This window comes from Enterobacter sp. 01-M-03-SI-ECC (genome assembly GCF_047530215.1).
GTDB classification, from domain to species: domain Bacteria; phylum Pseudomonadota; class Gammaproteobacteria; order Enterobacterales; family Enterobacteriaceae; genus Enterobacter; species Enterobacter chengduensis.
In genome coordinates, this window is sequence record NZ_JBLKDA010000004.1 from 73,556 (window position 1) to 188,898 (window position 115,343).

General features: G+C 56.6%; 106 protein-coding genes and 7 tRNA genes (1 of these 113 cut by a window edge). 42 read left to right on the forward strand and 71 right to left on the reverse strand.

The annotated features are described in order from the left end of the window. Positions 1–14: 14 nt before the first annotated feature. From ACMWKK_RS05420 to ACMWKK_RS05430, 3 genes are read right to left on the reverse strand one after another with little or no spacing between them, the layout of a single operon-like run. Positions 15–1,127, reverse strand: a complete 1,113-nt coding sequence (locus tag ACMWKK_RS05420; RefSeq protein WP_045325680.1) for a M20 family metallopeptidase — start codon at positions 1,125–1,127, stop codon at positions 15–17. 13 nt (positions 1,128–1,140) lie between these two features. Further along, complete coding sequence (locus ACMWKK_RS05425) at positions 1,141–1,605, reverse strand: YjiG family protein (protein WP_045325682.1); 465 nt, start codon at positions 1,603–1,605, stop codon at positions 1,141–1,143. Beyond that, the gene (locus ACMWKK_RS05430; RefSeq protein WP_045325683.1) at positions 1,602–2,315 is read right to left on the reverse strand and encodes a nucleoside recognition domain-containing protein; all 714 of its coding nucleotides are present in this window, start codon (positions 2,313–2,315) and stop codon (positions 1,602–1,604) included. Before ACMWKK_RS05430 ends, ACMWKK_RS05425 begins: the two co-directional genes overlap by 4 nt. A gap of 279 nt (positions 2,316–2,594) precedes the next feature. Here ACMWKK_RS05430 and cstA point away from each other — a divergent pair, with 279 nt between their 5' ends. Both cstA and ACMWKK_RS05440 read left to right on the forward strand, forming a co-directional pair. Further along, a complete protein-coding gene (gene cstA, locus ACMWKK_RS05435) occupies positions 2,595–4,700 on the forward strand; it encodes a pyruvate/proton symporter CstA (protein WP_112781754.1) in 2,106 nt (701 codons plus the stop codon). A 60-nt stretch (positions 4,701–4,760) separates the two neighbouring features. Further along, a complete protein-coding gene (locus ACMWKK_RS05440) occupies positions 4,761–4,958 on the forward strand; it encodes a YbdD/YjiX family protein (RefSeq protein WP_014169079.1) in 198 nt (65 codons plus the stop codon). Here the strand turns inward: ACMWKK_RS05440 and ACMWKK_RS05445 are convergent. From ACMWKK_RS05445 to ACMWKK_RS05460, 4 genes are all read right to left on the reverse strand, one after another. Continuing rightward, positions 4,955–5,359, reverse strand: a complete 405-nt coding sequence (locus ACMWKK_RS05445) for a helix-turn-helix domain-containing protein (protein WP_112781755.1) — start codon at positions 5,357–5,359, stop codon at positions 4,955–4,957. The genes ACMWKK_RS05440 and ACMWKK_RS05445 overlap by 4 nt on opposite strands. After that, on the reverse strand, positions 5,340–5,636 hold the full coding sequence (locus ACMWKK_RS05450) for a type II toxin-antitoxin system RelE family toxin (RefSeq protein ID WP_112781756.1): 297 nt from the start codon (positions 5,634–5,636) through the stop codon (positions 5,340–5,342). Before ACMWKK_RS05450 ends, ACMWKK_RS05445 begins: the two co-directional genes overlap by 20 nt. A 184-nt stretch (positions 5,637–5,820) precedes the next feature. After that, positions 5,821–6,564, reverse strand: coding sequence for an SDR family NAD(P)-dependent oxidoreductase (locus ACMWKK_RS05455; protein WP_032638782.1), 744 nt, complete (start codon positions 6,562–6,564; stop codon positions 5,821–5,823). A 57-nt stretch (positions 6,565–6,621) separates the two neighbouring features. Then, complete coding sequence (locus ACMWKK_RS05460) at positions 6,622–7,710, reverse strand: oxidoreductase (RefSeq protein WP_112781757.1); 1,089 nt, start codon at positions 7,708–7,710, stop codon at positions 6,622–6,624. A 158-nt stretch (positions 7,711–7,868) separates the two neighbouring features. Between ACMWKK_RS05460 and ACMWKK_RS05465 the strand changes: the two genes are divergently transcribed. The 4 genes from ACMWKK_RS05465 (at position 7,869) to ACMWKK_RS05480 (ending at position 12,782) form a co-directional block, all read left to right on the forward strand. Further along, positions 7,869–9,371: a sugar ABC transporter ATP-binding protein gene (locus ACMWKK_RS05465; RefSeq protein WP_406542761.1), complete on the forward strand. Its 1,503-nt coding sequence runs from the start codon at positions 7,869–7,871 to the stop codon at positions 9,369–9,371. Further along, positions 9,368–10,363 carry an ABC transporter permease gene (locus ACMWKK_RS05470; protein ID WP_112781759.1) on the forward strand — a complete coding sequence of 332 codons (996 nt, stop codon included), beginning with the start codon at positions 9,368–9,370 and terminating at the stop codon, positions 10,361–10,363. Before ACMWKK_RS05465 ends, ACMWKK_RS05470 begins: the two co-directional genes overlap by 4 nt. Positions 10,364–10,382: 19 nt before the next feature. Beyond that, complete coding sequence (locus ACMWKK_RS05475; protein WP_112781760.1) at positions 10,383–11,447, forward strand: sugar ABC transporter substrate-binding protein; 1,065 nt, start codon at positions 10,383–10,385, stop codon at positions 11,445–11,447. Positions 11,448–11,540: 93 nt separating this feature from the next. Next, positions 11,541–12,782, forward strand: a complete 1,242-nt coding sequence (locus ACMWKK_RS05480; protein ID WP_181663684.1) for an LVIVD repeat-containing protein — start codon at positions 11,541–11,543, stop codon at positions 12,780–12,782. Between the two features lie 87 nt (positions 12,783–12,869). Here ACMWKK_RS05480 and mtnK read toward each other — a convergent pair whose 3' ends face one another. Continuing rightward, the gene (gene mtnK / locus ACMWKK_RS05485; RefSeq protein ID WP_112781762.1) at positions 12,870–14,069 is read right to left on the reverse strand and encodes an S-methyl-5-thioribose kinase; all 1,200 of its coding nucleotides are present in this window, start codon (positions 14,067–14,069) and stop codon (positions 12,870–12,872) included. Positions 14,070–14,173: 104 nt separating this feature from the next. Between mtnK and mtnA the strand changes: the two genes are divergently transcribed. Both mtnA and ACMWKK_RS05495 read left to right on the forward strand, forming a co-directional pair. After that, a complete protein-coding gene (mtnA, locus tag ACMWKK_RS05490; protein ID WP_112781763.1) occupies positions 14,174–15,190 on the forward strand; it encodes an S-methyl-5-thioribose-1-phosphate isomerase in 1,017 nt (338 codons plus the stop codon). A 42-nt stretch (positions 15,191–15,232) separates the two neighbouring features. Beyond that, a complete protein-coding gene (locus ACMWKK_RS05495) occupies positions 15,233–15,703 on the forward strand; it encodes an SRPBCC family protein (RefSeq protein WP_112781764.1) in 471 nt (156 codons plus the stop codon). Positions 15,704–15,757: 54 nt separating this feature from the next. Here the strand turns inward: ACMWKK_RS05495 and ACMWKK_RS05500 are convergent, their stop codons facing one another. Genes ACMWKK_RS05500 through ACMWKK_RS05510 form a run of 3 tightly spaced genes read right to left on the reverse strand, consistent with a single transcriptional unit; the run spans position 15,758 to position 17,597 of the window. After that, positions 15,758–16,300 (reverse strand): 1,2-dihydroxy-3-keto-5-methylthiopentene dioxygenase, encoded by a 543-nt coding sequence (locus tag ACMWKK_RS05500; RefSeq protein WP_112781765.1) that lies wholly within the window; start codon positions 16,298–16,300, stop codon positions 15,758–15,760. Beyond that, positions 16,297–16,986 (reverse strand): acireductone synthase, encoded by a 690-nt coding sequence (gene mtnC, locus ACMWKK_RS05505; RefSeq protein ID WP_045325713.1) that lies wholly within the window; start codon positions 16,984–16,986, stop codon positions 16,297–16,299. Before mtnC ends, ACMWKK_RS05500 begins: the two co-directional genes overlap by 4 nt. Continuing rightward, on the reverse strand, positions 16,983–17,597 hold the full coding sequence (locus ACMWKK_RS05510) for a methylthioribulose 1-phosphate dehydratase (RefSeq protein ID WP_112781766.1): 615 nt from the start codon (positions 17,595–17,597) through the stop codon (positions 16,983–16,985). The genes mtnC and ACMWKK_RS05510 overlap by 4 nt, the downstream gene beginning before the upstream one ends. Positions 17,598–17,719: 122 nt before the next feature. On the opposite strand from ACMWKK_RS05510, the gene ACMWKK_RS05515 reads away from it, so the two are divergent. Further along, a complete protein-coding gene (locus ACMWKK_RS05515) occupies positions 17,720–18,880 on the forward strand; it encodes a pyridoxal phosphate-dependent aminotransferase (protein ID WP_112781767.1) in 1,161 nt (386 codons plus the stop codon). On the opposite strand, the gene ACMWKK_RS05520 is transcribed toward ACMWKK_RS05515, so the two are convergent. The 3 genes from ACMWKK_RS05520 to citR all read right to left on the reverse strand — a co-directional run bounded on the left by ACMWKK_RS05520 (position 18,881) and on the right by citR (position 21,788). Continuing rightward, on the reverse strand, positions 18,881–19,507 hold the full coding sequence (locus ACMWKK_RS05520) for an IbrB-like domain-containing protein (protein ID WP_045325719.1): 627 nt from the start codon (positions 19,505–19,507) through the stop codon (positions 18,881–18,883). Beyond that, the gene (locus ACMWKK_RS05525) at positions 19,492–20,715 is read right to left on the reverse strand and encodes a phosphoadenosine phosphosulfate reductase (RefSeq protein ID WP_045325720.1); all 1,224 of its coding nucleotides are present in this window, start codon (positions 20,713–20,715) and stop codon (positions 19,492–19,494) included. Before ACMWKK_RS05525 ends, ACMWKK_RS05520 begins: the two co-directional genes overlap by 16 nt. Positions 20,716–20,888: 173 nt before the next feature. After that, positions 20,889–21,788, reverse strand: a complete 900-nt coding sequence (gene citR / locus ACMWKK_RS05530; protein ID WP_112781768.1) for a DNA-binding transcriptional repressor CitR — start codon at positions 21,786–21,788, stop codon at positions 20,889–20,891. A 640-nt stretch (positions 21,789–22,428) separates the two neighbouring features. On the opposite strand from citR, the gene ahpC reads away from it, so the two are divergent. Together ahpC and ahpF are read left to right on the forward strand one after the other, a co-directional pair. Next, positions 22,429–22,992: an alkyl hydroperoxide reductase subunit C gene (ahpC, locus tag ACMWKK_RS05535; protein WP_008501015.1), complete on the forward strand. Its 564-nt coding sequence runs from the start codon at positions 22,429–22,431 to the stop codon at positions 22,990–22,992. A 188-nt stretch (positions 22,993–23,180) separates the two neighbouring features. Further along, the gene (gene ahpF, locus ACMWKK_RS05540; RefSeq protein ID WP_112781769.1) at positions 23,181–24,746 is read left to right on the forward strand and encodes an alkyl hydroperoxide reductase subunit F; all 1,566 of its coding nucleotides are present in this window, start codon (positions 23,181–23,183) and stop codon (positions 24,744–24,746) included. Between the two features lie 71 nt (positions 24,747–24,817). Here ahpF and uspG read toward each other — a convergent pair whose 3' ends face one another. Next, positions 24,818–25,246 carry a universal stress protein UspG gene (gene uspG, locus ACMWKK_RS05545; RefSeq protein WP_023310731.1) on the reverse strand — a complete coding sequence of 143 codons (429 nt, stop codon included), beginning with the start codon at positions 25,244–25,246 and terminating at the stop codon, positions 24,818–24,820. Between the two features lie 180 nt (positions 25,247–25,426). Here uspG and ACMWKK_RS05550 point away from each other — a divergent pair, with 180 nt between their 5' ends. After that, positions 25,427–26,665 carry a zinc-dependent alcohol dehydrogenase gene (locus ACMWKK_RS05550; RefSeq protein WP_112781770.1) on the forward strand — a complete coding sequence of 413 codons (1,239 nt, stop codon included), beginning with the start codon at positions 25,427–25,429 and terminating at the stop codon, positions 26,663–26,665. Positions 26,666–26,674: 9 nt separating this feature from the next. On the opposite strand, the gene yldA is transcribed toward ACMWKK_RS05550, so the two are convergent. After that, complete coding sequence (gene yldA, locus ACMWKK_RS05555; protein WP_274533061.1) at positions 26,675–26,764, reverse strand: small membrane protein YldA; 90 nt, start codon at positions 26,762–26,764, stop codon at positions 26,675–26,677. A gap of 137 nt (positions 26,765–26,901) precedes the next feature. Continuing rightward, positions 26,902–27,312 (reverse strand): nucleoside diphosphate kinase regulator, encoded by a 411-nt coding sequence (gene rnk, locus ACMWKK_RS05560; RefSeq protein ID WP_045325729.1) that lies wholly within the window; start codon positions 27,310–27,312, stop codon positions 26,902–26,904. A 245-nt stretch (positions 27,313–27,557) separates the two neighbouring features. On the opposite strand from rnk, the gene ACMWKK_RS05565 reads away from it, so the two are divergent. Further along, a complete protein-coding gene (locus tag ACMWKK_RS05565) occupies positions 27,558–28,175 on the forward strand; it encodes a flavin reductase family protein (protein WP_045325731.1) in 618 nt (205 codons plus the stop codon). Here the strand turns inward: ACMWKK_RS05565 and rna are convergent. Both rna and dcuC read right to left on the reverse strand, forming a co-directional pair. Then, positions 28,169–28,942, reverse strand: coding sequence for a ribonuclease I (gene rna / locus ACMWKK_RS05570; protein WP_404851926.1), 774 nt, complete (start codon positions 28,940–28,942; stop codon positions 28,169–28,171). The genes ACMWKK_RS05565 and rna overlap by 7 nt on opposite strands. A gap of 130 nt (positions 28,943–29,072) precedes the next feature. Beyond that, positions 29,073–30,440, reverse strand: coding sequence for an anaerobic C4-dicarboxylate transporter DcuC (gene dcuC / locus ACMWKK_RS05575; protein ID WP_045325734.1), 1,368 nt, complete (start codon positions 30,438–30,440; stop codon positions 29,073–29,075). A gap of 394 nt (positions 30,441–30,834) precedes the next feature. Between dcuC and pagP the strand changes: the two genes are divergently transcribed. After that, positions 30,835–31,452 (forward strand): lipid IV(A) palmitoyltransferase PagP, encoded by a 618-nt coding sequence (gene pagP, locus ACMWKK_RS05580; RefSeq protein WP_112781772.1) that lies wholly within the window; start codon positions 30,835–30,837, stop codon positions 31,450–31,452. Between the two features lie 190 nt (positions 31,453–31,642). Continuing rightward, a complete protein-coding gene (gene cspE, locus ACMWKK_RS05585) occupies positions 31,643–31,852 on the forward strand; it encodes a transcription antiterminator/RNA stability regulator CspE (protein ID WP_002439184.1) in 210 nt (69 codons plus the stop codon). A gap of 219 nt (positions 31,853–32,071) precedes the next feature. Here the strand turns inward: cspE and crcB are convergent, their stop codons facing one another. Then, positions 32,072–32,455, reverse strand: coding sequence for a fluoride efflux transporter CrcB (gene crcB, locus ACMWKK_RS05590; RefSeq protein WP_112781773.1), 384 nt, complete (start codon positions 32,453–32,455; stop codon positions 32,072–32,074). Positions 32,456–32,522: 67 nt separating this feature from the next. Here crcB and ACMWKK_RS05595 point away from each other — a divergent pair, with 67 nt between their 5' ends. Together ACMWKK_RS05595 and tatE are read left to right on the forward strand one after the other, a co-directional pair. Beyond that, a complete protein-coding gene (locus ACMWKK_RS05595; protein ID WP_112781774.1) occupies positions 32,523–33,311 on the forward strand; it encodes a deaminated glutathione amidase in 789 nt (262 codons plus the stop codon). A 125-nt stretch (positions 33,312–33,436) separates the two neighbouring features. Beyond that, complete coding sequence (gene tatE, locus ACMWKK_RS05600) at positions 33,437–33,640, forward strand: twin-arginine translocase subunit TatE (protein ID WP_023310742.1); 204 nt, start codon at positions 33,437–33,439, stop codon at positions 33,638–33,640. An 81-nt stretch (positions 33,641–33,721) separates the two neighbouring features. Here tatE and lipA read toward each other — a convergent pair whose 3' ends face one another. The 14 genes from lipA to leuS all read right to left on the reverse strand — a co-directional run bounded on the left by lipA (position 33,722) and on the right by leuS (position 48,684). Continuing rightward, the gene (lipA, locus tag ACMWKK_RS05605) at positions 33,722–34,687 is read right to left on the reverse strand and encodes a lipoyl synthase (protein ID WP_023334887.1); all 966 of its coding nucleotides are present in this window, start codon (positions 34,685–34,687) and stop codon (positions 33,722–33,724) included. A gap of 207 nt (positions 34,688–34,894) precedes the next feature. Further along, the gene (locus ACMWKK_RS05610; RefSeq protein WP_045325743.1) at positions 34,895–35,848 is read right to left on the reverse strand and encodes a YbeF family transcriptional regulator; all 954 of its coding nucleotides are present in this window, start codon (positions 35,846–35,848) and stop codon (positions 34,895–34,897) included. Between the two features lie 291 nt (positions 35,849–36,139). Continuing rightward, a complete protein-coding gene (gene lipB / locus ACMWKK_RS05615) occupies positions 36,140–36,781 on the reverse strand; it encodes a lipoyl(octanoyl) transferase LipB (protein ID WP_112781426.1) in 642 nt (213 codons plus the stop codon). Positions 36,782–36,875: 94 nt separating this feature from the next. Next, on the reverse strand, positions 36,876–37,139 hold the full coding sequence (ybeD, locus tag ACMWKK_RS05620; protein ID WP_003858718.1) for a DUF493 family protein YbeD: 264 nt from the start codon (positions 37,137–37,139) through the stop codon (positions 36,876–36,878). Positions 37,140–37,245: 106 nt separating this feature from the next. Continuing rightward, on the reverse strand, positions 37,246–38,457 hold the full coding sequence (gene dacA / locus ACMWKK_RS05625; protein WP_032638844.1) for a D-alanyl-D-alanine carboxypeptidase DacA: 1,212 nt from the start codon (positions 38,455–38,457) through the stop codon (positions 37,246–37,248). A 139-nt stretch (positions 38,458–38,596) separates the two neighbouring features. Beyond that, entirely contained in the window at positions 38,597–39,709 is a 1,113-nt protein-coding gene (gene rlpA, locus ACMWKK_RS05630) for an endolytic peptidoglycan transglycosylase RlpA (protein ID WP_112781427.1), read from the reverse strand. A gap of 16 nt (positions 39,710–39,725) precedes the next feature. Next, positions 39,726–40,838 carry a peptidoglycan glycosyltransferase MrdB gene (mrdB, locus tag ACMWKK_RS05635; protein WP_008501037.1) on the reverse strand — a complete coding sequence of 371 codons (1,113 nt, stop codon included), beginning with the start codon at positions 40,836–40,838 and terminating at the stop codon, positions 39,726–39,728. A gap of 2 nt (positions 40,839–40,840) precedes the next feature. Then, the gene (gene mrdA / locus ACMWKK_RS05640; RefSeq protein ID WP_032638848.1) at positions 40,841–42,742 is read right to left on the reverse strand and encodes a peptidoglycan DD-transpeptidase MrdA; all 1,902 of its coding nucleotides are present in this window, start codon (positions 42,740–42,742) and stop codon (positions 40,841–40,843) included. A gap of 28 nt (positions 42,743–42,770) precedes the next feature. Beyond that, positions 42,771–43,238: a 23S rRNA (pseudouridine(1915)-N(3))-methyltransferase RlmH gene (rlmH, locus tag ACMWKK_RS05645; protein WP_003858701.1), complete on the reverse strand. Its 468-nt coding sequence runs from the start codon at positions 43,236–43,238 to the stop codon at positions 42,771–42,773. A gap of 3 nt (positions 43,239–43,241) precedes the next feature. Next, on the reverse strand, positions 43,242–43,559 hold the full coding sequence (gene rsfS / locus ACMWKK_RS05650; protein ID WP_023334893.1) for a ribosome silencing factor: 318 nt from the start codon (positions 43,557–43,559) through the stop codon (positions 43,242–43,244). Positions 43,560–43,828: 269 nt separating this feature from the next. Beyond that, positions 43,829–44,494, reverse strand: coding sequence for a nicotinate-nucleotide adenylyltransferase (gene nadD / locus ACMWKK_RS05655; protein ID WP_045325753.1), 666 nt, complete (start codon positions 44,492–44,494; stop codon positions 43,829–43,831). Beyond that, positions 44,487–45,518: a DNA polymerase III subunit delta gene (gene holA / locus ACMWKK_RS05660; RefSeq protein ID WP_112781434.1), complete on the reverse strand. Its 1,032-nt coding sequence runs from the start codon at positions 45,516–45,518 to the stop codon at positions 44,487–44,489. Before holA ends, nadD begins: the two co-directional genes overlap by 8 nt. Beyond that, complete coding sequence (gene lptE / locus ACMWKK_RS05665; RefSeq protein ID WP_045325758.1) at positions 45,518–46,087, reverse strand: LPS assembly lipoprotein LptE; 570 nt, start codon at positions 46,085–46,087, stop codon at positions 45,518–45,520. Before lptE ends, holA begins: the two co-directional genes overlap by 1 nt. A 14-nt stretch (positions 46,088–46,101) precedes the next feature. Next, positions 46,102–48,684: a leucine--tRNA ligase gene (leuS, locus tag ACMWKK_RS05670; RefSeq protein WP_161656338.1), complete on the reverse strand. Its 2,583-nt coding sequence runs from the start codon at positions 48,682–48,684 to the stop codon at positions 46,102–46,104. A 214-nt stretch (positions 48,685–48,898) separates the two neighbouring features. On the opposite strand from leuS, the gene ACMWKK_RS05675 reads away from it, so the two are divergent. Continuing rightward, positions 48,899–49,381 carry a zinc ribbon-containing protein gene (locus ACMWKK_RS05675; protein ID WP_032642499.1) on the forward strand — a complete coding sequence of 161 codons (483 nt, stop codon included), beginning with the start codon at positions 48,899–48,901 and terminating at the stop codon, positions 49,379–49,381. Between the two features lie 489 nt (positions 49,382–49,870). Here the strand turns inward: ACMWKK_RS05675 and rihA are convergent, their stop codons facing one another. The 10 genes from rihA to miaB all read right to left on the reverse strand — a co-directional run bounded on the left by rihA (position 49,871) and on the right by miaB (position 60,157). Beyond that, on the reverse strand, positions 49,871–50,818 hold the full coding sequence (rihA, locus tag ACMWKK_RS05680; RefSeq protein ID WP_112781430.1) for a pyrimidine-specific ribonucleoside hydrolase RihA: 948 nt from the start codon (positions 50,816–50,818) through the stop codon (positions 49,871–49,873). Between the two features lie 120 nt (positions 50,819–50,938). Next, positions 50,939–51,664 carry an amino acid ABC transporter ATP-binding protein gene (locus tag ACMWKK_RS05685; RefSeq protein ID WP_014883001.1) on the reverse strand — a complete coding sequence of 242 codons (726 nt, stop codon included), beginning with the start codon at positions 51,662–51,664 and terminating at the stop codon, positions 50,939–50,941. Next, entirely contained in the window at positions 51,664–52,338 is a 675-nt protein-coding gene (gene gltK / locus ACMWKK_RS05690) for a glutamate/aspartate ABC transporter permease GltK (protein ID WP_032649550.1), read from the reverse strand. The genes ACMWKK_RS05685 and gltK overlap by 1 nt, the downstream gene beginning before the upstream one ends. Continuing rightward, positions 52,338–53,078, reverse strand: coding sequence for a glutamate/aspartate ABC transporter permease GltJ (gltJ, locus tag ACMWKK_RS05695; protein WP_008501048.1), 741 nt, complete (start codon positions 53,076–53,078; stop codon positions 52,338–52,340). The genes gltK and gltJ overlap by 1 nt, the downstream gene beginning before the upstream one ends. A gap of 155 nt (positions 53,079–53,233) precedes the next feature. Further along, positions 53,234–54,139: an amino acid ABC transporter substrate-binding protein gene (locus tag ACMWKK_RS05700; protein WP_045325766.1), complete on the reverse strand. Its 906-nt coding sequence runs from the start codon at positions 54,137–54,139 to the stop codon at positions 53,234–53,236. A 407-nt stretch (positions 54,140–54,546) separates the two neighbouring features. Next, positions 54,547–56,085 (reverse strand): apolipoprotein N-acyltransferase, encoded by a 1,539-nt coding sequence (gene lnt / locus ACMWKK_RS05705; RefSeq protein WP_112781431.1) that lies wholly within the window; start codon positions 56,083–56,085, stop codon positions 54,547–54,549. 5 nt (positions 56,086–56,090) lie between these two features. Further along, positions 56,091–56,969 carry a CNNM family magnesium/cobalt transport protein CorC gene (gene corC, locus ACMWKK_RS05710; RefSeq protein ID WP_021242574.1) on the reverse strand — a complete coding sequence of 293 codons (879 nt, stop codon included), beginning with the start codon at positions 56,967–56,969 and terminating at the stop codon, positions 56,091–56,093. Between the two features lie 89 nt (positions 56,970–57,058). Beyond that, a complete protein-coding gene (gene ybeY, locus ACMWKK_RS05715; RefSeq protein WP_112781432.1) occupies positions 57,059–57,526 on the reverse strand; it encodes an rRNA maturation RNase YbeY in 468 nt (155 codons plus the stop codon). Beyond that, the gene (locus ACMWKK_RS05720) at positions 57,523–58,569 is read right to left on the reverse strand and encodes a PhoH family protein (RefSeq protein ID WP_014883007.1); all 1,047 of its coding nucleotides are present in this window, start codon (positions 58,567–58,569) and stop codon (positions 57,523–57,525) included. The genes ybeY and ACMWKK_RS05720 overlap by 4 nt, the downstream gene beginning before the upstream one ends. Positions 58,570–58,732: 163 nt before the next feature. Continuing rightward, complete coding sequence (gene miaB, locus ACMWKK_RS05725; protein ID WP_028012350.1) at positions 58,733–60,157, reverse strand: tRNA (N6-isopentenyl adenosine(37)-C2)-methylthiotransferase MiaB; 1,425 nt, start codon at positions 60,155–60,157, stop codon at positions 58,733–58,735. A gap of 135 nt (positions 60,158–60,292) precedes the next feature. On the opposite strand from miaB, the gene ubiF reads away from it, so the two are divergent. After that, entirely contained in the window at positions 60,293–61,468 is a 1,176-nt protein-coding gene (gene ubiF, locus ACMWKK_RS05730; protein WP_112781433.1) for a 3-demethoxyubiquinol 3-hydroxylase, read from the forward strand. 122 nt (positions 61,469–61,590) lie between these two features. Here ubiF and ACMWKK_RS05735 read toward each other — a convergent pair. The 12 genes from ACMWKK_RS05735 to nagB all read right to left on the reverse strand — a co-directional run bounded on the left by ACMWKK_RS05735 (position 61,591) and on the right by nagB (position 68,456). Next, positions 61,591–61,665: transfer RNA gene (locus ACMWKK_RS05735), tRNA-Gln, on the reverse strand. A 36-nt stretch (positions 61,666–61,701) separates the two neighbouring features. Then, a tRNA-Gln gene (locus tag ACMWKK_RS05740) sits at positions 61,702–61,776 on the reverse strand. Positions 61,777–61,816: 40 nt separating this feature from the next. Next, positions 61,817–61,893: transfer RNA gene (locus ACMWKK_RS05745), tRNA-Met, on the reverse strand. 17 nt (positions 61,894–61,910) lie between these two features. Further along, positions 61,911–61,985: transfer RNA gene (locus ACMWKK_RS05750), tRNA-Gln, on the reverse strand. Between the two features lie 32 nt (positions 61,986–62,017). Further along, positions 62,018–62,092 (reverse strand) — tRNA-Gln (locus ACMWKK_RS05755). 23 nt (positions 62,093–62,115) lie between these two features. After that, positions 62,116–62,200: transfer RNA gene (locus ACMWKK_RS05760), tRNA-Leu, on the reverse strand. 8 nt (positions 62,201–62,208) lie between these two features. After that, positions 62,209–62,285, reverse strand: a tRNA-Met gene (locus ACMWKK_RS05765). A 226-nt stretch (positions 62,286–62,511) separates the two neighbouring features. After that, positions 62,512–64,176 (reverse strand): asparagine synthase B, encoded by a 1,665-nt coding sequence (gene asnB / locus ACMWKK_RS05770; RefSeq protein WP_010428626.1) that lies wholly within the window; start codon positions 64,174–64,176, stop codon positions 62,512–62,514. A gap of 248 nt (positions 64,177–64,424) precedes the next feature. After that, positions 64,425–65,177, reverse strand: a complete 753-nt coding sequence (nagD, locus tag ACMWKK_RS05775; protein WP_045325776.1) for a ribonucleotide monophosphatase NagD — start codon at positions 65,175–65,177, stop codon at positions 64,425–64,427. A 45-nt stretch (positions 65,178–65,222) separates the two neighbouring features. After that, a complete protein-coding gene (gene nagC / locus ACMWKK_RS05780; protein ID WP_045325777.1) occupies positions 65,223–66,443 on the reverse strand; it encodes a DNA-binding transcriptional regulator NagC in 1,221 nt (406 codons plus the stop codon). 8 nt (positions 66,444–66,451) lie between these two features. After that, positions 66,452–67,600, reverse strand: a complete 1,149-nt coding sequence (nagA, locus tag ACMWKK_RS05785; protein WP_045325780.1) for an N-acetylglucosamine-6-phosphate deacetylase — start codon at positions 67,598–67,600, stop codon at positions 66,452–66,454. A 55-nt stretch (positions 67,601–67,655) separates the two neighbouring features. Continuing rightward, positions 67,656–68,456 (reverse strand): glucosamine-6-phosphate deaminase, encoded by an 801-nt coding sequence (gene nagB, locus ACMWKK_RS05790; protein WP_008501061.1) that lies wholly within the window; start codon positions 68,454–68,456, stop codon positions 67,656–67,658. 327 nt (positions 68,457–68,783) lie between these two features. On the opposite strand from nagB, the gene nagE reads away from it, so the two are divergent. The 4 genes from nagE (at position 68,784) to chiQ (ending at position 74,811) form a co-directional block, all read left to right on the forward strand. Beyond that, entirely contained in the window at positions 68,784–70,736 is a 1,953-nt protein-coding gene (nagE, locus tag ACMWKK_RS05795) for a PTS N-acetyl glucosamine transporter subunit IIABC (RefSeq protein WP_112781272.1), read from the forward strand. Positions 70,737–70,915: 179 nt separating this feature from the next. Continuing rightward, entirely contained in the window at positions 70,916–72,583 is a 1,668-nt protein-coding gene (glnS, locus tag ACMWKK_RS05800; RefSeq protein ID WP_112781273.1) for a glutamine--tRNA ligase, read from the forward strand. 445 nt (positions 72,584–73,028) lie between these two features. After that, the gene (gene chiP / locus ACMWKK_RS05805) at positions 73,029–74,438 is read left to right on the forward strand and encodes a chitoporin ChiP (protein ID WP_045325785.1); all 1,410 of its coding nucleotides are present in this window, start codon (positions 73,029–73,031) and stop codon (positions 74,436–74,438) included. Between the two features lie 43 nt (positions 74,439–74,481). Continuing rightward, positions 74,482–74,811, forward strand: coding sequence for a ChiQ/YbfN family lipoprotein (chiQ, locus tag ACMWKK_RS05810; protein ID WP_112781274.1), 330 nt, complete (start codon positions 74,482–74,484; stop codon positions 74,809–74,811). Between the two features lie 147 nt (positions 74,812–74,958). Here the strand turns inward: chiQ and fur are convergent, their stop codons facing one another. From fur to ybfF, 4 genes are all read right to left on the reverse strand, one after another. Further along, complete coding sequence (fur, locus tag ACMWKK_RS05815; protein WP_014169146.1) at positions 74,959–75,405, reverse strand: ferric iron uptake transcriptional regulator; 447 nt, start codon at positions 75,403–75,405, stop codon at positions 74,959–74,961. A gap of 291 nt (positions 75,406–75,696) precedes the next feature. Continuing rightward, a complete protein-coding gene (fldA, locus tag ACMWKK_RS05820) occupies positions 75,697–76,227 on the reverse strand; it encodes a flavodoxin FldA (protein ID WP_008501067.1) in 531 nt (176 codons plus the stop codon). A gap of 155 nt (positions 76,228–76,382) precedes the next feature. Further along, the gene (gene ybfE, locus ACMWKK_RS05825; protein ID WP_032638882.1) at positions 76,383–76,670 is read right to left on the reverse strand and encodes a LexA regulated protein; all 288 of its coding nucleotides are present in this window, start codon (positions 76,668–76,670) and stop codon (positions 76,383–76,385) included. 127 nt (positions 76,671–76,797) lie between these two features. Further along, positions 76,798–77,571: an esterase gene (gene ybfF, locus ACMWKK_RS05830; RefSeq protein ID WP_112781275.1), complete on the reverse strand. Its 774-nt coding sequence runs from the start codon at positions 77,569–77,571 to the stop codon at positions 76,798–76,800. Positions 77,572–77,754: 183 nt separating this feature from the next. Between ybfF and seqA the strand changes: the two genes are divergently transcribed. Together seqA and pgm are read left to right on the forward strand one after the other, a co-directional pair. Continuing rightward, positions 77,755–78,303 carry a replication initiation negative regulator SeqA gene (gene seqA, locus ACMWKK_RS05835; protein ID WP_032638886.1) on the forward strand — a complete coding sequence of 183 codons (549 nt, stop codon included), beginning with the start codon at positions 77,755–77,757 and terminating at the stop codon, positions 78,301–78,303. Between the two features lie 24 nt (positions 78,304–78,327). Then, positions 78,328–79,968 (forward strand): phosphoglucomutase (alpha-D-glucose-1,6-bisphosphate-dependent), encoded by a 1,641-nt coding sequence (gene pgm, locus ACMWKK_RS05840; protein ID WP_045325793.1) that lies wholly within the window; start codon positions 78,328–78,330, stop codon positions 79,966–79,968. 90 nt (positions 79,969–80,058) lie between these two features. Here pgm and potE read toward each other — a convergent pair whose 3' ends face one another. The 9 genes from potE to kdpF form a co-directional block, all read right to left on the reverse strand. Then, on the reverse strand, positions 80,059–81,372 hold the full coding sequence (gene potE, locus ACMWKK_RS05845) for a putrescine-ornithine antiporter (RefSeq protein ID WP_112781276.1): 1,314 nt from the start codon (positions 81,370–81,372) through the stop codon (positions 80,059–80,061). After that, positions 81,369–83,567 (reverse strand): ornithine decarboxylase SpeF, encoded by a 2,199-nt coding sequence (gene speF / locus ACMWKK_RS05850; RefSeq protein ID WP_112781277.1) that lies wholly within the window; start codon positions 83,565–83,567, stop codon positions 81,369–81,371. The genes potE and speF overlap by 4 nt, the downstream gene beginning before the upstream one ends. A 255-nt stretch (positions 83,568–83,822) precedes the next feature. Then, complete coding sequence (gene speFL / locus ACMWKK_RS05855) at positions 83,823–83,927, reverse strand: leader peptide SpeFL (RefSeq protein ID WP_003858645.1); 105 nt, start codon at positions 83,925–83,927, stop codon at positions 83,823–83,825. Positions 83,928–84,205: 278 nt separating this feature from the next. Continuing rightward, positions 84,206–84,883 (reverse strand): two-component system response regulator KdpE, encoded by a 678-nt coding sequence (kdpE, locus tag ACMWKK_RS05860; protein ID WP_406542762.1) that lies wholly within the window; start codon positions 84,881–84,883, stop codon positions 84,206–84,208. Then, the gene (gene kdpD / locus ACMWKK_RS05865) at positions 84,880–87,567 is read right to left on the reverse strand and encodes a two-component system sensor histidine kinase KdpD (RefSeq protein ID WP_112781279.1); all 2,688 of its coding nucleotides are present in this window, start codon (positions 87,565–87,567) and stop codon (positions 84,880–84,882) included. Before kdpD ends, kdpE begins: the two co-directional genes overlap by 4 nt. Then, positions 87,568–88,143, reverse strand: coding sequence for a potassium-transporting ATPase subunit KdpC (gene kdpC / locus ACMWKK_RS05870; protein WP_112781280.1), 576 nt, complete (start codon positions 88,141–88,143; stop codon positions 87,568–87,570). Positions 88,144–88,155: 12 nt separating this feature from the next. Continuing rightward, positions 88,156–90,204 (reverse strand): potassium-transporting ATPase subunit KdpB, encoded by a 2,049-nt coding sequence (kdpB, locus tag ACMWKK_RS05875; protein ID WP_045325803.1) that lies wholly within the window; start codon positions 90,202–90,204, stop codon positions 88,156–88,158. Positions 90,205–90,222: 18 nt separating this feature from the next. Further along, the gene (gene kdpA / locus ACMWKK_RS05880; protein ID WP_112781281.1) at positions 90,223–91,902 is read right to left on the reverse strand and encodes a potassium-transporting ATPase subunit KdpA; all 1,680 of its coding nucleotides are present in this window, start codon (positions 91,900–91,902) and stop codon (positions 90,223–90,225) included. After that, on the reverse strand, positions 91,902–91,991 hold the full coding sequence (gene kdpF, locus ACMWKK_RS05885) for a K(+)-transporting ATPase subunit F (protein WP_014069365.1): 90 nt from the start codon (positions 91,989–91,991) through the stop codon (positions 91,902–91,904). The genes kdpA and kdpF overlap by 1 nt, the downstream gene beginning before the upstream one ends. A 309-nt stretch (positions 91,992–92,300) precedes the next feature. Between kdpF and ACMWKK_RS05890 the strand changes: the two genes are divergently transcribed. From ACMWKK_RS05890 to nei, 7 genes are all read left to right on the forward strand, one after another. Next, entirely contained in the window at positions 92,301–92,507 is a 207-nt protein-coding gene (locus ACMWKK_RS05890) for a YbfA family protein (protein WP_028019445.1), read from the forward strand. A 593-nt stretch (positions 92,508–93,100) separates the two neighbouring features. Further along, positions 93,101–94,513 carry a deoxyribodipyrimidine photo-lyase gene (gene phrB, locus ACMWKK_RS05895; RefSeq protein ID WP_112781282.1) on the forward strand — a complete coding sequence of 471 codons (1,413 nt, stop codon included), beginning with the start codon at positions 93,101–93,103 and terminating at the stop codon, positions 94,511–94,513. Between the two features lie 10 nt (positions 94,514–94,523). After that, positions 94,524–95,267 carry a type 2 GTP cyclohydrolase I gene (locus ACMWKK_RS05900; RefSeq protein WP_045325813.1) on the forward strand — a complete coding sequence of 248 codons (744 nt, stop codon included), beginning with the start codon at positions 94,524–94,526 and terminating at the stop codon, positions 95,265–95,267. Positions 95,268–95,281: 14 nt separating this feature from the next. Beyond that, complete coding sequence (pxpB, locus tag ACMWKK_RS05905; protein ID WP_048994812.1) at positions 95,282–95,938, forward strand: 5-oxoprolinase subunit PxpB; 657 nt, start codon at positions 95,282–95,284, stop codon at positions 95,936–95,938. Then, complete coding sequence (pxpC, locus tag ACMWKK_RS05910; RefSeq protein ID WP_161656339.1) at positions 95,932–96,864, forward strand: 5-oxoprolinase subunit PxpC; 933 nt, start codon at positions 95,932–95,934, stop codon at positions 96,862–96,864. Before pxpB ends, pxpC begins: the two co-directional genes overlap by 7 nt. Continuing rightward, entirely contained in the window at positions 96,851–97,591 is a 741-nt protein-coding gene (gene pxpA, locus ACMWKK_RS05915; protein ID WP_112781284.1) for a 5-oxoprolinase subunit PxpA, read from the forward strand. Before pxpC ends, pxpA begins: the two co-directional genes overlap by 14 nt. An 18-nt stretch (positions 97,592–97,609) precedes the next feature. Beyond that, entirely contained in the window at positions 97,610–98,401 is a 792-nt protein-coding gene (gene nei, locus ACMWKK_RS05920) for an endonuclease VIII (protein WP_112781285.1), read from the forward strand. A gap of 85 nt (positions 98,402–98,486) precedes the next feature. On the opposite strand, the gene ACMWKK_RS05925 is transcribed toward nei, so the two are convergent. Next, a complete protein-coding gene (locus ACMWKK_RS05925; protein WP_045325825.1) occupies positions 98,487–99,770 on the reverse strand; it encodes a citrate synthase in 1,284 nt (427 codons plus the stop codon). Between the two features lie 639 nt (positions 99,771–100,409). Between ACMWKK_RS05925 and sdhC the strand changes: the two genes are divergently transcribed. The 8 genes from sdhC (at position 100,410) to sucD (ending at position 110,086) form a co-directional block, all read left to right on the forward strand. Continuing rightward, positions 100,410–100,814: a succinate dehydrogenase cytochrome b556 subunit gene (gene sdhC / locus ACMWKK_RS05930; RefSeq protein ID WP_020684965.1), complete on the forward strand. Its 405-nt coding sequence runs from the start codon at positions 100,410–100,412 to the stop codon at positions 100,812–100,814. Next, the gene (sdhD, locus tag ACMWKK_RS05935) at positions 100,808–101,155 is read left to right on the forward strand and encodes a succinate dehydrogenase membrane anchor subunit (RefSeq protein WP_008501088.1); all 348 of its coding nucleotides are present in this window, start codon (positions 100,808–100,810) and stop codon (positions 101,153–101,155) included. Before sdhC ends, sdhD begins: the two co-directional genes overlap by 7 nt. Next, complete coding sequence (gene sdhA, locus ACMWKK_RS05940) at positions 101,155–102,921, forward strand: succinate dehydrogenase flavoprotein subunit (protein ID WP_023310789.1); 1,767 nt, start codon at positions 101,155–101,157, stop codon at positions 102,919–102,921. The genes sdhD and sdhA overlap by 1 nt, the downstream gene beginning before the upstream one ends. 15 nt (positions 102,922–102,936) lie before the next feature. Next, complete coding sequence (gene sdhB / locus ACMWKK_RS05945; protein WP_008501090.1) at positions 102,937–103,653, forward strand: succinate dehydrogenase iron-sulfur subunit SdhB; 717 nt, start codon at positions 102,937–102,939, stop codon at positions 103,651–103,653. 234 nt (positions 103,654–103,887) lie between these two features. After that, the gene (gene sucA, locus ACMWKK_RS05950) at positions 103,888–106,695 is read left to right on the forward strand and encodes a 2-oxoglutarate dehydrogenase E1 component (protein WP_112781286.1); all 2,808 of its coding nucleotides are present in this window, start codon (positions 103,888–103,890) and stop codon (positions 106,693–106,695) included. A 14-nt stretch (positions 106,696–106,709) separates the two neighbouring features. Next, on the forward strand, positions 106,710–107,933 hold the full coding sequence (odhB, locus tag ACMWKK_RS05955; RefSeq protein WP_045325831.1) for a 2-oxoglutarate dehydrogenase complex dihydrolipoyllysine-residue succinyltransferase: 1,224 nt from the start codon (positions 106,710–106,712) through the stop codon (positions 107,931–107,933). A 117-nt stretch (positions 107,934–108,050) separates the two neighbouring features. After that, positions 108,051–109,217 carry an ADP-forming succinate--CoA ligase subunit beta gene (gene sucC / locus ACMWKK_RS05960; RefSeq protein ID WP_006809579.1) on the forward strand — a complete coding sequence of 389 codons (1,167 nt, stop codon included), beginning with the start codon at positions 108,051–108,053 and terminating at the stop codon, positions 109,215–109,217. Next, the gene (sucD, locus tag ACMWKK_RS05965) at positions 109,217–110,086 is read left to right on the forward strand and encodes a succinate--CoA ligase subunit alpha (protein WP_045325834.1); all 870 of its coding nucleotides are present in this window, start codon (positions 109,217–109,219) and stop codon (positions 110,084–110,086) included. The genes sucC and sucD overlap by 1 nt, the downstream gene beginning before the upstream one ends. An 82-nt stretch (positions 110,087–110,168) precedes the next feature. Here sucD and ACMWKK_RS05970 read toward each other — a convergent pair whose 3' ends face one another. Then, positions 110,169–110,885, reverse strand: a complete 717-nt coding sequence (locus ACMWKK_RS05970; RefSeq protein WP_112781287.1) for a GntR family transcriptional regulator — start codon at positions 110,883–110,885, stop codon at positions 110,169–110,171. A 171-nt stretch (positions 110,886–111,056) separates the two neighbouring features. Here ACMWKK_RS05970 and mngA point away from each other — a divergent pair, with 171 nt between their 5' ends. Next, positions 111,057–112,973 (forward strand): PTS 2-O-a-mannosyl-D-glycerate transporter subunit IIABC, encoded by a 1,917-nt coding sequence (gene mngA / locus ACMWKK_RS05975; protein WP_112781288.1) that lies wholly within the window; start codon positions 111,057–111,059, stop codon positions 112,971–112,973. A 23-nt stretch (positions 112,974–112,996) separates the two neighbouring features. Further along, positions 112,997–115,343, forward strand: the 5' portion of a protein-coding gene (mngB, locus tag ACMWKK_RS05980) for a mannosylglycerate hydrolase (protein ID WP_112781289.1). 284 nt of this gene lie beyond the right edge of the window; only the first 2,347 of its 2,631 coding nucleotides appear in the window; its start codon is at positions 112,997–112,999; its stop codon lies beyond the right edge, outside the window.

Below are 115,343 nucleotides of genomic sequence, written 5' to 3' on the forward strand. Positions count from 1 at the left end.
CCCCCCGGCGGTGTTTACAGCATCGACACAACCCGCTTCAGCAGCCGGATCCTCGGTTCAATGGATGCTTTATCCAGCCACTCCGCCGGACTGTGGAAGCCCGCGCCTATCGGCCCCAGGCCGTCGAGGGTCGGAACGCCGAGCGCGGCGGTGTGGTTAGCGTCGCTGCCGCCGCCGACTGCCTGCCAGGTGATGGCGATCCCCTCTTCTTTACCCGCTTTTTCGACGAGCTGCATCAGCTGCCGCGTGGCTTCACTCGCCGCCATTGCCGGCTTGTGGTTAACGCGCGTCAGCGAGGTGGCTACACCCTCTAAAAAGCCATTTCTGCACAGCGCGTCCAGCGCCTGATTGACCCGGTCATACTCGTCGTTTTCCCAGAAGCGCACGTCGAGTTCGGCAAAGGCGCTGTCCGCCACCACGTTGGCCGCGCTGCCGCCGCGGATCACCCCGACATTGAGCGTGGTGCCGCGATCCCAGTCGGTGAGCGCGTTAATGGCGGTCACGGCGTGCGCCAGCGCGGTAATCGCCGAGCGGCCTTTTTCCGGGTCGTTGCCCGCGTGCGCCGCCACGCCGCTGAAGGTGAGGTGGTAGCCCGCCATGCCTTTACGCGCTTTCACCAGCGAGCCGTCGGCGCGGGCCGCTTCGCACACCAGCACGCAGCGGGAACGCTTGGCCAGCTCGCCGATCCACGCGTGGGAATGGACCGAGCCGGTTTCTTCGTCCGGGTTCATCGCCACGGCAATCGCGAGTCGATCTTTGTCCGCGGCGTCGAGCCCGCGCATCGCCCACAAAATATTCAGAAGTCCGCTCTTCATATCCGAGACGCCGGGGCCGTACAGGCGGGAATCGTCCTCGCTCATCGGACGCTCGGCCACGGTGCCGGGGGCAAACACGGTATCCAGGTGCCCGACCAGCAGCACGTCGAACCGCTCGGCCTGCGGCCTGTTGCTGACGAACACGCCGGGGCCAACCTTATCGCCCAAATCGACCTGCTCGGCGTGCCAGCCCTCGCGCTGCCAGAGCGTCTGCATGATGCCCGCGACGGTAGCCACGCCGGCGGTAGTCTGGGTGCCGCAGTCCACGTTCACCAGGGTTTTAAGTTCTTCAATATAGTGGTCAAGATTCATGGTTACGTCCTGTTCAGAGAATGATGCGCATCAGCAGCATGGCTAAGAAGGCGTTGATCACCGAGAGGGCGATCATCAGCGGAATGCGTCTGGCGCGGGTGCCGATCACGCCGAGGATGCGGCCCAGGTATTGCACCTGCGAGCCCATCAGATAGATCGCCGGGGCGAGAATGGCTAAGTGTTCCCCGGTCAGAATGCCTTTATCAAACAGGCCAATCGCCACGCCGATGCCGCCGCCCATCGACATCCAGCCGCCAATCAGCACGGCGGCGGCTTCGCCCGGCAGGCCGAACAGGCCCATCAATGGGGCGAAGATCATGCCCAGCCCTTTCAGGGCACCGGTGATCTCCAGCGCCTTGATGATGATAAACGCCATCACCACGTTGGGCAGGGTGCTGCTGGTGGCGATGCCCCAGCCCTTGCGCGCGCCCTCGACGAAGACATCGGTAATAACGGGATTCGATTGTGGCGCACTCATGCGGCTTCTCCTTGCTTCACGGCGGCGGTTTTTCCCGTCAACGTCAGGATCAGGCGCAGCAGGTTTGCGCCAACGATTTTCATCACAAACATCACGGCGATGCAGCCGCCTATTGAGGCCGGAACCGCCGCGGTGCCGTCAGCGGCGACCAGGGTAAAAAGGATCGCGCCCGAGGAGAAAAAGTTGGTGATCATCGCGCCAGCGGAAAACTGGAACATGGCGAAGACGTCTTTTTCCGTTTCGCTAATCTGCCCTTCGTCGGCCAGGTTGCGCGTAAGCGACGCGCCGACGTCGGTGCTTTGCAGGCTGCCAATAAGCGCCAGACCGGCGGTGCCGGGGATGCCCAGCAGCGGGCGCAGCAGTGGGGTTAACAGCTTGCGCGCCGCACGCAGCGCGCCGTAGTGCTCCAGCACGTTGATCATGCCGAGCGCAAACATGACCGCCGGAATCAGCCCGAGCGCGAACAGAAATCCGTCCATCGCGCCGCTGCCGCCCGCGCCGCGAAAGGCGCTGGTGGCGGTGGTTAACGTGCCGTCATCGAGGCTGGCTTTGCTGACAACCTTGCCGAACGCGCCGTTGAGGGTGGTGAAATCAAACACGCCGTACCACTCTTTTCCACCCAACAGGCCGGAGAAGAAAACGGCTGCGAAAGCCAGCGCAAAGTATGCGCCGGGCCCGACCTTATACTCCCGAGGTTCTGAACTTTTCATATCCTTTTCCTTGTAAATGCGCGGGTGCGCAGGCTCATTCTGGCGATGTTTTACCCAAAAAAGATGATGCAAATCATTTCGTAACGGCGTCACGGGATTAAAAAGATAAAAATGTGACCGGTGACGGAGCGGGGGAGAGGCGAAAGTGATCGGCTTAACACTGTGGTGTAAATCTCTGGTTTGACCACGCATTATTGCGTTTCAGAGTTGTTAAATTTTTCCGGTTGTTCTAGAAACAAAATGTAACATCTCACTGTTTCACAACAACGGATAACCACGATGAACAACTCAGGGAAATACCTTACATGGGCAGGGCTCTCCGTTGTGGGAGCTTTTGCCCTGGGCTATATCGCCCTCAACCGGGGGGAACAGATCAACGCGCTGTGGATCGTTGTCGCCTCCGTCTGCATTTATCTGATCGCCTACCGTTTTTATGGCCGCTATATCGCGAAGAACGTCCTCGGCGTTGACGCGACGCGCATGACGCCTGCCGTTCGCCATAACGACGGGCTGGACTATGTGCCGACCGACAAGAAAGTGCTGTTCGGTCACCATTTTGCGGCGATTGCCGGGGCAGGCCCGCTGGTGGGACCGGTGCTGGCAGCGCAGATGGGCTACCTGCCGGGGATGATCTGGATCCTTGCGGGCGTGGTGCTGGCGGGCGCGGTGCAGGACTTTATGGTGCTGTTCCTCTCGACCCGTCGCGACGGGCGTTCGCTGGGGGAGCTGGTGAAAGAGGAGATGGGGGCCACCGCCGGGGTGATTGCGCTGGTGGCGACCTTTATGATCATGGTGATCATCCTCGCCGTGCTGGCAATGATCGTGGTGAAAGCGCTGACCCACAGCCCGTGGGGAACGTATACCGTTGCCTTTACCATTCCGCTGGCGCTGTTTATGGGGATCTACATTCGCTATCTGCGCCCGGGCCGCATTGGTGAAGTGTCGGTAATTGGCCTGGTGTTCCTGGTGTTCGCCATTATCTCCGGCGGCTGGGTGGCGGAAAGCCCGACCTGGGCACCGTTCTTCGACTTTACCGGCGTTCAGCTGACGTGGATGCTGGTGGGCTACGGGTTCGTGGCGGCGGTGCTGCCGGTGTGGCTCCTGCTGGCTCCGCGTGACTACCTCTCTACGTTCCTTAAAATCGGCACCATCGTCGGTCTGGCGATCGGCATTCTGATTATGCGTCCGACCCTGACCATGCCGGCGCTGACCAAATTTATCGACGGCACCGGCCCGGTCTGGACCGGCAACCTGTTCCCGTTCCTGTTTATCACCATTGCCTGCGGGGCGGTGTCGGGCTTCCACGCGCTGATTGCCTCCGGCACCACGCCGAAGATGCTGGCGAATGAGAATCAGGCCTGCCTGATTGGCTACGGCGGCATGCTGATGGAGTCCTTCGTCGCCATTATGGCGCTGGTCTCCGCCTGTATTATCGACCCGGGCGTCTACTTCGCGATGAACAGCCCGATGGCGGTACTGGCACCGGCGGGCACCGTTGACGTGGTGGCATCTGCCGCACAGGTGGTGAGCGGCTGGGGCTTTGCGATTACCCCGGACACGTTAACAAGTATCGCTAATGAGGTGGGCGAGCAGTCCATTATCTCCCGCGCGGGCGGGGCACCGACGCTGGCGGTGGGCATGGCCTACATCCTCCACGGCGCGCTGGGCGGGCTGATGGACGTGTCGTTCTGGTATCACTTCGCCATCCTGTTTGAGGCGCTGTTTATCCTGACGGCGGTGGATGCGGGAACCCGTGCGGCGCGCTTTATGCTGCAGGACCTGCTGGGGGTGATCTCCCCGAACCTGAAGCGCACCGATTCGCTCCCGGCTAACCTGCTGGCGACGGCGCTGTGCGTGCTGGCGTGGGGCTATTTCCTGCACCAGGGCGTGGTGGATCCGCTGGGCGGCATTAACACCCTCTGGCCGCTGTTCGGCATCGCCAACCAGATGCTGGCGGGCATGGCGCTGATGCTCTGCGCGGTGGTGCTGTTCAAAATGAAGCGCCAGCGCTATGCGTGGGTGGCGCTGCTGCCAACCGCGTGGCTGCTAATCTGTACCCTGACGGCGGGCTGGCAGAAAGCCTTCAGCCCCGATAACAAGGTGGGCTTCCTGGCGATTGCCAACAAGTTCCAGGCGATGATCGACAGCGGCAAGATCCCGGCGCAGTACACCGAGTCCCAGCTGTCGCAGCTGGTGTTTAACAACCGTCTGGACGCCGGGCTGACCATCTTCTTTATGGTGGTGGTCGTGGTGCTGGCGTTGTATTCTTTGAAGACCGCGCTGGCGGCCCTGAAGGAAGACAAGCCGACGGCGAAAGAGACGCCGTACGAGCCAATGCCTGAAAACCTGGAAGAGATTGTCACCCAGGCGAAAGGGGCGCATTAACCTGTGTGCCGGGTGGCGGCTTCGCCTTACCCGGCCTACATTTCCTGTGAGATCAGAACGATGTTCGATACCCTTTCCAAAGCAGGTAAGTACCTGGGCCAGGCCGCCAAAATGATGATTGGCGTGCCGGATTACGACAACTACGTCGAGCATATGCGCGTCAACCATCCTGACCAGACGCCCATGACCTACGAAGCATTTTTCCGCGATCGCCAGGACGCTCGCTACGGCGGAAAGGGCGGAGCGAAGTGCTGTTAACCCTCTTTCGGTAAATAGAGGCTGATTTGCTCCTGCTTACAGCCGTAGAGCGCCGCCAGCTTTTCGCGGGTGCGCTTTTGCGGACGGGAATCCACCGCTTCCAGCTGCGACACGGCGGACTGGGTGATGCCAAGTTTCTCCGCCACCTCCTGCTGGGATAGCCCGCGCAGGATACGCCACGCGGCCTGCAGGCTGACGTTCTGCCAGGTCATGATGCTGCACACTTCGCCGGGCAATTCCACGTCATCCAGACTATCGTGTTCGACCTCAATATCCTCCAGATCGTCATCGGTTTCGTCGTCGATCTCTGCCAGCTGTGAGCACATGCGGAAGTATTCGTGATAAGGAATAACCACATACTGCGTTTTACCGTTATCGTCCTTAATTAGCTGAACAGCCATAGGTGGCTTTCTCCTCATGCAGGTAAGTCGTTGAAGTTCTGCGCTTGACGGCCAAAACATAACAATGGTTATCAGGCTCGTCCCGAAGCATATAGATGATGCGGTAATCGCCAACGCGTAGCCGGAAATGATCTTCAGTCGCCGATATTTTTTTGATATCGGGCCGGGGTGCCGAGCGGTCATCCAGTTCGGCAAGCTTTACCTCAATGCGTCGCTGATACCGTTCGTCAATCTTTGAAAATGCCTTCTTTGCACCATTTGACCAGACAATCTTCATCCGTACCTCCACTGTACGCCCACACAAAATATAAGGAAATAATAAGACTATTAGATAAATTCCGAATTTCTAATGGGGGTACTGTAGAGCGGAGAAAAAATGCGAGAAAGCGGCAAAAGGTAAAGCGTCGAGGCGGCTCGAAAAGGCCTCTGCCGGTCGACAGAGGCTTGCAGGAAAAATGCGATCAGGCGTTCAGGCCGCCGTCCACGTCCAGACCGGTACCGGAGATCTGCCCGGCGGCCGGGCTGGCAAGAAACGTGACCGCCGCCGCGACGTCTTCCGGCTGACCGTAATGGCCCAAAGCAATAAGCTGGCGCTGAGAGTCAGCCTGTTCCCCGTCTTCCGGGTTCATATCGCTGTTGGTCGGACCGGGATGCACCAGGTTGACGGTAATGCCGCGCGGGCCGAGATCGCGCGCCAGGCCGCGGGTAAGAGAGTTAAGGGCCGACTTGGTCATTGAGTAAACGGCAATGCCCGGCTGCGCCACGCGGTTCGCCAGACAGCTCCCGATGTTGATAATGCGCCCGCCGTCGGACATATGCACCAGCGCTTCCTGAATGGCGATCACCACGCCGCGGATGTTGACGTTGATCAGAGCGTCGATGTCCGCCAGGGTCATGGACTCCAGCGGGCCGCCGCGCGCGATCCCGGCGTTATTGACCAGAATGTCCAGCCCGCCAAGGGAACGCGCCGCATGGGTGACGGCATCCTGAATCGCCTGCGCGCTGGCGCTGTCGGCCTGCACGGCTTCGCCGTGACGTCCCAGCGCCTTTATCTCATCGGCGACCGCCTGGGCTTTATCGGCAGATTTTTCATACGTAATAATCACATCCGCACCGGCGCGCGCCAGCGACAGCGCGATAGCACGACCCAACCCGCGGCTGGCGCCGGTAACCAGCGCCTTTTTTCCTGTTAAATCGATCTGCATGATGACCTCGTGACGAGAGTGGTAAGAATCATCATTAGGTATAGACGGTCAGAACGATTAACGGCTGAAGGATTCCACTTTCTCAAACGCGGCGCGCAGAACGTCAGGGGTTAACGTAATGGGTAAATAGTGAATCGACTCCACCGGGCGCAGGGTGTGGGCAATCACCTTATCCAGCTCGTCACGGCTGTTAATATCGACGTCCAGCTCGCGAAGCGTGGTCGGCAGCTTAAAGCGCTGATACGCCGTCACCAGCTGCGCCAGCACGTCGTCCTGGCCGAGCAGGGCGCTTTGCACCAGAATGCCGTAGGCTACCTTGGTACCGTGCAGGTATTTTTCCGTCTGCGGCAGCACGGTTAAGCCGTTGTGCACCGCATGGGCCGCCGCCACGCGCGTATAGCGTTCGCCCAAACCCCCGACCATACCGCCACCGGCGACGATCGCATCCACCACGTCCCGAAACGCCTGCGTCAGCTTGCCGCGCTGCTGGTCAGCAAGCGCCTCCTCGCTGCGTTCCAGCAGCACGTCGCGGATCGCCAGCGCGCCGTTAATGCCCAGCCGGACGGTCAGGGGCAGATCTTCAGGCTGCGGGGCGAGGACCACCGCTTCGTACCACTTCGCCAGCGTATCGCCGATGCCTGCCAGCAGATATTCCGCCGGGGCGTTAAGGATGATTTGCGGCTCCACCAGCACCAGGAAGTTGGCGTCGTCGAAGATCTCAAAATGCAGCGCCTGACCGGCATCGTTGTACCAGACGGAGAGCGGAGTCCACGCCGCGCAGGTGGCGGCAATGGTGGGGATGCCCACGAACGGCACGCCCAGACGACGCGCCACGGCCTTGACGGTATCCAGCACCGCACCGCCGCCGACGCCAATCACCACGCTGGCGTCACTGCCGGATTCGTTCACCAGGTGGGCGACGTCGCGCTCGCTGCAGTGGCCCTTAAAAAGCAGGTGCTTCGCCCCCGGCGCGTGAAAGCTCTCCGGCAGGAAAGGGCGCGCGGCGTCGATGGCGCGTTCGCCGTAGATCCACACCGCCCGGGACAGCTGTTCCTGGCTAAAGAAGTCTTTCAGATGCGCAAGGCTTCCGGAATGGGAGAAGTAGTTCGCCGGGCCAGGCACGACGCGGATATCAGTGTTGCTCATGGTGTTGTCCTTTGTGGGAAGCGCTAACCCGATGTTATGTCTGGACATCCGGATGGCTAATAATATTTCGCTTTAACTTATGCCTTTTCCGTCGTTGTCAGTCAACCAGAGCTGTGAAAAATTCGATAAATCAGAAGAGTAATGAAGGATTTACGCGGATGGTTTCCAGTCGCCTTGAGATGCGCGGTATCAGCCTGGCCTTTTCCGGCTTTCAGGCGCTGTCACGCGTGAATTTCACCTTAACCGGCGGATCGGTACATGCGCTGACCGGCGCCAACGGCGCGGGGAAATCGACGCTGATGGCGGTGCTGTGCGGCACGCACGACCACTATGAGGGCGAGATAAGCATTAACAACCAGCCGGTGACGATCCGTGAACCGCTCGACGCCAAACGGCTGGGGATCCACCTCGTGCAGCAGGAGGTGGACGTGGCCCTGATCCCGGGGTTAAGCATCGCCGAGAACATCATGCTCGACCAGCTGGCGCAGCCGGGGCACCGCTTCAGCTGGCGCGCGATCCGCCAGCAGGCGAGACGGGCGCTGGCCCAGCTGGATGTCGCTCTGGACGTGCGCCGTTCCATCGACAGCTGCACGCTTGCCGAAAAGCAGCAGATTTTGCTGGCACGGGCGCTATCCCACCACTGCCGTTTTTTAATTCTTGATGAACCTACCGCGCCGCTGGACGCGCACGAGAGCGAGCGTCTATTTGCGGTCGTAAGACGCTTAAAGCAGCAGGGCATCGGCGTGGTGTTTATCTCCCACCGCATTCACGAGCTGAAGGCCATCTGCGACACCCTGACGGTGCTGCGCGACGGCAAGCTGATTGAGTCCGGCCCGATGGGCGATCTCAGCGGCGAAGCGATCGTCGAGAAGATGCTCGGCCACGTGCTGAGCGATATCTATCCGCCCGCACGACCGCCGCACAGCGACGAAACGCTGCTGCGGGTAGAAGGGCTGCACGACGACGCGCTGCTGAAGGATATCTCTCTGCACCTGCGTAAGGGCGAAATCCTCGGCATTGCCGGGCTGGCGGGTGCGGGCAAAACCGAACTCTGCAAGGCGCTGTTTGGCGCCAGCAAAAGCCGCGTGGCGCGCGGTGAGCTGAATCATCAGTCCTGGCAGCCGCGCGACCCGGCGGATTCCGTGCTGCGCGGCCTGGCGCTGGTGCCGGAGGAGCGGCGCAAAGAGGGCATTTTTATCGACGAGCCGGTGAGCATGAACCTGGCCGTGACGGCGGATAACAGCTTTTCACGCTGGAGCCTGTTCGGCCATCGTCAGGCGTGGCGCTGGGCGGAAGAGTTGATTGCTCGCGTCGGGGTGCGCGCGCGTGGACCGGGGCAGGTGCTGCGCCGCTTATCGGGTGGCAACCAGCAGAAGGTCGCCATCGGCAAGTGGCTGCGCAATGACGCCCGCGTGCTGATTTTCGACGAGCCGACCAAAGGCGTGGACGTGAAGGCCAAAACCGATCTGTTCCAGCTGATTGACGGCCTGGCGCGCGAGGGCAAAGGGGTGATTTACGCCTCGGGCGAATTCGCCGAGCTGGTGGGGCTGTGTGACCGCATCTGCGTGCTGTGGGACGGGCGCATCGTGGCGGAAATCGCCGGGGCCGAGGCCCGCGAAGAGACACTACTTTATTATTCAACCGGAGGAACGGCGTCGTGAGCAAGGCCCTTTCAGTAAACGCGGCGGCGTCGGGCCGTCAGCAGATTTTCGATTTTCTCTACAAGTGGGGCATGCTGCTGACCGTGGTTGCGCTGGTGGCCGTCTTTGGCCTGGCGTCGGACAGCTTCCTCGATCCAAACAACATCATCAATATTCTGCGCTCGATTGCCATCGTGACGGTGATAGCCATTGGCGTGTCGATATCGCTGACCATCGGCGGGTTCGATCTCTCCGTGGGATCGACCGCCTCGCTGGCGAACGCGCTGGTGATTTCGCTTTTCGTCTGGCACGGCTTCGGCACCACCGAGTCGATTCTGATCACCCTCGCGCTCTGCTCGCTGGTGGGGCTGTTTAACGCCTTTCTGATCGTCATCCTGCGCATTCCGGACATGCTCGCGACGCTGGCCAGCCTGTTTGTGATCCAGGGCGTGGCGATGACCTACAGCTACGGCGGGTCAATTACCGAGAACATGGTGCTGCCGAGCGGCGACATGGCGGAAGGGACCATTCCGGCGGCGTTCAGCCTGCTGGGGCAGGTGCCGACCATCGTGATCGTGATGCTGGTGGTGACCGTGCTGGCGCAGCTGGGGCTCTCTTTGACCACGCATGGACGACGCATGTACGCCATTGGCGGTAACCCCGAGGCCGCGCGTCTCTCCGGCATTCGCACCACGCGCTACAAGGTGGCGGCCTACGTGATCGCCTCCCTGCTGGCGGGACTGGGCGGCATTCTGCTGGCCTCGCGCATCGGCTCGTCGCAGGTGAATGCGGGCGGCGGCTATCTGATGGACGCGGTGGCGGCGGCGTGGATCGGCTTCTCGCTGGCCGGATCCGGCAAGCCGAACGCGCTGGGAACCCTGGTCGGGGCGGTGATTCTCGGCGTGCTGTCGAACGGTCTGGTGATGCTCTCCGTGCCGTATTACGCCATGGACATTATAAAAGGGCTGGTGCTCGCGGTAGCGCTGGCGATTACCTACATACAAAAACGCTGACAACACAACGGGATACAAAATGAAAAAAATTGCTCTCTCTTTGGTGGCACTTGGGTTATTCACCGCTCTGCCTGGCTTCGCGGCCACGCCCGCGCCGCTTCCGGCGGCCATTGCCAACCATGACGGCCCGATTCGCATCGCGGTGATCCGCAACCTTGGCTCAGACGACAACACCACGCAGTTTATTGCGGGGGCCATTCAGGAAGGGAAAAAGCTCGGCTTTAAGATCAGCACCTTTTTAAGCAACGGGGACGACGCTAAATTTCAGGACTTCGTGAACCAGGCCATCAGCCAGAAGTACGACGGGATTATCCTGTCTCAGGGCCGCGACCCGTACTCTACCGCGCTGGTGAAGAAGGCGGTGGATGCCGGGATCAAGGTCGCCGTGTTTGATACCGCCGTCAACGGCGAGATCCCCGGCGTGACCGTTACCCAGCAGGATGATGCTTCGCTGACGAACCTCTCCTTCGGCCAGCTGGCGAAAGATTTCAACGGCAAGGCCAATATCATCAAGCTGTGGGTAGCGGGCTTCCCGCCGATGGAGCGTCGTCAGGCGGCGTACAAAGCGCTGCAAAAGCAGTATCCGGACATCAAAGAGCTGGAGTCAATCGGCGCGGTCTCGTCTGACGTGCAGGGCGACACCGCCAACAAGGTGGGTGCTATCCTGGCGAAATACCCGAAAGGCAAAATCGACGCCATCTGGGGCACCTGGGACGCCTTTAGCCAGGGCGCCTATAAGGCGCTGAAAGAGAATGGCCGCACCGAGATCAAGCTCTACAGCATCGATATCTCCAACCAGGATCTGCAGCTGATGCGCGAGCCGGGCAGCCCGTGGAAGGTGAGCGTGGCGGTGGATCCGAAGCTGATTGGCGCAACCAACGTGCGTCTGGTGGCCAATAAGATTGCCGGAGAAGCCACGCCTGCGACCTACGATTTCAAAGCGGCCGCCATTCCGCAGGCGCTGCTGACCGCCCAGCCGGGCCCGGTGAACGTGGCGTCGCTGGGGAAAATCATTCCGGGCTGGGGCCAGACGGAAGACTTTATCGCGCCGTGGTTTGCGACGCTGGAAGCGAAGAATAAATAAAACCCAGCCGGGTGGCGGCTGCGCCTTACCCGGCCTACATTTCGCGCCCGTAGGCCCGGTAAGCGCAGCGCCACCGGGCGAAAGGAGCTCAAGGTGACTCATTTACCCCCTCCCGAATACAGCCGCAATATGCGGCTGATTGGCCATAGCGACCAGGGCGGTCGTCCGGACGGCGTGCAGCTCATGGTGCACCGCGGTTTCGCCTATATCGGCCATATGGTGTCGCAGGGCTTTTCGATTGTCGACGTGCGCGACCCGAAGAACCCGAAATCGGCAGGCTACGTGCCCGCGCCGCCCGGCACCTGGAACGTGCACCTGCAGGCGCATGACGACCTGCTGCTGGTGATCAACGCCCGGGATCTGTTTGCCGATGCCCGCTTTGCCGATGAGAAGGTCTACTACACCCGCCAGGTGGGGGAGACCGTCAGCGACGTGCGGGACAAAGGCTGGAGCGCCGGGCTGCGCGTCTTTGATATCTCCACGCCGGAGAGGCCGCGCGAAATCGGCTTTCTGTCGCTGAGCGGTATCGGTATTCACCGTATCTGGTACGTTGGCGGGCGCTGGGCGTACGTCTCGGCGCTGATTGACGGCTTTACCGACTACATTTTCCTGACCATCGACCTTGCCGATCCGCGTAAGCCCGAAGTGGCGGGGCGCTGGTGGCTGCCGGGAATGAACCAGGCCGAAGGGGAGAAGCCGAACTGGCCGGAAGGGAAACGCTACGCGCTCCACCATGCGATTATTGCAGGGGATACCGCGTACGGCAGCTGGCGCGACGGCGGCCTGACGCTGCTGGACGTGAAGGACCGCACCCGGCCTAAGCTCATTAGCCACCGTAACTGGAGCCCGCCGTTTGGCGGTGGAACGCACACCGCGCTGCCGCTGCCGGACCGCAATCTGCTGGTGGTGCTGGACGAAGCGGTGCTCGACAACCAGGAGGACGGCGAGAAGCTGATCTGGCTGTTTGATATCCGCGAGCCGTCGAACCCGGTGAGTATCTCCACTTTCCCGCAGCCGGATGAAACCGACTACGTGGCGAAAGGGGCGCATTTCGGGCCGCACAACCTGCACGAGAACCGGCCGGGGAGCTTTGTCAGCTCGACGCTGATTTTTGCGACTTATCAGAACGCGGGCGTGCGTGCCTATGACATCTCCAATCCGTATCGTCCGGTGGAGACCGGCGCGCTGGTGCCTGCCGCGCCGGAGAGGATGATGGATACGCGGCCAAATCGCCCGCAGGTGATCCAGTCCTGCGACGTGTTTGTGGATGCGCAGGGGATTATTTACAGCACGGATTATAACGGCGGGTTGTCGGTGATTGAGTATTTGGGGTGAGTTTTTGCCGGGTGGCGGCTTCGCCTTACCCGGCCTACATTTTGTACCCGTAGGCCCGGTAAGCGCAGCGCCACCGGGCAAATGTTCTCAGCTGTACTGCCGAACGCGCGCCACCAGATCTTCCACGCTGTCGATGCGGTCGGCAATGAGAATCAGCGCCTTGCCGAGCGTAATCGCGTGGCGCAGGCATTCGTGGCGCATGGCGTCATCCTGGATGGTGTCGATATCCGCGACGTGGGAAAGCCCGACGCTGCGGCGAATCAGCTCGGTGCCGCAGAAGCCAATGGCATCATGCCAGACCTTCTTCAGAAACGCGGAGGCATAGCCCGGCGCGCCGAGCGCGGCATCGCGCGCTTTCTCGTTTGCCAGCGCCTGAAAGCGCTCCGCGAAGGTGTTCCACAGCGCCTGAATATCGGTCAGGCGCAGCTCGCGCGCGGCGGCGGCATCGCGAATGCCCAGATGCCCCGGCAGGCCGCAGAAGTTGAGCAGCAGGTTGCCGATGGCGGTGCCGACGTCAAAGCCAATCGGCCCGAAATAGCCGAACTCGGCGTCGATGGCCTTCAGGCTGCCGTCCGCCACAAAAATCGACCCGCTGTGAATATCGCCGTGCAGCAGCGCCTCAGCGTGCGAGAAGAAGCGGTGCTTCAGGGAGGCTACGGCAATTTTCAGCTGGGCGTCGTCGCGCAGGGCGGCGACGTCATTTTCCAGCTCGGCCGGGTAGCTGTTGCGCTCGTGGATCTGGTACGGATCGTTGAAGAACAGATCTTCGGTGATCTCGCACATCTCCGGGTTGATGAATTTCGCCACCTGCGCTTTTTTCTCATGAGGGTGCAGGTAGAAATCGCTGGTGTGGAACAGCGCGCTTGCGAGGTATTCACCCAGCTGACGCGCTGCCTGCGGGTAATAAATGTTTTTAATCAGCTCGCCGCGCCAGATGCGATGGCTGGAGAGATCTTCCATCACCATCACCGCCAGCTCCGGGTCGAAGTGGTGGATTTTTACGGTGTGCTGCGGGCTGTGCTGGTAATGCTCGACCAGGGTTTCCGCCTCCAGACGCGCGCGGTCCAGCGTCAGCGGCCACGACTCGCCGACGCAGCGCACGTAGGGCAGCGCCTGCTTAACGACGATGCGGCTCACGCCTGCGCTGTCGAAGATTTTGAACACCAGATTGAGGTTGCCGTCGCCTACTTCCTGCGCCTCTACCAGCGATAACGGATCGTCAAGTCCGCCAAACTGCCTGGCATACTCCACGGCGTCCTGAGCGGTAAAGGTACGGTATTGCGACATGGCCTGCTCCTCACAAGATTGCTAATAAAGACATGTAGACGTCTATACATCTGGATTTCATCCTGACACAATGTGCTACAACAACGCAACAGGGAATTAACGACATGCAGACATTACAGACGACCAGCCTGCGGGTGGCGGATAATCAGCTTTTTATTCTCGACCAGCAGGCGCTTCCGCAGGAGAAACGCTGGCTGGAGGCCTCGACGGTAGAGACGCTGGTGGGGCATATCCACGCTTTAAGGGTGCGCGGCGCGCCGCTGATTGGTCTCTCTGCAAGCCTGCTGCTGGCCCTGCTGGCGGAAAACGGCGAAAGCCGCGACGAGCTGGCGATGGCGCTGGAAACGCTGCGCGCGTCCCGCCCGACGGCGGTGAACCTGATGAACAACCTCGACCGCATGAAGCTGGCGCTCTGGCAGGAAGAGTATGTTCCGGCACTGGTGGCGGAGGCGCTGCGCCTGATCGACGAAGACAAACGGCTCTGTGACGCGATTGCGAAAGCGGGCAGCGCGCTGGTGAAGCACGGCAGCCGCCTGCTGACCCACTGCAACACCGGCGGCCTGGCAACGGCGGGCGTCGGCACCGCGCTGGGCGTGATTGCCCGGGCGCATCAGGATGGGAACGTGAGCAACGTCTGGGTGGATGAAACCCGTCCGCTCTTACAGGGCGGCAGGCTGACGGCGTGGGAGCTCGGCGAGCTGGGCGTGCCGTATCGTCTGATTACCGACTCCATGGCCGCCAGCCTGATGGCGAAAGGGCTGGTGGATGCCGTGTGGGTGGGCGCAGACCGTATTGCGGCCAACGGCGACGTGGCGAACAAGATTGGGACCTATTCTCTGGCGGTGCTGGCGAAATTCCACGGTATTCCGTTCTACGTGGCCGCGCCGCAAACGACACTCGATCCGGACTGTCCGAACGGTGACGCGATCCCGATTGAGCAGCGCGCTGCCAGCGAGGTGACGGGCGCCGCCGGAAGCTTTGGCGCGGTGCAGTGGGCACCGGAAGACGCGCAGGTCTATAACCCGGCGTTTGACGTTACGCCAGCCTCGCTGATTAGCGGCTGGGTGCTGGATACGGGGGTGGTCACGCCGCAAGAGGTCGCGGAAGGGAAATTTGCCTGAGCCTGGCTATCCTTTAAGGGTCTCCCTTTAGAGGACATCATCGTGACGCTCGATCCTGAAACAGACTTAAAGATGGAGCGCGTGGTGGATGCACCGCGCGACCTGCTGTGGCTTTGCTGGACCACGCCAGAGCACATCAAAAATTTCTTCATCCCTGCGCCCCATAAGGTCACCGAATGCGACCTCGACCTCCGCGTGGGCGGGCGGTTCAACACCGTGTTTGAGATGGACGGGCAGCGGATGGATAACCGCGGCGTATTTCTGGAAATCGATCCCGGTAAAAAGCTGGTTTTTACCGACGGCTACACCGAAGGCTGGAAACCGGCGGAGAAACCGTTCATGACCGCGATTTTGCTGCTGGAGGATGTCGGCGAGGGCAAAACCCGCTACACGGCGATAGCGCGCCACCCCACGAAGGAAATCCGCGAGCAGCACGAGCAGATGGGTTTCCACGACGGGTGGGGGATTGTGCTGGATCAGCTGGTGGGGTATGTGAAGGGGCTTAACGCGTAGTGCGCGCTGGGGCCCTCATCCCGGCCCTCTCCCACAGGGAGAGGGAGAAAAAGATCACGCGAGGCGCGGATACGCATCCGCAATGGCGTCACCGGTAAACTGCGCCACCCAGCCTTCCGGGTTATCGAAAATTCGGATCGCCGTAAAGTTCGGCTCTGAGCCCATATCAAACCAGTGCGGCGTACCCGCGGGCACGGAAATCAGATCGTTTTTCTCACACAGCACCTGATACACCTCATCGCCAATGTGCAGGCAGAACAGGCCCGCGCCCTCGACGAAAAAGCGGACTTCGTCTTCGCCGTGGGTGTGCTCATTCAGGAACTTGGTGCGCAGCGCCTCTTTCTGCGGGTTGTCGGCGCGCAGGCTGATGACGTCCCAGCTCTGATAGCCTTTCTCCGCCACCAGCCTGTCGATCGCATGCTGATACGCCTCGATCACGGCTTCAGGGGCGGGATCCTGGCCTAAATCACGGTCAGCCGCCCAGCGTTCGAAGCGCACGCCCTTAGCGTTGAGCCGTTGGGCAATCTCTGCCGCGTCGGTGCTGTGCCACAGCGGCTGGCTGGCGTCTTTGTCGGAATAAAGGGTCAATGCGCTCATGAAGGGATCTGCTCCGGATTAATCTCGTCAAACTGGTGGACCTGATGGTGATGGCTCGCGCCGTCATCATCACCGCGAATCAGCTGCAGGGTGCGAAAACCTGCCCGTTCAGCCGCGTCCAGCTCCTGATGAATATCGGACAGGAACAGGATCTGCGACGGGGCGATGCCCGTTTGCGCCGCAATGTTTTGATAAGACTGCACCTCGCGCTTGGCGCCGATGTGGGTATCAAAATAGCCGCTGAACAGATGAGTAATATCACCTTCGTCGCTGTAGCCAAATAACAGTTTCTGCGCAGCGACGGAGCCAGAGGAATAAACATAGAGATCAATCCCTTGCGCTTTCCATTTTTCCAGCGCGGGCAGCACGTCCGGGTAGAGGTGGCCGGTAAAGTCGCCGTTCACATAGCCGTCGTGCCAGATGATCCCCTGCAGCGCTTTGAGGGCCGTGGATTTGCGGTCTTCGTCCATAAAGGCAAACAGGGCGTCGATTAGCTCGCTGACGCTGGCGTGCGGGTTGCCGATTTCATCACGCAGGTTGTCCAGAATGGATTTCACCGGCTCGGCGTACTGCTGCGCCGTCACGAAGGCCGCCAGCCGCTCGCGTGCGTAGGGGAACAAAACATCATGGACAAAACGAATATCGCTGGTGGTCCCTTCAATATCCGTCACAATCGCGCGAATCATACTCTCTCCAGTTGGCGTAAACGCATTTCACATTCAAACAGGAATTCCAGTCCTTCCAGATGACGGCGGGCTTCGGCCACATCGCGTCCCCAGCAGGTTAAGCCATGGCCGCGCAGAAGAAAACCATAATTAAGCGGACGTTCCTGCGCGTAATGGGCAATGCGCGAGGCGAGGGCGTCGATATCCTGGTCATTATCAAAGACCGGGATAGCCACCGTATCCAGATGCGTGGTCTGTCCGGTGAGGGCTTTTTGCATTTCGAAGCCGCTGATGTGGAGCTCGGCTTCTTTGACCAGGCGGGACAGCACCGTGGCGTTAACCGTGTGAACGTGCAGGACGGCGTTGGCTTCCGGGAACAGGCGATAAATCAGCGTGTGCAGACCGGTTTCCGCCGACGGCCTGCGGCCAGACGGCGCGCGGTTGGTGGCGATCTCGACCTGGAGAAAATCCTTCGTTGTCAGGCTGCCTTTGTCTTTCCCGGATTCGCTGAGCCAGCAGAGATGTTCGTCCTGACGTACCGACATGTTGCCGCCGGTGGCGGGAGCCCAGCCTTTGGCGCCAATCCAGCGGCAGGCATCAACAAGATGTGTGAGTTGCAGGTTGTCTGTCATTTCCTTTTACCCTCGCGGCCAGGAATATTCATAGCATATAGACGTCTAAGCGTCTTGATTGCCAAAGACTAACATCGTGTTATAGTGGCAGCAACAACAGTATTACAAACAGGCGCCGCGCAATGAGCAACAACCCATTGATTCCACAAAGTAAACTGCCCAACCTGGGAACGACAATCTTTACGCAAATGAGTGCTCTGGCGCAGCAGCACAACGCCATCAACCTTTCTCAGGGGTTCCCGGACTTCGACGGGCCGGCGTATCTGCAGGCGCGTCTGGCTTATCACGTGGCGCAGGGGGCGAATCAGTATGCGCCGATGACGGGCGTGCAGGCGCTGCGGGAGGCGATTGCGGACAAAACGGCGGAACTGTATGGCCACAAGCCCGATGCGAACAGCGATATCACGGTGACGGCAGGGGCGACCGAAGCGCTGTATGCGGCCATCACCGCGCTGGTGCGCGCGGGCGATGAAGTGATCTGCTTTGACCCGAGCTACGACAGCTATGCGCCTGCGGTTGAACTCTCCGGCGGCGTGGTGAAACGCGTGGCGTTACAGCCGCCGCACTTCCGCCCGGACTGGCAGGCATTTGCCGCGCTGCTGAGTGATAAAACCCGCCTGGTGATCCTGAACACCCCGCATAACCCGTCCGCGACCATGTGGCAGAAAGCGGATTTTGCCGCGCTGTGGCAGGCAATTGCCGAGCGTGAAATTTTCGTGCTGAGCGATGAAGTGTACGAGCACATCTGCTTTGCAGAAGAGGGGCACGCCAGCGTGCTGGCCCATCCCCAGCTTCGCGAGCGTGCTATCGCCGTCTCTTCTTTCGGTAAGACTTACCATATGACCGGCTGGAAGGTGGGCTACTGCATTGCACCCGCCGCGATTAGCGCTGAGCTGCGCAAGGTGCATCAGTACCTGACCTTTGCCGTCAACACACCGGCTCAGCTGGCGCTGGCGGATATGCTGCGCGCAGAACCCCAGCATTACCGCGAGCTGCCGCGTTTCTATCGCGAGCGCCGGGATCTGTTTGTGTCCGCGCTGAGCCAAAGCCGTCTGGAGATCCTGCCTGCGGAAGGGACCTACTTCCTGCTGGCGGACTACAGCGCCATTTCCGAGCTGGATGACGTCAGCTTCTGCCAGTGGCTGACCAAAGAGGTGGGCGTTGCGGCTATTCCGCTCTCTGTCTTTTGCGCCGATCCCTTCCCGCACAGGCTGATTCGTCTCTGCTTTGCGAAACAGGAATCGACGCTGCTGGCGGCGGCAGAGCGCCTGAGCGCGCTCTGATTACTTGACCGTCCAGGCTTCGGAATAACGGCGGTCTGCAAAGAGTTCCAGCAGACCGCTAATCTGCTTGAGCCGCAGGACCTCGTCGCGATCCATACCCAGTTCTTTGCCGATTTTTTCGTCATTCCAGCCAAGCTGAGCCAGTTCGCGGACGATATCGGACATCGCGTTAATCTGGTGTCGGCCTCGCGCCCGGTTATGGCGGATGGTCGCCGCCATCCGGTCGAGCTTTTTCTGCCGCGCTTTTCGCAGACAGGTTACCGGCAGGTAACCTTTGAGCTGGCGCTTTAATACCGCCCGGTTTGAACCAATCTCGTGACGGTGAAAGCCGTCGACAATTTCATAATGCTGAGGATCGCTCTCCGTCACCACGATGGGCTGCGTGAAGCCATCTATCTCGAGCGATTTACAGAGCAGACGTTTTTCCGGCGGCGCGACGTTATTGGGGTTGTAATCGTTCGCGGTAATCTCGTCCTGTTTGATCCACAGCACGCAGTCGACAGGCTGCTCGCGAAAAGGGCTATTTTCATGGATGGCCTGGCGAAAGGCATTGATGGCTTCAATGCGTTTGTCTTCGGGAAGAGACTGAAGATAGTGCTCCATCTCTTTAATCAATCGTTGCTGCATAAGATCCCCCATTCCTTGCGTTTTGACTTTATTCGTTCGCTGTAGCGCTGATAGTGCTTTGGTTTGTTAGGACTGAATGAAAGGGCGCGACACCAGTAGTCATTGTTGAGCAATACCTTGCACACGCGTCGCCAGGACGGAATATCTTTTGTCCCGATATCGGCTTCCTGGGTGTCCGGGATATCGTCCATGCCTCGCTTTTGATACCAGTGCAAATAAATCGCAATTTTATTGCGGTAATGCTCTGCCGTCGTTTGCGGCATGCTGTCGAGCAGCAGCATGGCGTATTCGCGCCAGCTGAGCGCGTCGGGTTTAAGAATTTTACGGTGGCCATAAAAGTGATTGTCCTGGCCCGCGTAGATCCCTCCGCTGTGCACGCCGCTTACCCGCTCGCACATCGCCGCCCAGCGTTCCGGCTCAACAATATGATAAAGCCACAGTCCCTGGCGCTGTTCCGGGCCAAACGGCTCACAAATGCGCATATAGCGTGGTGGAACGCCTGCCTGAAACATCAGATCGTAAAGGGGGTTGTAGCATCCGCCCGTTTTAGCAAACCATGTCCAGATATCGGCGGTTTTCCAGTCGTAAAGCGGATAGATGTACCAGGCGTGGCCGCCCGGGGAGGCGCTGGTCCAGGGTTTGTCATCGGCAAAGCGCCGCTTACGCGCGTTCGCGATAGTCAAAAAACGATTGTAGGATTCATCGGCGCGGATGCCGACCAACATTGCCGCCGGACGGTTTGCGGCAAACCAGTCTGAAAACGCGCGAACAAAAGCCTCAAACGTCATGCCCGGCTGGTAGAAATCGAAGTAAGCTGAATCGGTAATGGCCCCTTCGGGCGGCTGTCGCACCCACTGTTTGCCGGGCTCCCAGCATTGCCATTCGGGGTTAAATTGCGTTAGACCATTTTGCGTGGTGAGCGGTAGCGCAACCCACCAGCAGTTCTCAATAACATCGGCGTATTGCGCCATCATATTATTTACGTGCTGAATGGTATAAGTGAACTGCACTTCCCAGTCGATAAAGAGCAGAGAGATTTTCTTTCCCATTTTTCGGGCCTGCTGGGCCGTCAAATGCAGCATTATGGTTGAATCTTTCCCGCCTGAAAATGAAACACAAACCCTGGGTAGATTCTCAAGCGCCCATGTAATGCGCTCTTTCGCGGCCTCAAGGACATTTTGATTAAGCGGATACTTACACATTGACATAGCCAAACGCCTCCCTGGATATAAATACCTTATGGGTGTCAATAATGGAGAGAGAATAATAGTAGAGGAAAAAAAGCGCAGGTAAATGGAAAAGAGCAATGTTTTTGTTATCTATACATGGGGGTTATATTTTAATGAAAGGTTAAGGGTTGTGATGCTCACAACCCCGCTGGTTATTTTTTTGTAATTTGTTCAATGAATGACGAGAAAACCGCGTTGTTGAGTGCTGAGCGATTATAAATCATAAAGACCTCCATTGGAGGTGGCGTGAAGGGAACATTGACTTTCTTGAAACGCAAGACGTCTTTGTATTTTTCATATAAGACTTCCGGCACGTATCCGATTAAATCCGAGGCGCTAATCATGGCGAGAATGGTGGAAACTGAATCACAGCGGAAAATAACTTTTTTTTCGGCGTGCACTTCCTCAGTCTGGGCCTGGTAGTTCTTAATACCGGGTTCATCACTCATGAACAACGTAAACTTCTCTTCCTGGAGGTCCTCCATTGAAACAACGTCTTTGATACGAGGATGATCCTGGCTGCATATCAAAATGATTTTGTAAGATGCGTAAGGAACGCAAACCATTGAACGGTTGTTGATCGGCGCCATCGAGAAGATGAGATCCGCTTTACGGTACGCCAGCAGGTCTTCTGCTGAATCTGCGCTCAGCAGCATATCGTGAAGCTCTATCTCATAATTATGATTGCTCATTAATAGCTTAAGCGGACAAAGCAGGTTTTGCGTCGTCAGGATCTGCGGGCTATAGACCACAAAATTTTTCTTAAGCGTAGACGCATTCATGATGTTAATCGTCTGCTCAAGCTGATTGAGGTTTTGCTCAAGATGATGGTGAAGATTGACGCCCACCGTGGTGGGGGTAATGCCTTTTCCCGAACGGATAAAGAGAGGATCGCTGAGCTGGTTGCGCAGCCGCTGCAGCGATTGACTGACCGCCGACGGGGTAATGTAGAGCGTTTCTGCTGCCTTGCTGATGCTCAGGTGCTGATAGATACATTCGAAAATGACCAACAGGTTGAGATCGAATTTTTTGAGGTCGTAAAGATTTGCCATGTTTCATCCTGAGTGCGCTGCGGTTCGTTATCACATCACTGATAACTATAGAACTAAGTTAACCATTTACCATCCATGATAGTTAACTAACTTAATTGTTATTGAAAACCAACTTAATATATCACGAAAATAGATTAATGAAATAGAACTTCAATAATAATTAAGATATTTTTATCTTTAAAAAAGAAAATAAAATTGAATATAAATAGTTTGATTTATATATGGACAGAGAATTATCACGCGTTTTTATTTTTAGCCGCGGTTTCGATAACGAATACGCGGCCTGCACCGTTTGGTAAAACCTATCGCAGTCATAGATAAGATTACCCCTTGCATCCATTGCCCTGCGTCATTGCGGATGCTGTAATCAGGGGGCTGTTACCGCCTTGAGATCAAGGTATGTAGAGCGCAACGCAACGCCAGTTCAGGCTGGCACTGAAAGTTCCTGTGGAAAGTTCAGGTATCAGGGCCGCCCACCAGGGCGGCCTTTTTACATTTCGGCCTTCCATTAATTCAGTTCATCACGTTGTCTTGTTAGCGTTGTAAGGTTTGGCTGATTGATTTGATAAAGCATACGCATTAGCCCCGATGGATAAAGTTGGTTACCTTACATCTCAACGAAAACACGGAGGAAGTACAGATGTCTTTGATTAACACTAAAATTAAACCTTTCAAAAACCAGGCGTTCAAAAACGGTGAGTTCATCGAAGTTACCGAGAAAGATACCGAAGGCCGCTGGAGCGTCTTCTTCTTCTACCCGGCTGACTTCACCTTCGTTTGCCCGACTGAACTGGGCGACGTGGCAGACCACTACGACGAACTGCAGAAGCTGGGCGTGGACGTTTACTCTGTGTCTACCGATACCCACTTCACCCACAAAGCATGGCACAGCAGCTCTGAAACCATCGCAAAAATCAAATACGCGATGATCGGTGACCCGACTGGCGCCCTGACCCGTAACTTCGACAACATGCGTGAAGATGAAGGCCTGGCTGACCGTGCCACCTTCGTTGTTGACCCGCAGGGCATTATCCAGGCCATCGAAGTTACCGCTGAAGGTATCGGCCGTGATGCGTCTGACCTGCTGCGTAAAGTGAAAGCCGCTCAGTACGTGGCTTCTCACCCAGGCGAAGTATGCCCGGCGAAATGGAAAGAAGGCGAAGCAACGCTGGCTCCATCTCTGGATCTGGTAGGTAAAATCTAAGCCTTTCTTGCCTGGCGGCGCTGCGCTTGCACAGGCCTACAATAGCCGTAGGCCGGGTAAACGAAGTGCCACCCGGCATTCGATGGGCGCACCCGCGCCCATTTCATTCCAGCACCATGATGCAAGTTGCATTCAGGCCGCCCGCACAAGGCAGCTTGCATGATGACGTCTTAAGAGAGGGAAGAACAATGCTCGACACAAACATGAAAACCCAGCTCAAGGCCTACCTTGAGAAACTGACCAAACCCGTTGAGCTGATTGCCACGCTGGACGACAGCGCCAAATCGGCAGAGATCAAGGAACTGCTGGCGGAGATCGCCGAACTGTCGCCGAAAGTGACCTTCAAAGAAGACAACGCGCTGCCGGTCCGTAAGCCCTCTTTCCTGATTACCAACCCAGGCTCCGACCAGGGACCGCGCTTTGCCGGCTCTCCGCTGGGTCACGAATTTACCTCGCTGGTGCTGGCCCTGCTGTGGACCGGTGGTCATCCGTCAAAAGAAGCGCAGGCGCTGCTGGAACAGATCCGCGATATCGACGGTGATTTCGAATTTGAAACCTATTACTCGCTCTCCTGCCACAACTGCCCGGACGTGGTGCAGGCGCTGAACCTGATGTCGGTACTCAACCCGCGCATCAAGCACACGGCGATTGACGGCGGTACCTTCCAGAATGAGATCACCGATCGCAACGTGATGGGCGTTCCGGCGGTGTATCTGAACGGTCAGGAGTTTGGCCAGGGTCGCATGACGCTGACCGAAATTGTAGGCAAAGTGGATACCGGTGCCGAAAAACGTGCGGCGGAAGCGCTGAACCAACGCGATGCCTACGACGTGCTGATCGTCGGTTCCGGCCCTGCGGGCGCGGCGGCGGCGGTGTACTCCGCGCGAAAAGGCATCCGTACCGGCCTGATGGGCGAACGCTTCGGTGGCCAGGTGCTCGATACCGTGGACATTGAGAACTACATCTCCGTGCCGAAGACCGAAGGCCAGAAGCTGGCCGGCGCGCTGAAGGCGCACGTCAGCGACTACGACGTGGACGTGATCGACAGCCAGAGCGCCAGCAGGCTGGTGCCGGCAGCCGTCGAGGGCGGATTGCACCAGATTGAAACCGCGTCCGGCGCGGTGCTGAAAGCGCGCAGCATCATCATTGCCACCGGCGCGAAATGGCGCAACATGAACGTCCCGGGTGAAGAGCAGTATCGCACCAAAGGCGTGACCTACTGCCCGCACTGCGACGGCCCGCTGTTTAAGGGGAAACGCGTGGCGGTAATCGGCGGCGGTAACTCCGGCGTGGAAGCGGCTATCGACCTGGCGGGGATTGTTGAACACGTTACCCTGCTGGAGTTCGCGCCAGAGATGAAGGCCGACCAGGTTCTGCAGGATAAGGTTCGCAGCCTGAAAAACGTCGACATCGTGCTGAACGCGCAGACCACGGAAGTGAAGGGCGACGGCAGCAAGGTGACCGGCCTGGAATACCGCGACCGCGTGAGCGGCGACGTGCACAGCGTTCCGCTTTCGGGGATTTTCGTCCAGATTGGTCTGCTGCCGAACACCACCTGGCTGGAAGGCGCGATTGAGCGCAACCGCATGGGCGAAATCATCATCGACGCAAAATGCGAAACCAGCGTGAAGGGCGTGTTTGCGGCGGGCGACTGCACCACCGTGCCGTACAAGCAGATCATTATCGCCACGGGCGAGGGTGCGAAAGCGTCGCTGAGTTCGTTTGACTACCTGATTCGCACCAAAACCGCATAATAGAAGAAAGTAAGGCTACACCTGCAATAGCGAGAGGCCACCGAAAGGTGGCCTCTTTTTTTATCTTATTTTTATCTTACGACCATCACCGGAATGTGCGTGTGGCGGATCACGCTGGAGGCGTTAGAGCCCAGCAGATGGGTGGTAATGGACGGATTGCGCGAACCGATGACCACCACGTCGGCTTTCAGCTCGTTCGCCAGTTCGTTGACCGCATCGCGTACGCTGCCGAATCTGACGTGCGTTTTAATGCGTGAAGGGTCGATGCTGAAGTGGCTGACCATGGTTTGCAGGCGCGTTTCCGCTTCGTGCTGCAAATGCTCTTCGAAGCGGCGCACGTCGGCGGCAAAGCGGTGAAGGCTCAGGCTGGCGGAGCCCGGCAAAACGTGCAGCAGATGGATGACGCCGTCCTGCTGCGCCAGGAACTCCGCATGGCGAACGGCCTTGTCGCTCAGCTCCATCTCAAAAACATCAACCGGCATAATGATTCTCTGATACATACCCGTTTCTCCTTGTTTATAAACGCTGAATTCATTTAACCATAAAATACCCATGGTTTCTGTAAGCGCCCCGTCAGTTTTCTTATCTTGCCAGGATAAATCTCAAAAGGCCCGTATTCCGGGGCAGACCTTCAGGGGTAGCTACCCTTATACACTTACCTGGCACCTTCCGGAGGTCGCATGAGAGCACTGACGTATCACGGTCCGCACCATGTGCGCGTTGAGAATGTCCCCGATCCCATCATCGAGCAGCCCGACGATATCATTCTGCGCGTCACGGCCACGGCTATCTGCGGCTCTGACCTGCATCTCTATCGCGGAAAGATCCCAAAAGTTCAGCACGGCGATATATTTGGCCATGAGTTTATGGGGGAGGTCGTCGAGCGCGGCGCAGAGGTGAAGAATTTGCAAAAAGGCGATCGCGTGGTGATCCCCTTCGTCATCGCCTGCGGAGACTGTTTCTTTTGTCGGCTACAGCAGTACGCGGCCTGTGAGAATACCAATGCCGGGCAGGGCGCCGCGCTGAACAAAAAGCAAATCCCCGCGCCGGCCGCGCTGTTTGGCTATAGCCATCTCTACGGCGGCGTGCCGGGCGGCCAGGCGGAATACGTTCGCGTGCCAAAAGGCAACGTCGGGCCTTTTAAGGTCCCGCAACTCCTTTCCGACGATAAGGCGCTGTTCCTGTCCGATATTTTGCCCACGGCCTGGCAGGCAGCAAAGAATGCGCAGATTGAAAAAGGCTCAAGCGTAGCGGTCTTCGGGGCCGGGCCGGTGGGGTTACTGACCATCGCCTGCGCGCGGCTGTTAGGGGCAGAGCAGATCTTCGTTGTCGATCATCACCCGTACCGTTTGCGATTTGCCGAGGCGCGCTATGGCGCAATCCCCATCAACTTTGATGAAGATAATGACGCCGCGGAAAAAATCATTGAGCAGACCGCTGGCCAGCGCGGCGTTGACGCCGTGATTGATGCCGTAGGGTTCGAAGCAAAAGGCAGTACTACGGAAACGATCCTCAGCAACCTTAAGCTTGAAGGCAGCAGCGGCAAAGCGTTGCGCCAGTGCATTGCGGCCGTTCGTCGCGGTGGGGTGGTTAGCGTACCCGGCGTGTACGCCGGGTTTATCCATGGCTTCCTGTTTGGCGATGCGTTTGACAAGGGGCTGACGTTTAAGATGGGCCAGACCCACGTCCACGCCTGGCTGGGCGAACTTTTACCGCTGATTGAAAAAGGGCTGCTGACGCCGGAAGAGATCGTGACCCATTATCTCCCTCTTGCTGACGCGGAACGCGCCTACAAGGTATTCGAAAAACGCGAGGAGGAGTGCCGGAAGGTGATTCTGGTCCCCGGAGCAGACACACCCGAAGCCGCAGAGCAGAAGGTTAAGGGGCTGGTGAATGCCTTCCCGGGTGGGGTTGCATGAGAATGACGCTTATCCGTAGCGCTCCAGACAGAGCACGGCCGCGACGATAATCGCCACAAAAACCAGAAAGATAAGTGTGATAGCCAGTATCTCACTCATGACCGTCCCCGCGGCACCAAAACAGATTAAGCGTGGATGAAGGCCATTTTGCGCGGTATAGGAAATTAGGGTGAATTTACGGAAAGAGGATGCAGCTGCATCCTCTGTGCAACGCGGAGGCGCTTGTTCAGAAGAGATTAACGCAGGTAATCGCCCGCGGCTTCCGGCTGGTAGAGCAGCTCCAGCACTTCCAGATGGGTAGAGGCACCGCCCGGCAGCTCCCAGTGGATGGTATCGCCCGCGCGGAGGCCGAGCAGCGCGGCGCCCACCGGCGCAAGGACAGAAAGCTGCGCGCTGCTGTCGGTCATCTGGGCCGGGTAAACCAGCGTGCGGGTCAGCTCTTCACCGGTAGTCAGGTTGCGGAATTTCACCTGGCTGTTCATGGTGACCACGTCATGAGGCATCGTCTCAGGCGTGCACATCTGTGCCCGGTCGAGCTCCTCATTCAGGGCATCGGCCACGGGAAGTGAGGCAAACTCCGCTTTTTCCAGCAGCCGGTCAATACGTTCTGCGTCGAGCTCGTTGATGATAATGGTAGGTCTGGACATTTTTACTCCATGTCGTTAATGCTGCGTCTAACGCAGAAACGGTTCCAAAAGAAAACCCTCGCCGTCTGGCAGCGAGGGTTTAACTCCCCCGATGATACTGGCTGAGCGCATAAGTTTGAAGTGATGAAGGTCACATTCATGCGCCATATGAATTTTCGCTGAAATTTATTCAGTCTTCATTCCGGGAAGAATACGTTACGCTGAGTGTCCTGAACCCGGGCGTTGCCCATCAACGAGAGAGAACTATGTACTTCTACCAACCGTCCCAGGGGCATGGCCTGCCGCACGATCCGCTGAACGCCATTATTGGTCCACGTCCGATCGGCTGGATCTCCTCATGCGATAAGGCCGGTCAGCTGAACCTCGCGCCGTATAGCTTCTTTAACTGCTTTAACTATCGCCCGCCGATCATCGGCTTTTCCAGCAACGGCTGGAAGGACAGCGTGCGTAATATTCATGAGACAAAAGAGTTTGTCTGGAATCTGGCCACGCGCGATCTCGCGCAAGCGATGAACCAAACCTCGGCAATGCTGCCGCACGATCGGGATGAATTTAGCTTTGCCGGGCTGACGCCCGCGGCGAGCCTGCTGGTGAACGCCCCGCGCGTCGCAGAAAGCCCGGTGAACTTTGAGTGCCGCCTGTCGCAGTGCATTCAGCTTACCGGTGCCGACGGTACGCCGGTGGATACCTGGCTGGTGTTGGGGGAGGTGATCGGTATCCATATCGATGAAACGCTGCTGGAAGAGGGGATCTATCAGACGGCGAAAGCGCAGCCCATCCTGCGTGCGGGTGGGCCGACGGCGTATTATGGCATCAGCGATGAAAACCGGTTTGATATGGTGCGCCCGGGCGCGGATCAGTAACCGGCTTTATCGATCACGAACTGTTTTCCGCAGTTACCCGGATGTGGCTGCGGAGCAAATGACGCCGAAGAAAGCGGGTTGTTGATGGCGTCAGCCTTCAGCGAAATCTGCATCTCGGTGAGATACGCCGGGTTGCCGTTGCAGGTCAGCTTGATCGCCTTGATGTTCTCCTTGCCCCAGCTTTGGGCAACGGCACTGTCAAAGTCGCTGCGACTGACGGGTTTCCCGTAGCTATCGGCGAGGAATTTACCGACCGCGCTGTTTTTAACCTCCTGATTCAACCGCACCATCGTGCCGAAATAGGCATCGGGGTCGAAACCAAAGCAGACGCCATGTTTGGCATATTCGTAACGTTCCAGGCAGGAATTTCCGCCCGCGCCCGGCATCACGTCGTTAAGCTTCGCGGCAGCGGAAAGCGACAGTCCGGTTTCGGCGGCATCGCATTTGCGGCTGGCCTTCACTTCCGGCATGTTCGGGATGGGCCGCGTGGCACAGCCGAAACGCATCCATCGACGCTCATCCACGCCGCGTGCGGCAATCGATTTTGGCAGGCCGGGCCAGAGTCCGTGAACGGTCAGAAAATCGGCTTTATTCTCGCGCTCTTTCTGCAGGCGACATTCGTCAGGTTCATTGCGGTTGCGCTCAACCATGCTCTGGCAAAATCCGGTTTGCCAGGACAGCGCCAGCACATAGCGATCGAAATCGCCATACTGCGTTGCCTTGAGCGGTTCCGACTGTGCGGAGAAGATACAAAGTGCAAGCGCCATTGCGCCAGACGGGATGACGATATCCTTCCTGAACATATAATTTCCTGATCGAATGAGCGTGATTGATTTCTGTGGGTTATTAAAGCACAAAAAGCGCCCGCAGGCGCTTTTTGGATATCCAGAATTTCGCTTAGGCAGCGCCGGGGACCAGCACTTCCGTGGCGATAATCACGATAATCAGACCCACCAAAACGGGCACTGAGGTGCGTTTGACGACCTCAAATGGTGAGATTTTCGCCATCCCCGCAACGGCGACCACCACGCCCGACACCGGGGAAATGGTGCGGCCCAGGTTTGACGCCTGCAGCATGGGAATGGAGAGATAGGCCGGGTTAATACCGGAGGAGTGGGCCAGTTTCGGGATCATCTCAACGAAAGCGTAGAAAGGCGCATTACCGGAACCGGTAGTCATGGCCGCCAGCATGGTGAGCACCACCAGAACCAGCATCAGGATAATACTGGCCGAGCCGAACGAGGTGGCGATAGAGATCAGGCTCTGGATAAAGCCGATGGTGCTCAGACCCTGGGCAAAAACGCCGGCGGCAACCAGCAGCATCACCACGCCAGCGAAGGCATCCGCCATACCGCGATAGGCCACTTCCAGACCCGAGAAAACTTTTTGCGTGTTGAAACCGCGCACAAACTCCAGCACGGCGGCCAGCAGCATACAGATGACCAGAATGGTAATGATGTGCAGCTGCGGACCCCATTTGCCGTCAAAAATCAGCACCCCGATAATGGGCGTGAAGGGCAGGATGGCATAAAACGCGGGCGCGGTGGTGGTGATTTCACTTACGTCCATCATTTCATGGCTGATGTTTTCTTTCTTATCGAGATAGCGCTGCCAGAAGAAATGCGCGATACCCATGCCGACAATCGCAACAATGGAGATCGGTAGCGTGGTTTTAAAGGCGAAGTCGATGAGCGACATCTCCGCCGCCTTTGCCGCGAGCACAACGTCGCCGGAGGTTGGGGAGAGAATAATGGCTGCCGGAGACGCGCAAATGGCCGCTGCCGCGCCGCGGCTGATGCCAACGTTCACCATAACCGGGAACAGCGTCGCCATCAGCAGTACGCCCAGTCCGGTCGCCGACGAAACGGCCAGCGACATCAGGCAGGCGAGGAAATAGGCGGCGACCATGAGCAGATACGGCGAGTTGATGTATTGCAGGGGTTTAGAGGCCAGCTTAACGACCATGTCGTTGGCGCCGATGTGGGTCATGTAGGCCGCAAAACCACACAGCATCATGATCATCATGCCCAGATCGCCGCCGCGGCTCATGAGCAGTATCTTAATATATTCAACAATATCGGTAGCGGTGTAACCGGTGCTGGCCGCGCTGGCTGGTAACACCTGGTGCCCCATGAGTGCGCTGATAATCAGCAGCGTTAAGCCGCCTACAAATAATACGCCCGTGGCCGAGTAGCCTTTAATGATGTAGCGCGCGACGCCGACAATGACGACGACGCCAATAAGTAGCTCGAATAACGTAAGCATGATTTCCCCTGTATCTCTGCTGTAATGGAGCACAAAAAATCAATAAAAAAAATAAGGATGAAAATGTGCCGAATAATTGGTCTGCTCTTGCTGATTAAAATCAATAAACAGACGACTAGAGAACAGAACAACCGCGTTTTTGCCATGGCCCAGACATTTATGTCACGCCGCCCTTGACCATCAGAAACAGCGCAACATGTCCCAATAATGATAACAAATTGTTAATGTTATGTGTTGTTTTGTATGTTATTGATTTGGATGGTTATATGCAATAAACCTTACTCATAGTGAGATTATTTGAGGCGGGTCCCCGCTTTATTTAAGAATATTCCCGGAAAGAGGCGGAACAATTAGGAATAACGCCCATGCCGTTAAGCGTTGATTCAACTATTTTATGGTAAACTTTGCCTCGAATACTAAGAATGGTAATTGCATTGTGATCGTACGTAATACATTTTTCTCTATTTTGTTGTGTATTTTTGGGCAGTTAACGTTTTCTTCTGTTGCACAGGCAGAAGGCAACGCGACGGATAAAGGCTGGTTCTCAACCTTTACGGATAATGTCTCCCAGACCTGGACGGCGCCTGAACATTACGATCTCTATGTTCCGGCAATAACGTGGCATGCGCGTTTTGCTTATGACAAAGAGAAAACCGATAAATACAACGAGCGTCCGTGGGGCGCGGGTTTTGGTCAGTCGCGCTGGGATGAAAAGGGAAACTGGCACGGCATCTATCTGATGGCCTTCAAGGACTCGTTTAATAAATGGGAGCCGATTGGGGGTTATGGTTGGGAAAAAACCTGGCGGCCGCTCGCGGACGAGAACTTCCACGTCGGTTTGGGCTATACCGCCGGGGTCACCGCGCGTGACAACTGGAACTACATCCCGATCCCGGTGTTGCTGCCCCTGGCCTCTATTGGCTATGGCCCCGCAACGTTCCAGATGACCTACATCCCGGGGACATACAACAACGGAAACGTTTACTTCGCCTGGATGCGTTTTCAGTTTTAACTGACAAAACGTCGCGTTCTGGTGAAAAAACGCGCAGGCGTTGATTCATAAACGATAAAAATCTGTGAGTGAAAATTAACGCGACTTTAGTCACTTTTTCTCAAAGATCCGCTGGACAAAAGGTCCCACAATTGATGTACTGGTAACCGACACAGCATTTGTGTCGTTTTTTAATGTAAAGGTAATTTTGATGTCTAAGATTAAAGGTAACGTTAAGTGGTTTAATGAGTCCAAAGGATTCGGTTTCATTACTCCTGAAGATGGCAGCAAAGACGTGTTCGTACACTTCTCTGCAATCCAGTCTAATGGTTTCAAAACTCTGGCTGAAGGTCAGCGCGTAGAGTTCGAAATCACTAACGGTGCCAAAGGCCCTTCTGCTGCTAACGTAATCGCTCTGTAATTCAGACGCGTCAGCAAGAATTTCAAAACCCGCTCACTGAGCGGGTTTTTTTCGTTTGGAATCAGCCCAGCAGATACATTTTCAGGAAGCTGGCAACGATCAGCACGCTCAGCAACACCATTCCTGCGCTCATCAGACTCTGTTTCATTCTGTCACCCTCGTTCAGTATTGCCTTCAGAGTGACAGAGAAAAATTAAGCCAACATTAACGGTCCGGCTGTTAATGCGTACTTACAGAGGAAAATAGCCAAAATGCGAGCCCCGTCATCGCAAAGGAGCCGAGCATGTTAACCCCGATATTCACCAGCGCCCAGCCGATACGGCCTTCCTGAAAGAGAAAAACCGTTTCTGCGGAAAAGGTGGAGAAGGTGGTTAGCCCGCCGCAGAATCCGGTAGTAATTAATACCTTCCACATGGGGTCGATGTGCGTCATTCGGTTAAACCAGGCCAGCCCCATGCCGATGATAAAGGCACCGATCAGGTTAGCGGCCAGCGTCCCCATGGGGATCGCCTGGTGCAGAGGGTTAAACCGCATACTCAGGAACCACCTCGCTACGCTTCCTGTGCCTCCACCAATAAAAACTGCCAAAAGGAGTTGTAACACGCTAAATACCTGCTATTTGATGTGTAAGAGAAGCGAGTTTAACGCCGTTTAGGATGAGGGGACAAATATGTATGTGGCGGTAGGGCAGTTTGCAGTTGCGCCTGACTGGCAGGTTAACGCAATGCAGTGTGTGAACCTGATGGTGCAGGCGCGACAGAAAGGGGCGTCGCTGTTGGTTCTCCCGGAAGCGCTGCTGGCCAGGGATGATAATGACCCGGATTTGTCGGTAAAGTCCGCCCAGCCGCTGGAGGGGGAATTTATACAGCAGCTGCTCGCCCAGAGCGTGGGCAATACGATGACGACGATCTTAACGATCCATGTCCCTTCAACGCCGGGGCGCGCGGTGAATACGCTGGTAGCCATCCGCAACGGTGCCATCGTCGCGCGCTATGCCAAGCTTCATCTCTATGATGCGTTCAGCATACAGGAGTCGCGGCGCGTTGACCCTGGAGACCGTGTTCCGCCGTTAATTGATGTTGACGGTTTTAAGGTTGGGTTGATGACCTGCTATGACCTGCGTTTTCCCGAACTGGCGCTTCATCTTGCGCTGCAGGGGGCTGACGTACTGGTACTGCCCGCCGCGTGGGTCAGGGGGCCGCTAAAAGAGCACCACTGGGCGACGCTGCTTGCGGCCCGCGCGCTGGATACGACCTGCTATATTGTTGCGTCCGGCGAGTGCGGAAATAAAAATATTGGGCAGAGCAGGGTGGTTGATCCGCTGGGCGTGACGATTGCCGCCGCCGCGGAAGGGCCGGTTTTGCTGATGGCTGAGATATTTTTAGAAAGAATTGCGCTTGCGCGCCAGCAATTACCTGTTCTTCGCAACCGACGTTTTGCGCCACCGCAATTATTGTGATGTTTTTTTCAACAATGCTTGATTCACCTTGTTACAGATTGCTATTGTGTGCACGCGCTAAATGACCGTTAATACAATCAGGTTTTGGCGCTGAATGCAGCCTGTTTTAAGTAAAGAAGGTATCTATGGGTGAGATTAGTATTACCAAACTGCTGGTGGTTGCCGCACTGGTCGTCCTGCTGTTTGGTACCAAGAAGTTACGCACGCTGGGTGGTGACCTGGGGGCTGCCATCAAAGGCTTTAAGAAAGCAATGAACGACGATGATGCTGCGGCGAAGAAAAGCGCCGAGGATGACGTCCCGGCTGACAAGCTTTCTCACAAAGAGTGACAGCAACGCCTGTGGGCTTGCGAAAAAAAACCGGCTCATGAGGCCGGTTTTTTTGTATTACTGTAAATGAATATTACAGCATCATTTAACTTCTTCGCCTTTTGCCTGCATATCTGCATGGTATGAGGAGCGAACGAAGGGGCCGCAGGCTGCGTGGGTGAAGCCCATCGCCATCGCTTCGGCTTTCATTTCATCGAACTCGTCCGGGCTCACGTAGCGCTGTACCGGCAGGTGGTGGCGGCTTGGCTGCAGATACTGCCCCAGCGTCAGCATGGTTACACCGTGGCGGCGGAGATCGCGCATCACTTCAATGATTTCTTCATTGGTTTCACCCAGACCGACCATCAGACCTGACTTGGTTGGAATATGCGGATGTGCTTCTTTAAAGCGCTCCAGCAGTTTCAGCGACCAGTTATAGTCAGCGCCCGGGCGGACCTGACGGTAAATACGCGGCACGTTCTCCAGGTTGTGGTTAAACACATCCGGCGGCGTCGCGGTCAGGATATCCAGCGCGCGGTCCATACGGCCGCGGAAGTCAGGCACCAGCGTCTCGATTTTGATATTAGGGCTTTTCTCGCGGATGGCCGTAATACAGTCAGCGAAGTGCTGAGCACCACCGTCACGCAGATCGTCACGGTCAACGGAGGTGATGACCACATAGCGCAGCGCCATGTCGGCGATGGTCTGCGCCAGTTTCTGAGGTTCGTTAGCATCAGGTGCGACCGGACGGCCATGAGCAACATCGCAGAACGGGCAGCGGCGGGTACAGATTGCACCCAGAATCATAAACGTCGCGGTACCGTGATTGAAACATTCAGCAAGGTTCGGACAAGAGGCTTCTTCACATACGGAGTGAAGGCCATTCTTGCGCATCGCCGCTTTGATCCCCTGGATACGCGAAGAGTCGGCCGGAAGTTTGATTTTCATCCATTCCGGTTTTCTTAACAGCGCCTCGCGCTCTGTAGCCACGTTTTTAACCGGGATAAGGGCCATTTTATCGGCATCGCGGTATTTAACACCGCGTTCCATCACAATGGGTTTACTCATAGCGTGCGTGTTCCAGTTGCGAATATCGAAGGAAAGCGTTTCAATTCAAGGGAATGTTGTATTTATCAACTATTTTTGAACGAACGACAGGCAGTATATCATTGAAACGGTCGTTAAAGCAGCCTGCCAGATCGCCAATTTGTAAAATAGTTGTTGTTTTGTGCCTTTTTCCCTGCGTGTTGCAGGGACGTGTGCTGGCTGAACCTGTCAGAAGGCCTGACGGATAATGCGGATGACGTTTTCCAGGACCGGGTCGCGCAAGCTCAGCTTGTTATAATGCAGTGAAATCTCGATAGATTCCGCATTAAGCTGACTAAGCGGAATACTCTCCAGCGGCCAGCATTTTCGTAGCAGGCTGTAGAGGCGTGATGGCATGACGCACAGCATGTCGCTGCTGCCGATCAGGGATGCAGTCGTAAACATATTGTAACTGCTAAAGCTGATCTGCCGTTCCGGGAAAATTTCATCAATACGCTGACGCAGGGCATGGTTAGACTGCCCTTCGGTCATGAAGGACGAGTGGTCGTAGTTGCGCAGGTTTTCGATGTTCAACGGTTCGCTAAGAACCGGATGCTGCTGGCGGCAAACCAGCACCAGGTTATCAGCATAGAGCACATTTTGCCCCAGCGCTCTGGCACTGAAGCTGCCGCTTTCTATGATCAGATCCGTCTGGAACTGGGCAAGCTGAATGTCAGGTTCATTGAGAGGCACATTGCGAAGCAGGAGCTGTGGCGCATGCTCTTTTACGGCCTTAAAGATCGCCGGCATCACCAGCACACCCACAGACGGGGAGCAGCCGATGGTGATGGTTCTCTGCTTGTCATAGCTTCCGGTTAAATCCAGGGCGCCAAGAATCGACTCCAGCCCCTGGCTGATATACTCATGGAGATGGGTGGCGTAAGCCGTCGGCGTGACCCCCTGGCCCTTACGGATAAATAATGGGTCAGGAAATATAGCGCGTAGCTTCTGGATTGACTGGCTTATTGCAGAAGGCGTGAGATTAAGAATTTTCGCAGCGTTAACGATACCCTTATGGACATATACTGCCTCAAAAATAGTCAGTAAATTGAGATCAATATTACGTAAAGTCCGAAAAATTTGCGGCTTGTCTTCGCCACCAGGTTCATTCAGTCGTTTGGCTGGTAAATTATTATACTCCACGCTTTCACTCCGTATACATTCACAATATGAATGATAGTTGAATTTATTTATTATGCTTGTAGAGATTCGTAAAGTGTTGGTTTTGTTTCACTTGTATATCAAAAGCAAACACTTGTGTGATAATTGCTCACGTTACTTATGCCGTGTTTGCTGTGCTTGCTGGAGGCTAAATAATATGTAGCGGTAATATTCGGGCGCTTCGAAAATATAGAATCTGTGGATTATTGTAAAGTGCAAAAACGGTAAATAAACAGTGGCCCGTCAAATTATCGAGCCCTGTTGTACGATATATTAAGCAGGGATATATTCGTGCGGGGGATTGTTAAGTAGCGCTAACACGTTCTTCAAGAGCACGGGACGAATATTTTCAGGCGTAGCGGTGTTAACCCACTGGCACATTTGCGTCATTTCCATGCCGGCGTAGCCGCAGGGGTTTATGCGCTGGAAAGGCGCGAGATCCATATTAATATTCAATGCCAGACCATGGAATGAGCAGCCCTTACGGATACGTAGCCCCAGGGAGCAGATCTTCATTTCCCCAACGTAGACGCCCGGCGCATCGGCTCGCGGGTGCGCGTCAATGCCATACTCCGCCAGCGTGTTGACGACAGTCTGTTCCAGCAGGGTGACCAGCTCTCGCACGCCCAGCTTTCGGCGTTTCAGATTAAGCAGGACGTACATCACCTGCTGTCCGGGCCCATGATAAGTCACCTGACCACCGCGATCGCTCTGGATAACCGGGATATCTCCCGTCATCAGCAGGTGTTCCGCTTTACCGGCCTGACCCTGCGTAAAGACCGGCAGGTGTTCGACCAGCCAAATCTCATCTGGGGTGCTGTCATCGCGTGAATCGGTGAAGTCATGCATGGCCTGGGAGACAGGCTCATAAGGTTGCAGCCCGAGGTGACGGACCAGAATTTTATCCTGATACAAAACTGCGTCTCCGAAGACGAGGGACAAAAGTGTGGGGGGAGTATATCACAGCGGGGAGAGGGGTTACCCGGCAAACCGGGTAACCGCAAAGGGACTACAGCACCATGCGAACAATTTCGATATTGCCGAGCTCTTCGTACAGCGTCTCAACCTGCTCAATGTGTGTCGCAGTGATGGTAATAGAAACCGAGTGGTAGTTGCCCTTGCTGCTTGGTTTTACTGACGGAGAGTAGTCACCCGGCGCATGGCGCTGTACCACTTCAACCACCTGATCAACCAGCTCAGGTTTCGCCAGACCCATTACTTTGTAGGTAAATGGGGTAGGGAATTCAAGCAGTTCGTTAAGTTTGGTTTTCATGTCAGCTCCGGCGTAACGTCAAAAAATAATAACTCCCACGTCAGGTGGGAGTTATCAGGATACTTAGTATATGGGGATCAAAATCACACTTTCAAGTGTTCGATTTTTAACCAAACCAGTGGTGGAACATCAATTTAATGTAATCAATGATTTTGCCGAAGAAATTTCCTTCAGGAATTTCTTGCAGAACCACCAGCGGACGCTGATCGATTGTTTTACCATCCAGCTGGAAGTTGATGGTGCCCACAACCTGGTTTTTCTGCAGCGGAGCGTGCAGCTCGGTGCTGTTAAGCACGTAGCTGGCTTTCAGATCCTTCATACGACCGCGCGGAATGGTCAGGTAAAGGTCTTTGTCAACGCCGAGAGAAGCACGGTCGTTGTCGCCGAACCAGACGGGTTCAGACGCAAACTCTTTGCCTGCTTTCAGTGGATTCACGGTTTCGAAGAAACGGAAGCCCCAGGTCAGCAGCTTTTTGCTTTCTGTCTCACGCCCTTTAAAGGTGCGGCCGCCCATCACGGCAGAGATCAGGCGCATCTGACCTTCAGTGGCAGAGGCCACCAGGTTGTAGCCCGCTTTATCGGTGTGGCCAGTTTTAATGCCGTCGACGTTCAGGCTGTTATCCCACAGCAGGCCGTTACGGTTGGTTTGACGAATGCCGTTGAAGGTGAACTCTTTCTCTTTGTAGATAGAGTATTCATTAGGAACATCACGGATCAGCGCCTGACCAATCAGCGCCATGTCGCGCGCGGAGCTGTACTGACCGTCTGCATCCAGGCCGTGTACGGTCTGGAAATGGCTATTTTTCAGACCGAGCGCGTTCACGTAGCTGTTCATCAGACCCACGAAGGCATCCTGGCTACCGGCGGCGAAATCGGCCATCGCCACGCAGGCATCGTTACCCGACTGCAGGTTGATACCGCGAATCAGCTGGGAAACAGGAACCTGCATACCCGGCTTCAGGAACATCAGCGAGGAACCTTTGAAAACCGGGTTCCCGGTTGCCCACGCATCGTTGCCGATGGTGACGAGATCCGATTCTTTAAATTTACCTGCCTTCATCGCCTGGCCGATAACGTAGCTGGTCATCATTTTGGTCAGGCTGGCCGGGTCACGGCGGGCATCGGCATTCTGTTCTGCCAGCACTTTGCCAGAGTTGTAATCGATCAGGATGTAGGATTCCGCGTCGATTTGCGGAACGCCAGGGATCATGGTCTTGATATTCAGGTCATCGGCGTGAGCTGCAGAGAGCGCAGCCGCGCAAAGGGCCGTGGTCAGCGCCATGCGCTGCACAAAACGAGCAGAAAAAGTGGTCTTCATGGTCAGAACTACGACATCCGTGATGGAATTAAAAAAAGTGCCTTACTATAGCAAATGCTATTCAGGCAGGCATCCGACTTTAAGCATGAGTTTGTGAATGTATTTTACACAAACTGACAATTCGGATACCGCCGGTTAATTATTTCGCAACAGCGATAAATGACTGAAGCTGAGCTTCATTCTGCAGGCGCTGCTGCAGGGACGCAGCCTGCGGTTTGCTGGCAAACGGCCCCATCTGAATACGCCAGACCGCGCCGTTCTGCTCAACGCGTCCGGGTACGCCAAACTGCTGGCTCAGACGCTGCTGATACTGTTTGGCCCGAGCCTGATCGCTTACTGCGCCGACCTGAACTACATAGCTGCCGCTGGCCGCTGCCGGCGCTGTCACCGCCGCACCTGGCGTAGCTGCGGGCGCCGTTACGGGAGCCGATTGGATCGCTGGCGCAGCAACCGGCGCAGGGGCTGGCGCAGGCTCACTGCCTTCCAGCACGCCCGAGGCTAGGGTCGTCGGTGCGCCAAGAAAGCCGCTGCTCTTTACCGGCGCGCCCATTGAATCGTCGCTTTGCAGCGTGTCGTTGCTGATTGGTCGTATTTCTCCCCCCGGCTGAGCAGGCTCGGCTGGCGATGAAACGCTGCCCATTCCGCCGTCAAGATTTGGGCGGTCGGGAAGGGCATAGGTCTGCTTCGCTACCGTCGTACACGCGGTACCCGGCCCGGAGAGAGAGCCGTCCTGCGCGACGATAATCGGGTCAATGCGGACTTTGGTGTTGTTCGAGGTGTTCAGGCGATCGGCGGACGCGCGCGACAGGGAGATCACCCGGTCATTCCCGTAAGGACCGCGGTCGTTGATACGCACGACGATCATGCGGCCATTCGCCAGGTTGGTGATGCGGGCGTAGCTCGGAATCGGCAGCGTCGGATGTGCCGCCGTCAGCTGCATGGGGTCGAATGCTTCCCCGGAGGCCGTCAGGTTACTGCCCGGCTCGGCGTCATAAATGGCGGCAAAGCCCGCCTGACTGAAACGGGAAGGGTCCTGAACAATTTTGTAGCTTTTGCCGTCGCGCTCGTAATCCTGATTGGCACTGGCATTCAGCGGTTCATAAACGGGATCGGCACCGCTGATTTCAACGATCGGGCCATTACACACCGCAGGCTGCGGCGGCGCGACGGTTGCCTGTTGCTGACCATCATCACTTGTGCAGGCCGCAAGTAAACTTGCCGCAATGCAGATCCCCAGCCACTGCTTACGCATTCCGATCCCCTTATTTTTATACGCTTTTTGACAACATTTTTCTGTGGGTATGGATCGACATCACGATACCAAACCCGGCCATCAACACGATCAGTGCCGAGCCTCCGTAACTCACCAGCGGCAGCGGTACGCCTACCACCGGCAGAATACCACTCACCATACCAATATTTACGAAGACATAAACGAATAAAATCAGCATCAACCCGCCCGCCATGACGCGACCAAAGGTGGTTTGCGCGCGTGCGGCAATCCACAATCCCCGCATGATCAGCAGGACGTACAGCGCCAGGAGTATCAGGATGCCCACCAGCCCCAGCTCTTCCGCCAGTACGGCAAAGATAAAGTCGGTATGGCGTTCCGGTAAAAATTCCAGCTGCGACTGCGTGCCGTGCAGCCAGCCCTTACCGCGCAGCCCGCCGGAGCCAATCGCAATCTTGGACTGAATAATATGATAGCCCGCGCCGAGCGGATCGGTTTCCGGATCGAGCAGCATCATGACGCGCTGGCGCTGGTAATCATGCATCAGGAAGAACCAGAGGATAGGGATGAACGCCGCAATCAGCACCACCGCGATACCTATCAGGCGCCAGCTCAGGCCCGACAGGAAGAGGACAAACAGGCCGGAGAGGGCGATAAGGATTGAGGTGCCAAGGTCAGGCTGCGCCGCAACCAGCAGCGTCGGCAGGAAAATGAGCACCAGCGCGATGGCGGTATTTTTTAGCGACGGCGGACAGACGTCGCGGTTGATAAAGCGCGCCACCATCAGTGGAACGGCGATTTTGGCAATCTCCGAGGGCTGGAAGCGGACAATACCCAGATCCAGCCAGCGCTGCGCCCCTTTTGAAATAGCGCCAAACGCATCTACCGCAACCAGCAAAATAATACAGAAGATGTAGAGGTAGGGCGCCCAGCCTTCGTAGACGCGCGGCGGGATTTGCGCCATCACCACCATAATGATCAGACCCATCGCGATCTGTCCGATCTTACGCTCCATCATCCCGATGTCCTGGCCGCTGGCGCTCCAGATAACCAGGGCGCTGTAAACCAGCAGCGCCAGCAGGATCAGCAGCATGGCTGGGTCGATGTGGATTTTATCCCACAGCGATTTTTTATTTGGATTATCCGTCATGATTATTGGTCCTCCGCCGCAGCGGCGGCCGGGTTTTCAGCCGGCAGTTCGGTGTTGTTATCACCCAGCATAATGTGGTCAAGGATCTGGCGCATGATGGTCCCGACCGCTGGCCCGGCACCGCCGTTCTCCAGAATCATCGCCACCGCGACCTGCGGGTTATCATAAGGGGCAAACGCCGTCATCAGCTTATGGTCACGCAGACGTTCAGCAATGCGGTGCGCGTTATAGGTTTCGTTGGCTTTCAGACCAAACACCTGCGCAGTACCGGATTTCGCGGCCACTTTATACGGCGTACCGGCGAAGTACTTATGCGCGGTCCCGTTCGGACGGTTTGCCACGCCGTACATACCGTCTTTCGCAATTTCCCAGAAGCCGGAATGAATGTCACCCACGGGGGCCTCGTGCGGCTGGTTCCACGGCACTTTTTTGCCGTCTTCAACCGTGCTTTGCAGCAGATGGGGCACTTTCACCACGCCGTCATTGATGAGGATCATCATGGCTTTGTTCATCTGCAGCGGCGTTGCCGTCCAGTAGCCCTGGCCGATACCGACCGGAATGGTGTCACCCTGGTACCACGGTTTCTTAAAGCGCTTCAGCTTCCATTCGCGCGTTGGCATGTTGCCTGAACGTTCTTCTGAAAGGTCAACGCCGGTGTAATGCCCGTAGCCGAATTTACTCATCCACTCTGACAGGCGGTCGATACCCATGTCATATGCCACCTGATAGAAGAAGGTATCCGCAGACTCCTCCAGCGATTTGGTGACGTTCAGATGACCGTGGCCCCATTTTTTCCAGTCGCGGTAGCGCTTATCGGAACCTGGCAGCTGCCACCAGCCCGGGTCAAACAGGCTGGTATTACGGTTGATAACGCCGGCACTCAGCGCAGAGACCGCCACGTACGGCTTAACCGTTGATGCAGGCGGGTAAACCCCTTGCGTCGCGCGGTTTACCAGCGGCGTGTTCGGGTCATTCAGCAGGCCGGAATAGTCTTTACTGGAAATACCGTCAACGAAGAGGTTTGGGTCATAGCTTGGCATAGAGACCATGGCCAGGATGCCGCCGGTTCGAGGATCGGTGACCACCACGGCTGCACGGCTGCCCGCCAGCAGGGTTTCGATATACTGCTGTAGCTTAAGGTCGAGCGTCAGATAGACGTCATGCCCCGCCTGAGGCGGCACTTCTTTCAGCTGGCGGATCACGCGGCCACGGTTGTTAACCTCAACCTCTTCATAGCCCGTTTGCCCGTGCAGAACATCCTCGTAGTAACGCTCAATGCCCAGCTTACCGATATCGTGCGTCGCCGCGTAGTTGGCCAGCTTGCCGTCTTTATCAAGGCGATCGACGTCTTTGTCGTTAATCTTGGAGACGTAGCCAATGACATGCGTCAGCGCGGAGCCGTAGGGGTAGTAGCGACGCTTATATCCTTTTACTTCCACGCCGGGGAAGCGGTACTGGTTCACCGCAAAGCGGGCCACCTGGACTTCCGTCAGATTGGTTTTAACCGGAATGGAGGTAAAGCGGTGAGAGCGAGCGCGCTCTTTTTTGAAGGCGGCGATGTCGTCATCGTTAAGGTCGACAACGCTTTTGAGCGCTTCCAGCGTATCCTGAACGTTATCGACTTTTTCCGGCATCATCTCGATTTGATAGATGGTGCGGTTTAACGCCAGCGGGGTGCCGTTACGATCGTAGATAATTCCGCGGCTGGGTGCGATAGGCACCAGCTTAATACGGTTTTCGTTTGAACGCGTCTGGTAGTCGGTGAAGCGGACAATTTGCAGATTATAAAGGTTGGCGATCAGCACGCCGGTAAGCAGCAAAATCCCGGTAAAGGCGACCAGCGCCCGGCGCACAAACAGCGCGGACTCAGCCGTATAGTCGCGAAAAGAATTCTGTAGTTTCATCCGCTGCTTAATCTACCCTGGTCAGTCATTACTCGCGGTGATAGGGGTGGTTGGTAGTAATGCTCCACGCGCGATACAGGCTTTCTGCCACCAGTACCCTTACGAGCGGGTGGGGAAGCGTCAGCGCGGAGAGGGACCAACTTTGTTCAGCCGCCGCTTTGCAGGCCGGGGATAACCCTTCTGGTCCGCCAATCAACAGACTGACGTCACGGCCATCCTGCTTCCAGCGCTCCAGTTCGTGCGCCAGCTGCGGCGTATCCCAGGGTTTTCCTGGAATATCGAGGGTGACGATGCGGTTTTTGCCTGCGGCAGCCAGCATCAGCTCGCCCTCTTTATCGAGAATACGTTTGATATCCGCGTTCTTGCCGCGCTTTCCGGCGGGGATCTCCACCAGTTCGAACGGCATGTCTTTTGGAAAACGACGCAGATATTCAGTAAAACCGGTTTGTACCCAGTCCGGCATTTTGGTGCCGACGGCGACCAGCTGCAACTTCACGCATTAACCCCAGAGTTTTTCCAGCTCATACAGGCGACGGCTCTCGTCCTGCATAACGTGGACAATCACATCGCCGAGGTCGACAACCACCCAGTCAGCCGTCGCTTCACCTTCAACACCCAGCGGCAACAGCCCCGCTGCACGGGATTCCTGAACCACGTGGTCGGCAATTGAAACAACATGACGCGTCGAAGTACCGGTGCAGATGATCATGCAGTCGGTAATACTGGATTTACCCTTAACGTCGATAGCGATGATGTCCTGACCTTTCAGGTCATCAATTTTGTCAATAACAAAATCCTGGAGTGCTTTACCCTGCAAGTTTTCCCCCTGGGGTGAATGAGATTGTAAAACGTTGAATTCGTAGCCAGACAGTATACCTGAACTCACGCCTCTGTCGGGACAAATGTCTCCGGCCGGGCTTTAGAAGGCGGGTATCATCCCACCCTCCGCCTGAGATTGCATCGCCATTTTTGTAAAACAATTTCTGTAAAGCAATGACTGGCGGGAAAGTCTGGCAGCGGAGAATAACAGTATGGCTTACCCTGTCAAGGCAGGAGAAACAATAAGCCGCTTTTTATGCCCTCCGGCTATTCATCTGCGCTTTTCTGATACAAACCGTGACTATGGATATAGGCCAGCACCGCGCCTGGCAGCAGATCGTCACATTCCAGACCCTGCTGTAAGCGCTCGCGAATGAGGGTCGCAGAGATATCGAACCACGGCGTTTCCGCCAGATAGATTTTCCCGGCTGGCTGACTGTGGAGGTCTTCTACGTTATCGGTGAGATGATCTTCCAGCCACTGCTGGTACTGCGCTTCGCGCATGGTCAGCGGATAGCCCGGACGGCGGCAGACGAGCAGATGGCTGTTCTCCAGAATGGTTTCATACCGATGCCACGTGGGGAAGTTCAGCAGGGAATCCTGGCCGATGATAAAGGCCAGCGGCTGGTCTGGTCCCTGTTCTGCGCGCCATTCCTGAAGCGTCTGAGACGTCCAGGAGGGCGTGTCGCGACGCAGCTCTCGCTCGTCCAGCCGGAAAAGAGGCTTGTCGGCGATGGCCAGGGCGAGCATCTCTTTTCGCTGCTCGCTGGTTGCCTCGGGCTGCGGGCGATGGGGGGGGACATTATTGGGCATGATGGTGACGCGCTGAAGACCAATCAGATTTGCCAGAATTTCAACCGGCTTCAGATGCCCGTAGTGTACCGGGTCGAAGGTGCCGCCATACAGGGCCTGTAAAGAGTGCATACTATCCATCAATAAAAACGTCTGCCAGCGCCTTGTGGCAGAGCAGCAGTGAAAGGCTTTCCAGTTCCGCCCAGACCGACTGGCCGTAATCCTGCTTTAGCGTGAGCTCAGCGCGCATCAGAAGCTGTACCGCCTGACGAAGCTGTTCATGACTCAGGCGGTTGACGGCCTCGGTGGTCATTGCGCGGCGGTTTTGCCACACGCGGTGTTTATCAAACAGCGAACGCAGCGGCGTATGGGCAGACTGACGCTTGAGCGTAATCAGCAGCAGTAATTCGCGCTGCAGCGTGCGCAGCAGAATAACGGGTTCGCTCCCTTCAAGGCGCAGCTGTTGCAAAATATGCAGGGCGCGTTTGCTTTTTGCAGACAGCAGCGCGTCCACCCAGTGGAACGGCGTGAAGTGCGCCGCATCGTTAACGGCCTGCTCGACGCGCGGCAAGGTCAGCTTGCCGTCCGGCCAGAGCAGGGAAAGTCTGTCCAGCGCCTGCGCCAGGGCCAGCAGGTTACCTTCATAGCAGTAGCAGAGCAGCTGATTCGCCGCGTCATCCAGCTGAAGGTTGTGCTGCTTCGCTCTCGCGGCTACCCATTTAGGCAGATGCGCCTGCTCGGGCGTCTGACAGGTGACCAGCACCGCGTGCGTCGCGAGCTGGGTAAACCACGCCGCGTTTTCCTGCGCTTTGGTGAGCTTGTTGCCACGCACGATTAACAGCAGATCGCTGTGCAGCAGGCTGACCAGCGTGGCGAGCTGCTCATTCATCGCCGCGTTAGGACCGCTGTCCGGCAGCAGGATCTGAATCGTCTGGCGCGATGCGAACAGGCTCATCGCCTGACAAAGCGAGAAGAGGGCGTTCCAGTCGGTGTTGTTGTCCAGCTGGACGGTGTGGTGTTCATCGAAGCCCTGCGCGGCGGCGGCGTGCCGCACGGCATCCAGGCTTTCCTGAAGCAATAGCGGATCGTTTCCAAGAAGCAGATACGCCGCGCGCAGCCCTTCATTGAGCTGCGCGCGGAGTTGTTCAGGATACAGCCTGATCATCATTTACCCAGAGAGGTAGCAGCAGGAAGCGTGCCAGCAACCGGTTTTTCAACAATGTCAGATCCTTGTTTGGTTGATGCCGCAATACTCGGCAGCTTGCGGATCAGCTGTTCCGCTGCCTTGTCGTACATTTCGTTGATGATAATCTGCTGTTCGGCATCTTTTGCCAGCGCCGTCTGCGGGTTATCGAAGAACGAACGGTACACTTTCGTGCTGATCGGATAGATGTCTTTACCCGGGATCAGAACTGCCGCGTTGACCGTCAACACCATCTGATACTCTGCGGTACGGCCATCCTGGAAGATTGACGCTGTATCTCTCGACAGACCGCTTCCTGTAATACGCAGAGACGGTACATCCTGACGCAGCGTTTGTTTTTCAACAAGCTCAACGCCGTTCAGACGCAGCTGATTGCGAATTGCCCGGCTGAGTGGACCATTCGGATCGGATGAGTCGAACATCATCGTTTTCATCTCAGCGGGCACCGCCGTGGTATTGCGCAGGTGCCAGCCACAGCCAGCGGTGACAAGCACCGCCAGAGATAAGAGTATTGTTGCCAGTTGTCGCACGTTTCCTCCCGCGCTTAGCCAACGACCAGATTGAGCAATTTGCCCGGTACGTAGATCGCTTTACGTACGGTAACGCCCTCAAGATATTTTGCGACCAGAGGTTCCTGGCCTGCGCGCTCGCGAACCTGTTCTTCGGTTGCATCGACCGCCACGGTAATTTTACCGCGAACTTTGCCGTTTACCTGCACCACAACCAGCGTGGTGTTTTCCACCATTGCGGCTTCGTCAGCCTGCGGCCACGGCGCGTTGTCGATATCGCCTTCGCCTTTCAGCTCCTGCCACAGGGTAAAGCTCACGTGCGGCGTGAACGGGTTCAGCATGCGAACAACGGCCAGCAGTGCTTCACGCATTAAGGCACGATCCTGCTCGCCGTCCTGCGGGGCTTTCGCCAGCTTGTTCATCAGTTCCATAATAGCCGCAATTGCGGTATTGAAGGTCTGACGACGACCAATATCATCGGTCACTTTCGCAATCGTTTTATGAACATCGCGACGCAGCGCCTGCTGATCTTCAGTCAGCGCAGCGGCGTTCAGCGCCGGAGCATCGCCCTGGGCGGTATGTTCGTAAACCAGTTTCCAGACGCGTTTCAGGAAGCGGTTCGCGCCTTCAACGCCGGATTCCTGCCACTCAAGGGTCATATCCGCCGGAGAGGCAAACATCATGAACAGACGCACGGTATCTGCACCGTAGCGCTCAACCATCACCTGCGGGTCGATACCGTTGTTTTTCGACTTGGACATCTTGCTCATGCCGGTGTAAACCAGTTCATGACCTTCGGCGTCTTTCGCCTTAACGATACGGCCCTTCTCATCGCGCTCAACGATCGCATCAACCGGAGAAACCCAGTTACGCTCGCCGTTGGCACCAACGTAGTAGAAGGCATCCGCCAGCACCATGCCCTGACACAGCAGCTGTTTGGCCGGTTCATCAGAGTTCACCATGCCCGCATCGCGCATCAGCTTATGGAAGAAGCGGAAGTAGAGCAGGTGCATGATGGCGTGCTCGATGCCGCCGATGTAGATATCTACCGGCAGCCAGTAGTTCGCCGCTTTAGAATCCAGCATGCCGTCCTGATACTGCGGGCAGGTGTAGCGCGCATAGTACCAGGATGACTCCATAAAGGTGTCAAAGGTATCGGTTTCACGCAGCGCAGGCTGACCGTTAACGGTGGTTTTTGCCCACTCAGGATCGGCCTTGATAGGGCTGGTGATACCGTCCATGACCACGTCTTCCGGTAGGATCACCGGGAGCTGATCTTCTGGCGTTGGCATCACGGTGCCATCTTCCAGCGTCACCATTGGAATTGGCGCACCCCAGTAACGCTGACGGGAAACGCCCCAGTCGCGCAGACGGAAGTTAACTTTACGCTCGCCCACGCCCAGAGACGCCAGCTTATCGGCGATGGCGTTGAAGCCCTCTTCGAAGCTCAGGCCGCTGAATTCACCGGAGTTAAACAGGGTGCCTTTTTCAGTCAGCGCCTGCTCAGACAGGTCTGGTTCAGAACCGTCAGCCGCCAGGATAACCGGCTTGATGGTCAGGCCATATTTGGTGGCAAATTCGTAGTCGCGCTGGTCGTGACCCGGAACGGCCATCACGGCGCCTGTGCCGTACTCCATCAGTACGAAGTTGGCGGCCCAGACGGGGATTGCTTCGCCCGTCAACGGGTGAATGGCTTTAAAGCCGGTATCAACCCCTTTTTTCTCCATCGTCGCCATATCGGCTTCGGCCACTTTGGTGTTGCGGCACTCGTCAATGAAGGAAGCCAGTTCCGGATTGTTCTCCGCCGCTTTCTGCGCCAGCGGGTGACCTGCGGCCACCGCCAGGTAGGTCGCGCCCATGAAGGTGTCCGGACGGGTAGTGTAGACGGTCAGGGTCTGGTCGTGGTTCTCAACGTTGAAGGTAATTTCCACGCCTTCAGAACGGCCGATCCAGTTGCGCTGCATGGTCTTAACGGTATCTGGCCAGTGGTCCAGCTTATCCAGATCGTTCAGCAGCTCGTCCGCGTAAGCGGTGATTTTGATAAACCACTGTGGGATCTCTTTACGCTCAACTTTTGTGTCGCAGCGCCAGCAGCAGCCGTCGATAACCTGTTCGTTCGCGAGAACGGTCTGGTCATTCGGACACCAGTTAACGGCAGAGGTCTTCTTGTACACCAGGCCTTTTTTGTACAGCTCGGTGAAGAATTTCTGTTCCCAGCGGTAGTATTCCGGGGTACAGGTTGCCAGCTCGCGGCTCCAGTCATAGCCAAAGCCCAGCATTTTGAGCTGGTTTTTCATGTACGCGATGTTGTCGTACGTCCACGGCGCCGGAGCGGTATTGTTTTTGACCGCAGCACCTTCCGCAGGCAGACCAAACGCGTCCCAGCCGATAGGCTGTAGGACGTTTTTACCCAGCATGCGCTGGTAGCGCGCAATCACATCACCGATGGTGTAGTTGCGCACGTGGCCCATGTGTAGTCGACCAGAAGGATAGGGAAGCATCGACAGGCAGTAATACTTCTCTTTGCTCTCGTCTTCGGTTACTTCAAAGGTGCGCTTCTCGTCCCAGTGTTGCTGGACTTTTGATTCTATCTCTTCCGGGCGGTATTGCTCTTGCATGGCAGCCAGTGGTCCTGTTTTCAATACAGCTACAAATGTAGCCAATGGATGTGGTAATTCAGATCCGCATAGCATAGCCCAAACGCCCGCGTCAAAACAGCCTTTCGCACAAATGCGCTTTGCAGGAATTTACCCGGTCTGTGCTTCACCTGACAAAGCGGTGATGAAATAAGGTCTATTATTAGAAATAGTTACTGACCCGGGAGGCAAAATGATGAACAAGGTTGCTCAATTTTACCGTGAACTGGTGGCGACACTGACGGAACGGCTGCGTAACGGCGAGCGCGATATCGACGCGCTGGTGGAGCAGGCGCGTGCCCGCGTGACGCAAACGGGTGAGTTAACGCGAACCGAAGTGGAAGAGGTGACGCGCGCCGTGCGTCGCGATCTGGAAGAGTTCGCGCGCAGTTACCAGGAGAGTCAGGAGGAGGTCACGGACAGCGTTTTCATGCGGGTGATTAAAGAGAGCCTGTGGCAGGAACTCGCCGATATCACGGATAAAACGCAGCTGGAGTGGCGCGAGGTCTTTCAGGATTTGAACCATCACGGCGTGTATCACAGCGGTGAGGTGGTCGGGCTGGGAAATCTGGTGTGCGAGAAATGTCACCACCATATTGCGGTGTACACGCCGGATGTCCTGCCGCTGTGTCCGAAATGCGGGCACGATCAGTTCCAGCGTCGGCCGTTTGAGCCATAGGTAAAAGTGCAGGTTTTCGCCCTCTCCCTGTGGGTTGAGGGATCCCCACAAAATAATGCCAGTACAGTCGGCCCCCTCTCCATTGAGGGAGAGGGCTGGGGTGAGGGGGAACATACGGCTGTGGAGGTCATTCCGTTCACTTTATGTTCCTTGCTACTCTGTAACGACATGACTGGTGAACGTGCCAGGGTGGCTCAATCGCCACCACCCTGGCGACCCGGGCTCCCGGCGGTAAATCGCCGCTTCGCGGTGCCCTCAGCTTATTCCTTCAGGCTATCGGGTCGGGCATGAGCCTGCATCCCTGCAGGCCACGCCCTCTCGGCGCATCCCTGCGCCTCGCCCCGGCCTGCAGGAAACGCTTCGGCGATTTACAGCCGGACCAGGTCATTGTTGTAAGGCATTCATAATCCTGATGCTAAATAAGTCGCTTCAGGTAAAAAAATTACTGGGGAACCCTCAGCCCTGTGGGAGAGTGCCGGGGTGAGGGCATCAGGCCGCACTCGCACTATAGTAAGCCAGTCTCTCCGCCAGCAAATCCACAAACGCCTCCCGGTCGATATCCACCATCACCGTCGTATTCGGCTTATTCCCCGTCAGCGAATAGTAGTCCACCACCGTCATGCCCTGGGTGTATTTCCCCTGCGTCTCAACGCCCACCCATCTGTCCACGGTAGTAAACATTTCCGGTCTCAGTAGCCAGGCAATCGTACACGGATCGTGCAGCGGCGCGCCGTGGAAGCCCCATTTCTCAGCCTTATGGTACTCCATAAAAAAGTCGAGCAGCTCAGCCACGGTTGTCGAAACCGGGTTGCCGACGGCGCGAAAACGTTCAATATCGTCCGCCATAATCTGCGCGCGGTGGGTAACGTCCAGACCCGCCATGACAATCGGTAAGCCGGACTGGAAGACCATCTCAGCGGCTTCCGGGTCCACGAAAATGTTGAACTCCGCCGCTGGCGTCCAGTTCCCCAGCCCCATCGCGCCGCCCATGATGACGATGCGCGCAATTTTAGCGTGCAGCTCAGGATGGGCGTTCAGCAGCAGCGCCACGTTGGTTTGTGGTCCGGTCGCCACCAGCGTAACGGGCTCCGCGCTCTCGCGCAGCACCTTCGCCATCAGCTCCACGGCGGTACAGTTTTGCGGCGCAAAGCCTGGCTCCGGCAGCGCCGGACCGTCCAGCCCGCTTTCACCATGAACGCTGTCGGCAATGATCAGCTCGCGCATCAGCGGCTTCACGGCCCCGCCGGCGACGGGAATATCGGAGCGATTGAGCAGGGTGAGCATGCGCAAAACGTTACGCAGGGTTTTATCCGGCGTCTGGTTTCCGGCAGACGAGGTGACGGCTTTGACGTCGAGTTCAGGGGAGGCAAGTGCAAGAACGAGCGCGATCGCGTCATCATGACCCGGATCGCAATCGAGAATAATAGGCTGTGCCATAGCGTTCTCCATTCATAGCGTTATTTTGTGACAAGGTTAACGCTGCAATGTGACGCCGAATAGATGAAGAGCGCTAAAGCGTGAAGCAGTGCGCAATCCGCAGATTGCGCACCGGGAAGATTAATGCAGGATTTTGGCGAGGAAATCTTTCGCACGCTCGGATTTCGGGTTAGCGAAGAACTCTTCTTTCGGCGAGTCTTCGACGATCTTCCCTTCATCCATAAAGATCACGCGGTTGGCTACCTTACGGGCAAAGCCCATTTCGTGGGTCACTACCATCATCGTCATCCCTTCGTGCGCCAGCTCGACCATTACGTCCAGCACTTCGTTGATCATCTCCGGATCGAGCGCCGACGTGGGCTCATCGAACAGCATCGCCACCGGATCCATGCACAGCGCGCGGGCGATCGCCACACGCTGCTGCTGGCCGCCGGACAGCTGCGCCGGGAACTTATCGGCATGCGCCGAAAGCCCAACGCGTTCCAGAAGCTTCAGGCCTTTCTCGCGCGACGCTTTTTTATCGCGCTTAAGCACTTTTACCTGCGCCAGCGTGAGGTTCTCAATAATGGAGAGGTGAGGGAACAGCTCAAAATGCTGGAACACCATCCCCACGTGAGAGCGAAGCTGGGCGAGGTTAGTTTTCTTGTCGTTAACCTTGGTGCCGTTGACGACGATCTCACCCTGCTGCACCGGCTCCAGCCCGTTAACGGTTTTGATCAGCGTCGATTTACCGGAGCCGGACGGCCCGCACACCACCACCACGTCGCCTTTCTTCACTTCGGTAGAGCAGTCGGTCAGCACCTGAAAGTGCCCATACCATTTAGAAACATTTTTCAGGGAAATCATTATACCGTCCTTTTCTTCAGCCAGCTGACCAACAGCGACGCGCTTAAACTAATCACAAAGTAGACCGCACCCGCAAAGAGCACCATCTCGACCTGCGTACCGTCACGCTCACCGATGGTTGACGCGGTACGGAAGAAGTCTGCCAGGCTCAGCACGTAGACCAGCGAAGTATCCTGGAACAGTACGATACCCTGGGTCAGCAGGAGCGGAACCATGGCGCGAAACGCCTGCGGCAGAATAATGAGCTGCATGGACTGCCAGTGCGTCATCCCCAGCGCCAGCGCGGCGCTGGACTGCCCGCGGGAGATGCTCTGAATGCCCGCGCGGATAATCTCCGAGTAGTAAGCGGCCTCAAACATGGAGAATGCCACCATGGCGGAGATCAGACGGATATCGGTTTTCGGCGACAGCCCCAGCACGTTCTGCAGGAAGCCGGGCACGATCAGGTAAAACCACAGCAGCACCATCACCAGCGGGATCGAACGGAACACGTTAACGTAGGCGGTGGCAAACCAGGCAAGCGGCTTAAAGCTCGACAGGCGCATAACGGCCAGCAGGGTGCCCCAGACGATACCGACGATGATGGCAATGACGGTGATTTTTAAGGTAATCATCAGTCCATCCAGCAGATAAGGCATGGAGGGAACGATAGAACTCCAGTCAAATTCGTACATTATTTGCCCCCCATGTTGCCCGGCAGGCGAATTTTGCGTTCAACCAGGTTCATCACCAGCATGATGAAAGCGTTAATCAGAACATACGCGAGCGTGATCGCGGTGAAGGATTCCCACGCGTGAGCGGAGTAATCCAGCAGCTTGCCCGCCTGCGCGGCCATATCAACCAGGCCGATTGTGGAGGCGATGGCCGAGTTCTTCACCAGGTTCATCATCTCGGAGGTCATCGGCGGAACGATAACGCGGTAGGCGTTAGGCAGCAGCACGTAGCGGTAGGTTTGTGGCAGGGTAAGGCCCATCGCCAGGCCCGCATTTTTTTGTCCGCGCGGCAGTGACTGAATAGCGGCACGCACCTGCTCGCAAACGCGCGCAGCGGTAAACAGCCCCAGACACATCATGGAGGAGACAAAGAACTGCACGTTAGGATCCAGCTCCGACTTGAACCACATGCCAATATTTTCCGGCAGCAGTTCCGGGATAACCAGATACCAGGTAAAGAACTGCACGATCAGCGGAACGTTACGGAACAGTTCCACATAGAGGGTGCCGAGTGTTGAAAGAAAACGGTTAGGGACGGTGCGCAGAATACCGAACAAAGAACCGACAAGAAACGCGATGATCCACGCCGTTATCGATAATGCCACGGTGACCTGAAAGCCGCTCCACAGCCAGCCAAGATAGGTGGTGTTGCCGAACGGGGCTTGTTGCAGAAAGATGCCCCAGTTCCAGTCTATTGACATAATAAACTCCAGAAAAAAAAGGGTAGCAGCGCTACCCTCGAAGATTGGTGAGAAGCTCATTTTTCGTGCTGAGTGGGGAACGACCACTCAACGTATAGTCTGTCCATGCTTCCCGACAATCGAGAGGGCAGGAGATCCCGCCCCTGTTGTTCTAATTAGTTAAGAGCCTTGTCGTTTGGAGATTTGAACAGCGCCTTCATGTCGTCAGACAGTTCAAAATTCATGTTCAGGTTTTTTGGTGGAATCGGGTTCTTGAACCACTTGTCGAACCATTTTTCCGCTTCGCCAGAGGTCTGCACCTGGGCGATGGTGTCATCGATCAGCTTTTTAAACTGCGGATCGTCTTTACGCAGCATACAGCCGTAGGCTTCTTTCGACTGCGCGGTACCGACGATATCCCAGTTGTCAGGTTTCTTCGCTTTTGCACGTTCGCCCGCCAGCAGGGCGTCATCCATCATAAACGCGACGGCACGACCGCTTTCCAGGGTACGGAAGGAGTCGCCATGGTCTTTCGCGCTGATGATGCGCATATCCATTTTCTTCTCGTCGTTCAGCTTGTGCAGCAGCACTTCTGACGTGGTACCGGATGTCACCACGACCGCTTTGCCTTTCAGGTCAGCGAAATCTTTGATTTCGCCACCTTTCTTCGTCAGCAGACGGGTGCCCACGACAAAGATGGTGTCAGAGAAGGCCGCCTGTTTCTGACGCTCGAGGTTGTTGGTGGTGGAACCACACTCAAAGTCAAAGGTGCCGTTTTGCAGCAGGGGAATACGGTTCTGTGAAGTGATGGGGATCAGCTTCACCTGCAGGTCAGGTTTGTTCAGCTTTTTCTTCACGGCTTCAACGATGGCGTTGGAGTAATCCTGTGAATAGCCCACGACTTTTTGCGTGTTGTCGTAGTACGAGAACGGAACAGAGGATTCACGGTGGCCGACCACGATGACGCCGTTTTTGGCAATCTTGTCGAGAGTGCTACCTGCTGCCGGTGCATCTTCAGCGTGAACCACGCCGGCAGAGATTCCCATAACCAGCATTGCTGTGGCCAGTTTACGTAATTGCATACCCAACTCCTTTCTTATCAGCGCCAGCGACGCATTGATACCCATTGTGATGTTGTTATATCTCGCGCGATGCGAGTGCAGTGTTATGCAAGCTTGTTAACATTTAGTCTGGCTTAATGTAAAGATTTTGCTGCGTTATTGTTTATTTTTGCGAAGCGCGCCGCACCATTCAGAGGCAATAATCTCCCGTTGCACCGTTTCGGTGCTACCGACGATCTACGCTGGTGCGACAAGGTTGCACGTTAAGCCAAACGGCGTTTACCTAAATAAACAAAGCAATAGGCGTGCCAGATTTAATACTGGGGAGGGATTGTCGGGTGGCGCTAACGCTTACCCGACCTACGGGAACGGAAATGCTGAATGTAGGCCGGGTAAGGCGCAGCCGCCACCCGGCAACAGAAGGGAGGTTATTTACGACGCTGACGCAGGCTCATCAGCACAGCACCAAAGCCGAACAGCGCAGTCAGGATCCACAGCGGCCAGTTGCCGGTGCGGGCATAGGGCGTCAGCCCCGTGGTTGGCGTGACGTTAGCGGTCAGCACCTCACGGGTAAACTGCGGGATCATCGCCTGAATGTCACCCTGCGGACCAATCACGGCGGTGATGCCGTTGTTGGTGCTGCGCAGCAGCGGACGCGCCAGCTCCAGGGCGCGCATGCGTGCCATCTGGAAGTGCTGCCACGGGCCGATTGACTTACCGAACCAGGCATCGTTAGAGATGGTCAGCAGATAGTCCGTATCCGGGCGGAAGTTATCGCGCACCTGCTCGCCGAGGATAATTTCGTAGCAGATGGCCGCCGTCAGGGCCGCGCCGTGCGCGTGCAGCTGGGGCTGAACGTACGGCCCGCGGCTGAAGGAGGACATCGGCAGGTCAAAGAACGGGGCCAGCGGGCGCAAAATGGATTCCAGCGGAACAAACTCGCCAAACGGCACCAGGTGGTTCTTGTTGTACCGGTCAGTGGAGTGGTAGCTGTACTCGCTGTCTTTGCCGAGGGTAATGATGGTGTTGTAGGTATCGTAGCGGTTCTGCTGATTCAGACGCGCGTCGACGATCCCGGTGATTAGCGTGCTGCCGCGCGCTACCAGCAGATCGTTCATCATGTTGAGGAACGGCTGCTGGTTAATTTCCAGATCGGGAATGGCGGACTCCGGCCAGATAATCAGCTGCGATTTCCCCATCACCTCTTCGGTGGCGTTGGCGTAGATCTTCAGCGTATTCAGCAGCTCTTTTTCGTCCCACTTCATGGACTGCGGGATATTTCCCTGCACCATGGAAACCTGCATGGCGCGCGCGGGCTCTGGGGTGAACCACTGGATATAGCGCAGCGGGAAGGGCAGAGCGAACAGCATCAGCGCCACAGCCAGCGGCTTCCATCCGCGCGTGACAAGCGCTAATACCAGCAGGCCGCTCACTGCCATCAGCAGGAAGTTGATGGCTTCCACGCCCATGACCGGCGCCAGGCCTTTCAGCGGGCCGTCAATCTGGCTGTAGCCGAACTGCAGCCACGGGAAGCCGGTCAACACCCAGCCGCGCAGGAACTCGGTGATTTGCCAGACCACCGGTGCGGCAATGGCAACGCGCAGCCAGGTGGTTCTTGGCCACAGGCGAGAAAGGATGCCGGCGAACAGGCCGGTATAGAGCGAGAGATACGCGGCGAGCAGCACCACCAGGAAGACGTTTACCGGGCCAGGCATACCGCCAAACTGGGCGATGCTGACGTAAACCCAGTTGATGCCTGAGCCAAACAGCCCCAGCCCCCAGAAGTAGCCGATCGCGGCAGCCTGCACCGGGCGACGGTTCAGGGTCAGACCCTGAAGCCCCATCAGGGAGAGAATGGCCGCAGGCCAGATATCGTAAGGTGAGAAAGCCAGCGTACCGCTGGCTCCGAGTAACAGCGCCAGCAGCAAACGGACGCGCTGGCGTTCAAGCAATGGGGCAAATGCCATTTACATTAATCTTCCAGTTTTGGCACCGGTGAGTCGTCCGGCGTTCTGACGTGAACCTGTATAATACGTCGGCTGTCGGCCATGGCTACTTTGAACTGGTAACCGTCGATGTCAACGGTCTCTCCGCGCGCCGGGAGGTGGCCAAAGGCCTGCATCACCAGCCCGCCAATGGTATCGACCTCTTCATCGCTGAAGTGGGTTCCGAAGGCGTCGTTGAAGTCCTCGATAGAGGCCAGCGCACGCACGGTCCAGGTGTGGCGGCTAAGCTGACGGAAGTCGATATCCTCTTCTTCGTCGTACTCGTCTTCGATTTCGCCCACGATCAGCTCGAGGATGTCCTCGATCGTGACCAGGCCGGAGACGCCACCAAATTCGTCAATAACAATCGCCATGTGGTAGCGCTGGGAGCGGAACTCTTTCAGCATCCGATCCACACGTTTACTTTCCGGCACGACCACGGCCTGGCGTAACACTTTTTCCATGCTGAAGGCTTCGGCATCGCTGCGCATAAACGGCAGCAGATCTTTCGCCATCAAAATCCCTTCGATGTGATCTTTGTCTTCGCTAATGACCGGGAAACGCGAGTGGGCGGATTCGATGATGACATCGAGGCACTCGTCCAGCGTCTGGTTACGTTTCAGGGTGATCATCTGCGAGCGGGGGATCATGATATCGCGGACGCGCTGGTCGGCAATGTCCATCACCCCTTCGAGCATTTCGCGCGTATCTTCGTCGATAAGGTCGTTCTGCCCGGAATCACGAATCAGCTCCAGCAGTTCATCACGGTTTTTGGGTTCGCCGTGGAAAAGCTGGTTCAGAATGAGGGAGAAAAATCCCTTTTTACTGGTTGTCGTGTCGCTACTGTGTGAATTGTCGTCGCTCATGGCGTTTGTTAAGGGTTCTCTTGTTAGTTCAACGTTTACCGCCACGCGTTATCCTTTCGTGGCGGCAGGTGAGTCCGTCAGGTGACGGACTATTCTTTCTCGGCAATGTACGGATCCTCATAGCCCAGAGCAAGCATTATCTCTGTCTCAAGGGACTCCATCTCTTCCGCTTCGTCATCTTCAATGTGATCGTAGCCCAACAGGTGCAGGCTGCCGTGTACCACCATGTGCGCCCAGTGGGCCTCAAGCGGCTTTTGCTGATCTTTGGCTTCCTGCTCAACCACCTGGCGGCAGATGATCAGATCGCCCAGCAGCGGCATCTCAATACCCGGCGGCGCTTCGAACGGGAAAGAGAGCACGTTGGTCGGCTTATCTTTCCCGCGATAGGTCAGGTTAAGCTCGTGGCTTTCGGCTTCATCCACCAGGCGAATCGTCACTTCTGATTCTTCCTGAAACTGCGGGATAACGGCATCCAGCCATTTCTGGAACTGCGCCTCATCCGGCATGCCGGAATTGTCTTCACAGGCCAGCTGTAAATCGAGGATCACCTGACTCATTTCTGTTCTTGCTCCTGCGCGTCGCGCTTACGTTCTGCGGCCAGTTCGGCCCTACGCTTCTGATCCGCCTCTTCCCAGGCTTCATAGGCGTTAACGATACGCGCGACCACCGGGTGGCGTACCACGTCTTCACTGTGGAAGAAGTTAAAGCTGATTTCGTCAACCTCGGCCAGCACCTCGATGGCGTGGCGCAGGCCGGATTTAGTGCTGCGCGGCAGGTCGATCTGGGTCACGTCACCGGTAATGACCGCTTTCGAGTTAAAGCCGATACGCGTCAGGAACATCTTCATCTGTTCGATGGTGGTGTTCTGGCTCTCATCAAGAATGATGAACGCGTCGTTTAACGTGCGGCCGCGCATATAGGCGAGCGGAGCCACTTCGATCACGTTACGCTCAATCAGCTTCTCGACCTTCTCAAAGCCCAGCATCTCGAACAGCGCGTCATATAAAGGGCGCAGATACGGGTCGACCTTCTGGCTCAGATCGCCCGGCAGGAAGCCCAGCTTTTCACCGGCTTCAACGGCAGGACGCGTCAGCAGAATTCGACGAATCTCCTGGCGTTCCAGCGCATCTACCGCCGCGGCAACCGCCAGATAGGTTTTCCCCGTACCCGCCGGACCCACCCCGAAGGTGATGTCGTGGTCGAGGATATTGGCGATGTACTGCGCCTGGTTTGGCGTACGCGGCTTGATGACGCCACGCTTGGTCTTGATATTGATCGCCTTGCCGTAGTCCGGCACGCTTTCCGCGCTCTGCTCAAGCACGCGCGCCTCTTTAATGGCGAGGTGAATTTGTTCCGGCTCGATATCCTGAATTTCGCCGCGCATCGGGGCGGTATCGACATACAGGCTGCGCAGGATATCTGCTGCCGCATTGACGCAGATAGGGCGTCCGGTAAGTTTGAAGTGATTATCGCGACGGTTAATTTCGATACCCAGACGTCGCTCCAGTTGTTTGATGTTGTCATCAAACGGTCCGCACAGGCTCAGCAGGCGAGCGTTGTCTGCGGGCGTTAGGCTGATTTCACGCGTATCTATGTTCAAACTGTTCCTCTTTGATTGGTTAACTGACCCGCTGCCACACGGCGTAATAAGACGGTCATTACCGAAATTATTCACGCCACAGAATAAAGGCGCAAGCGTTGCGGAAGATATTGGGGATGATGAGAGGAAATACAAGGCCTGCCGGAAGGGCAGGCCATCAGGATTAAGGCTGGTAAATCCCCACGCCGGAATCGTTCTCTTTGCGGGTACGCGAAATCACGGATTCCGGTGACTCTGCGATACGCAGGCCCATTTCGTCTTCGGTGCGGACCACCTTCGCGCGCAGCGAGTTGGTCAGCACTTCAACGATTTCGACGTCCACAAACTTACCGATCATGTCCGGGGTGCCTTCAAAGTTGACCACGCGGTTATTTTCGGTACGGCCGGAGAGTTCCATAATGCTCTTGCGCGACGTGCCTTCCACCAGAATGCGCTGGACGGTACCGAGCATACGGCGGCTCCACGCGTTGGCCTGCTGGTTGATACGCTCCTGCAGAATATACAGACGCTGCTTTTTCTCCTCTTCCGGCACATCGTCAACCATATCGGCCGCCGGGGTGCCAGGACGCGCAGAGAAGATGAAGCTGTAGCTGACGTCAAAATTCACTTCGCCGATGAGCTTCATGGTGCGCTCGAAGTCATCAGCGGTTTCACCCGGGAAGCCGACGATAAAGTCGGAGCTGATCTGGATATCCGGACGCGCTTCGCGCAGCTTACGGATGGTGGATTTGTACTCCAGCACCGTATGCGGTCGGCCCATCAGGTTCAGCACGCGGTCAGAGCCGCACTGAATCGGCAGGTGCAGGAAGCTCACCAGCTCTGGCGTATCGCGATACACATCGATGATGTCGTCAGTAAATTCCATCGGATGGCTGGTGGTAAAGCGAATGCGGTCGATGCCGTCAATCGCGGCCACCAGGCGCAGCAGCTCGGCAAAGCTGCCGGTGGTGCCGTCGTAGTTCTCACCGCGCCAGGCGTTAACGTTCTGACCCAGCAGGTTCACTTCGCGAACGCCCTGGGCGGCAAGCTGCGCGATTTCAAACAGGATGTCGTCTGCCGGGCGGCTGACCTCTTCACCACGGGTGTATGGGACCACGCAGTAAGTACAGTACTTGTTGCAGCCTTCCATGATGGAGACGAAGGCGGTCGGGCCATCGGCGCGCGGCTCCGGCAGGCGGTCGAATTTTTCAATCTCCGGGAAGCTGACGTCAACGACCGGGCTACGGTTGCCGCGAACCTGATTGATCATCTCCGGCAGGCGGTGCAGGGTCTGCGGGCCAAAGACGATATCCACATACGGGGCTCTCTGACGGATCAGCTTGCCTTCCTGCGACGCGACGCAGCCACCCACCCCGATGATCAGGTCCGGGTTTTTACGTTTAAGAAGCTTCCAGCGGCCTAACACGTGGAAGACTTTTTCCTGCGCTTTTTCACGAATCGAACAGGTGTTCAGCAGCAGCACGTCCGCTTCTTTCGCATTTTCAGTCAGCTGGTATCCGTGGGTGGTATCCAGCAGATCGGCCATCTTGGATGAATCGTATTCGTTCATCTGACAGCCCCAGGTTTTTATATGGAGTTTTTTAGTCATCGACTTGCTCAGCTCAGGATTGCAAGCCGCGTATTGTAATGCTTTGGTGGGGTTGTGACCAGTGTGAAGGTTGTGTGCCTCAGGACCGCAAAAATCCGGTAAACTTAAGGGATTCTCCAATAAGGAAAATTGACCATGACACTCCAACACACCGAAGTTGCCGTTGTCGGCGGCGGTATGGTCGGCGGCGCGCTGGCGCTGGGGCTGGCGCAGCAGGGATTTGAGGTAACGGTAATTGAACAGGCTGCACCGCCGGCTTTCGATCCCGCCAGCAAGCCGGATGTGCGCATTTCGGCTATCAGCGCGGCGTCCGTCGATCTGCTCCGCGGGCTGGGCGTCTGGGAGGCGGTGCAGGCGATGCGCGCCCATCCCTACAGCCGTCTCGAAACCTGGGAGTGGGAAAATGCCCACGTCGCGTTTGATGCCGCTGAGCTGAAGCTGCCGCGCCTGGGCTATATGGTAGAAAACAACGTGCTCCAGCGGGCGCTTTGGCAGGCGCTGGAGGCGCATCCGAAGGTGACGCTGCGCGTGCCTGCGTCGCTTAAGTCTCTCCATTCTCACCATCGCGGCTATCTGCTGACGCTCGACAGCGGTGATGAGCTGGCCGTGAAGCTGGTCGTCGGGGCGGACGGCGCTAACTCGCAGGTCAGACAGATGGCGGGCATTGGCGTTCATGCCTGGCAGTATGAACAGTCCTGCATGCTGATTACCGTCGAGTGCGATAATGCCCCGGGCGAGAGCACCTGGCAGCACTTTACGCCGAACGGCCCGCACGCCTTTTTACCGCTGTTCGATCGCTGGGCGTCGCTGGTGTGGTACGACAAACCGGCGCGCATTCGCCAGCTGCAGGGGCTTTCGATGGAACAGCTACAGCGCGAGATCCTGCTGAACTTTCCGAGCCGTCTGGGCCATGTTACGCCGGTCTCCGCCGGGGCGTTCCCGCTCACGCGCCGTCATGCGTTGCAGTATGCTCGCGAAGGGCTGGCGCTGGTGGGGGATGCGGCACACACCATTCATCCGCTGGCCGGGCAGGGCGTGAACCTCGGGTATCGTGATGTTGATGCGTTACTGGATGTGTTGGGCAGTGCCCGCGGACATGCGGAAAGCTGGGCCAGCCATCAGGTACTGAAGCGCTACCAGACGCGGCGTATGGCGGATAACTTCATCATGCAGTCAGGGATGGATCTGTTCTATGCCGGGTTCAGCAATGACGTCGCCCCGGTGCGCATTCTGCGTAATATTGGATTGATGGCAGCGGAGCGTGCCGGTGGCCTGAAGCGTCAGGCGCTGAAGTACGCACTCGGACTCTAATCTTTGCTCCGACTATTCCCTCGCCCCTTTGGGGAGAGGGTTAGGGTGAGGGGGAATCAGGCCGCACAATTCTGAGCAACAAAAACAAAAAAGCCCGCAGAGCGGGCTTTTTTGTTACTAAGTGGCTGGGGTGCAGGGATTCGAACCCCGGAATGCTGGTATCAGAAACCAGAGCCTTACCGCTTGGCGACACCCCAATTGCGTTAAACAATCTGCTTAACGACTTTTTAAATTGGCTGGGGTACGAGGATTCGAACCTCGGAATGCCGGAATCAGAATCCGGTGCCTTACCGCTTGGCGATACCCCAACAATTTGTTTTGATTCCCGATAAATCGACAATCTTAATTTGGTGGCTACGACGGGATTCGAACCTGTGACCCCATCATTATGAGTGATGTGCTCTAACCAACTGAGCTACGTAGCCAGTACTGCAATCTTCGATGGCTGGGGTACCTGGATTCGAACCAGGGAATGCCGGTATCAAAAACCGGTGCCTTACCGCTTGGCGATACCCCAATACCGCGGAGAACCGCAAAATCGAAGAAATATGGCTGGGGTACCTGGATTCGAACCAGGGAATGCCGGTATCAAAAACCGGTGCCTTACCGCTTGGCGATACCCCATCCGTGCAACGCATACTTGGGAATGGTGCGGGAGGCGAGACTTGAACTCGCACACCTTGCGGCGCCAGAACCTAAATCTGGTGCGTCTACCAATTTCGCCACTCCCGCAAAAAAGATGGTGGCTACGACGGGATTCGAACCTGTGACCCCATCATTATGAGTGATGTGCTCTAACCAACTGAGCTACGTAGCCATCTTTTTTCGCGTTACCTTATCGGCGTTGCGGGGCGCATTATGCGTATAGACCCTTGCAGCGTCAACACCTTTTTCAACGAAAATAGCCGGAATGTGACTGTTTGGTTAGGTTGCGAACAGCGTGACCGAATATTCGGCAATTATTGGTTATTAATCGATTTTAGAGGACAAAAAGGAGGGCAAAAAAAATCAGGCCCCGCAGGGCCTGAAGATGAAATGAGCGATTACTTGTAGGCGGACTGATGAACGCCGACCGCGCGTCCTGACGGATCGTTCATGGATTTGAAAGATTCATCCCATTCAATGGCTTTAGCGGAAGAACAGGCGACGGACGGACCGCCAGGCACACACTCCGCAGCACTTGGGACCGGGAACAATTCTTCAAAGATCTCGCGGTACAGATACGCCTCTTTCGAACCCGGCGTGTTGTACGGGAAGCGAAAGCTTGCGGTTTCCAGCTGTTGGTCAGAAACCTGTTTCGCCGCCACCTCTTTCAGGGTGTCGATCCAGCTATAGCCTACGCCATCGGAGAACTGCTCTTTCTGACGCCATGCCACGCTTGCCGGCAGGTAGGATTCAAAACATTCACGCAGGATATGTTTTTCCATTTTGCCGTTGCCGCACATCTTGTCCTGCGGGTTGATGCGCATCGCGACGTCGAGGAATTTCTTATCCAGGAACGGCACGCGTGCTTCAACGCCCCAGGCGGACATCGCCTTGTTAGCGCGCGCGCAGTCAAACATGTGCAGCGCCTGCAGCTTACGCACGGTCTCTTCGTGCAGCTCTTTGGCGTTCGGCGCTTTGTGGAAGTACAGGTAGCCGCCAAACACTTCGTCAGAACCTTCGCCGGAGAGCACCATCTTGATGCCCATCGCCTTGATCTTACGCGACATCAGGTACATCGGCGTGGAGGCGCGGATAGTAGTCACGTCATAGGTTTCAATGTGATAGATCACATCGCGGATCGCATCCAGGCCTTCCTGCACGGTGAAGTGAATCTCATGGTGCACGGTGCCGAGGTGGTTTGCCACCTCCTGCGCGGCTTTCAGGTCCGGCGCCCCTTCCAGGCCCACGGCAAAGGAGTGCAGCTGCGGCCACCAGGCTTCCGAGCGCTCCTGATCCTCCACGCGACGGGCCGCGAATTTCTTGGTGATCGCGGAGATCACGGAGGAGTCCAGACCGCCTGAGAGCAGCACGCCGTACGGGACGTCAGACATCAGATGGCTTTTCACGGAATCTTCCAGCGCCTGACGCAGCTCGGCTTTGTCCGTAACGTTATCTTTAACCGCGTCATAGTCGAACCAGTCGCGCTGGTAATACTGACGGATCTCGCCGTCTTTGCTCCACAGGTAGCTGCCTGCCGGGAACTCTTTAATGGTGCGGCAAACCGGCACCAGAGCCTTCATTTCAGAGGCAACATAGAAGTTGCCGTGTTCATCATGTCCCATGTACAGCGGGATAATACCGATATGGTCACGGCCAATCAGGTAAGCGTCTTTTTCGCTGTCGTACAGGGCGAAGGCAAACATGCCCTGCAGGTCGTCCAGGAACTCGGGTCCTTTTTCCTGATACAGCGCCAGGATCACTTCACAGTCAGAACCGGTCTGGAACGCGTAGCGGTCACCGTACTCTGCGCGCAGCGCCTGGTGGTTGTAGATCTCACCGTTGACAGCCAGCGCGTGCGTTTTTTTCTCGTTATACAGCGGCTGTGCACCGGCGTTGACGTCAACAATAGACAGGCGTTCGTGAGCCAGAATCGCTTTGTCACTGGCGTAAACGCCTGACCAGTCCGGTCCGCGATGGCGCATCAGGCGGGACAGTTCGAGTGCCTTTTTACGCAGTTCGCCCGCGTCAGTTTTAATATCCAGTACGCCAAAAATTGAACACATAACCTTCTCCGTTAACCCTGTTGCTTTGTAATGTTGCTTGCTTATGAAAATGCCGCAAAGGGGCAGGGCGCGCAAGCGTTTTACGGGTGAAAACGGAAATAGTGCAATGGCGGTTGCGGATCGGTGAAAAAAGCGTATGGCATGAGCGGTTTTATTGATGATTATGCAATGAAAGCGCTTTTTCGTTAGATGTGGCGGTGTTTTGCAGGCGAGAAAATAAAAAACCACGCCCTGGGCGTGGTTCGGTATCAGATAATGTCAATTTCATCGACGGAGGGGTAAATCCAGCTTGGCCGGAACGGCATCGCATCAATGTCATCAAGTTGAGAGACGCCAGAGAGAACCAGAATCGTCTCCAGACCCGCCTGGAAGCCGGCCAGGATGTCGGTGCGCAGGTTGTCGCCGACAATCACCGTCTCTTCTGAGTGCGCCTGCATCTTGTTGAGGGCGGCACGGACGATCCACGGGCTAGGCTTACCGACAACAAACGGCTGGCGACCGGAGATTTTCTCGATACCGGCGCACAGCGCGCCGCAGGCCGGGTAAAAACCGCGACCGTGCGTATCCGGGTTAGTGGCGATAAAGCGCGCGCCGCTGGCGACAAAGTAGGCCGCTTTATGCATCATTTCCCAGTTAAAAGAACGCGTCTCGCCGACAATGACGAAGTCCGGGTTCACGTCGGTAATGGTAAAGCCCGCTTTATACAGCTCGTGGATCAGCGCGCCTTCACCCACGACGTAGGCTTTTTTCCCTTCCTGACGCTTCAGGAAATCCGCCGTGGCCATCGCCGAGGTATAAAACACGCTGTCCGGCACGTCGACACCCGCCGTAGCAAAGCGGTTTGCCAGATCCTGACCGGTCTGAGAAGGGTAGTTCGTGAGCAGAACCAGTGGCATTCCTTTGTCGATGATGCGGTGGAGAAACTCCGCAGCACCCGGCACGGCAACGTTATCGTGCATCAGCACGCCGTCGATATCACAAATTACATTCTTAATGGTCATGGACAGTCCGGCATCAAAAAAAGAAGGCGTTACTATAAGGTCCGATCAGCTTTCCAGCAAATGCTGCAGCAGAATTCCGTTGAGCATGGCGCGTTTCACCAGCGCGAACGCGCCGATCGCCGAGCGATGATCAAGCTTTGAACGCACCACCGGCAGGTTCTGGCGGAATGCTTTCAGCGCCTGGGTGTTAATGCAGCCTTCAATGGCGGGGAGCAGCACCTTTTCCGCCTCCACTATTTCACCGGCGATCACCACTTTCTGTGGATTAAACAGGTTAATGGCGATGGCGATGGTTTTCCCCAGATGACGGCCAACCTGCTCGATCACCTCGCAGGCCAGCGCGTCGCCTTTATTGGCGGCTTTGCAGATGGTGCCTATCTTGCAGTCGTCCAGCGTGACGCGGCTTTGGTAACCCTGTTCAAGGAGATGGCGAACGCGCTGCTCGATGGCCGTGTTGGCGGCAATGGTTTCAAGACAGCCGAAGTTGCCGCAGTGGCAGCGTTCGCCCAGCGGCTCGACCTGAATGTGGCCGATCTCGCCAACGTTACCGTTGCGACCAATAAAAATACGGCCGTTAGAGATAATGCCGGCACCCGTTCCGCGGTGAACGCGCACCAGAATTGAGTCTTCACAGTCCTGGCTCGCACCAAAGTAGTGCTCCGCCAGCGCCAGCGAGCGAATGTCGTGGCCCACAAAGCAGGTCACCTTAAAACGTTTTTCCAGCGCCTCGACCAGCCCCCAGTTTTCCACCTGAATGTGCGGCATATAGCGGATCACGCCGCTTTCCGGGTCGACCAGGCCGGGCAGAATCACGGAGATGGCGATGAGTTCGCGGATCTTGCGCTGACAGCTTTCAATAAACGTCGCAATGGTATTCAGCAGCGCATGCTCCAGTGTCTCCTGGGTGCGTTCCGGAAGAGGATAGTGCTCTTCAGCGATGGCTTTACTGCTCAGATCGTACAGGGTGAGCGTGGTGTCATGACGGCCCAACCGGACGCCAATAGCCTGAAAATTGCGGGTTTCGGTAATAATGGAGATGGCGCGGCGGCCCCCGGTGGAGGCCTGCTGATCGACTTCTTTGATCAAACCGCGCTCAATGAGCTGACGTGTAATTTTTGTCACGCTGGCGGGAGCAAGCTGGCTTTGTTCGGCTATCTGAATCCGCGAGATGGGGCCGTGTTGGTCAATCAGGCGGTAGACCGCCGCACTGTTAAGTTGTTTAACGAGATCGACATTACCGATTTGAGCTTGTCCGCCAGGTGTCATACTTTTACTTACTCAGTGACGACCTCGTTACCATTAACGATGGTCTTAATAATTTTATAATCGTGTGTGAATGCCGTCAGGTTTGCAACCATACCTGGTGCAATTCCGCCGAGCTGTTTATCCACGCCAATTGCGCGAGCGGGATAAAGGGTCGCCATACGCAGGACTTCATCAAGCGCAATCCCGCAATGTTCAACCAGGTTACGCACCCCTTCAATCATGGTCAGAGAGGAACCGCTCAGCGTACCGTTTTCATCCACACACAGTCCATTGCGGTAGTATATTGTTTTACCGGCAAAAATGAACTGCTCAATATTTGCACCTGCCGGTGCGGTGGCATCGGTCACGAGACAAAGCTTGTCACCTTTCAGCCGCTTGGCGTTGCGAATGTTGGTGTAATCGACGTGCATGCCGTCCGCGATAATGCCGCAGTAAACGTCTGGCTCGTCCAGAATCGCGCCGACCAGACCCGGTTCACGCCCCGTGATGTAAGGCATGGCGTTATAAAGGTGCGTCGCAAAGGTAATGCCCGCGCGGAAACCGGCTTTCGCTTCTTTCAGCGTGGCGTTTGAGTGGCCTGCTGAAACGACAATTCCGGCGGCAGCCAGTTTGCTGATGACGTCCGTGCCGGTCATTTCCGGTGCCAGCGTGACTTTGGCGATCACATCGGCGTTAGCACACATGTAATCAACCAGCTCCGCGTCAGGCTTACGCACATAGTCTGGGTTATGCGTTCCTTTCTTGACCAGGTTCAGCCATGGACCTTCAAGGTGCAGACCGAGCGCCTGATTCGGGTGTTTGGCCAGATATTCGCGCATCACGCGGATACCCTGCTTCATCAGGTCATCACTGCTGGTGATGAGCGTCGGCAGATAGCTGGTGCAGCCCGATTTCTCGTTGGCTTTCTGCATGATCTCCAGCGTTTCGACCGTCACCGCATCCGCGGTGTCATTGAATTGCACACCGCCGCAGCCGTTCAGCTGTACGTCGATGAAACCGGGGGAGATTACTGCTCCATTGAGTGAGCGCTGTTCAATCTCCGACGGCAGTTCTGCCAGCGGGCAAACACGTTCAATCAGGCCATTCGCGATAACAATCGCATGGTCATCCAGAATTTCATGGCCGGTATAAATCCGACCGTGGGTTAAAGCGTACATATCGACCCCCGGTTAAAAAAAGCGGCCGCCTCTTGATGCAGAGGCGGTTATTCAATTACAGACCTTTGATGTTCTCGGCTTCTAACTCGTTGAAGTATTTCAGCGTCTTCACTTTCAGCTCCATCGTCGACGGCTCGTCGCAGACGATGACTGATTTAGGGTGCAGCTGCAGACAGCTGATGGTCCACATATGGTTAACGTTGCCTTCAACGGCAGCCTGGAGCGCCTGCGCCTTCACGCCGCCCAGTACCAGAATCATCACTTCTTCGGCATCCAGCAGGGTGCCCACGCCTACGGTCAGGGCGTATTTTGGAACCTGGTTCACGTCACCGTCAAAGAAGCGGGAGTTTGCCACGCGCGTGTCATGGGTCAGCGTTTTAATACGGGTGCGGGAAGCCAGAGATGACGCCGGTTCGTTAAACGCGATGTGACCATCGTTGCCCACGCCGCCCATAAACAGGTGGATTTTACCGTAAGAACGGATTTTTTCTTCATACTGACGGCATTCTGCGTCAATATCAGGCGCGTTTCCATTCAGGAGGTTAATATTTTCAGCTGGGATATCAACGTGATCAAAGAAATTACGGTGCATGAAGCTATGGTAGCTTTCCGGATGGTCTTTCGGTAGGCCAACGTATTCATCCATATTGAAGGTAACAACATGTTTGAAGCTAACCTGGCCTGCTTTATGCATCTCAACCAGCGCCTTATAGGCGGTCAGCGGCGTGCCGCCGGTTGGAAGACCAAGAACGAAAGGACGATCGGCGGTCGGTTTGAACGCGTTAATGCGGTTAACGATATGGCGAGCGGCCCATTTACCGACTTGTTCAGCAGTTGCCAGGGGAATCAGTCTCATTGTTCACCTCGAAGTTTAAGTAGAAGAGTGGGCGGATGGCTTTCGGAACCGGATACTTAAGCGTAACCTGGAACCTTTCAGGCCGGATCGCTCCGCCTTGATTTTTTGAATGATAAAATAAGTTTTCGCTGTAAGCCAGTGTAAGGGAGGGTTGAATACGATATTTGGTGACAAAAATCACAAAAAATAGGTGTTTAATTTGCGATACGAATTAATTTTTTACACACTCAGACTGCCAGTGAATTATCAACGGTATCTATCGTTAGCGACACAATAAAAAACATAGTTTATGCGCGAGCCTGAAAAGGGTCTCGTAGGGGGAATAGGATGAATATTTTAGGTTTTTTCCAGCGCCTCGGTAGGGCTTTGCAGCTCCCTATCGCCGTGCTACCGGTTGCAGCGCTGCTGCTGCGATTCGGGCAACCCGATCTTCTTAACGTACCGTTTATCGCTCAGGCTGGCGGTGCCATTTTTGACAACCTGGCGCTGATTTTCGCCATCGGTGTTGCCTCAAGCTGGTCAAAAGACAGCGCGGGTGCCGCAGCGCTGGCAGGGGCAGTCGGTTATTTCATCCTGACGAAAGCGATGGTAACGATTAACCCAGAAATCAACATGGGCGTGCTGGCAGGTATCATTACCGGTCTGGTCGGTGGTGCGGTGTACAACCGCTGGGCGAACATTAAGCTGCCGGACTTCCTGAGCTTCTTTGGCGGCAAACGTTTCGTGCCGATCGCGACGGGCTTCTTCTGTCTGGTTCTGGCCGCTATCTTTGGCTACGTATGGCCACCGGTGCAGCATGCTATTCATGCGGGCGGCGAGTGGATCGTCTCTGCAGGCGCAGTGGGTGCGGGCATCTTCGGTTTCATTAACCGTCTGCTGATCCCAACCGGTCTGCATCAGGTCCTCAATACCATCGCCTGGTTCCAGATTGGTGAATTCACCAACGCGGCAGGCACGATTTTCCACGGCGACATCAACCGCTTCTACGCGGGTGACGGCACCGCGGGCATGTTTATGTCCGGCTTCTTCCCAATCATGATGTTTGGTCTGCCGGGCGCTGCGCTGGCAATGTACCTGGCTGCGCCGAAAGCGCGTCGTCCAATGGTCGGCGGTATGCTGCTGTCAGTGGCCATTACCGCATTCCTGACCGGCGTGACCGAGCCTCTGGAATTCCTGTTCATGTTCCTGGCTCCGCTGCTGTACCTGATGCACGCGGTGTTAACCGGCATCAGCCTGTTTGTGGCAACCCTGCTGGGCATTCATGCGGGCTTCTCCTTCTCCGCAGGCGCGATCGACTATGTGCTGATGTACAACCTGCCGGCGGCAAGCAAGAACGTCTGGATGCTGGTGGTGATGGGCGCGGCCTTCTTCGTCATCTACTTCGTCCTGTTCACCGCGGTTATTCGTATGTTTAACCTCAAAACGCCGGGCCGTGAAGATACCGCAGATGACGTTGTGACCGGCGAAGCCAACAGCAATACCGAAGAAGGTTTAACCCAGCTGGCAACCAGCTACATTGCCGCCGTTGGCGGTACCGATAACCTGAAAGCCATTGATGCCTGTATTACCCGTCTGCGTCTGACCGTGGGCGACTCTGCGCGCGTGAGCGACGCAATGTGTAAACGTCTTGGCGCATCGGGCGTCGTTAAGCTGAACAAGCAAACTATCCAGGTTATCGTGGGTGCCAAAGCGGAATCCATCGGTGACGAAATGAAGAAAGTGGTTGCTCGTGGCCCGGTCGCGGCGGCATCAGCCGACAGCGCGCCTGCGGCAACGGCTGCACCGGTCGCGAAACCGCAGGCCGTGCCTAACGCCGTCACGGTTGCCGCTCTGGTCTCTCCGGTGACGGGTGACGTGGTTGACCTTGAGCAGGTACCTGACGAAGCCTTCGCCAGCAAAGCGGTTGGTGACGGTGTGGCGGTGAAACCAACGGATAAAACCGTGGTGTCCCCAGCGGCCGGTACCATCGTGAAAATCTTTAACACCAACCACGCGTTCTGCCTCGAAACCGAAAATGGCGCGGAGATCGTGGTCCACATGGGCATCGATACCGTTGCGCTGGACGGTAAAGGCTTTACTCGCCTGGTGGAAGAGGGTGCTGAAGTGGTTGCCGGGCAGCCGGTTCTGGAAATGGATCTGGACTTCCTGAACGCCAACGCACGCTCCATGATAAGCCCGGTGGTGTGCAGCAACATCGACGACTTCGGCGGTCTGGTCATCCAGGCGAAAGGTCAGGTTGTTGCGGGTCAGACCCCGCTGTATGAGATTAAAGGCAAGTAATCGCTCCTGAGTAGAGTCATGCCTTAAGCGGCGGGGGATATCCTCCGCCGCTTTTTTTTGCAGCAAATGCCCCCATTATTTTCATCTGATACGTATTTTCCGTAACTAAGGGTTGTCACTACGTCCGGCTTATAAGATCATACGCCGTTATACGTTGTTTACGCTTTGAGGAATCCACGATGAGTGAGGCAGAAGCCCGCCCGAGTAACTTTATTCGTCAGATCATCGATGAAGATCTGGCCAGTGGTAAGCACACCACGGTTCATACGCGTTTCCCGCCGGAGCCAAACGGCTACCTGCATATTGGTCACGCAAAATCTATCTGCCTGAACTTCGGCATTGCGCAAGACTACCAGGGACAGTGCAACCTGCGTTTCGATGACACCAACCCAGCAAAAGAAGACATCGAATACGTTGAGTCCATCAAGAATGACGTGCAATGGCTGGGCTTCAACTGGTCTGGCGATATCTGCTACTCCTCTGACTACTTTGATAAGCTGTATGCCTACGCGGTAGAGCTTATCAACAAAGGCCTGGCGTATGTTGACGAACTGTCTGCAGATGAGATCCGTGAGTACCGCGGCACGCTGACCGCGCCGGGCAAAAACAGCCCGTTCCGCGATCGCAGCGTGGAAGAGAACCTGGCGCTGTTTGAAAAAATGCGTGCTGGTGGCTTCGAAGAAGGCAAAGCCTGCCTGCGTGCCAAAATCGACATGGCATCGCCGTTCATCGTGATGCGCGATCCGGTGCTGTACCGCATCAAGTTCGCAGAACACCACCAGACCGGCAACAAGTGGTGCATCTACCCGATGTACGACTTCACCCACTGCATCAGCGATGCGCTGGAAGGCATTACGCACTCTCTGTGTACGCTGGAGTTCCAGGACAACCGTCGCCTGTACGACTGGGTGCTGGATAACATCACCATTCCTGTGCATCCGCGTCAGTACGAGTTCTCTCGTCTGAATCTGGAGTACACCGTGATGTCCAAGCGTAAGCTGAACCTGCTGGTGACTGACAAGCACGTTGAAGGCTGGGATGACCCGCGTATGCCAACCATCTCTGGTCTGCGCCGTCGCGGTTACACGGCTGCCTCTATTCGTGAGTTCTGCAAGCGCATCGGCGTGACCAAGCAGGACAACACCATCGAGATGGCCTCCCTGGAGTCCTGCATTCGCGAAGACCTGAATGAAAACGCCCCGCGCGCGATGGCGGTTATCGACCCGGTAAAACTGGTGATCGAAAACTATCCGCAGGGTGCGAGCGAGCTGGTGGTGATGCCTAACCATCCGAACAAACCGGAAATGGGCAGCCGTGACGTGCCGTTCAGCGGCGAGATCTGGATTGACCGCGCTGACTTCCGCGAAGAAGCCAACAAGCAGTACAAGCGTCTGGTGTTGGGTAAAGAAGTGCGTCTGCGTAACGCTTACGTGATCAAAGCCGAGCGCGTTGAGAAAGACGCGGAAGGTAACATCACCACCATCTTCTGTTCTTACGATGCGGAAACGCTGAGCAAGGATCCGGCCGATGGCCGCAAGGTGAAAGGCGTTATTCACTGGGTGAGCGCATCCCACGCGCTGCCGGTAGAGATCCGTCTGTACGATCGTCTGTTCAGCGTGCCTAACCCGGGTGCGGCGGAAGACTTCCTGGCCACCATCAACCCGGAATCTCTGGTCATCAAGCAGGGCTACGCTGAGCCGTCCCTGAAAGCGGCTGAAGCGGGCAAAGCGTTCCAGTTCGAACGCGAAGGTTACTTCTGCCTGGACAGCCGTTACAGCACGGCGGAAAAACCGGTATTTAACCGTACCGTCGGCCTGCGCGATACCTGGACGAAGATCGGCGAATAATATTGCTTCTCTGGTCAATGAGAGACAAACGCCGCACCATGCGGCGTTTTTTATATAACGATCAGGGTATTAAGCCAGGGCCTGTAAAGGCGTCACGAAAATATCAGGTCAATGAGGTGCTACTTATTTTCCAAAAAAAAGTTTGTGTCATTACGAAAATCAAAAAGGTTATAAAAAAGAAAAGAGAACCCGCGTCTACTGCCTGAAATACCTGGTAATTCCCCGCCATTTCTCGCCTCTCTGCAAATGTTACAAAGCACTACCAATTATGTGCACTTCGTCATAATCCTGACTTTTGCCCGCTGAAAAGCATTGATAATTCGCGTCGCGAAAAATAACCTAAAGACGGTAGTTAATTCGAGGGTATTTAAAACTACCCCTGACCATTTGGTCTTTTTTATTTACGCCGTTTCAGGCGTTTTAATTCGTCAAAGAGGAATAATCTATGCGTACGTTCAGTGGCAAACGTAGTGCGCTGGCGCTGGCTATTGCCGGTGTGACAGCAATGTCGGGCCTGGTGGTGACACCAGAAGCGAAAGCGGCAGGCTTTATCGACGATTCGACCCTCACGGGCGGTATCTATTACTGGCAGCGTGAACGTGACCGTAAAGACGTCACTGAAGATAAATATAAAACCAACCTTTCACACTCCACCTGGAACGCCAACCTGGACTTCCAGTCAGGCTATGCCGCCGACATGTTCGGTCTGGATATTGCTGCGTTTACCGCGATTGAAATGGCGGAAAACGGCGACAGCGGCCACCCGAACGAAATCGCCTTCTCCTCCAGTAACAAAGCCTATGATGAAGACTATTCCGGGGATAAAAGCGGTATCAGCCTGTATAAGGCGGCAGCGAAATTTAAATACGGCCCGGTATGGGCTCGCGCGGGCTATATTCAGCCAACCGGTCAAACGCTGTTAGCCCCGCACTGGAGCTTTATGCCCGGCACATATCAGGGGGCAGAGGCCGGGGCGAACTTCGACTACGGCGACGCGGGGGCGCTGAGCTTCTCATACATGTGGACCAACGAGTACAAAGCGCCGTGGCACATTGAGATGGACAAGTTCTACCAGAATGACCGCAGGACGAAGGTCGATTACCTGCATTCACTCGGTGCTAAGTACGATTTTAAAAATGACCTGGTGCTGGAAGCGGCGTTCGGCCAGGCAGAAGGTTTTGTCGATCAATACTTTGCCAAAGCCAGCTACAAGTTTGACGTCGCGGGATCCCCGCTTTCAACCAGCTATCAGTTCTACGGCGCGCGGGATAAGGCCGATAACAATACCATCAACGATATCTACGACGGCACGGCCTGGCTGCAGGCGCTGACCTTCGGCTACAAGGTAGCCGACGTGGTGGATCTGCGCCTGGAAGGAACGTGGGTGAAAGCAGAAGGGCAGCAGGGCTACTTCCTGCAGCGCATGACGCCAACCTATGCTTCTTCGAACGGTCGTCTCGACATCTGGTGGGATAACCGCTCTGACTTCAACGCCAACGGTGAAAAGGCGGTGTTCTTTGGCGCGATGTATGATCTCAAAAACTGGGATCTGGCGGGTTGGGCCGTCGGTGCATCCTACGTTTATGCCTGGGATGCAAAACCGGCCGACTGGTTTATCAACGCCGCAGGCCAGCGTGAAGACTACGCGTCAAACAAAATTAAAGAGTCTGCGTACAGCCTGGACGCGATGTACACCGTCCAGGACGGCCGCGCGAAAGGCACCATGTTTAAACTGCACTTCACTCAGTACGACAACCACTCCGATATCCCAAGCTGGGGCGGCGGTTACGGCAACATCTTCCAGGATGAGCGCGACGTGAAGTTCATGGTTATCGCCCCATTCACTATCTTCTGATAAACGCTCTGGCGGGCTGAGGCCCGCTGGAATGGAGACGGCTATGTTAAAGAAAATTGTACTTGTCGCGCTGATGAGCGCCGGGCTTGCAGCCTGCGTGACCTCGCCGGGGCCGAAAGAAGATTCGCGACTGAAGGAGGCGTACAGCGCCTGTATCAACACCGCGCAAGGTTCGCCAGAAAAAATCGAGGCCTGTCAAAGCGTTCTTAACGTGCTGAAAAAGGAGAAGGCGCACGAGCAGTTTGCCACGCAGGAGAGCGTTCGCGTGATGGATTACCAGGCCTGTATTCAGGCGCGTAAGACCGGTAACGATCAGGAAGTGGCGAAGCGTTGCGATAAGATCTGGCAGGAAATTCGCAGCAATAATAACTAATGAGCTGTTTTTACGCCCGGTGGCGCTGCGCTTACCGGGCCTACACAGGTGTCACAGCCCGTAGGCCCGGTAAGCGCAGCGCCACCGGGCTTTATTTTAGGCAAAAAAAAGCCAACCTTTCGGCTGGCTCAGAGTATGAACTCTCGCTTATTTCGCATCGTGCGCATGGTCGTCTTCGCGGCAATCGCCTTCAGCGCAGTGACCGTAAAGGTACAGGCTGTGGTTGGTCAGACGGATGCCGTGACGCGCGGCGATTTCACGCTGGCGCGCTTCGATGGAGTCATCGCTAAATTCAATGACCTTGCCGCAGTCGAGGCAGATCAGGTGATCGTGATGCTGCTGCTGGGTCAGTTCGAAGACAGATTTACCGCCTTCGAAGTTATGACGGGTAACAATGCCCGCGTCATCAAACTGGTTCAGCACGCGATAAACGGTAGCCAGCCCAATCTCTTCACCCATGTCGATAAGACGTTTATAAAGGTCTTCCGCACTGACATGGTGATTGTCTGGACCCTGAAGCACTTCGAGGATTTTTAACCGAGGAAGCGTAACTTTCAGGCCAGCCTTCTTTAATGCGGTATTGTTGTCAGTCATGCGGAATCTGTCCTGTTGCTAAACGATTCACTTCTGTAGGAAGTGACAGAAAATGCACCTGGGATAATGCGTCTCATTATAGAACTGCCATGGCTAAATGAAAACTGCAAGTCTCAGGCAAAATATGCTTATAAAAATGGGGTATCACCAACAAACTTGCTCAATGGAAAACCCATTTTTATCAGGGAGACATTGTACAGGTCTGGGCGAAAAAGTTAAAAGATTGTAGCAATTAATTTAATCGGTTTGACCTGGGGCATGGGCGCAACCGCGGTTGCGCCGCGGTAAGCATCAGGCGTTAAGAATATCGTCCAGGTGCAGTTCTTCACGGATCTGCTTCACCCACTTCTCAACGCGCTCGGCGGTCAGTTCTGGCTGACGGTCTTCGTCAATGGCCAGACCCACGAAATGATCGTCATCGGCCAGACCTTTAGACGCTTCGAAGTGGTAACCGGCGGTCGGCCAGTGGCCTACGATAACCGCGCCATTTGGCTCAATAATATCGCGGATGGTGCCCAGCGCATCACAGAAGTATTCGGCATAGTCTTCCTGATCGCCGCAGCCAAACAGGGCGACAAGCTTACCGTTGAAGTCCACCTCTTCCAGCGTCGGGAAGAAATCATCCCAGTCGCACTGGGCTTCACCGTAGTACCAGGTTGGAATACCCAGCAGCAGGATGTCATAGCCTTCCAGATCTTCTTTGCTGCTCTTGGCGATGTCATGCACATCAGCAACGTCTTTACCGAGCTGTTTCTGAATGTTTTTTGCGATATTTTCGGTATTGCCGGTATCACTGCCAAAGAAAATGCCGATGATTGCCATGAGTAAAATAACCTCTTGAAACTTAATAGTATGGTGGCGCAATTCGGCCACGGATAAGGGCAATAATAGCAGAACAGGCAACCCTGCGGAAACAGCTATCGCGCAGGACTGCACTCTGTGCTACATGAAAAGGGCGATAAAGGGGATTTTCAGACTTATGCCTGGCGGCGTAACGTCTCAAGCTGGGCGATCAGCATCTCTTCAATGAGCTCGCTGCGGCTGATATTTCGCGCGTCGGCCAGCTCGTTAAGCGCATCGACAGCGTCGGCGTTCAGCTTCAGTTCGACACGCTTAAGTCCACGATTTTTATCGCGTTTAAGCTGGTTGCGTTTATTGATACGCAGCTGTTCATCGCGCGAAAGCGGATTCGTCTTGGGTCGTCCCGGGCGACGCTCGTTCGCGAACAGATCTAGTGTCGTACGGTCCGTTTGTTCTTTGGCCATGATTCTGAGCTTCGGGGGAAACACGCCGCCCTGCTAATGCCCGGGCGATAAGCGCGCCATCATACATCACCAAAAACGGCACGCCAACGACTGGAAGCCCGCAGTCTTCCAGTCGCTTTCTTTTTAATCAATTTGCCGTATCAGCGAGATAGCGACGGATGGCGCGCAGGACAGCGTCCGGTTTTTCCGCATGCACCCAGTGTCCGGCACCGGCAATCACGTGGGCGCGAGCCTGCGGGAACTGCGCCAGTATGGCATCGCGGTACGCGTCGGTAACGTAAGGGGAGTTACCGCCGCGAATAAAGAGGGTAGGGTGCGGCCAGGCGGGCACGGTTTGCCAGCCCACAATATTGTTGTACTGGTTCCAGAGCACCGGCACGTTAAAACGCCACTGTCCGTCAACAAACGACTTCAGCAGGAACTGCAGGACGCCTTCTTCATTAAGGTGCTCACGCATGACGGCAGCAGCCTGTTGGCGTGTCGCAACGCCCGCTTTCGTGACCGCATTGATGGCGGCAAAAATCTCGTCGTGGCGGCGGACGTCATAATCCACGGGCGCGACGTCAATCACCACCAGGCCGCTAATACGCTCCGGCGCCCGCGCCGTCAGGGCCATCACCGCTTTGCCGCCCATTGAATGCCCGATGAGCGTTACTTTTTGCAGACCGTTGGCATCCAGCGTATCCAGCAGATCCTGCGCCATCGCCGCGTAGGTCATCTCGTCGGCACGCCCGGATAGACCGTGATTGCGCATATCAACCTGTAAGATATCGTGGTCGGTCACCAGATCGCGCGCCAGCACGCCAAGATTATCCAGGCTGCCAAAAAGTCCGTGAACCAGTACGATGGGAGAATTATTGTTCGGCGATTGTGCAGTTTGCGCTCGGGTATTCAATTTCATGGCAAAGTTCTTTTTTTACGTATGTCAGGTTAGGGTATCATGTTGACCATTCTGCCGCCCGGCCGCAAGGTTCCAGTTTAATCTGACTTTTGCCGCCAACCTGGTTTGACGCTATCCGCTGTTGGGATTTGACCTTATAATCCCAATGACTTGTATTCAGATAAGATATCGCACTGGATTAAGATGAAAACAATCGAAGTTGATGACGAACTCTATCAGTATATTGCCAGCCAGACGCGGCATATCGGGGAGAGCGCGTCCGACATTTTACGGCGCATGCTTAAAATTTCCGCCGCTTCACAGCCTGCTACCCCAGTCACCAAAGATGTCGTGTCTCAGCCGAGCGTTGTTGCACAAGCAAAACCTGCCGTGACGCCGGTAAAAGATAAGGTCCGCGCGGTGCGCGAACTGCTGCTCTCCGACGAATACGCTGAGCAGAAAAAGGCGGTTAACCGTTTTATGCTGGTGCTGTCTACACTTTATTCCCTGGATAACAAAGCGTTTGCTGAGGCGACCGAGTCGCTGCACGGTCGTACTCGCGTCTATTTCGCGGGCGACGAGCAGACGCTGCTGCAAAATGGCAACCAAACCAAACCTAAACATGTCCCTGGCACTCCATACTGGGTGATCACCAATACCAACACGGGCCGCAAGTGCAGCATGATTGAACACATCATGCAGTCCATGCAGTTCCCTGCGGAATTGATTGAAAAGGTTTGCGGTACAATTTAACCCTTGCATCAGAAGGACCCGGTAATGGCAAATCACAGCCGTGCAGGCCAACCTGCACAACAAAGCGATTTGATTAACGTCGCTCAGCTGACCGCGCAGTATTACGTGCTGAAACCGGTCGTTGGCAACGCAGAACACGCAGTGAAGTTTGGTACATCTGGTCACCGCGGCAGCGCGGCGCGCCACAGCTTTAACGAACCGCACATTCTGGCTATTGCTCAGGCCATTGCGGAAGAGCGCGCTAAAAACGGCGTTACCGGTCCGTGCTACGTGGGGAAAGATACCCATGCGCTGTCTGAACCGGCGTTCATCTCCGTACTGGAAGTGCTGGCGGCTAACGGCGTCGACGTGATTGTTCAGGAGAACAACGGCTTCACGCCAACGCCTGCGGTCTCTAACGCCATCCTGGTGCACAACAAAAAAGGGGGCGCGCTGGCTGACGGTATCGTTATCACGCCATCCCACAACCCGCCGGAAGACGGTGGCATCAAATACAATCCGCCTAACGGTGGTCCGGCCGACACTAACGTCACCAAAGTGGTGGAAGATCGTGCGAACGCGCTGCTGGCTGACGGTCTGAAAGGCGTGAAGCGCATTTCTCTGGATGCGGCCATGGCCTCCGGTCACGTGAAAGAGCAGGATCTGGTTCAGCCGTTCGTGGAAGGGCTGGCGGATATCGTCGATATGGCGGCGATTCAGAAAGCGGGCCTGAAGCTGGGCGTGGATCCGCTGGGCGGCTCCGGTATTGAATACTGGAAACGTATCGCCGAGCACTACAAGCTGGATCTGACCATCGTGAACGATCACGTCGATCAGACCTTCCGCTTTATGCACCTGGACAAAGACGGCGCGATCCGAATGGACTGCTCCTCCGAGTGCGCGATGGCGGGCCTGCTGGCGCTGCGCGATAAATTCGACCTGGCGTTTGCGAACGACCCGGATTATGACCGTCACGGCATCGTTACCCCTGCCGGGCTGATGAACCCGAACCACTATCTGGCCGTGGCGATCAACTACCTGTTCCAGCATCGTCCGCAGTGGGGCAAAGAGGTGGCCGTCGGTAAAACGCTGGTTTCCTCCGCGATGATCGACCGCGTGGTCGAGGCGCTGGGCCGCAAGCTGGTGGAAGTGCCGGTGGGCTTCAAATGGTTCGTTGACGGTCTGCACGACGGCAGCTTTGGTTTTGGTGGTGAAGAGAGCGCGGGGGCGTCGTTCCTGCGCTTCGACGGCACGCCATGGTCAACCGATAAAGACGGCATCATCATGTGCCTGCTGGCGGCGGAAATCACCGCGGTCACCGGTAAAAACCCGCAGGAACATTACAATGACCTGGCGGCACGCTTTGGCGCACCTAGCTACAACCGTATTCAGGCCAGCGCGACCTCAGCCCAGAAAGCGGCCCTGTCTAAACTCTCTCCGGAGATGGTCAGCGCAAGCACCCTGGCAGGTGACCCGATCACCGCGCGTCTGACGGCGGCACCGGGCAACGGCGCCTCCATTGGTGGTCTGAAAGTGATGACCGACAACGGCTGGTTCGCCGCGCGTCCGTCCGGCACGGAAGATGCGTATAAAATCTATTGCGAAAGCTTCCTTGGCGCCGAGCACCGTCAGCAGATTGAGAAAGAAGCGGTAGAGATCGTCAGCGAAGTGCTGAAAAACGCGTAAGTGCGGTTTGTGTGCCGGGCGGCACTGCGTTTGCCCGGCCTACAACAGCGATCGTAGGCCCGGTAAGCGCTAGCGCCACCGGGCTTTTTTTTAACTATGCTTATTTTTCAACTCAAACCGTGGTGACACCAGGCCGTACAGCGTCCAGCCCATAAAGGTCACCATCGCGCCATACAGCATCGCTTCCTGGCCCGATGAGTAGAGCGCATAGAAGCTATAAATCGCCCCAATCAGCGCCACGATATTTGCCGCCCGCGCCTTACGCGGATCGACCTTCGCCACCTTCTGAATAATCACCAGCGCGGCCATCGACAGAATATACGGAATGATGTTCGTCACCACCGCCAGGTTGACCAGCACGTTGAACTGGCTGTTCAGCGACGGGCTAATGGTCATCAGCGACAATCCGCTCTGGAAAATCACAATCGCCAGCATGCCCTGCACCGGCGCATCCGCTTTGGTCACGCGGGAGAAGATTTTCGGGAAGTAGCCTTCATCAGCCGAGGATTTAAACACCTGCGCGATGGTGAACTGCCAGCCGAGAAGCGAACCGCAGCAGGACATCACCATGAGACCCATGATTACTTTCCCGACTTCCGGGGTGAACATCTGGGCGAAGGCAAGCCCGAACGGCGCCGTGGAGTTAGCCAGATCCATATTCGGCACGATGCCCGCAATCACGTTCGTCGAGACGATATAGATCACCGCCGCGCCCAGCGTGCCGCCGAGGACCGCAATCGGCACGTTCTTCTCCGGGTTTTCTACCACTTCCGCGTTCGCGCAGGCCGATTCCAGACCCAGGAAAGCCCAAAGCGTCATGGCAATAGAAGAGCCTACAGCGCTAAAGAACGGCACATGGTGCGGGTTCCAGGAGTTGGCGTACAGGGTCGGGCTGAACCAGAACCAGCCGATGACGCACAGGCCGACGACCGGGATAATCACGCCCCAGACGGTGATGCTGCTGAGCTGTCCGGTAATACGCGCGCCGCCAAAGTTAGCCACGGTGCAGATCCACAGCACCCCGATGGTCGCCAGCCCAATCTGGACCGGGCTGAGCGTCGCGCCAAACAGCTCCGTCCCGTAGCCCACGGCGGAGATGGCAATCGCCACGTTGGCGATCAGCAGCGACACGCCGTAGGTATAGTTGGCCATGAAGTTGCCCGACTTGCCAAAGGCGTATTCGGCATAGCCACCCATCCCGCCGGACTTGCGGCTGAACATGCCGCACTTGGCAAACGCCCACGCCAGCGCCATCGACCCCACAGCCGTCACCAGCCAGGAGATAATAGAGATGGTACCCACTTCGGCAAGCTTGGTGGGCAGCATGATGATCCCCGACCCCATCATGTTGACCATGGTGAGAATGGTCAGCTGCACCACGCCCATCTTGTTGGACTTACTCATAATGTCTCTCCTTTCAGCAGCGCGGGCCGAGCGGCGGGTTGTTTAATGACGTTGCAACGAACCTGTTTGCGTCCCTCACACTCCTCGACGTATACGCCCTGCAGCTCTGGCGCAAAGCCCGGCAGCAGGTTGATGCCTTCTTCAAGCGCGGTAAAGTAGCGCAGCACGGAGCCGCCCCAGACTTCGCCCGGGACAACGCATAGCACCCCTGGCGGATAGGGCAGCGCGCCTTCGGCAGCGATGCGGCCTTCCGCGTCGCGCAGGGAGACGAGCTCAACCTCACCGCGCAGGTAGGCGTAGTTCGCGTCCTGCGGGTTCATCATCACGCGCGGGAAGTGGGACTTGCGGAACATCTCTTTCTGCAGCTGCTTCACGTTGTGGCGGGCGTACAGGTCATGCATCTCCTGGCAGATCTGACGCAGGGTGTAGCCCGCATAACGGTCCGGATGCTGCTTGTAGAGAGAGGGCAGGACCTCTTTCAGCGGTGCGTCGCTCTCAAGCAGTTTTTCGAAGCGCACCAGCTGCGCCACCAGCTGCTGCAGTTTGCCCATATCTTCGGCAGGGGTGAGCAGGAACAGGATCGAGTTGAGATCGCATTTTTCCGGCACGATACCGTTTTCACGCAGGAAGTTGGCGAGGATGGTGGCGGGCACGCCGAAGTCGTCATACTCCCCGGTGCGGGCGTTGATGCCCGGCGTGGTCAGCAGGAGCTTGCACGGGTCGATAAAATACTGATGCTCCGCGTAGCCTTCGAAAGCGTGCCAGTTTTCACCCGGCACGAAGTGGAAGAAGCGCAGGTTGGTCGCAATCTCCGCCGTGTCCCAGCTTTCCCACGGACGGCCATCCACCGTCTCCGGCACGAAGGGGCGCAGATACCGACAGTTCTCCAGGATCAGCTTGCGCGCTTCGATACCGTTAACCACGCAGTCCATCCACATGTTGCGGCCGCTCTGGCCTTCGTGCATGCGGGCGTTGATATCCAGCGCGGCGAACAGCGGATAGAACGGGCTGGTGGAGGCGTGCATCATAAAGGCGTTGTTCAGCCGCTTGTGCGGGACATAGCGCGGTTGCCCTTTGATATGGCTATCTTTCTTGTGGATTTGCGAGGTCTGGGAGAAGCCCGCCTGCTGTTTATGCACGGACTGGGTAACCAAAATCCCCGGGTCATTTTCGTTCAGCTCCAGCAGCAGCGGCGAACAGTCGGCCATCATTGGAATAAACTGCTCGTAACCCACCCACGCCGAGTCAAACAGGATGTAATCACACAGATGCCCAATCTTATCCACCACCTGACGGGCGTTATAGATGGTGCCATCGTAGGTGCCCAGCTGGATCACCGCCAGGCGGAACGGACGCGCATCGCGTGCTCGGCCAGGCGCCACCTCTGCCACCTGCTCGCGCAGGTAGCTCTCCTCAAAGCAGTGCGCGTCAATGCCGCCAATAAAGCCGTACGGGTTGCGCGCGGTTTCCAGATAGACCGGTGTCGCGCCAGCCTGGAGGAGGGCACCGTGATGGTTAGATTTGTGATTGTTACGGTCGAACAGCACCAGGTCGCCCGGCGTGAGCAGGGCGTTTAATACCACTTTGTTGGATGAGGAGGTGCCGTTCAGCACGAAGTAGGTCTTATCGGCATTAAAGACCTTCGCCGCATGCTGCTGCGCAATGCACGGCGCGCCTTCGTGGATCAGCAGATCGCCCATCGCCACGTCGGCGTTGCACAGATCGGAGCGGAAGAGCGTCTCGCCAAAGAAATCGACAAACTGATTACCGGCAGGATGACGGCGGAAGAACTGGCCGCCCTGATGCCCCGGACAGTCAAAGGCGCTGTTGCCCTGTTTAACGTAGTCGACCAGGGCGCGGAAAAACGGCGGCCGCAGCTGGGTTTCATACTTCTGGGCTGCCGCTTCCAGCTGGCGTCCATAAAAGTCGCTGCTGGTGTCTGAATACTCAAATACGCCATGAATGCGCGATAAATAGTCTGCCGGGATGAACTCTTCTTTATGCGTCGCGACAAAAACAGGAATGCCAAAACCGGTGGCTTCTATTTCGTCCAGGATGCCGCTGGTAATATCCGTGACCGCCAGAACAATGGCGGCAACATCAATATAATCCGAAGCGCGGACATCCACCAGTTCACGCTGGGTAGTGAAGCAATCCGGACACGCACGGCTAGCTGCGATTTTTAAACTTTTCATCTTTCTCTCTTTATTTTAGGTAATAAGCGTCCCTCGATTTCTTGCAAGAAAGAAATCGATAATTTTCCGGAAAAAAAGCAAAGGGAGGCCGCTGATTAAAATCAGTGAATTGCTTTTTTTGATGATTGAAATTCAGTCCGCCCGGTGCGGATGAGTCTGAATCAAAATGAATGAGCGCACGGGTTCACAGGCAATGGCCTGTAAAGTAAGGTGTTTCAGGATAACCTGTAAGCGGGTGCGCCAGAAGTCGAAGGACTACCGGGCATTAAAGAGATGAAAGTCAAAGCAGTTTCGGTGGGCAAACATCATGATATGCGTTGTCCGCCTTATATGGGGCATTAAGCGATTGTTGTTTTCCATGTTTCATTTTCCTTTCAGTAATTGAAAGCACGGTCATTTTATCCAGGAAAACGCGATTAACTGTGAAGGAGATCACCGTTAACCGATCATTTCAGAAATAATTAGTCGTTTTTGATGAATAATGCAGATCAAAATGCTGATTTGTTGATATTGAGTTAACAGGATGTGTTGTCAATGTTTTAAGTGAGCAGAAATAACCCGAAAAATAACGAGAGAGATATTTCTAAGATATTATCCGGAATATTTAGGTGTTATTTAAAAACAAACTGAATAGTTATTCAAATCATAAACCGATAACCGATACCGGTTTCAGTTAATAAATGGCGAGGGCGTGCGGGGTCGAGTTCGAGTTTCTGACGGAGATGCCCCATATATATGCGTAAATAATGACTATGTTCCACGGCGTTGGGTCCCCACACCTGACTTAACAGCTGGCGCTGGGTGAGTACCTTGCCGTGGTTGTTGAGCAGGACGGCGAGCAGGCGAAACTCGATTGGCGTGAGATGAATCTCCTCATCGCCGCGCACAATGCGCCGCGCGGCCAGGTCAACCCGGATATCCCCAAACGTGTAGGTTGGGTCGGCAGGCGTGGCGGCGCTGTGGCGACGCAGCGCCACGCGAAGGCGAGCCTGCAACTCGCCGATACCAAAAGGCTTAATCAGATAATCATCCGCACCGGCATCCAGCGCGGCGATTTTATCCGTCTCTTCAGTACGGGCGGAAAGCACCAGAATCGGCATCTGGCTCCACTGACGTACCTCACGAATAAAATCAATGCCGTCACCGTCCGGCAGGCCCAGATCGAGGATCACCAGGTCCGGCTTGCGGGTGGCGGCTTCAATTAAGCCCCGCTGAAGCGTACCCGCATCATGGACGCGCAGACCGTCACCTTCCAGCGCAGCGCGCAGAAAACGGCTAATGGCGACCTCATCTTCAACAATCAGAACGTTGATCACAAATCCTCTGGTAATTCATTCAGTTCTGGCGGAGTTTCCAGCGGAAGTGTAACACAAAAACGCGCCCCGCCTTCCGGACGATTCTTTGCGGAAATGGTGCCGCCGTGGACGTCAACGATCGCCTGGCAAATGGCCAGCCCGAGCCCAACGCCCGGAATGGCCGACTCCTTATTGCCGCGCGCGAATTTTTCGAAAATAGCCAGCTCCTGTCCGGCAGGAATGCCCGGGCCGGTATCCCAGACGTCGAGGTGCAGCGTGCCATCGTCCACCGTCGCATCCACGCCGATCCGGGCACTGGCGCCCGCATATTTGCCGGCATTTTCCAGCAGGTTGATCAGCACCCGCTCAAACAGGGGGCCATCGACGTGAATTAACGTCAGGGGCTCGGGCATGTTGAGGGCGATATGGCGTCCGCCCAGGCCGGGCTCCAGCATTTTCAGGGCGCTGCCCACCACCTCTTCCAGCGTGAGCCACTCTTTTTTGAGGTTAAATCCGCCCGACTGAATACGCGCCATATCGAGCAGGTTATTTACCAGACGGGTGGTATTCAGCACGTGCTGGCGGATCTCGCTGGCCTGCAGAGCGTGTTTAGAGCCTTCCGCCGCCAGGTCCAGCGTCAGGATTTCTGACTGACCGAACAGAACGGTGAGCGGGGTCCGCAGATCGTGCGAGAGCGCCGCCAGCAGCGAGTTACGAATGCTTTCACGCTCGCTCGCCAGCCGGGCCTGTTCTTCACTGGCGGTGAGGGCCAGCCGCTCCAGCGCGCTGGCAACCAGCAGGGTAAAGGTCTCCAGCAGCCGCTGCTGTTCGGGGATCATCAGCTGGCGCAGGTTGGAAGGCTCAACAATCACCAGCCCCTGATTTTTATCGGCGCTGCGCAGCGGCAGAATTTGATAGGGCACGCCGGGGAGGGTGTCGGTCCCTGCGCCCGCCGGTAGCCCTTTATCAAAGCTCCAGCGCGCGATGGCTTCATCCCAGGGCGTCATGCCCGTGGCCGACGTTAGCGGGCGCAGCCTGCCGTGTTCGTCCGGGAGTAAAATCAGGTTGCTGGCATGAAACGTTGAGCGAATAAACTGCTCGCTGGTCTGCACAATATCCAGCGGCGTGCGGCCCACCGCCAGCGATTTCGACATCTCATAGAGATGGCGCGTGCGCTGTTCGCGATAGCGGGCGATGCGCGCCTGATAGCGTACGCCCGCCGTCAGATTCCCGATCACCAGCCCGACGGTAAGCATCACCGCAAAGGTGAGAATATACTGCACGTCCGAGACGGCGAGCGTCCCGCGGGGGGCAATAAAGAAGAGATCGAAGCTGATGACGTTTATCACCGTCGCCAGCACCGACGGCCAGCGCCCGTAAAAGAGTGCCACCACCACCACGCCCAGCAGGTAGATCATCACCAGGTTGGCGGCATCAAAGGCAATCAGCCACTGGCTGGCAATGACGGTTATCAGGGCGCAGAGCACGACGGCGACAACACAGCCGCGAAGCTGAATGCGCCATTTGTCGCTAAAGGTGCGGCTGTCCGGCGCGCGGTTGGGCAAGGGCGTGGGCTTGTCATCCAGCGCCACGATCACCAGATCCAGATCCGGCGCGCGACGGGCCAGCTTGTCAGCGAAGGATTCGCGGCTAAACCAGCGGCGATGCTGGCGACGGCCAATGACGATTTTCCCCAGATTATGCTCGCGGGCGTAGCGCAGAATGGCTTTATCTTCCTGCGGATCGGAAAGGGTGGCGGTTTCGGCACCCAGCTCCTGCGCCAGACGCAGGGAACTCAGGATGGCGCGACGCTGGTTTTCGGGCAGGGCGTGAAGCTGCGGCGTTTCGACATACACCGCATGCCAGACGCTGCCAAATTTGGCCGCCAGGCGCGCGGCGGTGCGAACAAGCTTTTCATTGCCGCTGCCGTGACCCACGCACAGCAGGATGGCATCTCGCGTGTGCCAGACGCGTTCCTGGCCCTGCAGGTCACGCCAGGCGCGCATCTGATCGTCAACGCGATCGGCAGTACGGCGCAGGGCCAGCTCGCGCAGGGCAATCAGGTTGCCTTTGCGGAAGAAATGTTCGATGGCGCGTTCGGCCTGGCCTGCGATGTAGACTTTGCCTTCGTGCAGGCGCTGGCGTAAATCATCCGGGGGCAGGTCGACCAGCACCACCTCGTCCGCGGAATCAAAGAAGGGATCGGGCACCGTCTCGCGCACCTGAATCCCGGTCACGCCGCTCACCACGTCGTTCAGGCTTTCAAGATGCTGAACGTTAACCGTGGTGAACACGTCGATGCCGGCTTCGAGTAGCTCTTCGACATCCTGCCAGCGCTTGGGGTGGCGCGAGCCTGGCGCATTGCTGTGCGCCAGCTCGTCCATCAGGATAAGGGCGGGACGGCGGGCGAGGGCGGCATCGAGATCGAATTCGGTAACTAACCGACCGCGATGGCTGATGCGGCGGGGCGGCTGGGTCGCCAGCCCCTTCAGCAGCGATGCCGTCTCTTTACGTCCGTGGGTTTCAACCACGCCGATCAAAATATCGAGCCCCTGCGCCCGAAGCCGCTGGGCTTCCGTCAGCATGGCGAAGGTTTTCCCGACGCCCGCGCAGGCGCCGAAGAAAATTTTCAGTTTGCCGCGATGGGCTTCAGCCGTCTGTTCAAGCAGCCTGTCCGGATCCGGGCGCATGGGCTCGTCGGTCATTTAGTTTTTCCTTAGCGCGTCCAGCGCCAGATTCAGCTCAACAATATTTACCACGGGCATGCCGATGAAGCTGACCAGCGGCTTTTGCGTGTGCTCTGCCACAAGCTGGCTCACCTGTTCGACGGTCAGCTGACGGGCGGCGGCGACGCGCGGGATCTGCCAGGCCACGGCTGACGGCGTCAGGCTGTAGTCCAGCCCGCTGGCCGAGGCGGTTATCAGCTCTACGGGAACCTCACGGCTGGCCTGCGGATTGGCGGCGCGCAGGGCCGCCACGCGCCCGGCGATGGCTTTGTCCAGATCCGGGTTGCTGCCCGCCAGGTTGCTGCCGCCCGATGCCATCGGATTATACGGGCTTTCGGCAGTGGCGGAAGGGCGTCCCTGGAAGTAGCGGGCATCCGTAAAGTTCTGACCAATCAGGCGCGAACCGCGGTTTTCACCGTTTTGCAGTATCAGCGAGCCGTTTGCCCGATCCTTAAACCACCACTGGCCCAGCGCGGTGGTCACCAGCGGGTACAGCCCGCCGGTGATGAGAGACAGCAGAATAAACAGAAGTATAGCGGGGCGTAACATCGTCATTTGAATCACCTTTTAAACCAGGCCAAACAGCGTCAGCAGCAGGTCGATAACCTTGATACCGATGAACGGCACCACCAGCCCGCCCAGACCGTAAATCCACAGGTTACGGCGCAGCATGGCGGCGGCGGTGAGCGGCTTATAGCTCACGCCTTTCAGCGCCAGCGGGATCAGGAAGACAATAATCAGGGCGTTAAAGATGACTGCGCTCAGAATGGCCGAAGCCGGGGAGTGCAGGTGCATCACGTTCAGGGCGTTTAATTGCGGATAGGTCGCAGCAAACGCGGCAGGAATGATGGCGAAATATTTCGCCACGTCGTTGGCGATGCTGAACGTGGTCAGCGACCCGCGCGTCATCAGCATCTGCTTGCCGATGTGCACGACCTCAATCAGCTTGGTCGGGTTAGAGTCGAGGTCGACCATGTTGCCCGCCTCTTTTGCCGCCTGGGTACCGGAGTTCATCGCCACCGCCACGTCGGCCTGCGCGAGGGCAGGGGCATCGTTGGTCCCGTCCCCCGTCATCGCCACCAGTCGCCCTTCCGCCTGGTACTGACGAATCAACGCCAGCTTGGCTTCTGGCGTGGCTTCGGAAAGGAAATCATCCACGCCCGCTTCGGCGGCAATCGCCGCGGCGGTCAGACGGTTATCCCCGGTGATCATCACCGTTTTGATCCCCATTTTGCGCAGCTGGGCAAAGCGTTCCTTAATGCCGCCTTTGACGATGTCCTTCAGGGCTATCACCCCCAGCACGCGCGCGCCTTCGGCCACCACCAGCGGCGTCGCACCCTGACGCGCCACGCTTTCAACCAGGCTGTCGACTTCCGGTGGGAAGTGACCGCTATTGGCCTCGATGTGGCGGCGGATCGCGTCAACCGAGCCTTTACGGATCATGCGATCCTGGATGTTAATGCCGCTCATGCGGGTTTGCGCCGTGAAGGGCACGAACGTGGCGTGCAGGCTCTGAACGTCGCGCTGGCGCAGGTTAAAGCGCTGCTTGGCGAGGATCACGATACTGCGGCCTTCCGGCGTTTCATCAGCAAGCGAAGAAAGCTGTGCGGCATCCGCCAGCGTTTTTTCATCCACGCCCGGCGCGGGTAAGAAGTCTGACGCCTGGCGGTTACCGAGGGTAATGGTCCCGGTTTTATCGAGCAGCAGAACGTCGACGTCACCCGCCGCTTCTACTGCACGCCCGCTGGTGGCGATGACGTTGGCCCCGAGCATGCGGCTCATGCCGGCCACGCCGATGGCTGACAGCAGGCCGCCGATGGTGGTGGGGATCAGACAAACCAGCAGCGCCACCAGCACCGTGACGGTGACCGCGGTGCCGCCAAAGGCGGAGAACGGCCACAGGGTTGCGGTTGCCAGCAGGAAGACAATGGTCAGGGCCACCAGCAGGATGGTCAGGGCGATTTCGTTAGGCGTTTTACGACGCTGGGCGCCTTCCACCATGGCGATCATCCGGTCGAGGAAGGTTTCACCCGGGTTAACGCTACACTGGATCACCAGCCAGTCGGAGAGAATGCGCGTCCCGCCGGTCACGGAGGCGAAATCGCCGCCGGACTCACGAATAACCGGTGCGGATTCCCCGGTGATGGCGCTCTCATCCACCGAGGCGCCCCCTTCAATGACTTCGCCATCGCACGGGATGATGTCACCGGCTTCCACCAGCACCACGTCGCCTTTGCGCAGTTCATCCGCCGGAACGTGGTCCATCTGCGCACCGTATTTCGGTTCACGCAGCTTGCGCGCGAAGGCGGTCTTTTTCACCCCTTTCAGGCTGTTGGCCTGGGCTTTACTCCGGCCTTCCGCCAGCGCTTCCGCAAAGTTAGCGAACAGCACGGTAAACCACAGCCACAGGCTGATGGCGCCGGTAAACATCGCATTTCCCGGCATGTGGCCTGTTCCCATGGCAATCGCCAGGGCGGTGGTCAGGACGCTTCCCGCCCAGACAATAAACATCACCGGGTTGTGCCACTGCACGCGCGGGCTCAGTTTTTTCACCGCATCCATGAGCGCCTGGCGAACTAAGGACGGTTCGAACAGGGCCAGTTGTTTACGACTCATGACAATTTCTCCGCAAAATCAGCGTAAAGAGAGGTATTCCGCGACCGGGCCTAACGCGAGGGCGGGGATAAAGGTCAGGGCGCCGACCAGCAACACGGTGCCGGTCAGAAGGCCGATAAACAGCGCGCCGTGGGTCGGTAATGTCCCGGTGGTGGTCGGCTGAATTTTCTTATTCACCAGCGATCCGGCAATCGCCATAACCGGCACAATGATCCCGAAGCGGCCCACAAACATGCAGAACGCCAGCAGGCAGTTCCAGAACGGTGAGTTGGCGCTTAAGCCTGCAAAGGCGCTGCCGTTGTTGTTGGCGGCAGAGGAGACGGCGTACAGCACTTCACTAAAGCCGTGAATGCCGGGGTTAAAGATGCCGCTGCGTCCGGCCTCGGTCATCAGCGCCAGCGCGGTGCCGAGCAGCACGAGAGCCGGGGTGACCAGAATCGCCAGCGCGGTTAACTTCATCTCGCGAACGTCGATTTTTTTACCCAAATATTCCGGGGTGCGGCCAATCATCAGACCGGCAATAAACACCGCCAGCAGCACGAACAGCAGCATGCCGTACAGACCCGAGCCCACGCCGCCAAACACCACCTCGCCAATCTGCATCAGCCACATCGGGATCATCCCGCCCAGCGCCGTAAAGGAATCATGCATGGCGTTGACAGCCCCGCACGACGCTGCCGTGGTGACCACCGCATACAGGCTGCTGGCGAGAATGCCAAAGCGGCTCTCTTTGCCTTCCATGTTGATATTGCTGTTAGCCCCAAGCTGCATGAAATGGCTGTTGCCGTTCCACTCGGCCCACATTACCAGCGCAACACAGACCACAAAGATAAGCGACATGGTCCAGAGCAGGGTGCGCCCCTGACGGCGATCGTTCACCACGTCACCAAAGGCAAAGCAGAGCGCGGCGGGGATCAGGAAGATCGCCAGCATCTGCACAAAATTGGTCAGGGCGGTCGGGTTTTCAAACGGGTGCGACGAGTTGGCGTTGAAGAAGCCCCCGCCGTTGGTGCCGAGCATCTTGATGGCTTCCTGCGACGCGACGGGCCCCATCGGCAGGAGCTCTTTTGCCCCTTCCAGCGAGGTATAAGGCGCATAAGGCAGCAGGTTTTGCAGGGTACCCTGCTGAATAAAGAACAGCGCAATCAGCAGCGCAATCGGCAGCAGGATCCACAGCGTAATGCGCGTCAGGTCCACCCACGCGTTACCCAGCGTGCTCACGTTCTGGCGCGCAAACGCACGCGTTAGCGCGAAGATCACCGCAATACCGCTCGCGGCAGAGAGGAAGTTCTGCACGGTTAAACCGACCATCTGGCTGAAGTAGCTGAGCGTGGTTTCACCAGAATAGGACTGCCAGTTGGTGTTGGTGACAAAGCTGACCGCCGTGTTGAGCGCCAGATGCCAGGAAAGGCCCGGTAACTGTTGCGGATTCAGCGGCAGGATACCCTGCACCATCAGCATGGCAAAAAGCGCAATGAGTCCAACGATATTCAGCAGCAAAATGGCGATCAGATAGTCGCGCCAGTTCATCTCCCGATCGTCGATACCCAGGACGCGCCAGATCCCTTTTTCAACGCTTGCCGTACCGGGCAGGGGAACGTTATTGATTAGCCGTGCCAGCCCCGAGCCCAGCGGCCTTGCCAGGACAAACAACACCACTAAGAAACTGGCAATAAGCAAAAACGCCTGAGCAGCCATCAGAATGCCTCCGCATTAATCAGGGCATAAACCAGATAACCCAATAACAGGAACACCAGCACGATGCCGGCAATAAGACCTGCACTCACAATCCACCTCCGGGTGACTTTCTTTGTTGTGTTAACGGTAGGATTTATGGCGCAAAGATTTCGCAAAAATGGGAAGGGCGGGTGTAAAAAAAGTATAAAAATGGCAAAGCCCACAATTTAACTATTGATAAGTAAATCGTTAACTTTTTTGTAACTTAATTACGGCGTGAATGTAAATTTCCCCTAAACGGGCAAAAATAAGTGGTCGGATGAGTAGTAAAATTACAAACAAAGCGATATTATTTTAGCCAGGTCACAGATTTTGAATTTTCCGGATGACGTTTCCGGCCAACTATAGGGGAGAAAAATATGGATCTTTATAAAGAGTTTCCGGCTCATATCGTGTTCATGCGCCGCACTTTCGCCGTAGTGGCTGGGGTGCTGGCTCTGCCGGTGATGCTGTTCTGGAAAGATCGCGCCCGTTTTTACAGCTATCTGCACCGCGTCTGGGCGAAAACCAGCGAGAAGCCGGTGTGGATGGATCAGGCCGAGAAAGCGACCTGCGATTTCTACTAAGACTACATACAGCAATAAAAAAACCGCCAACAGCAATGTGGCGGTTTTTTTGTCCCTCGGGATTCGCGGTCCGTTGGGATGGTCTAGCAGCCCCTACCCGGGATTTTCATCATACCCTCCTGTAAGCAGATGACAATCCCTCTAAGCCTTTATAAATTCCTACTTTTATTTGAGTATCTTACCTTTGTAGCGGATGTTAATTATGATGCTGCGTCCCTTTCCGCCATCTCGCAAATGGGCATCGGTCCTGGGAAAGGTATATTTACAACCGTAAAGCAGCTCGCCTACCCGGGCTTGTGTCCACCGATTTATCACCGGTGGTGAACGGTGGAGCGGTTAGCAGCAGGGACCGCATAATGAAACGCTATTTTTGCATCGCGTTCATTGTCGCCAGCGTACTCGTTGTCAAAAGTGATGAACCAATGGGGTTTGTTGCATTTAACACGATAGAGCAGGACAAGTAGCGTTAAGGCCGCCTCGGGCGGCCTTTTTTATTTCATCCCGTCTACACTTCATGGCAAAGTAGTTCACTGCATGCTTTTTCCTTTGACGGCATGCCCTTACGGACATAATGGATAACTGCCTGGAGTTTTATGCCCACCCATCTGGTTTGGTTTCGCGCAGACCTGCGCGTACATGACAACATCGCACTCGCGGCGGCCTGCCGCGCCAAAGACGCTAACGTACTGGCTCTGTTTGTGGCGACGCCCGGGCAGTGGCGGCAGCATGACATGGCGCCCCGCCAGGCGGCCCTGCTGCGTGCGTATCTGACCGATCTGCAGCACTCGCTTGCCGGGAAGGGGATACCGCTTCTCTACAAAGAGGTGAATGATTTTGCGGCCCAGCTGCAGACGGTGCAGGAGACCTGCAAGCAGCACAACGTCACGCATCTTTTTTACAACTATCAGTACGAATTCAACGAGCAGCAGCGCGACCGTCAGTTGGAGAAGATACTGGAAGATGTGGTTTGTGAAGGATTTGATGACAGCGTGATGCTTGCGCCGGGCAGCGTCATGACCGGCAGTCAGGAAATGTACAAAGTGTTTACGCCGTTTAAAAATGCGTTTGTTAAACGCCTGAAAGAGGCGCTGCCCGAGTGCGTGGCCGCGCCCGCCGTTCGCGGCGATGCCATCACCGATCTCCCTGAATTAACGTTTAACTACCCCCAACAGGCGTTCGATGAACTTCTGTTCCCTGCCGATGAGAAATCCGCTATTGCGAAGCTGCGCCAGTTTTGCAAACAGGGCGCGGGAGAGTACGACGCGCGCCGCGATTTTCCGGGGATTGAAGGCACGAGCCGTTTATCCGCGAGCCTGGCGTTGGGCGCGATCTCTCCTCGTCAGTGTTTACACCGCCTGCTGGCGGAGCAGCCGCAGGCGCTGGAGGGCGGGGCGGGTTCTGTCTGGCTGAATGAACTGATCTGGCGCGAGTTCTACCGCCATCTGATGACGTTTCATCCCGATCTCTGCAAGCATCACCCGTTCATTCCCTGGACCGACAACGTCAAATGGCAGCACGACGAGGCCCATTTACAGGCCTGGCAAAAAGGGGAGACGGGCTATCCGATTGTGGATGCCGCTATGCGTCAGCTCAATGAGACGGGGTGGATGCACAACCGTCTGCGAATGATTACCGCCAGCTTCCTGGTGAAAGATCTGCTTATCGACTGGCGTGTCGGGGAGCGCTATTTTATCTCTCAGCTGATCGACGGCGATCTGGCGGCAAATAACGGCGGATGGCAGTGGGCGGCCTCAACCGGCACCGATGCGGCACCCTATTTCCGAATTTTTAATCCGACCACGCAGGGGCAAAAATTTGATGCGGACGGCGACTTCATTCGCCGCTGGCTGCCCGCGCTCAGGAATGTTCCGGCGAAAGCGATCCACGACCCCTGGGCGTGGGCGGATAAACAGGGCGTAAAGCTGGATTATCCTCGTCCGATTGTTGACCATAAGCAGGCGCGCGTCGCCACGCTGGCGGCGTACGAAGCCGCCCGAAAAGTGTGAGAGAGTAAAGATGAAAAACAGTGAACTGGAACGCCTGATCAACGAAAAACTGAATACCAGCGCCTTTAGCGACTACGGTCCGAATGGCCTGCAGGTGGAAGGCCGTGAGACGGTGCAAAAAATTATCACCGGCGTAACGGCAAGTCAGGCACTGCTGGATGAAGCGGTGCGCCAGGAGGCCGACGCGGTGATTGTCCATCACGGCTATTTCTGGAAAAACGAATCGCCGATTATTCGCGGGATGAAGCGCAACCGCCTGAAAACGCTGCTGGCAAATGACATTAACCTGTACGGCTACCATCTGCCGCTGGATGCGCACCCGGAGCTCGGCAACAACGTCCAGCTGGCGCAGCTGCTGGGGATTACCGTGATGGGCGAAATCGAGCCGCTGGTGCCGTGGGGCGAACTGGCGATGCCGGTGCCGGGGCTGGAACTCGCCTCGTGGATTGAAGCTCGCCTGGGACGTCGCCCGCTGTGGAGCGGCGATACCGGCCCGGATACGGTGAAGCGCGTTGCCTGGTGTACCGGCGGCGGCCAGGGCTTTATCGACAGCGCCGCGCGTTTCGGCGTCGATGCTTTTATCACTGGCGAAGTGTCCGAGCAGACCATTCATTCGGCGCGTGAACAAGGGCTGCATTTTTACGCGGCCGGCCATCATGCCACCGAGCGCGGCGGCATTCGCGCCCTCAGCGAATGGCTGACGGAAAATACCGATCTTGATGTGACCTTTATTGATATTCCTAACCCGGCCTGATGAGAGGTGCCTGAGTGCAGCGAGCGCGTTGTTATCTTCTGGGGGAAACGGCGGTGGTTCTGGAGCTAGAACCGCCGGTGACTCTTGCCACGCAAAAGCGTATCTGGCGGCTCACCCAGCGTCTGGTCGAACTGCCCGAGGTGGTCGAAGCCATTCCGGGGATGAATAACATCACCGTGGTGCTGCGCAGTCCGCACACTCTGGCGCTGGACGCTATTGAACGTTTACAGCGCTGGTGGGAAGAGAGCGAGGCGCTGGAGCCGGAATCGCGCACCATCAAGATCCCGGTCGTTTACGGCGGCACGGGTGGACCGGATCTTGGCGTGGTGGCAGACCACTGCGGATTAACAGAAAAGCAGGTTGTTGAACTGCACAGTTCGGTTGATTACGTGGTCTGGTTCCTGGGTTTCCAGCCCGGGTTCCCGTATCTGGGAGGTCTCTCTCCCCAGCTGCATACGCCGCGCCGCGCTGAACCGCGCCTGAGCGTACCGGCTGGGACGGTTGCGATTGGCGGCGAGCAGACCGGCGTCTATCCGCTGACGTCGCCCGGAGGCTGGCAGCTGATTGGGCATACCGCTACGCCGCTATTTGACCCGGGGCTGGAGACGCCAATACTCCTGCGTCCCGGCGATACCCTGCGCTTTATCCCGCAGAAGGAGGGGGTATGTTAACGCTTATTCGCGCCGGGCTTTATACCTCCGTACAGGATGCCGGGCGCTTTGGCATGCGCCAGTCTGGCGTGAGCTATTGCGGTGCGCTGGACAGGCCCGCGTTGGAGATTGCTAACGTGCTGGTGGGCAACCCCGGCAATACGGCCGCGCTCGAAATGACGCTCGGCCAGTGCGTCATTGAGTTTGGTCAGGAGACCTGGTTTGCCTTAACCGGCGCAGGGTGTGAGGCGACGCTGGACGGCAAAGCGGTGTGGACCGGCTGGCGGCTGCGGGCGAAAGCCGGACAGCGTCTGACCTTAAAGCGTCCTTTGCACGGCGTGCGTAGCTACCTCGCGGTGGCGGGCGGCATCGACGTGCCGGAGGTGCTGGGCTCATCCAGTACCGATCAGAAAGCCGGCATCGGCGGTCACGAAGGACGCCTGTTGCGCGACGGCGATCGCCTGGCGATTAAGCCTTCATCGCGCCACTTCTCGACGGCTCAGGGGGTGAAACAGCTTCTCTGGGGAAACCAGATCCGCGCCTTACCCGGGCCGGAATACCATGAGTTTGACGAGGCTTCGAAAGAGTCCTTCTGGCGCTCGCCGTGGAAGCTCAGCCCGCAGAGTAACCGTATGGGCTACCGCCTGCAGGGGCAGCCGCTGACCCGCACGACGGACCGGGAGCTGCTCTCCCACGGCTTGTTGCCGGGGGTCATTCAGGTGCCGGGCAACGGTCAGCCCATCGTGTTAATGAACGACGCGCAGACAACGGGGGGATACCCGCGCATTGCCTGCATTATTGAAGCCGATCGCTACCATCTGGCACAGATCCCTCTCGGCCAGCCGATCCACTTCGTGCAGTGTTCGCTGGAGGAGGCGCTGAAGGCGCGTCAGGATCAGCAGCGTTATCTTGAACAGCTGGCGTGGAGGCTTGATGGCAAAGATTGATTTAAACGCTGACCTGGGCGAGGGCGGCGGCGCCGACGCAGAGCTGATGACGCTGGTCTCCTCGGTTAACATCGCCTGCGGCTTTCACGCGGGCGATGCGCAAACCATGCTGGAGAGCGTGCGTCATGCCATTAAAAATGGCGTCGCGATAGGCGCGCATCCGAGCTTCCCCGACCGGGAAAACTTTGGCCGCACGGCGATGGACCTGCCGCCGGAGACGGTCTACGCTCAGGTGCTTTACCAGATCGGCGCGCTGGCGGCGATGGTGCGCGCCGAGAAGGGCGTGCTGCGCCACGTGAAGCCGCACGGCATGCTTTACAACCAGGCGGCAAAAGATCCGGTGCTGGCGGAGGCGATTGCCCGCGCGGTGAGGGACTGTAATCCGCAGCTGATTCTGGTAGGCCTTGCGGGCAGCGAGCTGATCCGGGCCGGGAAGCGGCTGGGGCTGACGACGCGTCAGGAAGTCTTTGCCGACCGGGGATATCAGCCGGACGGCAGCCTGGTGCCGCGCACCCTGGCCGGGGCGCTGATTACCGATGAAGATAGAGCGCTGGCGCAGACGCTGGAGATGGTGCGCGCCGGGCGGGTGACCGCGGTGGACGGAACACAGGCAAACGTGCAGGCCGATACGGTGTGTTTACACGGCGACGGCGAGCATGCGCTTCAGTTCGCGCGCCGCCTGCGGGCCGCGTTCTCTGAAGAGGGCATCCTCGTTAGCGCAGAATAATCATGAAAGGACAATAACATGCCTGAAGGTCCGGAGATCCGCCGCGCGGCGGATAGCCTGGAGGCGGCGATAAAGGGCAAACCGTTGACGGATGTCTGGTTTGCTTTTCCTCAGCTAAAACCGTTTGAATCACAGCTGGTGGGGCAGACGGTGACCCACATTGAAACGCGCGGCAAAGCCTTGCTGACGCACTTTTCCCATAACCTGACGTTATATAGCCATAACCAGCTTTACGGCGTCTGGCGAGTGGTGGAGGCGGACGAGCAGCCGCAAACCACGCGCGTGCTGCGCGTCAGGCTGCAAACGGCGGATAAGGCGATCCTGCTCTATAGCGCGTCGGATATCGAAATGTTAACGCCGGAGCAGCTGCTCACGCATCCGTTTCTGCAGCGGGTCGGGCCGGACGTGCTGGACATGCGCCTGACGGCGAGCGACGTGAAGGCCCGGCTGCTATCGCCTAAATTCCGTAACCGACAGTTTTCCGGTCTGTTCCTCGACCAGGCCTTTCTGGCCGGGCTGGGCAACTACCTGCGGGTAGAGATCCTCTGGGAAGTCGGGCTGGCGGCGCAGCGTAAAGCGTCTCAGCTGAATGATGAACAGCTGGAGGCGCTATCCCACGCGCTGCTGGATATTCCGCGGCTGTCGTACAACACGCGCGGCGTGGTGGATGAGAACAAGCATCACGGGGCGCTGTTCCGGTTTAAGGTGTTTCATCGGGCGGGGAAAAAGTGCGAGCGGTGCGGCGAAATTATCGACAGGATGATGCTCTCTTCCAGACCGTTTTACTGGTGCCCGCACTGTCAGACATAAAAAAGCCGGGTGGCGGCTACGCCTTACCCGGCCTATGTTTCGCACTTGTAGGCCCGTTAAGCGTGAGCGCCACCGGGCTTATCTTTTAACGCTTCAGGTCAGACTTAAAATCACGCTGCTCGTAGCCGGTGTACAGCTGACGAGGACGGGCGATTTTCATGCCTTCGCTGTGCATTTCGTTCCAGTGCGCAATCCAGCCTACGGTACGGGCCATGGCGAAGATTACGGTGAACATGGAGGACGGAATGCCCATCGCTTTCAGAATAATGCCAGAGTAGAAATCGACGTTCGGGTAGAGTTTCTTCTCGATGAAGTACGGGTCGTTCAGCGCGATGTGTTCCAGCTCCATCGCCACTTCCAGCAGGTCATCTTTGGTACCCAGCTCTTTCAGCACTTCGTGGCAGGTCTCACGCATCACGGTGGCGCGCGGGTCGTAGTTTTTGTAAACACGGTGACCGAAGCCCATCAGGCGGAAGGAGTCATTCTTGTCTTTCGCGCGACGCACGAACTCAGGGATGTGCTCAACGGTGCTGATCTCTTCCAGCATCTTCAGTGCCGCTTCGTTCGCGCCGCCGTGCGCCGGTCCCCACAGGGAGGCGATGCCCGCCGCGATACAGGCGAACGGGTTCGCGCCTGAAGAGCCTGCGGTACGCACGGTAGAGGTAGAGGCGTTCTGCTCGTGGTCAGCGTGGAGGATCAGAATACGGTCCATCGCGCGTTCCAGCACCGGGTTCACTTCGTACTCTTCGCACGGCGTGGAGAACATCATGCGCAGGAAGTTACCCGCATAGGAGAGGTCGTTGCGCGGATACACAAACGGCTGGCCGATAGAGTATTTGTAGCACATCGCCGCCATGGTCGGCATTTTGGACAGCAGGCGGAACGCCGCGATATCACGATGGCGCGGGTTGTTCACGTCAAGGGAATCGTGGTAGAACGCCGCCAGCGCGCCGGTAATCCCGCACATCACCGCCATTGGGTGAGAGTCACGACGGAACGCATGGAACAGACGGGTAATCTGCTCATGGATCATAGTGTGACGGGTCACGGTGGTTTTGAATTCATCGTACTGTGCCTGCGTCGGTTTTTCGCCGTTCAGCAGGATGTAGCACACTTCCAGATAGTTGGATTCGGTGGCTAACTGATCGATGGGGAAGCCGCGATGGAGCAGGATACCTTCGTCACCGTCAATGAAGGTGATTTTGGATTCGCAAGATGCGGTAGAGGTAAATCCAGGGTCAAAGGTAAACACACCTTTAGAACCCAGCGTACGGATATCAATAACATCCTGACCGAGCGTGCCTTTTAGCACATCCAGTTCAATAGCATCACCACCGTTGAGGGTGAGTTTTGCCTTTGTATCAGCCATTTACGGTCTCCTTAGCGCCTTATGCTTAAGACTGCGCTTTACCGGATTTGCTTTCAGCTGTTAATCACCGTTACCAGATTGTTATTTGGCTTACCGCTCAGCTCACGAGGACAAACCAGGGTACAGAGCTATGGCGCCTTGCAGGTAAACGAATGAAATATCAGTGAAACAACAGCAAATCAGCGTTTTTGCAGTCCGAATTATTCAAACCTGTATATCACTAATAACTGTCCTGATAACTTCGGTCAATACCATCACACTGTTACATAACTATTTGTCAGGTGAAAGAGAGACCTCATAACTTTTGCGCATTATATGCCTTTTCTGATGACGTTTGTAACAATATTGTTTAACATTTGTCAAATCAGATGATTAAAAATTAAAAAGATGTTGTTATCGTGACTCTGATCACTGTTCCAGAGAAAACCCGACAAACTGTATGTAGGTTAATTGTAATGATTTTGTGAACGGCCTATACTGCCGCCAGGTCTCCGGAACACCCTGCAATCCCGAGCCACCCAGCGTTGTAACGTGTCGTTTAAGCATCTGGAAGCACTGTTTTGCATGACGCGCAGTTATAGAAAAGGAACGCTGCTTGACCCGCATCGCAGTCCGGAGGAAGGAAACAATAAGAACAGCATGTGGGCGTTATTCATGATAAGAAATGTGAAAAAACAAAGACCTGTCAATCTGGATCTCAAAACGATCCGGTTCCCTGTAACAGCAATAGCGTCCATTCTGCACCGTGTTTCGGGTGTGATTACGTTTGTGGCGGTCGGCATTTTGCTGTGGTTACTGGGCACCAGCCTCTCTTCCCCTGAAGGTTTCCTCCAGGCCTCTGCCATCATGAACAGCTTCTTCGTGAAATTCATCATGTGGGGCATTCTGACCGCGCTGGCGTATCACGTCGTTGTCGGCGTTCGCCATATGCTGATGGACTTTGGCTACCTGGAAGAGACTTTCGAAGCCGGGAAACGCTCCGCTAACATTTCATTTGTGATTACAGTCGTGCTTTCACTTCTCGCAGGAGTTCTCGTATGGTAAGCAACGCCTCCGCATTAGGACGCAACGGCGTACATGACTTCATCCTGGTCCGTGCTACCGCCATCGTTCTCACCCTTTACATCATCTATATGATCGGTTTCTTCGCGACCAGCGGCACGCTGACGTGGGAAATCTGGAGTGGGTTCTTCGGATCCGCCTTCACCAAAGTGTTCACCCTGCTGGCTCTGTTCTCCATCCTTATTCATGCCTGGATTGGTATGTGGCAGGTGTTGACCGATTACGTTAAACCGCTGGCAATTCGCCTTCCTCTGCAGCTGGCCATTGTGGTTGCACTGGTGGTTTACGTTATTTATGGATTCGTTGTGGTGTGGGGTGTGTAATGAAACTGCCAGTCAGAGAATTTGATGCTGTTGTAATTGGTGCCGGTGGCGCAGGTATGCGTGCCGCACTGCAAATTTCCCAGAGCGGCCAGACCTGTGCGCTGCTCTCAAAAGTGTTCCCAACCCGTTCCCACACCGTGTCCGCGCAGGGCGGTATCACCGTTGCGCTGGGTAACTCCCATGAAGATAACTGGGAATGGCACATGTACGATACGGTAAAAGGTTCCGACTACATCGGCGACCAGGATGCCATCGAATATATGTGTAAGACCGGCCCGGAAGCGATTCTGGAGCTGGACCATATGGGCCTGCCGTTCTCCCGTCTGGAAAACGGCACCATCTACCAGCGTCCGTTTGGCGGCCAGTCGAAAAACTTCGGCGGCGAGCAGGCGGCACGTACCGCGGCGGCGGCTGACCGTACCGGCCACGCGCTGCTGCACACTCTGTATCAGCAGAACCTGAAAAACCACACCACCATCTTCTCCGAGTGGTACGCGCTGGATCTGGTTAAAAACGCCGACGGCGCAATTGTTGGCTGTACCGCGCTGTGCATCGAAACCGGTGAAGTGGTTTACTTCAAAGCCCGCGCGACCGTGCTGGCGACCGGCGGCGCAGGCCGTATTTACCAGTCCACCACCAACGCGCACATCAACACCGGTGACGGTGTCGGTATGGCTATCCGCGCGGGCGTGCCGGTGCAGGATATGGAAATGTGGCAGTTCCACCCAACCGGTATCGCCGGTGCGGGCGTTCTGGTAACGGAAGGCTGCCGTGGTGAAGGTGGTTACCTGCTGAACAAACACGGCGAGCGCTTCATGGAGCGTTATGCCCCGAATGCGAAAGACCTGGCGGGTCGTGACGTGGTGGCGCGTTCCATCATGATCGAAATCCGCGAAGGCCGCGGCTGCGACGGCCCATGGGGTCCACACGCGAAGCTGAAGCTCGACCATCTGGGTAAAGAAGTTCTCGAATCCCGTCTGCCGGGCATCCTCGAATTGTCCCGCACCTTCGCACACGTCGACCCGGTAAAAGAGCCGATTCCGGTTATCCCAACCTGCCACTACATGATGGGCGGTATTCCGACCAAAGTGACCGGTCAGGCGCTGACCGTGAACGAGCAGGGCGAAGACGTGGTCATTCCTGGCCTGTTCGCGGTAGGCGAAATTGCCTGCGTATCCGTACACGGCGCCAACCGTCTGGGCGGCAACTCGCTGCTGGACCTGGTGGTGTTTGGTCGTGCGGTGGGTCTGCATCTGCAGGAATCCATTGCCGAGCAGGGCGCGCTGCGTGACGCGACCGACGACGAAATTGATGCCTCGCTTGAGCGCCTCAACCGCTGGAACGGCAACCGTAACGGCGAAGATCCGGTGGAAATCCGTAAGGCGCTGCAGGAGTGCATGCAGCACAACTTCTCGGTATTCCGTGAAGGCGACGCGATGGCCAAAGGTCTTGAGCAGCTGAAGGCGATCCGCGAGCGTCTGAAAAATGCCCGTCTGGACGATACTTCCAGCGAGTTCAACACCCAGCGCGTTGAGTGCCTGGAGCTGGATAACCTGATGGAAACCGCGTTCGCGACCGCGATGTCGGCAAACTTCCGTACCGAAAGCCGTGGCGCGCATAGCCGCTTCGACTTCCCGGATCGTGATGACGAAAACTGGCTGTGCCATTCCCTGTACCTGCCAGAGTCGGAATCCATGACGCGTCGTAGCGTCAACATGGAACCGAAACTGCGTCCGGCGTTCCCGCCGAAGATTCGTACTTACTAATGCGGAGACAGGATAATGAAACTCGAATTCTCAGTTTATCGTTATAACCCGGATGTTGATGACGCTCCGCGCATGCAGGACTACACCCTGGAAGCGGAAGAAGGTCGCGACATGATGCTGCTGGATGCGTTAATCCAGCTGAAAGAAAAAGACCCAACGCTGTCGTTCCGCCGCTCCTGCCGTGAAGGGGTGTGTGGCTCTGACGGTGTGAACATGAACGGCAAAAATGGCCTCGCCTGCATCACGCCAATTTCAGCGCTGCAGCGTCCTGGTCAGAAAATTGTTATCCGTCCTCTGCCAGGCCTGCCGGTCGTGCGCGATTTGGTGGTAGACATGGGGCAATTCTATGCACAATATGAGAAGATTAAGCCTTACTTATTGAATAATGGGCAAAATCCACCCGCTCGCGAGCACTTACAGTCTCCTGAGCAGCGTGAAAAACTCGACGGGTTGTACGAGTGTATTCTCTGCGCATGTTGTTCTACGTCCTGCCCGTCGTTCTGGTGGAACCCGGACAAGTTTATCGGCCCGGCCGGTCTGCTGGCTGCCTATCGCTTCCTGATCGATAGCCGCGACACCGAAACCGACAGCCGTCTGGAAGGACTGAGTGACGCTTTCAGCGTATTCCGCTGCCATAGCATCATGAACTGCGTCAGTGTGTGTCCGAAGGGGCTGAACCCGACGCGCGCCATCGGCCATATTAAGTCGATGCTGCTGCAGCGCAGTGCGTAAGTAACGTTGCCGGATAGCGCTGCGCTTATCCGGCCTACGAAACTGTAGGCCCGGTAAGCGTAGCGCCACCGGGCAAAATGCAGAAACCTTTAAAAACTGCCCTGAAGTCTAGACAGTTTCTAAAGGTTCCTTCGCGGGCCACATAGAGCTCGCAGGTGAACCCCGGCACGTACACGCGGTGTGCGTGGTAGTTTCTACGGCGAAAGTAAGCATAAAAATGCTTAAGGGATCACGATGCAGAACGGCGCAATGAAAGCCTGGCTGGACTCTTCTTTCCTTTCTGGTGCAAACCAGAGCTGGATTGAACAGCTCTATGAAGACTTCTTAACCGATCCTGACTCAGTGGACGCAAACTGGCGTTCCATGTTCCAGCAGTTGCCTGGTACAGGGGTCAAACCGGATCAATTCCATTCCAAAACACGTGATTATTTCCGTCGTCTGGCGAAGGATGCCTCACGTTACTCTTCTGCGATTTCCGACCCTGACACCAATGCGAAGCAGGTTAAAGTCCTGCAGCTTATCAACGCTTATCGCTTCCGCGGTCACCAGCATGCGAATCTCGATCCGCTGGGACTGTGGAAACAAGACCGTGTGGCCGATCTCGATCCGGCGTATCACGATCTGACCGAGGCCGATTTCCAGGAAAGCTTTAACGTAGGTTCCTTTGCCATCGGCAAAGACACGATGAAGCTGGGCGATCTGATTGATGCGCTCAAGCAAACCTACTGCGGCTCCATCGGCGCGGAATACATGCACATTACCTCTACCGAAGAGAAACGCTGGATCCAGCAGCGCATCGAATCCGTAGCGGGCCATGCGACCTTCTCGGCAGACGAGAAAAAACGCTTCCTGAACGAACTGACCGCAGCGGAAGGGCTTGAGCGCTATCTGGGCGCGAAGTTCCCGGGCGCAAAACGCTTCTCGCTGGAAGGCGGCGACGCGCTGGTGCCGATGCTGAAAGAGCTGATTCGTCACGCGGGCAAGAGCGGCACCCGTGAAGTGGTGCTGGGCATGGCGCACCGCGGTCGTCTGAACGTGCTGGTCAACGTGCTGGGTAAAAAACCGCAGGACCTGTTCGACGAATTCGCGGGCAAACATAAAGAACACCTCGGCACCGGCGACGTGAAGTACCACATGGGCTTCTCGTCGGATATCGAAACCGAAGGCGGTCTGGTTCACCTGGCGCTGGCGTTTAACCCGTCACACCTGGAAATCGTTAGCCCGGTGGTTATCGGTTCCGTGCGCGCGCGTCTGGATCGTCTGGACGAGCCGAGCAGCAATAAAGTGCTGCCGATCACCATCCACGGCGATGCGGCGGTCACAGGGCAGGGCGTGGTTCAGGAAACCCTGAACATGTCGAAAGCGCGTGGTTACGAAGTGGGCGGTACCGTTCGCATCGTGATCAACAACCAGGTGGGCTTCACCACCTCTAACCCGCTGGATGCGCGTTCTACTCCGTACTGCACCGACATCGGTAAGATGGTGCAGGCGCCAATCTTCCACGTTAACGCGGATGACCCGGAAGCCGTTGCCTTCGTTACCCGTCTGGCGCTGGACTTCCGTAATACCTTCAAACGCGATGTGTTCATTGACCTCTTCTGCTACCGCCGTCACGGCCACAACGAAGCGGATGAGCCAAGTGCAACCCAGCCGCTGATGTACCAGAAAATCAAAAAACACCCGACCCCGCGCAAAATCTATGCTGACAAGCTGGAGAGCGACAAAGTGACGACGCTGGAAGATGCGACCGAAATGGTCAACCTCTACCGCGACGCGCTGGATGCGGGTGAATGCGTGGTGAAAGAGCTGCGTCCGATGAACATGCACTCCTTTACCTGGTCGCCGTACCTCAACCACGAGTGGGATGAGAGCTACCCGAACAAGGTGGAGATGAAGCGCCTGCAGGAGCTGGCTAAACGCATCAGCACCGTGCCGGACGCTATCGAGATGCAGTCTCGCGTGGCGAAAATTTACGCTGACCGTCAGTCCATGGCGGCAGGCGAGAAGCTGTTCGACTGGGGCGGCGCGGAAACGCTGGCTTACGCAACGCTGGTTGACGAAGGCATTCCTGTGCGTCTGTCCGGTGAAGATGCGGGCCGCGGCACCTTCTTCCACCGTCACGCGGTGGTTCACAACCAGTCCAACGGTTCAACCTATACTCCGCTGCAGCACGTGCACAACGGTCAGGGCCAGTTCAAGGTCTGGGACTCCGTGCTGTCTGAAGAAGCGGTACTGGCTTTCGAATACGGATACGCCACGGCGGAACCGCGCACCCTGACCATCTGGGAAGCGCAGTTCGGTGACTTCGCCAACGGTGCGCAGGTCGTTATCGACCAGTTCATCTCCTCCGGCGAGCAGAAGTGGGGCCGCATGTGCGGTCTGGTGATGCTGCTGCCGCACGGTTATGAAGGCCAGGGTCCGGAGCACTCCTCCGCGCGTCTGGAACGCTATCTGCAGCTTTGCGCCGAGCAGAACATGCAGGTCTGCGTGCCGTCTACCCCGGCGCAGGTGTACCACATGCTGCGTCGTCAGGCGCTGCGCGGTATGCGTCGTCCGCTGGTGGTGATGTCGCCGAAATCCCTGCTGCGTCACCCGCTGGCGGTGTCCAGCCTGGACGAGCTGGCCAACGGCACCTTCCTGCCAGCCATCGGTGAAATTGACGAGCTGGATCCGCAGGCCGTGAAGCGCGTGGTGATGTGTTCTGGTAAGGTTTATTACGACCTGCTGGAACAGCGCCGCAAGAACGATCAGAAAGATGTCGCCATCGTGCGTATCGAACAGCTTTATCCGTTCCCGCATCAGGCGATGCAGGAAGTGCTGAAACCTTACGCTCACGTTCATGATTTTGTCTGGTGCCAGGAAGAGCCGCTCAACCAGGGCGCATGGTACTGCAGCCAGCATCATTTCCGTGAAGTGATTCCATTTGGGTCAGCCCTGCGTTACGCAGGTCGCCCGGCCTCCGCCTCTCCGGCGGTAGGGTATATGTCCGTTCACCAGAAGCAGCAACAAGATCTGGTCAATGACGCGCTGAACGTCGATTAATTAAAGGATACAAAATGAGTAGCGTAGATATTCTTGTTCCCGACCTGCCTGAATCCGTAGCAGATGCGACCGTCGCTACCTGGCACAAAAAACCAGGCGATGCCGTTAAGCGCGATGAAGTGCTGGTAGAAATCGAAACTGACAAAGTGGTACTGGAAGTACCGGCTTCGGCGGATGGCGTTCTGGACGCGGTGCTGGAAGATGAAGGTACCACCGTCACCTCTCGTCAGATCCTGGGTCGCCTGCGTGAAGGCAACAGCGCGGGCAAAGAGTCCAGCGCGAAATCTGAAGAGAAAGCCTCTACGCCGGCTCAGCGCCAGCAGGCTTCTCTGGAAGAACAGTCTAACGACGCGCTCAGCCCGGCGATCCGTCGCCTGCTGGCTGAGCACAGCCTTGACCCGGCAGCCATCAAAGGCACCGGTGTGGGCGGCCGTCTGACCCGCGAAGACATTGACAAGCACCTGGCGAAAGCGCCTGCTCAGGCGGCAGAAGCGAAAGCTCCTGCGGCCGCGCCAGCAGCTCAGCCTGCTCTGGGCGCCCGCAGCGAAAAACGCGTGCCAATGACCCGCCTGCGCAAGCGCGTGGCCGAGCGTCTGCTGGAAGCGAAAAACTCTACCGCGATGCTGACCACCTTCAACGAAGTCAACATGAAGCCCATCATGGACCTGCGCAAGCAGTACGGCGACGCGTTTGAAAAACGTCACGGTATCCGTCTTGGCTTTATGTCCTTCTACGTGAAGGCGGTGGTTGAAGCGCTGAAACGCTACCCGGAAGTGAACGCGTCCATCGATGGCGATGACGTGGTTTACCACAACTATTTCGACGTCAGCATGGCGGTTTCTACTCCACGCGGCCTGGTCACCCCGGTTCTGCGTGATGTGGATACCCTGGGTATGGCTGACATCGAGAAAAATATCAAAGAGCTGGCCGTGAAAGGCCGCGACGGCAAGCTGACCGTAGACGATCTGACCGGCGGTAACTTCACCATTACCAACGGCGGCGTATTCGGCTCGCTGATGTCTACCCCGATCATTAACCCGCCGCAGAGCGCGATCCTGGGTATGCATGCCATTAAAGATCGTCCGATGGCGGTAGACGGTAAAGTTGAGATCCTGCCGATGATGTACCTGGCGCTCTCTTACGACCACCGCCTGATCGACGGCCGCGAGTCCGTGGGCTTCCTGGTCGCCATTAAAGAGCTGCTGGAAGATCCAACGCGTCTGCTGCTGGACGTCTAGTAACGATTTAGCATCACCTGCCCTGTAGGCCGGATAAGCGTAGCGCCATCCGGCACACAGACCGCGCCGGTCTACAGGTTTGAAGATAACGATTACCCTGAAGGATGGATAGAACACATGAACTTACATGAATATCAGGCCAAACAGCTGTTTGCCCGGTATGGCTTACCGGCTCCGGTGGGTTATGCCTGTACTACCCCGCGTGAAGCAGAAGAAGCCGCATCTAAAATCGGTTCCGGCCCGTGGGTAGTTAAATGTCAGGTTCACGCTGGTGGCCGTGGTAAAGCGGGCGGTGTGAAGGTTGTTAAGAGCAAAGAAGAGATCCGTGCGTTTGCGGAACATTGGCTCGGCAAGCGCCTGGTGACCTACCAGACGGATGCGAACGGCCAGCCGGTTAACCAGATCCTGGTTGAAGCCGCGACCGACATCGCCAAAGAGCTGTACCTGGGCGCGGTTGTTGACCGTAGCTCCCGTCGCGTGGTGTTCATGGCGTCTACCGAAGGCGGCGTGGAAATCGAAAAAGTGGCGGAAGAGACTCCGCACCTGATCCACAAAGTGGCTATCGATCCGCTGGCGGGCCCAATGCCTTACCAGGGTCGCGAGCTGGCGTTCAAGCTGGGCCTGGAAGGCAAGCTGGTTCAGCAGTTCACCAAGATCTTCATGGGTCTGGCGACCATCTTCCTGGAGCGCGATCTGGCGCTGATCGAGATCAACCCGCTGGTGATCACCACCCAGGGCGATCTGATCTGCCTTGACGGCAAGCTGGGCGCTGACGGCAACGCGCTGTTCCGCCAGCCGGATCTGCGCGAAATGCGCGACCAGTCTCAGGAAGACCCGCGTGAAGCACAGGCTGCACAGTGGGAGCTGAACTACGTGGCGCTGGACGGCAACATCGGCTGCATGGTTAACGGTGCGGGCCTGGCAATGGGCACCATGGACATCGTTAAGCTGCACGGCGGTGAGCCAGCAAACTTCCTCGACGTAGGCGGCGGCGCAACCAAAGAGCGCGTAACCGAAGCGTTCAAAATCATTCTCTCTGACGACAACGTGAAGGCCGTTCTGGTGAACATCTTCGGCGGTATCGTCCGTTGCGACCTGATCGCCGACGGTATCATCGGTGCGGTTGAAGAAGTGGGCGTTAACGTTCCGGTAGTTGTGCGTCTGGAAGGTAACAACGCTGAACTCGGCGCGAAAAAACTGGCTGACAGCGGCCTGAATATTATTGCAGCGAAAAGTCTGACGGATGCAGCTCAGCAGGTTGTTGCCGCAGTGGAGGGGAAATAATGTCAGTTTTAATTAATAAAGATACCAAGGTTATCTGCCAGGGCTTCACCGGTAGCCAGGGGACTTTCCACTCCGAACAGGCGATTGCCTACGGCACCAACATGGTTGGCGGCGTAACGCCAGGTAAAGGCGGCACCACCCACCTGGGCCTGCCGGTGTTCAACACCGTGCGTGAAGCCGTAGAAGCAACCGGCGCTACCGCCACCGTGATCTACGTTCCGGCACCGTTCTGCAAAGACTCCATTCTGGAAGCGATCGACGCGGGTATCAAACTGATCATCACCATCACCGAAGGCATCCCGACGCTGGATATGCTGACCGTGAAGGTGAAGCTGGATGAAGCCGGTGTGCGCATGATCGGCCCGAACTGCCCAGGCGTGATCACCCCGGGCGAATGCAAAATCGGCATCATGCCGGGCCACATTCACAAGCCGGGCAAAGTGGGCATCGTCTCCCGTTCCGGTACCCTGACTTATGAAGCGGTTAAGCAGACCACCGATTACGGCTTCGGCCAGTCCACCTGCGTGGGCATCGGCGGTGACCCGATCCCGGGCTCTAACTTCATCGACATCCTGAAGATGTTCCAGGAAGATCCACAGACCGAAGCGATCGTGATGATCGGTGAGATCGGTGGTAGCGCGGAAGAAGAAGCGGCTGCTTACATCAAAGAACACGTGACCAAGCCGGTTGTAGGTTACATCGCCGGTGTAACCGCGCCGAAAGGCAAGCGTATGGGTCACGCAGGCGCGATCATCGCCGGGGGTAAGGGTACGGCTGATGAGAAATTCGCAGCGCTGGAAGCCGCAGGCGTGAAGACCGTTCGCAGCCTGGCGGATATCGGCGAAGCACTGAAATCCATCATTAAGTAAGTCCTCTCTGCTCCCCGAGAGGGGGCGTTGCAGTATAAAAATGTCCGTTTCGACATGGTTGGCCGCTGTAAAGCGGCCTTTTTTATTGCCTGCGTCTGGCGACTAGCGTGAACTTGTAATCATCGGTATTGAACACGTTGCGGCTGTATTCAAATACCCGTCCGTCCTTCAGAAACCCGCGGGAGACTTTTTCCAGGATCGGCTTTCTCGGATCGAGTGACAGCGCGGCGATCGCCTCCTCTGACGGCATGATCGGCACCAGCTCCTGCTCGCTGCGATCGATAACCAGCTTTTTGATCTGCTCAACGTAGTGGTATTTCGAGTTTTCCATCACTTCCCAGGTGAGGTCGGGGAACATCGCCAGCGGCATCCACGTCTCTTCCAGATTCACCGGTTTCTGTTTGATAAAACGAACGCGTTTGACGTGCCAGACTTTATCGTCATGAGCGATATTCAGCTTTTCGGCAAGTTTTTCATCGGCTTTCAGTACTTCGAAAGTGCTCACCTCGCTGTGGGAATCCACGTTCCGGTCTGCCAGTTTTTCGTAAAAACCGGTGAGCTGGTAAATGTCGTAATTGACGCGCTCTTCTTTTACGTAGGTGCCGCTGCCCTGAATGCTCTCAACGATCTGCTCTTCCGTAAGCAGCTTCAGCGCCTGTCGCACCGTGACGCGGCTAACGTTGAATGCCTCCTGAAGGCTGGATTCCGTCGGTAACGCATCGCCGGGTTTTAACTCACCCGCAGTAATTTTCTCGCGAAGCGCATCGGCTATCTGCCGGTACATCGGTTTGTGACCCATCGAATCTGCCTTTCTAATACCTTTTCACGGAATTATGCCTTCAGCCTGAAATTTGTAAATAATACCAATTAAATACAAATTTAGCGTTGTTAGTGAAAATGATCACATAAATGTATTGAATGACCTGCCACAATTGCCGCCAGACAATAACAACTTAAGTGTGAGGATCTCATGAACCTGACGACTCTGACCCACGCCCGTGCTGTCTGCGTGCAGGCACGCTATGCCAGCCGTGATGAGGCCATTCGCCAGCTTACGATGCGGCTGGTGGCGCTGGGCAAAATTACTGATGGCGAGGCATTTTTGGCGGAGGTCTACCGCCGCGAATCGCAGGGGCCAACGGCACTGGGTGAAGGGCTGGCTGTCCCGCATGGTAAATCGAGCGCGGTGAACGAAGCGGCTTTTGCGGTTGCTACGCTGAGCGAACCGCTGGAGTGGGAGGGGGTGGACGGCCCTGAAAACGTTGAGCTGATTGTCCTGCTTGCCATCCCGCCTGCTGAAGCGGGATCCACGCATATCCAGGTGCTGACCTCACTGACGTCTCGCCTGGCAGATGATGCGCTTCGGGAACGCGTTATGGCTGCAGCGACGGCGGAGGATCTCCTTGATGCGCTGAACGGGGTCTCGCAGGAAGACGAGGTTGCCCCGTTGCTGAATGCACCCACCGTCGTCTGCGTCACCGCCTGTCCGGCTGGGATTGCCCATACCTACATGGCGGCTGAGTACCTGGAAAAAGCGGGGCGTAAGCTGGGCGTCAACGTGGTGGTCGAAAAGCAGGGGGCGAACGGCATTGAGGGTCGCATCACCGCGCAGCAGCTGCGGGAGGCGAAAGCGTGCATTTTTGCGGCAGAAGTGGCGATTAAAGAGAGCGAGCGCTTTCAGGGGATCCCCGCCCTTTCCGTGCCCGTCGCGGAACCCCTGCGGCATGCTGAAGCGCTCATTGAGCGCGCGCTGGCGCTAAAGCCTTCTACCGTCGCGCGGCATGCGCAGGTCGATACCGAAACGAAAAAGAGCGTTAAAGCTGAACTCAAGCAGGCGCTTCTCAGCGGCATCTCCTTCGCGGTGCCGCTGATCGTCGCCGGCGGTACGGTGCTGGCCGTTTCAGTGCTGCTGGCGCAAATCCTGGGCCTGCAGCACCTGTTCGACCAGGAAAACTCGTGGCTGTGGCTATACCGCAAGCTGGGCGGCGGCATGCTCGGCATATTGATGATCCCGGTTCTGGCGGCCTATACCGCTTACTCGCTGGCGGATAAACCCGCCCTGACGCCGGGCTTTGCGGCCGGTCTGGCTGCCAATATGATCGGCTCGGGTTTTCTCGGGGCTATCGTTGGCGGGCTAATCGCGGGCTACCTGATGCGCTGGGTGAAAAATCATATTCGCCTGAGTAGCCGGTTCAACGGCTTCTGGACGTTTTATCTCTATCCGGTCATTGGCGTACTGGGTGCAGGCAGCCTGATGCTGTTTGTCATCGGTGAGCCGGTGGCCTGGCTTAATAACACGCTCACCGCCTGGCTTAATGGGCTGTCCGGCGCGAATGCGCTGCTCCTCGGGGCGATCCTCGGATTTATGTGCTCATTCGATTTGGGTGGCCCGGTCAATAAAGCCTCTTACGCGTTCTGTCTGGGCGCGATGGCTAACGGGGTATACGGTCCTTATGCCATCTTTGCCTCCGTCAAAATGGTGTCGGCCTTCACCGTTACGGCCTCAACGTTGCTGGCGCCGAAGCTGTTCAAATCGTTTGAAATTGAAACCGGTAAATCCACCTGGCTGCTTGGCCTCGCGGGCATTACCGAAGGGGCGATTCCAATGGCGATTGAAGATCCGCTTCGCGTCATTGGTTCATTTGTGCTTGGCTCCATGGTCACAGGCGCGATTGTCGGCGCGATGGGGATCGGGCTGTCTACGCCGGGGGCCGGTATTTTCTCTCTCTTTTTACTTCACGATGCCGGGTTGAGTGGTGTGGTTGCGGCGGCGGGCTGGTTTGGCGCGGCGCTGGTGGGGACCGCTATCTCCACCTTTGTTCTGCTGCTCTGGCGACGCCAGGCGGTGAAAAAGGGCAGCTACGTCACTGAAGACGCCATACCGTAATAACGCACACACAGGAAACGAAGATGAAAGCCGTATCTCGCGTTCATATCACGCCGCATATGCACTGGGACCGTGAGTGGTACTTCACCACCGAAGAGTCGCGTATTCTTCTGGTCAATAATATGGAAGAGATCCTGACCCGTCTGGAGCAGGATGACGAGTATAAATATTATGTCCTCGATGGACAGACGGCGGTGCTGGAGGATTATTTTGCCGTCGTGCCCGAAAACCGCTCTCGCGTGAAGGCGCTTGTCGAACGAGGGAAACTCATTATCGGCCCCTGGTATACCCAGACCGACACCACGATTGTGAGCGGCGAGTCGATTGTCCGCAACCTGATGTACGGCATGCGCGACTGCATGGCGTTTGGCGAGCCGATGAAGATCGGTTATCTACCGGATTCGTTTGGTATGTCCGGCCAGCTTCCGCATATCTATAACGGATTTGGCATTACGCGCGCGATGTTCTGGCGCGGCTGTTCTGAGCGACACGGGACCGATAAAACCGAGTTTCTCTGGCAGAGCCAGGACGGCAGTGAAGTGACTACGCAGGTGCTGCCGCTGGGCTACGCGATTGGTAAGTACTTACCGGAGGATGAAGCCGGTCTGCGAAAACGGCTCGACAGTTATTTCGAGGTGCTGGAAAACGCCTCCGTCACCAACGAGATTTTGCTGCCCAACGGCCACGATCAGATGCCCCTGCAGCAGAACATTTTCGCGGTGATGGAGACGCTTCGTGAAATCTATCCCCAGCGTCAATTTGTGATGAGTCGGTTTGAGGAGGTGTTTGATCGCATCGACGCGCACCGCGACGCCCTGGCGACGTTAAAAGGGGAGTTTATTGACGGGAAATACATGCGCGTTCACCGGACCATCGGCTCCACCCGCATGGACATTAAAATCGCCCATGCGCGTATCGAGAACAAAATTGTCAATATCCTCGAGCCGCTGGCGACGCTTGCCTGGACGCTGGGCTTCGACTACCACCACGGTCTGCTGGAGAAAATGTGGAAAGAGATCCTCAAAAACCACGCTCACGACAGCATCGGCTGCTGCTGTAGCGACAAGGTGCACCGTGAGATTGTCTCCCGCTTTGAGCTGGCTGAGGACATGGCTGACAACCTGGTGCGTTTCTCTATGCGCAAGATTGTCGACAACATGCCGCAAAGCGATGCCGATAAGCTGGTTATGTTCAACCTGATGCCCTGGCCGCGTGAAGAGGTGATAAACACCACGATTCGGCTGCGCGCCAGCCAGTTCCGCCTTCGAGATGAAAAAGGCAATGAAATCCCCTGCTTCATCCGCAGCGCGCGCGAGCTCGACCCGGGTCTTATTGACCGGCAGATTGTCCATTACGGCAATTACGAACCGTTTATGGAGTTTGATATTCAGATCCGCCAGATACTGCCGTCGATGGGCTACCGCACGCTGTTTATCGAACCAAACGTGGCCGGGAAGGTGCTCCCTGCGGTGAAAAACACCGAATCCTTACTTGAAAATGCCTTCTGGCAGATTGACTTAAATGACGACGGCACGCTGCGCCTGCGCGACAAAGAGACCGGGCTTATTTATGACCGCGTGCTGGAGCTCGAGGAGAGTTCCGATGATGGCGATGAGTACGACTACTCGCCGTCGCGGGAAGAGTGGAGACTTACTTCAGCGCAGGGTGAACATCAGGTTAAGGTCACGCACGAGGGCTGGCAGAGCAGGGCGGCTATCCGCCATCGGATCGCCGTTCCGGCTAATCTGGCCGAGCGCGCCGCTCGCCAGCGAAACGGCTACGTCGACGCTGAGTTTGAGATTACGCTCAGTCATAACAGCAGACGCATTGATGTGGCGGTGCGTATTGATAACCAGGCCGACGACCACCGCGTTCGGGTACTCATCCCAACGCCGTTTACCACTCAGGAAGTGTTAGCGGATACGCAGTTTGGCACGCTCACTCGCCCGGTGCAGGATGCGGCGATGGCAAGCTGGCAGGAGGAGGGGTGGAAAGAAGCACCGGTTCCCGTCTGGAATTTACTCAACTATGCCGTCCTGCAGGAAAAGCGAAACGGGCTGGCGCTGTTCACCGAAGGACTGCGTGAGTTTGAAGTGGTGGGGGATGACAAAAAAGCCTTCGCCTTGACCCTGTTGCGTGGCGTAGGTGTACTCGGCAAAGAGGACCTGCTGCTGCGTCCGGGCAGACCTTCGGGGATCAAAATGCCTGTTCCTGACTCTCAGGTTCGCGGGCCGTTAACCTGCCGCTTTAGCCTCTTCAGCTTCAGCGGCACGCCGGAAAACGCGGGCGTTGCGCAGCAGGCTAAAGCATGGTTAACGCCGGTGCAGTGCTATAACAAAATTCCCTGGGACGCGATGAAGCTGAATCGCG

Coding starts and splice junctions, on each gene's coding strand:
- ACMWKK_RS05420 (WP_045325680.1), bottom strand. CDS start 1,127: ATGAATCTTGACCACTATATTGAAGAACTTAAAACCCTGGTGAACGTG.
- ACMWKK_RS05425 (WP_045325682.1), bottom strand. CDS start 1,605: ATGAGTGCGCCACAATCGAATCCCGTTATTACCGATGTCTTCGTCGAG.
- ACMWKK_RS05430 (WP_045325683.1), bottom strand. CDS start 2,315: ATGAAAAGTTCAGAACCTCGGGAGTATAAGGTCGGGCCCGGCGCATAC.
- cstA (WP_112781754.1), top strand. CDS start 2,595: ATGAACAACTCAGGGAAATACCTTACATGGGCAGGGCTCTCCGTTGTG.
- ACMWKK_RS05440 (WP_014169079.1), top strand. CDS start 4,761: ATGTTCGATACCCTTTCCAAAGCAGGTAAGTACCTGGGCCAGGCCGCC.
- ACMWKK_RS05445 (WP_112781755.1), bottom strand. CDS start 5,359: ATGGCTGTTCAGCTAATTAAGGACGATAACGGTAAAACGCAGTATGTG.
- ACMWKK_RS05450 (WP_112781756.1), bottom strand. CDS start 5,636: ATGAAGATTGTCTGGTCAAATGGTGCAAAGAAGGCATTTTCAAAGATT.
- ACMWKK_RS05455 (WP_032638782.1), bottom strand. CDS start 6,564: ATGCAGATCGATTTAACAGGAAAAAAGGCGCTGGTTACCGGCGCCAGC.
- ACMWKK_RS05460 (WP_112781757.1), bottom strand. CDS start 7,710: ATGAGCAACACTGATATCCGCGTCGTGCCTGGCCCGGCGAACTACTTC.
- ACMWKK_RS05465 (WP_406542761.1), top strand. CDS start 7,869: ATGGTTTCCAGTCGCCTTGAGATGCGCGGTATCAGCCTGGCCTTTTCC.
- ACMWKK_RS05475 (WP_112781760.1), top strand. CDS start 10,383: ATGAAAAAAATTGCTCTCTCTTTGGTGGCACTTGGGTTATTCACCGCT.
- mtnK (WP_112781762.1), bottom strand. CDS start 14,069: ATGTCGCAATACCGTACCTTTACCGCTCAGGACGCCGTGGAGTATGCC.
- mtnA (WP_112781763.1), top strand. CDS start 14,174: ATGCAGACATTACAGACGACCAGCCTGCGGGTGGCGGATAATCAGCTT.
- ACMWKK_RS05500 (WP_112781765.1), bottom strand. CDS start 16,300: ATGAGCGCATTGACCCTTTATTCCGACAAAGACGCCAGCCAGCCGCTG.
- mtnC (WP_045325713.1), bottom strand. CDS start 16,986: ATGATTCGCGCGATTGTGACGGATATTGAAGGGACCACCAGCGATATT.
- ACMWKK_RS05510 (WP_112781766.1), bottom strand. CDS start 17,597: ATGACAGACAACCTGCAACTCACACATCTTGTTGATGCCTGCCGCTGG.
- ACMWKK_RS05515 (WP_112781767.1), top strand. CDS start 17,720: ATGAGCAACAACCCATTGATTCCACAAAGTAAACTGCCCAACCTGGGA.
- ACMWKK_RS05520 (WP_045325719.1), bottom strand. CDS start 19,507: ATGCAGCAACGATTGATTAAAGAGATGGAGCACTATCTTCAGTCTCTT.
- ACMWKK_RS05525 (WP_045325720.1), bottom strand. CDS start 20,715: ATGTCAATGTGTAAGTATCCGCTTAATCAAAATGTCCTTGAGGCCGCG.
- citR (WP_112781768.1), bottom strand. CDS start 21,788: ATGGCAAATCTTTACGACCTCAAAAAATTCGATCTCAACCTGTTGGTC.
- ahpC (WP_008501015.1), top strand. CDS start 22,429: ATGTCTTTGATTAACACTAAAATTAAACCTTTCAAAAACCAGGCGTTC.
- ahpF (WP_112781769.1), top strand. CDS start 23,181: ATGCTCGACACAAACATGAAAACCCAGCTCAAGGCCTACCTTGAGAAA.
- uspG (WP_023310731.1), bottom strand. CDS start 25,246: ATGTATCAGAGAATCATTATGCCGGTTGATGTTTTTGAGATGGAGCTG.
- ACMWKK_RS05550 (WP_112781770.1), top strand. CDS start 25,427: ATGAGAGCACTGACGTATCACGGTCCGCACCATGTGCGCGTTGAGAAT.
- yldA (WP_274533061.1), bottom strand. CDS start 26,764: ATGAGTGAGATACTGGCTATCACACTTATCTTTCTGGTTTTTGTGGCG.
- rnk (WP_045325729.1), bottom strand. CDS start 27,312: ATGTCCAGACCTACCATTATCATCAACGAGCTCGACGCAGAACGTATT.
- ACMWKK_RS05565 (WP_045325731.1), top strand. CDS start 27,558: ATGTACTTCTACCAACCGTCCCAGGGGCATGGCCTGCCGCACGATCCG.
- rna (WP_404851926.1), bottom strand. CDS start 28,942: ATGGCGCTTGCACTTTGTATCTTCTCCGCACAGTCGGAACCGCTCAAG.
- dcuC (WP_045325734.1), bottom strand. CDS start 30,440: ATGCTTACGTTATTCGAGCTACTTATTGGCGTCGTCGTCATTGTCGGC.
- pagP (WP_112781772.1), top strand. CDS start 30,835: ATGGTAAACTTTGCCTCGAATACTAAGAATGGTAATTGCATTGTGATC.
- cspE (WP_002439184.1), top strand. CDS start 31,643: ATGTCTAAGATTAAAGGTAACGTTAAGTGGTTTAATGAGTCCAAAGGA.
- ACMWKK_RS05595 (WP_112781774.1), top strand. CDS start 32,523: ATGTATGTGGCGGTAGGGCAGTTTGCAGTTGCGCCTGACTGGCAGGTT.
- tatE (WP_023310742.1), top strand. CDS start 33,437: ATGGGTGAGATTAGTATTACCAAACTGCTGGTGGTTGCCGCACTGGTC.
- lipA (WP_023334887.1), bottom strand. CDS start 34,687: ATGAGTAAACCCATTGTGATGGAACGCGGTGTTAAATACCGCGATGCC.
- ybeD (WP_003858718.1), bottom strand. CDS start 37,139: ATGAAAACCAAACTTAACGAACTGCTTGAATTCCCTACCCCATTTACC.
- dacA (WP_032638844.1), bottom strand. CDS start 38,457: ATGAAGACCACTTTTTCTGCTCGTTTTGTGCAGCGCATGGCGCTGACC.
- rlpA (WP_112781427.1), bottom strand. CDS start 39,709: ATGCGTAAGCAGTGGCTGGGGATCTGCATTGCGGCAAGTTTACTTGCG.
- mrdB (WP_008501037.1), bottom strand. CDS start 40,838: ATGACGGATAATCCAAATAAAAAATCGCTGTGGGATAAAATCCACATC.
- mrdA (WP_032638848.1), bottom strand. CDS start 42,742: ATGAAACTACAGAATTCTTTTCGCGACTATACGGCTGAGTCCGCGCTG.
- nadD (WP_045325753.1), bottom strand. CDS start 44,494: ATGGATAGTATGCACTCTTTACAGGCCCTGTATGGCGGCACCTTCGAC.
- holA (WP_112781434.1), bottom strand. CDS start 45,518: ATGATCAGGCTGTATCCTGAACAACTCCGCGCGCAGCTCAATGAAGGG.
- leuS (WP_161656338.1), bottom strand. CDS start 48,684: ATGCAAGAGCAATACCGCCCGGAAGAGATAGAATCAAAAGTCCAGCAA.
- ACMWKK_RS05675 (WP_032642499.1), top strand. CDS start 48,899: ATGAACAAGGTTGCTCAATTTTACCGTGAACTGGTGGCGACACTGACG.
- rihA (WP_112781430.1), bottom strand. CDS start 50,818: ATGGCACAGCCTATTATTCTCGATTGCGATCCGGGTCATGATGACGCG.
- ACMWKK_RS05685 (WP_014883001.1), bottom strand. CDS start 51,664: ATGATTTCCCTGAAAAATGTTTCTAAATGGTATGGGCACTTTCAGGTG.
- gltK (WP_032649550.1), bottom strand. CDS start 52,338: ATGTACGAATTTGACTGGAGTTCTATCGTTCCCTCCATGCCTTATCTG.
- gltJ (WP_008501048.1), bottom strand. CDS start 53,078: ATGTCAATAGACTGGAACTGGGGCATCTTTCTGCAACAAGCCCCGTTC.
- ACMWKK_RS05700 (WP_045325766.1), bottom strand. CDS start 54,139: ATGCAATTACGTAAACTGGCCACAGCAATGCTGGTTATGGGAATCTCT.
- lnt (WP_112781431.1), bottom strand. CDS start 56,085: ATGGCATTTGCCCCATTGCTTGAACGCCAGCGCGTCCGTTTGCTGCTG.
- corC (WP_021242574.1), bottom strand. CDS start 56,969: ATGAGCGACGACAATTCACACAGTAGCGACACGACAACCAGTAAAAAG.
- ybeY (WP_112781432.1), bottom strand. CDS start 57,526: ATGAGTCAGGTGATCCTCGATTTACAGCTGGCCTGTGAAGACAATTCC.
- miaB (WP_028012350.1), bottom strand. CDS start 60,157: ATGACTAAAAAACTCCATATAAAAACCTGGGGCTGTCAGATGAACGAA.
- ubiF (WP_112781433.1), top strand. CDS start 60,293: ATGACACTCCAACACACCGAAGTTGCCGTTGTCGGCGGCGGTATGGTC.
- asnB (WP_010428626.1), bottom strand. CDS start 64,176: ATGTGTTCAATTTTTGGCGTACTGGATATTAAAACTGACGCGGGCGAA.
- nagD (WP_045325776.1), bottom strand. CDS start 65,177: ATGACCATTAAGAATGTAATTTGTGATATCGACGGCGTGCTGATGCAC.
- nagC (WP_045325777.1), bottom strand. CDS start 66,443: ATGACACCTGGCGGACAAGCTCAAATCGGTAATGTCGATCTCGTTAAA.
- nagA (WP_045325780.1), bottom strand. CDS start 67,600: ATGTACGCTTTAACCCACGGTCGGATTTATACCGGCCATGAAATTCTG.
- nagB (WP_008501061.1), bottom strand. CDS start 68,456: ATGAGACTGATTCCCCTGGCAACTGCTGAACAAGTCGGTAAATGGGCC.
- nagE (WP_112781272.1), top strand. CDS start 68,784: ATGAATATTTTAGGTTTTTTCCAGCGCCTCGGTAGGGCTTTGCAGCTC.
- glnS (WP_112781273.1), top strand. CDS start 70,916: ATGAGTGAGGCAGAAGCCCGCCCGAGTAACTTTATTCGTCAGATCATC.
- chiP (WP_045325785.1), top strand. CDS start 73,029: ATGCGTACGTTCAGTGGCAAACGTAGTGCGCTGGCGCTGGCTATTGCC.
- chiQ (WP_112781274.1), top strand. CDS start 74,482: ATGTTAAAGAAAATTGTACTTGTCGCGCTGATGAGCGCCGGGCTTGCA.
- fur (WP_014169146.1), bottom strand. CDS start 75,405: ATGACTGACAACAATACCGCATTAAAGAAGGCTGGCCTGAAAGTTACG.
- fldA (WP_008501067.1), bottom strand. CDS start 76,227: ATGGCAATCATCGGCATTTTCTTTGGCAGTGATACCGGCAATACCGAA.
- ybfE (WP_032638882.1), bottom strand. CDS start 76,670: ATGGCCAAAGAACAAACGGACCGTACGACACTAGATCTGTTCGCGAAC.
- ybfF (WP_112781275.1), bottom strand. CDS start 77,571: ATGAAATTGAATACCCGAGCGCAAACTGCACAATCGCCGAACAATAAT.
- seqA (WP_032638886.1), top strand. CDS start 77,755: ATGAAAACAATCGAAGTTGATGACGAACTCTATCAGTATATTGCCAGC.
- pgm (WP_045325793.1), top strand. CDS start 78,328: ATGGCAAATCACAGCCGTGCAGGCCAACCTGCACAACAAAGCGATTTG.
- potE (WP_112781276.1), bottom strand. CDS start 81,372: ATGAGTAAGTCCAACAAGATGGGCGTGGTGCAGCTGACCATTCTCACC.
- speF (WP_112781277.1), bottom strand. CDS start 83,567: ATGAAAAGTTTAAAAATCGCAGCTAGCCGTGCGTGTCCGGATTGCTTC.
- speFL (WP_003858645.1), bottom strand. CDS start 83,927: ATGGAAAACAACAATCGCTTAATGCCCCATATAAGGCGGACAACGCAT.
- kdpD (WP_112781279.1), bottom strand. CDS start 87,567: ATGACCGACGAGCCCATGCGCCCGGATCCGGACAGGCTGCTTGAACAG.
- kdpC (WP_112781280.1), bottom strand. CDS start 88,143: ATGACGATGTTACGCCCCGCTATACTTCTGTTTATTCTGCTGTCTCTC.
- kdpB (WP_045325803.1), bottom strand. CDS start 90,204: ATGAGTCGTAAACAACTGGCCCTGTTCGAACCGTCCTTAGTTCGCCAG.
- kdpA (WP_112781281.1), bottom strand. CDS start 91,902: ATGGCTGCTCAGGCGTTTTTGCTTATTGCCAGTTTCTTAGTGGTGTTG.
- ACMWKK_RS05890 (WP_028019445.1), top strand. CDS start 92,301: ATGGATCTTTATAAAGAGTTTCCGGCTCATATCGTGTTCATGCGCCGC.
- phrB (WP_112781282.1), top strand. CDS start 93,101: ATGCCCACCCATCTGGTTTGGTTTCGCGCAGACCTGCGCGTACATGAC.
- ACMWKK_RS05900 (WP_045325813.1), top strand. CDS start 94,524: ATGAAAAACAGTGAACTGGAACGCCTGATCAACGAAAAACTGAATACC.
- pxpC (WP_161656339.1), top strand. CDS start 95,932: ATGTTAACGCTTATTCGCGCCGGGCTTTATACCTCCGTACAGGATGCC.
- pxpA (WP_112781284.1), top strand. CDS start 96,851: ATGGCAAAGATTGATTTAAACGCTGACCTGGGCGAGGGCGGCGGCGCC.
- nei (WP_112781285.1), top strand. CDS start 97,610: ATGCCTGAAGGTCCGGAGATCCGCCGCGCGGCGGATAGCCTGGAGGCG.
- ACMWKK_RS05925 (WP_045325825.1), bottom strand. CDS start 99,770: ATGGCTGATACAAAGGCAAAACTCACCCTCAACGGTGGTGATGCTATT.
- sdhC (WP_020684965.1), top strand. CDS start 100,410: ATGTGGGCGTTATTCATGATAAGAAATGTGAAAAAACAAAGACCTGTC.
- sdhD (WP_008501088.1), top strand. CDS start 100,808: ATGGTAAGCAACGCCTCCGCATTAGGACGCAACGGCGTACATGACTTC.
- sdhA (WP_023310789.1), top strand. CDS start 101,155: ATGAAACTGCCAGTCAGAGAATTTGATGCTGTTGTAATTGGTGCCGGT.
- sdhB (WP_008501090.1), top strand. CDS start 102,937: ATGAAACTCGAATTCTCAGTTTATCGTTATAACCCGGATGTTGATGAC.
- sucA (WP_112781286.1), top strand. CDS start 103,888: ATGCAGAACGGCGCAATGAAAGCCTGGCTGGACTCTTCTTTCCTTTCT.
- odhB (WP_045325831.1), top strand. CDS start 106,710: ATGAGTAGCGTAGATATTCTTGTTCCCGACCTGCCTGAATCCGTAGCA.
- sucC (WP_006809579.1), top strand. CDS start 108,051: ATGAACTTACATGAATATCAGGCCAAACAGCTGTTTGCCCGGTATGGC.
- sucD (WP_045325834.1), top strand. CDS start 109,217: ATGTCAGTTTTAATTAATAAAGATACCAAGGTTATCTGCCAGGGCTTC.
- ACMWKK_RS05970 (WP_112781287.1), bottom strand. CDS start 110,885: ATGGGTCACAAACCGATGTACCGGCAGATAGCCGATGCGCTTCGCGAG.
- mngA (WP_112781288.1), top strand. CDS start 111,057: ATGAACCTGACGACTCTGACCCACGCCCGTGCTGTCTGCGTGCAGGCA.